The organism is Acinetobacter chengduensis (assembly GCF_003664645.1).
Classification (GTDB): domain Bacteria; phylum Pseudomonadota; class Gammaproteobacteria; order Pseudomonadales; family Moraxellaceae; genus Acinetobacter; species Acinetobacter chengduensis.
This window is the reverse complement of record NZ_RCHC01000007.1, coordinates 1-115343: the sequence shown is the minus strand read 5'-3', so window position 1 is coordinate 115343 and position 115343 is coordinate 1. Positions and strand designations below refer to the sequence as shown.

Annotated in this window: 99 protein-coding genes, 1 tRNA gene and 1 CRISPR repeat array (1 of these 101 running past the window's edge); of the genes, 69 read left to right on the top strand and 31 right to left on the bottom strand. The window is 38.6% G+C overall.

The window, feature by feature from the left end; genetic code table 11:
* From mnmA to D9K81_RS08110, 3 genes are all read right to left on the bottom strand, one after another.
* A protein-coding gene (gene mnmA / locus D9K81_RS08120; protein ID WP_120375321.1) for a tRNA 2-thiouridine(34) synthase MnmA crosses the window boundary here: on the bottom strand, nucleotides 1-341 show its 5' portion. The gene continues 793 nt to the left of window position 1, outside the view; 341 of the gene's 1134 nt are visible here — the first part of the coding sequence; it begins with the start codon at nucleotides 339-341; its stop codon lies beyond the left edge, outside the window.
* Nucleotides 342-345: 4 nt separating this feature from the next.
* Nucleotides 346-831 carry an NUDIX hydrolase gene (locus D9K81_RS08115; protein ID WP_120375216.1) on the bottom strand — a complete coding sequence of 162 codons (486 nt, stop codon included), beginning with the start codon at nucleotides 829-831 and terminating at the stop codon, nucleotides 346-348.
* A gap of 163 nt (nucleotides 832-994) precedes the next feature.
* Nucleotides 995-1525 (bottom strand): helix-turn-helix domain-containing protein, encoded by a 531-nt coding sequence (locus tag D9K81_RS08110; protein ID WP_120375215.1) that lies wholly within the window; start codon nucleotides 1523-1525, stop codon nucleotides 995-997.
* A gap of 118 nt (nucleotides 1526-1643) precedes the next feature.
* Here D9K81_RS08110 and D9K81_RS08105 point away from each other — a divergent pair, with 118 nt between their 5' ends.
* On the top strand, nucleotides 1644-2606 hold the full coding sequence (locus D9K81_RS08105; RefSeq protein WP_120375214.1) for a DMT family transporter: 963 nt from the start codon (nucleotides 1644-1646) through the stop codon (nucleotides 2604-2606).
* A 98-nt stretch (nucleotides 2607-2704) separates the two neighbouring features.
* Here the strand turns inward: D9K81_RS08105 and D9K81_RS08100 are convergent, their stop codons facing one another.
* The 4 genes from D9K81_RS08100 to D9K81_RS08085 all read right to left on the bottom strand — a co-directional run bounded on the left by D9K81_RS08100 (nucleotide 2705) and on the right by D9K81_RS08085 (nucleotide 5621).
* Complete coding sequence (locus D9K81_RS08100) at nucleotides 2705-3244, bottom strand: gamma carbonic anhydrase family protein (protein ID WP_120375213.1); 540 nt, start codon at nucleotides 3242-3244, stop codon at nucleotides 2705-2707.
* A gap of 117 nt (nucleotides 3245-3361) precedes the next feature.
* Nucleotides 3362-4510 carry a D-alanyl-D-alanine carboxypeptidase PBP5/6 gene (dacC, locus tag D9K81_RS08095; RefSeq protein WP_120375212.1) on the bottom strand — a complete coding sequence of 383 codons (1149 nt, stop codon included), beginning with the start codon at nucleotides 4508-4510 and terminating at the stop codon, nucleotides 3362-3364.
* A 116-nt stretch (nucleotides 4511-4626) separates the two neighbouring features.
* Nucleotides 4627-5001: an MCR_0457 family protein gene (locus D9K81_RS08090; protein ID WP_120375211.1), complete on the bottom strand. Its 375-nt coding sequence runs from the start codon at nucleotides 4999-5001 to the stop codon at nucleotides 4627-4629.
* Between the two features lie 245 nt (nucleotides 5002-5246).
* Nucleotides 5247-5621: an MCR_0457 family protein gene (locus tag D9K81_RS08085; protein WP_120375210.1), complete on the bottom strand. Its 375-nt coding sequence runs from the start codon at nucleotides 5619-5621 to the stop codon at nucleotides 5247-5249.
* A gap of 112 nt (nucleotides 5622-5733) precedes the next feature.
* On the opposite strand from D9K81_RS08085, the gene surE reads away from it, so the two are divergent.
* The 3 genes from surE (at nucleotide 5734) to D9K81_RS08070 (ending at nucleotide 8471) form a co-directional block, all read left to right on the top strand.
* Nucleotides 5734-6507: a 5'/3'-nucleotidase SurE gene (gene surE, locus D9K81_RS08080; RefSeq protein ID WP_120375559.1), complete on the top strand. Its 774-nt coding sequence runs from the start codon at nucleotides 5734-5736 to the stop codon at nucleotides 6505-6507.
* 114 nt (nucleotides 6508-6621) lie between these two features.
* A complete protein-coding gene (locus D9K81_RS08075) occupies nucleotides 6622-7449 on the top strand; it encodes a peptidoglycan DD-metalloendopeptidase family protein (RefSeq protein ID WP_120375558.1) in 828 nt (275 codons plus the stop codon).
* A 92-nt stretch (nucleotides 7450-7541) separates the two neighbouring features.
* Nucleotides 7542-8471: a LysR family transcriptional regulator gene (locus D9K81_RS08070; protein WP_120375557.1), complete on the top strand. Its 930-nt coding sequence runs from the start codon at nucleotides 7542-7544 to the stop codon at nucleotides 8469-8471.
* Nucleotides 8472-8547: 76 nt separating this feature from the next.
* On the opposite strand, the gene D9K81_RS08065 is transcribed toward D9K81_RS08070, so the two are convergent.
* Nucleotides 8548-9759, bottom strand: coding sequence for an aspartate aminotransferase family protein (locus tag D9K81_RS08065; protein WP_120375556.1), 1212 nt, complete (start codon nucleotides 9757-9759; stop codon nucleotides 8548-8550).
* A 198-nt stretch (nucleotides 9760-9957) separates the two neighbouring features.
* On the opposite strand from D9K81_RS08065, the gene grxD reads away from it, so the two are divergent.
* Entirely contained in the window at nucleotides 9958-10299 is a 342-nt protein-coding gene (gene grxD, locus D9K81_RS08060) for a Grx4 family monothiol glutaredoxin (RefSeq protein ID WP_120375555.1), read from the top strand.
* Nucleotides 10300-10355: 56 nt separating this feature from the next.
* On the opposite strand, the gene D9K81_RS08055 is transcribed toward grxD, so the two are convergent.
* The gene (locus tag D9K81_RS08055; protein ID WP_120375554.1) at nucleotides 10356-12995 is read right to left on the bottom strand and encodes a Lon protease family protein; all 2640 of its coding nucleotides are present in this window, start codon (nucleotides 12993-12995) and stop codon (nucleotides 10356-10358) included.
* A gap of 180 nt (nucleotides 12996-13175) precedes the next feature.
* On the opposite strand from D9K81_RS08055, the gene D9K81_RS08050 reads away from it, so the two are divergent.
* From D9K81_RS08050 to rpmE, 5 genes are all read left to right on the top strand, one after another.
* Nucleotides 13176-15317: an AmpG family muropeptide MFS transporter gene (locus D9K81_RS08050; RefSeq protein WP_120375553.1), complete on the top strand. Its 2142-nt coding sequence runs from the start codon at nucleotides 13176-13178 to the stop codon at nucleotides 15315-15317.
* A gap of 196 nt (nucleotides 15318-15513) precedes the next feature.
* Nucleotides 15514-15915 (top strand): lactoylglutathione lyase, encoded by a 402-nt coding sequence (gene gloA / locus D9K81_RS08045; RefSeq protein ID WP_120375552.1) that lies wholly within the window; start codon nucleotides 15514-15516, stop codon nucleotides 15913-15915.
* Between the two features lie 175 nt (nucleotides 15916-16090).
* Nucleotides 16091-17065, top strand: a complete 975-nt coding sequence (locus D9K81_RS08040) for a bile acid:sodium symporter family protein (protein ID WP_120375551.1) — start codon at nucleotides 16091-16093, stop codon at nucleotides 17063-17065.
* Nucleotides 17066-17286: 221 nt separating this feature from the next.
* Nucleotides 17287-17688, top strand: coding sequence for a hypothetical protein (locus tag D9K81_RS08035; RefSeq protein ID WP_120375550.1), 402 nt, complete (start codon nucleotides 17287-17289; stop codon nucleotides 17686-17688).
* Between the two features lie 199 nt (nucleotides 17689-17887).
* Nucleotides 17888-18112: a 50S ribosomal protein L31 gene (gene rpmE, locus D9K81_RS08030; protein ID WP_106984717.1), complete on the top strand. Its 225-nt coding sequence runs from the start codon at nucleotides 17888-17890 to the stop codon at nucleotides 18110-18112.
* A 141-nt stretch (nucleotides 18113-18253) separates the two neighbouring features.
* Here the strand turns inward: rpmE and D9K81_RS08025 are convergent, their stop codons facing one another.
* The 3 genes from D9K81_RS08025 to epmB are packed head-to-tail and all read right to left on the bottom strand — an operon-like array spanning nucleotide 18254 to nucleotide 23183.
* Entirely contained in the window at nucleotides 18254-20425 is a 2172-nt protein-coding gene (locus tag D9K81_RS08025; protein WP_120375549.1) for an EAL domain-containing protein, read from the bottom strand.
* On the bottom strand, nucleotides 20407-22152 hold the full coding sequence (locus D9K81_RS08020; protein ID WP_120375548.1) for a GTPase: 1746 nt from the start codon (nucleotides 22150-22152) through the stop codon (nucleotides 20407-20409). Before D9K81_RS08020 ends, D9K81_RS08025 begins: the two co-directional genes overlap by 19 nt.
* Nucleotides 22153-22166: 14 nt before the next feature.
* Nucleotides 22167-23183, bottom strand: coding sequence for an EF-P beta-lysylation protein EpmB (gene epmB / locus D9K81_RS08015; protein ID WP_120375547.1), 1017 nt, complete (start codon nucleotides 23181-23183; stop codon nucleotides 22167-22169).
* Between the two features lie 387 nt (nucleotides 23184-23570).
* Between epmB and efp the strand changes: the two genes are divergently transcribed.
* The 12 genes from efp (at nucleotide 23571) to D9K81_RS07955 (ending at nucleotide 35464) form a co-directional block, all read left to right on the top strand.
* A complete protein-coding gene (efp, locus tag D9K81_RS08010; protein WP_106984721.1) occupies nucleotides 23571-24140 on the top strand; it encodes an elongation factor P in 570 nt (189 codons plus the stop codon).
* Nucleotides 24141-24322: 182 nt separating this feature from the next.
* Entirely contained in the window at nucleotides 24323-26422 is a 2100-nt protein-coding gene (locus D9K81_RS08005) for a carbon starvation CstA family protein (RefSeq protein ID WP_120375546.1), read from the top strand.
* Between the two features lie 13 nt (nucleotides 26423-26435).
* Nucleotides 26436-26738 carry a YbdD/YjiX family protein gene (locus D9K81_RS08000; RefSeq protein WP_106984723.1) on the top strand — a complete coding sequence of 101 codons (303 nt, stop codon included), beginning with the start codon at nucleotides 26436-26438 and terminating at the stop codon, nucleotides 26736-26738.
* A 257-nt stretch (nucleotides 26739-26995) separates the two neighbouring features.
* Nucleotides 26996-27949: an AAA family ATPase gene (locus D9K81_RS07995; RefSeq protein ID WP_407923624.1), complete on the top strand. Its 954-nt coding sequence runs from the start codon at nucleotides 26996-26998 to the stop codon at nucleotides 27947-27949.
* Between the two features lie 12 nt (nucleotides 27950-27961).
* Nucleotides 27962-28867: a DUF58 domain-containing protein gene (locus D9K81_RS07990; RefSeq protein WP_120375544.1), complete on the top strand. Its 906-nt coding sequence runs from the start codon at nucleotides 27962-27964 to the stop codon at nucleotides 28865-28867.
* 3 nt (nucleotides 28868-28870) lie between these two features.
* A complete protein-coding gene (locus D9K81_RS07985; protein ID WP_120375543.1) occupies nucleotides 28871-30871 on the top strand; it encodes a transglutaminase family protein in 2001 nt (666 codons plus the stop codon).
* Nucleotides 30872-30917: 46 nt separating this feature from the next.
* Nucleotides 30918-30994 (top strand) — tRNA-Val (locus D9K81_RS07980).
* 176 nt (nucleotides 30995-31170) lie between these two features.
* Nucleotides 31171-32376, top strand: a complete 1206-nt coding sequence (locus tag D9K81_RS07975) for a tyrosine-type recombinase/integrase (protein ID WP_121523197.1) — start codon at nucleotides 31171-31173, stop codon at nucleotides 32374-32376.
* 99 nt (nucleotides 32377-32475) lie between these two features.
* On the top strand, nucleotides 32476-32856 hold the full coding sequence (locus D9K81_RS07970; protein ID WP_121523187.1) for a hypothetical protein: 381 nt from the start codon (nucleotides 32476-32478) through the stop codon (nucleotides 32854-32856).
* 28 nt (nucleotides 32857-32884) lie between these two features.
* Nucleotides 32885-33940, top strand: coding sequence for a metallophosphoesterase (locus D9K81_RS07965; RefSeq protein ID WP_121523185.1), 1056 nt, complete (start codon nucleotides 32885-32887; stop codon nucleotides 33938-33940).
* A 398-nt stretch (nucleotides 33941-34338) separates the two neighbouring features.
* On the top strand, nucleotides 34339-35259 hold the full coding sequence (locus D9K81_RS07960) for a phage/plasmid replication protein, II/X family (protein WP_121523183.1): 921 nt from the start codon (nucleotides 34339-34341) through the stop codon (nucleotides 35257-35259).
* 10 nt (nucleotides 35260-35269) lie between these two features.
* Complete coding sequence (locus D9K81_RS07955; protein WP_121523195.1) at nucleotides 35270-35464, top strand: helix-turn-helix transcriptional regulator; 195 nt, start codon at nucleotides 35270-35272, stop codon at nucleotides 35462-35464.
* 99 nt (nucleotides 35465-35563) lie between these two features.
* Here the strand turns inward: D9K81_RS07955 and D9K81_RS07950 are convergent, their stop codons facing one another.
* Entirely contained in the window at nucleotides 35564-35959 is a 396-nt protein-coding gene (locus tag D9K81_RS07950; RefSeq protein ID WP_121523181.1) for an XRE family transcriptional regulator, read from the bottom strand.
* A gap of 185 nt (nucleotides 35960-36144) precedes the next feature.
* Here D9K81_RS07950 and D9K81_RS07945 point away from each other — a divergent pair, with 185 nt between their 5' ends.
* Both D9K81_RS07945 and D9K81_RS07940 read left to right on the top strand, forming a co-directional pair.
* The gene (locus tag D9K81_RS07945) at nucleotides 36145-37119 is read left to right on the top strand and encodes a hypothetical protein (RefSeq protein ID WP_121523179.1); all 975 of its coding nucleotides are present in this window, start codon (nucleotides 36145-36147) and stop codon (nucleotides 37117-37119) included.
* Between the two features lie 48 nt (nucleotides 37120-37167).
* Nucleotides 37168-37509: a hypothetical protein gene (locus tag D9K81_RS07940; protein WP_121523178.1), complete on the top strand. Its 342-nt coding sequence runs from the start codon at nucleotides 37168-37170 to the stop codon at nucleotides 37507-37509.
* A gap of 268 nt (nucleotides 37510-37777) precedes the next feature.
* On the opposite strand, the gene D9K81_RS18575 is transcribed toward D9K81_RS07940, so the two are convergent.
* A complete protein-coding gene (locus D9K81_RS18575) occupies nucleotides 37778-38482 on the bottom strand; it encodes a hypothetical protein (protein ID WP_201703681.1) in 705 nt (234 codons plus the stop codon).
* On the bottom strand, nucleotides 38472-39071 hold the full coding sequence (locus tag D9K81_RS07930) for a recombinase family protein (protein WP_121523177.1): 600 nt from the start codon (nucleotides 39069-39071) through the stop codon (nucleotides 38472-38474). Before D9K81_RS07930 ends, D9K81_RS18575 begins: the two co-directional genes overlap by 11 nt.
* 192 nt (nucleotides 39072-39263) lie before the next feature.
* Here D9K81_RS07930 and D9K81_RS07925 point away from each other — a divergent pair, with 192 nt between their 5' ends.
* From D9K81_RS07925 to cas6f, 7 genes are all read left to right on the top strand, one after another.
* Nucleotides 39264-44345, top strand: a complete 5082-nt coding sequence (locus D9K81_RS07925) for a hypothetical protein (RefSeq protein WP_235831034.1) — start codon at nucleotides 39264-39266, stop codon at nucleotides 44343-44345.
* Nucleotides 44346-45333: 988 nt separating this feature from the next.
* Nucleotides 45334-46290, top strand: a complete 957-nt coding sequence (cas1f, locus tag D9K81_RS07920) for a type I-F CRISPR-associated endonuclease Cas1f (protein WP_120375542.1) — start codon at nucleotides 45334-45336, stop codon at nucleotides 46288-46290.
* A 373-nt stretch (nucleotides 46291-46663) separates the two neighbouring features.
* Entirely contained in the window at nucleotides 46664-50038 is a 3375-nt protein-coding gene (gene cas3f, locus D9K81_RS07915) for a type I-F CRISPR-associated helicase Cas3f (RefSeq protein WP_120375541.1), read from the top strand.
* A 13-nt stretch (nucleotides 50039-50051) separates the two neighbouring features.
* On the top strand, nucleotides 50052-51305 hold the full coding sequence (csy1, locus tag D9K81_RS07910) for a type I-F CRISPR-associated protein Csy1 (RefSeq protein ID WP_120375540.1): 1254 nt from the start codon (nucleotides 50052-50054) through the stop codon (nucleotides 51303-51305).
* Nucleotides 51305-52189 carry a type I-F CRISPR-associated protein Csy2 gene (gene csy2 / locus D9K81_RS07905; protein ID WP_120375539.1) on the top strand — a complete coding sequence of 295 codons (885 nt, stop codon included), beginning with the start codon at nucleotides 51305-51307 and terminating at the stop codon, nucleotides 52187-52189. The genes csy1 and csy2 overlap by 1 nt, the downstream gene beginning before the upstream one ends.
* Nucleotides 52190-52216: 27 nt before the next feature.
* Nucleotides 52217-53230: a type I-F CRISPR-associated protein Csy3 gene (gene csy3, locus D9K81_RS07900; protein ID WP_120375538.1), complete on the top strand. Its 1014-nt coding sequence runs from the start codon at nucleotides 52217-52219 to the stop codon at nucleotides 53228-53230.
* A gap of 2 nt (nucleotides 53231-53232) precedes the next feature.
* Nucleotides 53233-53835, top strand: coding sequence for a type I-F CRISPR-associated endoribonuclease Cas6/Csy4 (cas6f, locus tag D9K81_RS07895; protein ID WP_120375537.1), 603 nt, complete (start codon nucleotides 53233-53235; stop codon nucleotides 53833-53835).
* 131 nt (nucleotides 53836-53966) lie between these two features.
* Nucleotides 53967-55975: a CRISPR direct-repeat array (repeat unit 28 nt; unit sequence GTTCACTGCCATGTAGGCAGCTTAGAAA).
* Between the two features lie 115 nt (nucleotides 55976-56090).
* Here cas6f and D9K81_RS07890 read toward each other — a convergent pair.
* The gene (locus tag D9K81_RS07890; protein WP_106986726.1) at nucleotides 56091-56519 is read right to left on the bottom strand and encodes an OsmC family protein; all 429 of its coding nucleotides are present in this window, start codon (nucleotides 56517-56519) and stop codon (nucleotides 56091-56093) included.
* A 147-nt stretch (nucleotides 56520-56666) separates the two neighbouring features.
* Between D9K81_RS07890 and crp the strand changes: the two genes are divergently transcribed.
* From crp to D9K81_RS07860, 6 genes are all read left to right on the top strand, one after another.
* Entirely contained in the window at nucleotides 56667-57377 is a 711-nt protein-coding gene (gene crp, locus D9K81_RS07885) for a cAMP-activated global transcriptional regulator CRP (RefSeq protein WP_120375536.1), read from the top strand.
* Nucleotides 57378-57603: 226 nt separating this feature from the next.
* Entirely contained in the window at nucleotides 57604-58653 is a 1050-nt protein-coding gene (locus D9K81_RS07880; RefSeq protein WP_120375566.1) for an NADP(H)-dependent aldo-keto reductase, read from the top strand.
* 412 nt (nucleotides 58654-59065) lie between these two features.
* The gene (gene clpB, locus D9K81_RS07875; RefSeq protein ID WP_120375535.1) at nucleotides 59066-61645 is read left to right on the top strand and encodes an ATP-dependent chaperone ClpB; all 2580 of its coding nucleotides are present in this window, start codon (nucleotides 59066-59068) and stop codon (nucleotides 61643-61645) included.
* Between the two features lie 217 nt (nucleotides 61646-61862).
* The gene (locus D9K81_RS07870; protein ID WP_120375534.1) at nucleotides 61863-62693 is read left to right on the top strand and encodes a hypothetical protein; all 831 of its coding nucleotides are present in this window, start codon (nucleotides 61863-61865) and stop codon (nucleotides 62691-62693) included.
* Between the two features lie 3 nt (nucleotides 62694-62696).
* Nucleotides 62697-64241: a GH3 family domain-containing protein gene (locus tag D9K81_RS07865; protein WP_120375533.1), complete on the top strand. Its 1545-nt coding sequence runs from the start codon at nucleotides 62697-62699 to the stop codon at nucleotides 64239-64241.
* Nucleotides 64242-64249: 8 nt separating this feature from the next.
* Entirely contained in the window at nucleotides 64250-65416 is a 1167-nt protein-coding gene (locus D9K81_RS07860; protein ID WP_120375532.1) for a GNAT family N-acetyltransferase, read from the top strand.
* A gap of 82 nt (nucleotides 65417-65498) precedes the next feature.
* Here D9K81_RS07860 and rlmKL read toward each other — a convergent pair whose 3' ends face one another.
* Nucleotides 65499-67703, bottom strand: coding sequence for a bifunctional 23S rRNA (guanine(2069)-N(7))-methyltransferase RlmK/23S rRNA (guanine(2445)-N(2))-methyltransferase RlmL (gene rlmKL / locus D9K81_RS07855; protein ID WP_120375531.1), 2205 nt, complete (start codon nucleotides 67701-67703; stop codon nucleotides 65499-65501).
* Between the two features lie 250 nt (nucleotides 67704-67953).
* Between rlmKL and D9K81_RS07850 the strand changes: the two genes are divergently transcribed.
* The 9 genes from D9K81_RS07850 to D9K81_RS07810 all read left to right on the top strand — a co-directional run bounded on the left by D9K81_RS07850 (nucleotide 67954) and on the right by D9K81_RS07810 (nucleotide 78574).
* Nucleotides 67954-68313 carry a hypothetical protein gene (locus D9K81_RS07850; protein WP_227601939.1) on the top strand — a complete coding sequence of 120 codons (360 nt, stop codon included), beginning with the start codon at nucleotides 67954-67956 and terminating at the stop codon, nucleotides 68311-68313.
* 286 nt (nucleotides 68314-68599) lie between these two features.
* Nucleotides 68600-69616 (top strand): aspartate carbamoyltransferase catalytic subunit, encoded by a 1017-nt coding sequence (locus tag D9K81_RS07845; protein WP_120375529.1) that lies wholly within the window; start codon nucleotides 68600-68602, stop codon nucleotides 69614-69616.
* Between the two features lie 10 nt (nucleotides 69617-69626).
* On the top strand, nucleotides 69627-70862 hold the full coding sequence (locus D9K81_RS07840) for a dihydroorotase (RefSeq protein WP_120375528.1): 1236 nt from the start codon (nucleotides 69627-69629) through the stop codon (nucleotides 70860-70862).
* A gap of 187 nt (nucleotides 70863-71049) precedes the next feature.
* Entirely contained in the window at nucleotides 71050-72507 is a 1458-nt protein-coding gene (locus D9K81_RS07835; RefSeq protein WP_120375527.1) for an OmpA family protein, read from the top strand.
* Between the two features lie 110 nt (nucleotides 72508-72617).
* Nucleotides 72618-73661 (top strand): DUF1311 domain-containing protein, encoded by a 1044-nt coding sequence (locus D9K81_RS07830; protein ID WP_120375565.1) that lies wholly within the window; start codon nucleotides 72618-72620, stop codon nucleotides 73659-73661.
* A 126-nt stretch (nucleotides 73662-73787) separates the two neighbouring features.
* Complete coding sequence (locus tag D9K81_RS07825) at nucleotides 73788-74567, top strand: Rossmann-like and DUF2520 domain-containing protein (RefSeq protein ID WP_120375564.1); 780 nt, start codon at nucleotides 73788-73790, stop codon at nucleotides 74565-74567.
* Nucleotides 74568-74605: 38 nt separating this feature from the next.
* Nucleotides 74606-75277 (top strand): class I SAM-dependent methyltransferase, encoded by a 672-nt coding sequence (locus tag D9K81_RS07820; protein WP_120375526.1) that lies wholly within the window; start codon nucleotides 74606-74608, stop codon nucleotides 75275-75277.
* Nucleotides 75278-75404: 127 nt separating this feature from the next.
* Nucleotides 75405-77018 carry a GMC family oxidoreductase gene (locus D9K81_RS07815; RefSeq protein WP_120375525.1) on the top strand — a complete coding sequence of 538 codons (1614 nt, stop codon included), beginning with the start codon at nucleotides 75405-75407 and terminating at the stop codon, nucleotides 77016-77018.
* A gap of 95 nt (nucleotides 77019-77113) precedes the next feature.
* Nucleotides 77114-78574, top strand: coding sequence for a coniferyl aldehyde dehydrogenase (locus tag D9K81_RS07810; RefSeq protein WP_120375524.1), 1461 nt, complete (start codon nucleotides 77114-77116; stop codon nucleotides 78572-78574).
* A 57-nt stretch (nucleotides 78575-78631) separates the two neighbouring features.
* On the opposite strand, the gene trmB is transcribed toward D9K81_RS07810, so the two are convergent.
* Entirely contained in the window at nucleotides 78632-79348 is a 717-nt protein-coding gene (trmB, locus tag D9K81_RS07805) for a tRNA (guanosine(46)-N7)-methyltransferase TrmB (protein ID WP_106986054.1), read from the bottom strand.
* A gap of 197 nt (nucleotides 79349-79545) precedes the next feature.
* On the opposite strand from trmB, the gene D9K81_RS07800 reads away from it, so the two are divergent.
* Nucleotides 79546-82050, top strand: coding sequence for an ExeM/NucH family extracellular endonuclease (locus tag D9K81_RS07800; protein ID WP_120375523.1), 2505 nt, complete (start codon nucleotides 79546-79548; stop codon nucleotides 82048-82050).
* An 82-nt stretch (nucleotides 82051-82132) separates the two neighbouring features.
* On the opposite strand, the gene D9K81_RS07795 is transcribed toward D9K81_RS07800, so the two are convergent.
* Nucleotides 82133-84049 carry an ATP-binding protein gene (locus D9K81_RS07795; RefSeq protein WP_228199849.1) on the bottom strand — a complete coding sequence of 639 codons (1917 nt, stop codon included), beginning with the start codon at nucleotides 84047-84049 and terminating at the stop codon, nucleotides 82133-82135.
* 142 nt (nucleotides 84050-84191) lie between these two features.
* A complete protein-coding gene (locus D9K81_RS07790; protein ID WP_120375521.1) occupies nucleotides 84192-85634 on the bottom strand; it encodes a SulP family inorganic anion transporter in 1443 nt (480 codons plus the stop codon).
* Between the two features lie 216 nt (nucleotides 85635-85850).
* Between D9K81_RS07790 and D9K81_RS07785 the strand changes: the two genes are divergently transcribed.
* Nucleotides 85851-86462, top strand: coding sequence for a glutathione binding-like protein (locus tag D9K81_RS07785; protein ID WP_120375520.1), 612 nt, complete (start codon nucleotides 85851-85853; stop codon nucleotides 86460-86462).
* A gap of 79 nt (nucleotides 86463-86541) precedes the next feature.
* Here D9K81_RS07785 and D9K81_RS07780 read toward each other — a convergent pair whose 3' ends face one another.
* The 7 genes from D9K81_RS07780 to D9K81_RS07750 form a co-directional block, all read right to left on the bottom strand.
* Nucleotides 86542-87231, bottom strand: a complete 690-nt coding sequence (locus D9K81_RS07780) for a hypothetical protein (protein ID WP_120375519.1) — start codon at nucleotides 87229-87231, stop codon at nucleotides 86542-86544.
* Nucleotides 87232-87312: 81 nt separating this feature from the next.
* Entirely contained in the window at nucleotides 87313-88095 is a 783-nt protein-coding gene (locus D9K81_RS07775) for a thiazole synthase (protein ID WP_120375518.1), read from the bottom strand.
* 11 nt (nucleotides 88096-88106) lie between these two features.
* Nucleotides 88107-88304, bottom strand: a complete 198-nt coding sequence (thiS, locus tag D9K81_RS07770; RefSeq protein ID WP_120375517.1) for a sulfur carrier protein ThiS — start codon at nucleotides 88302-88304, stop codon at nucleotides 88107-88109.
* Between the two features lie 27 nt (nucleotides 88305-88331).
* Entirely contained in the window at nucleotides 88332-88697 is a 366-nt protein-coding gene (locus tag D9K81_RS07765; protein ID WP_120375516.1) for a DUF423 domain-containing protein, read from the bottom strand.
* Between the two features lie 131 nt (nucleotides 88698-88828).
* On the bottom strand, nucleotides 88829-89404 hold the full coding sequence (locus D9K81_RS07760) for a hypothetical protein (RefSeq protein WP_120375515.1): 576 nt from the start codon (nucleotides 89402-89404) through the stop codon (nucleotides 88829-88831).
* Between the two features lie 142 nt (nucleotides 89405-89546).
* Nucleotides 89547-90416 (bottom strand): RNA polymerase sigma factor RpoH, encoded by an 870-nt coding sequence (gene rpoH / locus D9K81_RS07755; protein WP_120375514.1) that lies wholly within the window; start codon nucleotides 90414-90416, stop codon nucleotides 89547-89549.
* Nucleotides 90417-90557: 141 nt separating this feature from the next.
* Complete coding sequence (locus D9K81_RS07750) at nucleotides 90558-90794, bottom strand: sulfurtransferase TusA family protein (protein WP_120375513.1); 237 nt, start codon at nucleotides 90792-90794, stop codon at nucleotides 90558-90560.
* A 388-nt stretch (nucleotides 90795-91182) separates the two neighbouring features.
* On the opposite strand from D9K81_RS07750, the gene D9K81_RS07745 reads away from it, so the two are divergent.
* Both D9K81_RS07745 and rhlB read left to right on the top strand, forming a co-directional pair.
* Nucleotides 91183-91395, top strand: coding sequence for a cold-shock protein (locus tag D9K81_RS07745; RefSeq protein ID WP_004648643.1), 213 nt, complete (start codon nucleotides 91183-91185; stop codon nucleotides 91393-91395).
* Nucleotides 91396-91492: 97 nt separating this feature from the next.
* Nucleotides 91493-92644 (top strand): ATP-dependent RNA helicase RhlB, encoded by a 1152-nt coding sequence (rhlB, locus tag D9K81_RS07740; RefSeq protein WP_120375563.1) that lies wholly within the window; start codon nucleotides 91493-91495, stop codon nucleotides 92642-92644.
* Nucleotides 92645-92711: 67 nt separating this feature from the next.
* Here the strand turns inward: rhlB and D9K81_RS07735 are convergent, their stop codons facing one another.
* On the bottom strand, nucleotides 92712-93101 hold the full coding sequence (locus tag D9K81_RS07735; protein ID WP_120375512.1) for a hypothetical protein: 390 nt from the start codon (nucleotides 93099-93101) through the stop codon (nucleotides 92712-92714).
* Nucleotides 93102-93309: 208 nt separating this feature from the next.
* On the opposite strand from D9K81_RS07735, the gene D9K81_RS07730 reads away from it, so the two are divergent.
* The 14 genes from D9K81_RS07730 to D9K81_RS07665 all read left to right on the top strand — a co-directional run bounded on the left by D9K81_RS07730 (nucleotide 93310) and on the right by D9K81_RS07665 (nucleotide 106597).
* Nucleotides 93310-93885: a nitroreductase family protein gene (locus D9K81_RS07730; RefSeq protein WP_121523176.1), complete on the top strand. Its 576-nt coding sequence runs from the start codon at nucleotides 93310-93312 to the stop codon at nucleotides 93883-93885.
* Between the two features lie 31 nt (nucleotides 93886-93916).
* Nucleotides 93917-94990, top strand: coding sequence for an NAD(P)H-dependent glycerol-3-phosphate dehydrogenase (locus D9K81_RS07725; protein ID WP_120375510.1), 1074 nt, complete (start codon nucleotides 93917-93919; stop codon nucleotides 94988-94990).
* Between the two features lie 73 nt (nucleotides 94991-95063).
* Entirely contained in the window at nucleotides 95064-95519 is a 456-nt protein-coding gene (locus D9K81_RS07720) for a phosphoglycerate mutase family protein (RefSeq protein ID WP_120375509.1), read from the top strand.
* Between the two features lie 30 nt (nucleotides 95520-95549).
* On the top strand, nucleotides 95550-96695 hold the full coding sequence (gspL, locus tag D9K81_RS07715) for a type II secretion system protein GspL (RefSeq protein ID WP_120375508.1): 1146 nt from the start codon (nucleotides 95550-95552) through the stop codon (nucleotides 96693-96695).
* Nucleotides 96695-97174: a type II secretion system protein GspM gene (gene gspM, locus D9K81_RS07710; RefSeq protein ID WP_120375507.1), complete on the top strand. Its 480-nt coding sequence runs from the start codon at nucleotides 96695-96697 to the stop codon at nucleotides 97172-97174. Before gspL ends, gspM begins: the two co-directional genes overlap by 1 nt.
* 89 nt (nucleotides 97175-97263) lie before the next feature.
* Nucleotides 97264-98265, top strand: coding sequence for a quinone-dependent dihydroorotate dehydrogenase (locus D9K81_RS07705; protein ID WP_120375506.1), 1002 nt, complete (start codon nucleotides 97264-97266; stop codon nucleotides 98263-98265).
* 3 nt (nucleotides 98266-98268) lie between these two features.
* Nucleotides 98269-98859: a CvpA family protein gene (locus D9K81_RS07700; RefSeq protein WP_120375505.1), complete on the top strand. Its 591-nt coding sequence runs from the start codon at nucleotides 98269-98271 to the stop codon at nucleotides 98857-98859.
* Between the two features lie 24 nt (nucleotides 98860-98883).
* Nucleotides 98884-100425: an amidophosphoribosyltransferase gene (purF, locus tag D9K81_RS07695; protein ID WP_120375504.1), complete on the top strand. Its 1542-nt coding sequence runs from the start codon at nucleotides 98884-98886 to the stop codon at nucleotides 100423-100425.
* Between the two features lie 92 nt (nucleotides 100426-100517).
* Nucleotides 100518-102407: a M48 family metalloprotease gene (locus D9K81_RS07690; protein WP_198488219.1), complete on the top strand. Its 1890-nt coding sequence runs from the start codon at nucleotides 100518-100520 to the stop codon at nucleotides 102405-102407.
* A 210-nt stretch (nucleotides 102408-102617) separates the two neighbouring features.
* Nucleotides 102618-103283 carry a hypothetical protein gene (locus D9K81_RS07685; RefSeq protein ID WP_120375503.1) on the top strand — a complete coding sequence of 222 codons (666 nt, stop codon included), beginning with the start codon at nucleotides 102618-102620 and terminating at the stop codon, nucleotides 103281-103283.
* On the top strand, nucleotides 103280-104248 hold the full coding sequence (locus D9K81_RS07680) for a 2-hydroxyacid dehydrogenase (protein WP_120375502.1): 969 nt from the start codon (nucleotides 103280-103282) through the stop codon (nucleotides 104246-104248). The genes D9K81_RS07685 and D9K81_RS07680 overlap by 4 nt, the downstream gene beginning before the upstream one ends.
* An 82-nt stretch (nucleotides 104249-104330) precedes the next feature.
* On the top strand, nucleotides 104331-105770 hold the full coding sequence (locus D9K81_RS07675) for a M48 family metalloprotease (protein WP_407923623.1): 1440 nt from the start codon (nucleotides 104331-104333) through the stop codon (nucleotides 105768-105770).
* Nucleotides 105771-105797: 27 nt separating this feature from the next.
* A complete protein-coding gene (locus tag D9K81_RS07670; protein ID WP_120375500.1) occupies nucleotides 105798-106169 on the top strand; it encodes a GFA family protein in 372 nt (123 codons plus the stop codon).
* A gap of 65 nt (nucleotides 106170-106234) precedes the next feature.
* The gene (locus D9K81_RS07665; RefSeq protein WP_120375499.1) at nucleotides 106235-106597 is read left to right on the top strand and encodes a hypothetical protein; all 363 of its coding nucleotides are present in this window, start codon (nucleotides 106235-106237) and stop codon (nucleotides 106595-106597) included.
* A gap of 184 nt (nucleotides 106598-106781) precedes the next feature.
* Here the strand turns inward: D9K81_RS07665 and D9K81_RS07660 are convergent, their stop codons facing one another.
* Nucleotides 106782-107228, bottom strand: a complete 447-nt coding sequence (locus tag D9K81_RS07660) for a GatB/YqeY domain-containing protein (protein ID WP_106986031.1) — start codon at nucleotides 107226-107228, stop codon at nucleotides 106782-106784.
* Between the two features lie 39 nt (nucleotides 107229-107267).
* Complete coding sequence (rpsU, locus tag D9K81_RS07655) at nucleotides 107268-107483, bottom strand: 30S ribosomal protein S21 (protein WP_001136722.1); 216 nt, start codon at nucleotides 107481-107483, stop codon at nucleotides 107268-107270.
* 146 nt (nucleotides 107484-107629) lie between these two features.
* Between rpsU and tsaD the strand changes: the two genes are divergently transcribed.
* From tsaD to D9K81_RS07640, 3 genes are all read left to right on the top strand, one after another.
* The gene (tsaD, locus tag D9K81_RS07650) at nucleotides 107630-108646 is read left to right on the top strand and encodes a tRNA (adenosine(37)-N6)-threonylcarbamoyltransferase complex transferase subunit TsaD (protein ID WP_120375498.1); all 1017 of its coding nucleotides are present in this window, start codon (nucleotides 107630-107632) and stop codon (nucleotides 108644-108646) included.
* Between the two features lie 191 nt (nucleotides 108647-108837).
* A complete protein-coding gene (locus D9K81_RS07645; RefSeq protein WP_120375497.1) occupies nucleotides 108838-109926 on the top strand; it encodes a calcium:proton antiporter in 1089 nt (362 codons plus the stop codon).
* Nucleotides 109927-110134: 208 nt separating this feature from the next.
* Nucleotides 110135-111658: an esterase-like activity of phytase family protein gene (locus tag D9K81_RS07640; protein WP_120375496.1), complete on the top strand. Its 1524-nt coding sequence runs from the start codon at nucleotides 110135-110137 to the stop codon at nucleotides 111656-111658.
* Between the two features lie 204 nt (nucleotides 111659-111862).
* On the opposite strand, the gene D9K81_RS07635 is transcribed toward D9K81_RS07640, so the two are convergent.
* Nucleotides 111863-112735, bottom strand: coding sequence for an ATP-binding protein (locus D9K81_RS07635; protein WP_120375495.1), 873 nt, complete (start codon nucleotides 112733-112735; stop codon nucleotides 111863-111865).
* Nucleotides 112736-112915: 180 nt separating this feature from the next.
* Between D9K81_RS07635 and D9K81_RS07630 the strand changes: the two genes are divergently transcribed.
* Nucleotides 112916-114436, top strand: a complete 1521-nt coding sequence (locus D9K81_RS07630; RefSeq protein WP_120375494.1) for a DUF3336 domain-containing protein — start codon at nucleotides 112916-112918, stop codon at nucleotides 114434-114436.
* A complete protein-coding gene (locus D9K81_RS07625; RefSeq protein ID WP_120375493.1) occupies nucleotides 114399-115241 on the top strand; it encodes a protein kinase domain-containing protein in 843 nt (280 codons plus the stop codon). Before D9K81_RS07630 ends, D9K81_RS07625 begins: the two co-directional genes overlap by 38 nt.
* Nucleotides 115242-115343 lie beyond the last annotated feature (102 nt).

Genomic DNA, 115343 nt, shown 5'->3' with positions numbered 1-115343 from the left:
TTTACAGCATGATCTAAAAACGCACGGAACTTAATTTCTTTGTTACACAGAATATCTGGGTTAGGTGTACGGCCAGCAGCATATTCTGCAAGGAAATGTTCGAACACGCGGTCCCAATATTCCATAGCAAAGTTTGCGGTATGTAATTTAATGCCGATTTTATCGCAAACAGCCTGTGCATCAGCAAGGTCTTCCATTGCTGTGCAGTATTCCGTGCCGTCATCTTCTTCCCAGTTTTTCATGAACAGGCCTTCAACTTGATAGCCTTGCTGAAGAAGAAGCGCTGCAGACACAGATGAGTCTACACCACCAGACATACCGACGATGACACGTTGTTGCATAGGATTAGGCATCCAAATTTGAAATTAAGGGAGAATTTTGGTGCTCATAAACGAGCGATAAAGGATATTTTTGACCAGACAAAGCATCTTGAACCGCTTTAATTACAAGCGGGCTACGCGCGCGAGCAGATTCTAGCAGTTCTTCTAATGTCATCCATTTGGGACCCACAATACCTGTGTCTAATTCTGCTTCTGGAAAATATTCCAGTACATGCGCTAAAAAGCAGAAACGGAAATAGGTGCGGTCAGGATACATTGGAGGTGTATAGGTATAAATGCCTAATAAGGCATCTACTTCTACAGCATGACCAGTTTCTTCCATGGTTTCGCGTATAGCTGCTTGAACGATGGTTTCACCGCATTCGACATGCCCCGCAGGCTGGTTAAACACGGTATGCGTTACGCCTTGGGTATGTTCTTCAACAAACAGGAATTTTCCGTTTTTTTCAACAACAGTTGCAACGGTTACGTGCGCAGTCCAAGCGGTCATAGAAAAGCACCATGGTAAGGGATGGGCTATTGTATAAAATTTTGGGGTGTGTGGCTATGTCGAACTGAACTTTAAAGCTCATTGGACGATAAACAAGCTAAGCTTCAGAGGATGTATTGCCTGAAGCTATAAGCATCTTATCCGTATGCTCAGGCAGTCACTTTTATTTTGCATAATGAATAATATTATAAAAAATTACGTCCTGATTACTGTGATTAAGATAGCGATGTGCCTGATCTGCATGAAAACGAATACTTTCGCCAGTATTTGCCATATAGTGCTGTTCTTCAGTCTGAATCGTGATACTTCCATTTAAAGGCAAAATATCTTCAATCACACCTTGTTCATGCGCGCATGAATCATGGGATGAATAGGCTTTTAACGTGATGTGTAAAATTTCATATCCAAGTGCAGCATCAAAGGCCTGTAAAATTTTGACAGACAGGGCATCGGCTTCATGTTTGAGTACAGATTCAGGTTGTGGTTCTGCGGGTAAAAAAGTGCTCAAAGAACAATGAAAGCCTAAAGCAATTTTCCATAAAGTTTGAATAGTCGGGTTGGATTCTTCACGTTCAATCTGTCCCAGCATCGCTTTGCTGATGCCAGTCTCTTTTGCAGTTTGATCTAAGCTCCAGCCTTTTTCCGTGCGTAGTTTTTTAAGTTGACCAGCAATGTGCTGTAACAACATGGACATTTCATCACCTCTATTTATATTGTGCGTTATAACGTACAATGCAATCCTTGTGCATTATAACGCACAAGATTTTTATTGCTAAATATCCATTTAAAAATTCTAAAATGTAGGTGGTCATGTGCGCGCGATTATTTTTGGGCTACTAGCATCCTGTTTTTTTTCTACAGCCTTTATTTTTAATCGGGCGATGGAAGTTGAAGGTGGAAGTTGGATGTGGAGTTCTTCACTGCGCTTCTTTTGGATGGTGCCTATGCTACTGCTGATTGTGATAGTCCGCGGTAAGTTAAAGGCGAGCTTGCGACATTTAAAGGAAAATCTCAAAAGTTACCTTATCTGGAGTACTGTTGGCTTTGGATTATTTTATGCACCCTTAACTTTTGCGAGTGTTTATTCCCCAGGGTGGCTGGTTGCTGGGAGTTGGCAAATGACCATCATTGCTGGATCATTACTGGTGCCATTCTTAGGCGTGAACACTTCTCATACTCAGGGCAGTGTATGGCGTAAATTACCTTGGAAAGAGCTCAAGTGGTCGAGTGTGATTATTTTAGGGGTGTTTTTGATTCTATGGGATCAAATGAGCAGTATCAGTTGGATATTGGCTTTGGCCGGCTTTATTCCTGTGGTGTTTGCGGCTTTTATGTATCCACTGGGCAACCGAAAAATGATGCAAGTTTGCCAAGCTAAGGTAGAAACGCCTGAACGGGTGTTGAATATGACTTTGGCCAGTCTTCCTTTTTGGATCGTGATTGCACTCTTTGGCTGGGCTGATCATGGTTTACCATCGAGCAGCCAACTATCATATTCATTTTTAGTGGCCTTATTTTCTGGTGTAATTGCGACTTTACTATTTTTCTCAGCAACAAATTTGGTGCATACCAATCCGAGTCAATTGGCAATGGTCGAAGCCACTCAGGCTGGTGAGTTGTTATTTACCTTAATTGGAGAGATGATTTTTTTAAATATAGGTCTACCTTCAAAGGTCGCACTCTTTGGTGTGTTTTTAATTGCTTTAGGCATGGTGGTACATAGTTTGGCATCAATTAAAATGCAAAAAGGGGCTCAAGTACCTGACGGTGCTTAAGATGAGGCTCAATATCTGCAATTTTTCTTTGAATAGCCAATGGCCTTGAACTTGAAAATAAAAAAGCGCGATGTCTCGCGCTTTTTTATTTCTTGTGATTAGGATTGCTCAAGATAATTATTCGCCACTTTGACATAATGACGTGCAGAGTAAGGCAGGAATTCTTTTTCTTTGTCTGTTAGCGGCCGGACTTTCTGTACAGGACTGCCTACATATAAATAGCCACTTTCTAAACGCTTACGTGGTGGAACCAAGGAGCCTGCGCCAATCATGACATCGTCTTCAATAATGGCATCATCTAATATAATACTACTAATACCAACCAGCACACGGTTACCAATGGTACAGCCATGTAATTTTACATGGTGGCCAATCGTCACATCTTCACCAATGATGAGCGGAGAGCCTTCGGGCTTGTCTGCTTTTTTGTGACTCACGTGTAGCATGGCATGGTCTTGTACATTGGAATTTTTGCCAATATGAATATGATTCACGTCGCCTCGGATTACTGCAAAAGGCCAGACAGACACATTTTCAGCTAAGCTGACTTCTCCAATCACCACAGACATTTCATCGATATAGCAAGTGGCGTCAATTTTGGGATGCTGTGAAAGGTAAGGGCGGATATTTTTGTTCATCACGGTCCATCGCACATTGTAGAAACTAGGCAGAGTATAAAATAAAAAAGCACCCAAACCGAGGTATGGATGCTTTGGTCTAAGCTATATGCCTATATAGGGCATACAATTTAGGTTTTAAAATAAGTTAGCAAAGAACTGTTTGATGTGGTCAATCATTTTTGCAAAGAAGCCCGCTTCTTCAACAGGATTTAAAGCAACCAATGGTTTTTCAGCAATCACTTTACCATTTAAAGTTGCAACGTATTTACCTACCACCTGACCTTGCTTTAAAGGTGCAGTTAATTTTGGTTGTACGATCAATTGAGTCTTAATCGCATTTGCTTCGCCTTTAGGCATAGTCACGTTAAAGTTTTCTGGTAAGCCAATTTGAACTTCACTCTCTTTGCCATACCAAACTTTTGCTTTTGCTAAGACTTGTTTTGCAGGTTGAACTTTAACTGTTTCAAAGTTTGCATAACCCCACGCTAAAATTTCACGTGTTTGTGATGCACGTTCGTTCATGCTTGGCGCACCAAAAATCACAGAAATTAAACGTAAAGGCCCACGCTTAGCAGATGTTGTTAAGCAATAACCTGCTTCATCTGTATGGCCTGTTTTTAAACCGTCAACGCTTGGGTCTGTATAAAGTAAGGCATTACGGTTACCTTGCTTAATCCCATTAAATGTAAATTCTTTCTCAGAATAAATTGGATAGTATTTAGAGCTGTCATGGATAATGTGCTGAGCAAGCGTTGCCATATCTTTTGCAGTTGAGTAATGACCTTCTGCTGGCATCCCTGTTGCATTAATGAAGTGCGTATTGCCCATGCCAATACGTTTAGCTTCTTGGTTCATCATGTGAACGAAAGTGCCTTCATTACCCGCAATGTGTTCAGCCATTGCTTTTGATGCATCGTTACCCGATTGGATAATAATACCGCGAAGCATTTCAAGTGCTGTAGCCGTACCATTTAATGGCACATACATACAAGATTCTGCGCTAGTACCACGGCACCATGCAGATTCATTCATACGTACTTTTTCATTTTCAGTTAGCTCGCCACTCAATAACTTTTGTTCAATGATGTAACTGGTCATCATTTTTGTCATTGAAGCAGGTGCTAATTTTTCGTTTTCATTTTTCGATGCAAGGATTTGCCCAGTTTCATAGTCCATCAGCACATAAGATTTATTATTCAATTCTGGGGGTGCAGAGAGGACGGTTGCTGCAAATGAAAAAGAGGGTGCAAGAACTAATGCGGCAAGGGCGGTTTTTCGGGTCATTCTAAGTGGTTCCAATAACTTGTTATAAGCGCAAGAGCCTAGCATTTTAGGACAAAGCTAGGCGGACTTCTACGGGGGAGAAAGGCTTATTTTAAAAGTATTGTAACGAAGTGAGCTTAATTTGCGTATGTTGTCAGTTCTTGGCAAATTTCTAAGTTTTTCGCATCACCTGCTTTTTTCGCATCGGCTTGAGCTTCTTGCAAAATTGGCGCAAATTTTGGGTCTTGTGCTAATGCTTTTAAGGTCTGAGCTGGGTCTTTCACTTGTGGCATATTTTCTTTTAAAAGTTTGCCAAAACCTTGTTCAAATTTATTTTGTGCTTTTGCATCAATCACTGAAGGGCAAATGTCAGAAAGCACATACAAAGCTGCTAATTCTTGCTGTGTTACTTGATTATCACTTGGAGTGACATCGACATTTTCAGCATATACATGAAGGGTAAATGCCGAGAGTGTAAGTGCAGTCAGTGTTTTAAGCAGAGGATATTTCATGTAAAAAACCTAATTTTAAAGTGATATAAAGCGAATGAATAGTAGCTTAAAACGAATTTGAAGAAATATCAGCTGGATTTTGTATTGAAGGTGTTGAAACCATGAAGGAATAATGAATTCAGTGTACATAAAAAACCGCCTAAGTCTTAGACGGTTTATCTCTATAACTGCAAAAGCATCCTGACAATATAAGCTTTGTCAGCCAATGAAGTTAGGGTATTGGAGATAAGATGTTAAATCAGCGATTAAGCTTCGTAATTTAAAACATCATCACACACAGATTTTTGCTCCTCTTTAGAAGACTCTTTTGCTGCAATACGAGACTCTTCTAAAAATGATTTATATTCAGTATCTGCTTGAAGCTTTTCATAAGTCATCGACTTTTCTGAATAGTCAGCTAAATAGCTTTTGATGAGGGTTTGAATGTTGCTATCAAATTTAGCATTTTTGCCAATAATTGCGGGGCAAACTTCAGCCATAACTTGAGTAGATGCGATATCTTCCTTAATGATTGTGTTGGCTTCAGCAGGTGTTAGTCCTTCATCAGCAATAACTGCTTGAGACAATACAGCAGCCAAGCTTAACCCCAGTAAGCGACGAAATGATAAAGTTGTAATCATTTTTTAATTCACACATTTTTGATGGATGTCGGAGTTTAAATATATATAATTCTCTATATATATCAATCAAATGTTCTGAACGGTCATTTTTAAACAGTAACAGGTTTTTTCAGTGAATATTTTAATCGCCAATGATGATGGTGTATTTGCACCAGGGATCCAAGCTTTAGCACATGCCTTAAGACCTTTAGGTCGCGTGGTGATTGTTGCCCCTGAAGCAGAACGCAGTGGGTTTTCCAGCGCTTTAACTTTAGATCGACCATTACGTCCGATTCAAATCGCACCTGATATGTGGGCGGTAAATGGTACGCCCGCAGACTGTGTGTATTTGTCTATGAACGGACTATTCGATTTTGAGTTTGACTTAGTCGTCAGTGGCATTAACTGTGGGGCAAACTTAGGCGATGATGTGCTGTACTCAGGGACAGTAGGGGCAGCATTTGAAGGGCGCTTAATGGCTCAACCTGCAATTGCGGTGTCATTAGCAGGGCCAAATGTACGTAGTTATAATGATCCGCAAGATTTTGCACAGGCGGCACGGTGGGTGCATGACTTTATTGCAGGTGGTTTGCCAGCATTGCCATCAAGACACATCTTTAATATTAATATTCCAGATGTGGCTGAATTAAAAGGTGCACAAGTCACGTATCAAGGCCGTCGTCGTCAGTCTAAACCGATTACCACTCAAGTTGATCCGCGTGGTCGTCAAGTATTTTGGATTGGTCTGTCAGGTGAAGCTGTTGCAGAGCCTAAAAAGGGTTTATTTGGCATTGAGTCTGACTTCTTTGCTGTGTCGAATGGTTTTGTCAGTATTACGCCAATCCAAATGGATGCGACAAATTATGATATTTTGACGGACTTGCACGCACAATTTAGCCAAAAATAGTAACAAGTGTTATAACTTTGTGAAAAACACAACTGTGAAGCTTATTTGCAGTTGTTTTTTGCTAATCTTAGCGCATTCACACCATTCGCTTCATTTTTGTTAGAGAGGAAAATAATGTCCCTGGTGTTTTCAAAAGCTGCCTCTACAGCCCCAGCTACTATATTCAAAACTTTCGTACTTGCTGCGGCCGCTGCTTCTGCTTTGGCATTGAGTGGTTGTGCATCAAAACCTCAGGTGAATAATTCAGCTCGTTACGTGGCTGCTCCAGATTTTTATACTGTACGCTCAGGTGATACCTTGAGTGGAATCGCTGCGCGTTATGGTTTGAGTTATGTCAGTGTTGCAGAGATGAACGATATTGTAGCGCCGTATCGTATTTATGTCGGTCAATCGCTACGCCTCAAAAATTCGTCTTCTCGTCGTGTAGCTTCTACTCAAGCAGTTACGCAAGTAGCACCGATTCAGCGCCAATCAATTGCCTTACCACAAAATACAACAACCACACCATCACAGACGACTGTACGTACACCTGTAGCACCTGTGACTACACCAAGCACAACAGCAACGTCAAACACATTGCGTTGGGTACGTCCATCAACTGGATCGGTTCTTGAAAGCTTTAATCTAGCTAACAATGTAAAAGGTACGCGTTATAGCGGTAATGTGGGTGATGCAGTAGTTGCGGCAGCTGATGGTCAAGTGGTGTATGCTGCCGATGGCTTAAAAGAATACGGTAATTTGGTGTTGGTTAAACACATCAATGGATACATAACAGCCTATGCTCATAACAGTAAAATTCTAGTGAAAAGTGGACAAAATGTAACGGCTGGTCAAAAAATTGCTGAAATGGGTTCTTCAGGCACAAACCGCACTATGCTGGAGTTTCAGGTTCGTTTAGACGGTAAACCTATCAATCCGATTTCAATTTTACCAAATAATTAAATAGCTAATGCAAAGCGTAAATTTCTCCGTATAATACAATGAGTTGTTTTTAATATTAAAAAAAGCAACTCAAAGTTTTATGAGGGAACTTTATGTTAGATCAACTTCGGGGTATGGGTGTTTTTGCTTGTGTAGTAGAAAAAAACTCATTTAGCGGCGCGGCACGAGAATTAGGTATTACGACCAGTGCTGTCAGTCAACAAATCCGTTCTTTAGAACAGGATATGGAAGTTGTATTGTTGCATCGTTCTACACGAAAACTAAGCCTGACAGAAGCTGGGCAGGCTTTTTTTCATAGCTGTCAAGACATGCTGTCTGCAGCTGAACGTGGCAAAATTAGAATTAATGAACTACGCGATGATTTGGTCGGTGAATTACGAATTGCCTCAACACCTGAAATGTGTACCAATCATATTATCCCAGCACTATCACAGTGGATGTCTACACATCATGGGTTAAAGGTTCATGTAGATGCGGACTATCAATTGGCCGATCTAAAAGAAAACCGTATCGATATTGCGTTACGCATGAGCCATAGAATAGAAGATCCAAATGTACAAGTCGTTGCACTTGCACGTGTAGATCAAATCTTGGTGGCATCACCAAGTTATATTCATCAACATTCGTTTATTTCACGTCCTGAAGATTTAACCCGACATGATGTGATTATGACGAATCTAGCAAAAAACAATCAAAGTTTTGCATTTCAGCATGCTGTGAGTGCTGAAACGATTGTGTTAGATATAGCGTCACGCTATTCAACAAATAACACTTACATTGCAAAAAATATGTGCATGCAGGGCCATGGAATTGCACGTATGTTGTATTTGGATGTGCAAAAAGACTTAATGAATGGCAACTTGGTAGAAGTATTACCAGAGTGGAAATTGCCAACATTTACTTTATATGCAGTCATGGCTAAAACTGAGCAACAATCTACAAAAGTTCAGCGTAGTCTTGAAATTTTAAAGCAATATTTTGCTCAACTTTCAGGCGGGCGAGTCTATAAAGAAGTTTCTTGAGACTTTTATAATATTAGTTAAGACTTTTTAGGTATAAGAAAAGCCGCGATCAGCGGCTTTTCTTATTGCAACCAGCTTAAGCTAAATAAGCTTTGACCATGCGAACAATACGGTCAATTAAAAGATCAGCTTGTTCTTGTGTAATGTTTAAAGTTGGCAGTAAACGAATCACAGAACCCGCAGTCACATTTAAAATTAAATGGTATTCATCACGAGCAATATCGACTAAATCGCCACATGCTTTAGGCAATTCAATACCAATCATTAAACCGAAGCCACGTACCGTTACTTGCTGATCTTGAAGCTTTTCAGTCAGTTGTTGAACGATATAAGCACCTTTTTCAGCAGCATTTGCCACCAAGTTTTCATTTTGAATGGTTTCAATTACAGTGTAAACCACACGTGAACCTAAAAGTGTGCCACTGTAAGTTGAACCGTGGTTACCTGCCGTTAATACACCCACGCCACGGCCTTGAGTCATGACTGCACCAATTGGGAAACCATTACCTAAACCTTTGGCAGTGGTGAGTACGTCAGGCACAATATTGGTGTGTTGGTAAGCAAAATACTTACCCGTACGGCCATTACCTGTTTGTACTTCGTCCAACATCATTAACCAGTTGTGTTGGTTGCAAATGCGACGGATATCTTCTAAATAGCTAAAGCCTTGAGGTGCAGTATTTACTCCGCCTTCACCTTGAATAGGTTCAACTAAAATTGCCACGATGTCTGGGTGATTAATAGCAGCTTCTTCAATGGCTTCAATATCACCAAAAGGTACACGAATAAAGCCTTCAACCAATGGTGCAAAGCCATCTTGGACTTTTTTATTGCCTGTTGCAGACAGTGTTGCAAGCGTACGACCATGGAAAGAATGATCAGCAACAATAATTTTTGGTGTGCTAATGCCTTGTAAGTGTGCAAACTTACGTGCAATTTTAATTGCACCTTCGTTTGATTCTGCACCACTATTTGAAAAGAAGACTTCTTCCATACCAGCAACTTCAGCAAGTTTTTGTGCTGCTGCTGTTTGCCAAGGCACTTCAAAAATATTGCTGGTATGAATTAAAGTTGCAGCTTGCTCTGCAATAGCTGCGGTAACTGCAGGGTGTGAATGACCTAAACCACACACAGCAATACCTGTGAGTGCATCGAAGTATTCTGTACCATCTTCAGTATAAAGATAAGAACCTCGGCCTCGGACAAAGCTGATCTGTTGACGGCCAAATACAGGCATCAAGTGAGAGGGTTGATCAGTTTGCACAGGCGCAAGGGTAATGTTATTCATGACTAACTCTTATCTGTTCGGAGGATTGAAAATTTGCTTTTGCTACTTTATAAATGAAAGTAGTAAGGTGTTCTATATAAGCAAAATATACCCACGATTTAAAGCCCGATTGTAAATAAAATTGGAAATATTGCTTTAGTCATACTGTTTTGTTGAGTTTTGGGTATAATGCGATGCAGATTTATTGAGGATATATCAATGACTGAACAAGCTCGTGATACAGAAGCGTTAATTCGCGATCAAATTGCTAAACATGCCGTTTTACTTTACATGAAAGGCACACCACAATTCCCACAGTGTGGTTTTTCTGCACGTGCTGTTGAAGCGCTCAGTCAAATTGGCCGTCCATTTGCTTATGTAAATATCTTAGAAAACCCAGATATTCGCGCAACATTGCCACAAATTGCAAACTGGCCGACTTTCCCGCAATTATGGATCAACGGTGAGTTGATCGGCGGTAGTGATATTATGTTGGATATGTTCCAAAAAGGCGAATTAAAAACTTTAGTTGAAGAATTCAGCCCAGCTCCTGAAGCTTAATTCAGAGTAAGTAAAAAAGCGCCGATAAACGGCGCTTTTTTGTGTCTGCTTGATGATTATTTTTCTTCAGTAGATGTGTTTTCATCTATTGAAGAAGTCACTTCAGCATCTGCTTGTTGTTGTGCTTTGAGTTCAGCTTTTTTCTTTTTTTTGCCTTTCTTCTTTTTTTTCTTTTTCTTGCTGTCTTCTTCTTCCTCAAAAGCTGCACCATCTTCTATGGCTTGCCAGTACTCAAGTTGCTCCATCACAGCAGCAAAAATTGAATTTTTACTATAACGGCCTTTTTTATCGAGGGTGCCAACAGGGCGAGCCATCAAGATTTCTAAAGCTTGTGCAATATTATCAATCGCATGAATATGAAATTGACCTTGTTGTACAGCCTCAATGACGTCTTTGCGTAGCATTAAATGTTGCATATTTTGACGTGGAATAATGACACCTTGCTGGCCCGTTAATCCTTGTAATTTACATGCATCATAAAACCCTTCAATTTTGGCATTCACACCACCAATCGGCTGTACTTGGCCTAATTGGTTCATAGAGCCTGTAATGGCCCAAGATTGATCAATTGGCAACTGGCTAATGGCAGAAATCAAGGCAGAGAGCTCTGCGACGGTTGCGCTGTCTCCATCGACTTGACCATAGCTTTGTTCGAAGGCTAATGCCGCTGAAAAGTGTAGGGTTTGTTCACGGCCAAAGTGCGCTTTGAGGAAACTCGACATGAGCAGAACCCCTTTAGCATGTAAAGAACCACCTAATTCAACACTGCGTTCAATATCTAAAATATCACCGCCACCTTGGTAAACCGAAGCCGTTAAGCGTGAAGGCAGACCAAACTCAACATCGGCATATTGAATGACAGAAAGCGCATTAATTTGTCCTAAGCGGTGGCCACGGGTTTCAATCAGTTGTGTACCACGGGTTAAGTCTTGCCAATACAGTTCACGTAGATAACCGAGTCGATATTTACGATGGTCGAGCGCCGTATTGATATGTTGCTCTGTGACCATGCTGTCATTTGCTTGTACAGCATGGTGGTGAGCTTCACGGATTAAGTCACCTAAAGTTAGTGCATGCAAAGACAGTGAGCTTTGGTCTTCGGCTTGGCGACTAGAGTCGGTTAACAGTGCAGATAATGCTGAGCGATCAAAAGGCAATAGTTTGTCGGACTGTACATAGTCGGCAATTAACTGCATATAAGCATGCTCATTGTCATCATTACGTTGCAATGTATCGGTAAAGTCTGCACGAATTTTAAATACGCTACCAAGTTCTGGTTCAAGTTCTAAAATTTCATAATAAATTTCAGGCTCAGCCAATAAAATCACTTTAATGTTGAGTGGAATGGCTGCAGGCTCAATGGAAATACTACCTGTGAGTGTAAGCATGTGCTCAAGAGAAGACAGTTTTAATTGGCCAGATTTAAGTGCGCGTTTTAAGCCTTGCCATGCATAAGGCTGTTCTAGCAATTGCTCGGCCTCTAGCATTAAAAAGCCACCATTGGCTTTATGTAAAGCCCCTGGGCGAATTAAAGTAAAGTCAGTAGTGATAGTGCCATTTTGAGTGAGTTGCTCCACATGACCCAATAAGTTGTAGTGGGTTGGAAAGTCTTCAAAAATAACAGGCGCACCTGCATTTGCTTTATGCGTAACCACAATATTGGCTTGATAGCGCGCAGGTACGTGGTTAAAAATACCCGGACGGAAATCCTCTTCTTCTTGTTCTAAGACAATTTCGACATTTTCAATGATGTCTTCTGCATAAAATTTAAGGTATTGGGCAAGACCTTCAACTTCTTTAAATTTATTCAGCAAAGATTCAATGCGAGGCATGACCACTTGCTTAGCAATATCACGATTTAAATGCTGAACTTTATCGCGTGCATCATCTTCTAAATCACCTAAATGTAGGCCAAGACGATCAAGCTTTTTCTCCATATAGCGAATATTGGCCGAGATTTCTGCACGTTGTTGGCTATTGAGCGCATTGATCTCTTCTTTGGTCATTTCTTGCATTTTATTGTCGATAAAATGCATTGGAATAAAGTGATGCTCATCATTTTGTGTGATGAGTTTGAGGTCGAGATCTTCGCCTTCTTTGGTCAATTCAAATAAGGCATGATTTTGTTCATCACCTGTGCGTTGGCGAATCAATTCAATATTGTTGTGATAAGTTTCGGCAGTAAAGCGACGTTCAAGTTGCTTTAAAATGGTCTGCCACGTTTGGTGTAATTGGGTTTGAAACTTAGGCGCTTGGCCAGCTGGTAATTTTAATGCCAAAGGTTGGCGCTGTACCTGAAAATTATTGACATATACCCAGTCATTTGGCGTAGGCATGCTTTTAGCATGCTGTTGCAAGAGCCGCTTAATCATAGTGCGTTTGCCTAAGCCAGCTGTGCCTACAGCAAAGATGTTATAGCCAGAATAAGGCAGAGCAATACCTGCCTCAACTGAAGCACGAGCACGGTCTTGACCTAAAAAGTTATTTAAGGGTTTTAAGCGTTTTGTTGAAGTTGGAATTTTTTTTAGGTCAGTTAAATAAGTCAGTTGTTCAAATTGAAGTTGCGTTTTGCTCAAGGTGCTTTGAATCTCTGGTTGGTCAAAAACACTAATCAGTTTTTTGGGTTCTGGTACTTCGTTTTGGTTAGCAGTGTGAGTTGAAAGAGAAGATTGAAGGGTTTCGAGTTTTTTGGTCACTGTTGAATCCAAAACATATTAATAACGGCAGAATTTAAAGGTATACAGAAATGCCTGAAAAGATCAAGCAACATGGCAGATATTCTCGATAAAATTACGTACAGATTTTATAAATTTGGTTGAAACCAAGCGGATTAAGCGCTTGAATAGCATCATTCATTTTTAGACAAAAATAATGTAATGACAACACAAGCTTCAGGGTGGAAAGCGGCATTTACCGCATTTCTAGATAAACGTGCGCTGATCATGCTGTTTTTAGGCTTTTCGGCAGGTATTCCAATTCTGCTGATATTTTCCAGTTTGTCACTATGGCTAGGTGAAGCGGGCATTGATAAGAGCGCCGTGACTTTTTTTAGTTGGGCAGCTTTAGGTTATTCCTTTAAATTTGTGTGGGCGCCTTTAATTGATGAGCTTCCAGTCCCTGTATTGACCAAATTACTGGGACGTCGCCGTGCTTGGTTATTGATTGCACAATGTTTGATTATCTGCGCTATTGCCATCATGGCGATGTCAGACCCTGCACTGGGGCAGAGCTATATTTATCAAATGGCGGCAGGCGCCGTACTTTTAGGTTTTTCTGCAGCCACACAAGATATTGTGATTGATGCCTACCGCATTGAATTGGCAGAAACAGAAATGCAGACCGTATTGGCTTCTACCTATAATGCAGGCTATCGCATCGGGATGATTGTTGCAGGCGCAGGTGCATTATTTTTGGCGGCTTATTTGGGTACAGCTAAAGGTAATTATATTTATGAGGCATGGCGTACAACATACTTGGCTATGGCGGGTGTGATGTTGGTGGGCATCATCACGACTTTAGTTATACGTGAGCCTCAAGTTGAACGTGTACATAAAAATTATCAGCGCTTTGATTACTACCGTTTGGTTGCTGTGTTTTTTGTAGCAGTGCTTAGTTTTGTCTTAAGTTATATATTTTCAGGTGATTTGGTTGAAGTACTCAAAACACAATTTGCAGTACAAGACTCTTTATTACTCTTTGGCTTAGAGTCTGTACGCTTTATTGGTTCAGGTGCTATAGCTTTACTGGTGGGGAGTTGCTTAGTTAAAGCTGGGGCAGTCAATAAGCAAATGGCCTATGAAACTTGGGTCAATCCTGTGGCGGATTTCTTTAAGCGCTATGGAGTGAAGCTGGCTTTAGTCTTATTACTATTGATCGGTTTCTACCGCATTTCTGACATTATTGCGGGTGTGATTTCTAATGTATTTTACCAAGACTTAAATTTCAGCAAAGAACAGATTGCGGAAGCAGTAAAGATTTACGGGGTGATTTTTAGCTTGGTCGGTGGCTTTTTAGGGGGCTTACTCGCACAGCGTATGAACATTATGAAATTAATGTTCGTAGGGGCCATTTTGGCGAGTTCTACCAATCTTATTTTTATTGGATTGGTTAAATCTGGTCAGCCCTTGTCTGATGTGGTGGTAGAAGTCGCGGGTCAAAGTTATACCGCTCAGCCAGATGAGACAGGAGCTTGGACTGTTCATGCACCTTATACGGCATTACAAAATAATGGTGAAGTTAAAGTGACTGCTGATTATGCAATACAGCAGACGCCACCTGTAAAAGTGGTGATGCCTTATTTGAGTAAAACTCAGCCTGACAGCATGATTTTACTGCCAGTGACCTCAGATAACGTCGTGAGCGCTTTTGAAAATACCAATAGCATTGTAGTTCGTGGTCAGTATGGCAAAACACTGAGCGATAACCAGAAGTTGGTATTTAGTTTAGATGGCAAAGATTTTGATGCCAAACTGGACAAAGAAGGTACATTTACTGCAGCAATACCTGCTGAGTTACTAACAAAATCACGCAGTCAAACTCTTCAGGCAAAATTGCTAGAAAATGATGTTACGGTGAATACTATTGAACACCGTTACGGCGTAAATACCTCTGCCAATATGGCAGGCGTGCTGAGTGTGGATATTCAACCGATTCAACTGAATAATGTTGATAATGGTTTAGTTGAAATTAAAGGTAAAGTGATTAAATCATACAGTTCGCTGTGGCTGTACTTTGCAATTATTGTGGATAATTTGGCTTCTGGTTTGGCTGGTGCTGCATTTATTGCCTTTTTATCGAGCTTAACCAGTGTTTCATTTACGGCTGTACAGTATGCAATTTTCAGCTCCTTAATGACGTTAACACCTAAGGTTTTAGGGGGATATTCAGGCACAATTGTGACTAATATTGGCTATCCAAAATTCTTCTTAATGACGGCATTAATTGGTATTCCAATTTTGTTTTTAGTAGTTTGGGTTGCAAAATTGCTCAAAGCGCATGAGCAAAAAACAACACTATAGACTTTGATTTGAGTTTGATTAAAAAGCCCGCGACCAATTCGCGGGCTTTTTTTTAAATGAATGCATACAGTTGTGGCTAATAAAAAACGCATATTAATTGCGCTCTAATGCTGTATAAGCTTTGCGACTAAAATTGAACTTTGTAGATTAAATCCCTATAGTATTCAACTATCATTTAAGATTTAGGAAAATGAAAATGCGTATGTTGCATACCATGTTGCGAGTAGGCAATTTGGAACGTTCATTGGCGTTCTATACTGAAGTGCTGGGTATGACTTTACTTCGTAAACGTGATTATGAGGAAGGCCGTTTTACATTGGCATTTGTGGGCTATGGCGCAGAAGATAGCAATACGGTACTTGAGTTGACTCATAACTGGGACACAGATGCCTATGAGTTGGGTAATGCCTATGGTCATATCGCGATTGCAGTAGATGATGCGTATAAGGCCTGTGAAGAAATTAAAGCTCGTGGTGGTAATGTCGTACGTGAAGCAGGCCCAATGAAAGGTGGCGTAACAGTCATTGCATTTGTAGAAGATCCAGATGGCTACAAAATTGAACTGATTCAGCAAGACAACAACGCTCGTAATAACTAATCAGAACGATGCTAAAATACCGTCAAAATATTGAACATCACGCATGAAAATGTAGTTTCAATTGAAAAGCCCAGTAAGATAGTTTTTACCCTGAGGTAAATTCTAGGCTTACTGGGTTTTTTAACGGCTAATCTTAGCTAAATAAAAATAGATAAATCATTGAAAGGATGCGAACATGCTGAAGTTACTGGCTTTGGACAGATTTACAGTACTGTTGTTTATGATGGTGCTTTTGGCCACTTTTTTACCTGTTTCTGGACAGGCTGCTGAAATTTTTGGCACGTTTACGACAGCTGCAATTGCAATTTTATTCTTCTTACATGGTGCCAAACTGTCGCGTGAAGCCGTGGTAGAGGGCTTGATGCATTGGAAATTGCATGGCGTTGTTTTTGCATTTACTTTTGCATTATTTCCCATCATCGGTTTGTTGTCTAAACCATTATTGGTGCCAATGTTAGGGCAGGAGCTGTATTGGGGTTTCTTGTTTATGTGCTTTTTGCCATCAACGGTACAATCTTCAATTGCGTTTACTTCTGTTGCGCAGGGGAATGTCGCTGGGGCTGTGTGTAGTGCGTCATTTTCTAATATTGCAGGTATGTTTATTACCCCGCTATTGGTGAGCTTTTTTATTTTAGGTGAAACTACGCATAACTTTGACCCAACAGCATCTATTATTCAAATTACTTTGTTGCTTTTGGTTCCCTTTGTATTGGGGCAATTGTTGCGCCCTTATGTGTATCCTTATATGCAAAAGATGCCGAAGATTGTAAAGGTGTTTGATCAAGGCTCAATTTTAATGGTGGTCTATGGCGCATTTAGTAGTGCGGTGGCAGCTGGATTGTGGCAACAGGTGAGTGCTCAAACCTTAATTATGCTGATCATAGCTTGTTCAGTCTTACTCACGCTGATTATGCTCTTGGCATTGTATGTCCCACGTTGGATGGGCTTTAATCGTGCAGATCAAAAAACTATTTTCTTTTGTGGTTCTAAAAAAACTTTAGCTAGTGGTGTACCAATGGCGCAGATTTTATTTATTGGTCAGCCATTGGGAATGATCGTATTGCCAATTATGATATTCCATCAAATCCAGCTGATGGTCTGCGGTGTAATTGCCAATTTATGGTCTAAGCAGAGCTATGGCGTTAAATAAATTGCATTGAATTTAAGAGTTTAAGTGATTAAAAGACTCGGAAGGTATCGAGTCTTTTAATGGATCATGTAAACTGAGTGTGTTGTCTATAACTAAGCTTTAAGAACAGAATGGATAAAATGATAAAAAGAATTGCTGGGCTGTTTTTCATTCTCAGCTGCAGCACAGTGTGTATAGCTGATGATTTAACATTAAGAGTGAATCGTGATCTTATAGTAAAGATGCCTTTGTTGACGCTACAACCGATGCTGGACTTTTGCCGTGATCAACAGCCACAGCTCAATCCTGAGCTTGAACAAGCCTATACGGGCGCTAAAGTAAAAGTGCTCAAGGCTGCAAAAGAGGGTGAAACCTCTGTCCTTAATCTGAATCATGATGAAGCATTATTTAAAGAAGAGGAACTTAATTCACCTGTAGATGCAGGCGTTAAGCGGCAGTTGCAAGAAGCACTGGAAATGATGAGCAGATCTTTACAGCAAGTGAATTCATCGATTTATTGTCCTGTATTAATTCAGCGCTTGAATCATTTTGACCAGCACACTTTTCAGCAAAGTGTAGAGATGAAATTTAAACAAATTTCAGAGCAAGCAAAAGCACAGAAGAAAGCTGTTCTGTCTGAATGAGCTATTTATTAACAGTAAAAAATCAGCTATAATTTGTCCCAACTTGTTGTGCTTAGCTCTGACGGTATCCGTCTCGGTGGGCCAAAAGAATGGTCTGTTATGGTGTTGATCTGCCTTTTAGGCACTTCCTCCTACTTGTAGGAGAGTGGTCAATTGCGATGACAGCAAAACCTTCTTAAACTTTATGGAGTAATCGACGATGCGCGCCGATATTCACCCAAAATACGAAAAATTAGTTGCTACTTGCTCATGCGGTAACGTAATCGAAACTCGTTCAGCTTTAGGTAAAGAATCTATCTACCTAGACGTATGTTCAGCTTGCCACCCTTTCTACACTGGTAAGCAAAAGAACGTTGACACTGGCGGTCGTATCGACAAGTTCAAGCAACGTTTTGCTGGTATGTCACGTTCTATCAAACGTTAATACCCAAAACCAAAAAAGCAGGCATTTTGCCTGCTTTTTTTTATGCCTTGTATTTGCTTTTTAGCGTACAAAATTTTGCATAAAAAAGGCCATATCAATTGAATATGGCCTTTTAGGTTTTAGCTTATATGGAGAAGGTGATTATTGATCTTGTACATCAATTAAATGATCCAGTTTTTTCTGGAAGTAATCGCCTTGAATAAATCGTGCATCAACATTCCAAGCATTAGCAAACAATGTCATGTCATTCAGACCACGCAACATAATCTGTACAGGTTTAATGTCGCGGAAGGCTGCAATTTTAAGTTGGAGTTCCTCACATTGTTTATCTGTATTTAACATGTGCGTTAATTCAGGGTGCAATGTTAGGCAATTCACTTCAACTTGGGTCAATAGGTTTTCGCTAAACATCGATTGACCAAAATCACGAAGCGCAATTTCAGCACCATTGCGACGAAGTTCAATAATTGCTTTTTGAGCATCTGCAAGAGACTGATAAATGTCGTCTTCCGAGAACTGTAAAATAAGAGGATGTTGCTGTTTACTACGAATAATCGTTAGTAGTTTGGCCACAAACTCAGGGAAGCTACGGTCTTTAAGTAAGATTTCTTTATTTAAATTAATAATTAGCTTGGCTTCAGGATATTGGGTAATAAAATTATGCAATTGTTTGCATGATTCCACCATAATCCAGCGGTCGAGTTTAATGGATAGTTCTGAATCTTCTGCCAGTTCTTTAAGTTCGGAAATATCACGCCATTTATTGTCGTAAATGAAGCCACTTGTCACCTCGTAGGTGTACATGTTTTGGTCATCTTTATCGTATAGCTGTTGATACTTCAGATGGATTTCACCGCGTTCTAAGCAATTTCGAAGCGCTTTAATCACAGGAGACTCATTGAGTGCCGAAATTGGTGCAAGCTCTTCAACCGTCGAACTAAATTGTACGCTAGGGATTTGTGATTCTGTCGGTTGAACTTCAAGAGCGACTGCTGGTGTTTGCGGTGCAAAATCAAGGCTTGGAATTGAAAGTTCGAGTTCTGGCGCAGGTTGGTTTTGAGGTAATTCTGTTAGGAACGCTTTTTCAACATATTGTTCTAAAACAGATTCATCTCGTAAATCTTGTTCTAAAACTGTATAACCCAAACGTAAATTGAGCGGGTAACTGTTGTTGTTAACCGTTAAGAGTTGAGGTTTACGTAACGGGTTTAACCCAATTAATTTAGACTCAAGTTTTTCTTTAGATTCTGCTTGGAATAAACCAACATACACACCGCCATCAATTTTAAATAGTGGTGCATTGGTTTGTTCTTTTAAGAAGTTTTTCACCTGTTCAAAATAACTTTTTAATGTATTCCAGTCGGATTGGAAAATTTGTTCAGGTGCAGAGGCCAAAGAGAATAAAACCAAAGCATTAATATTAGACGGTTGTTGTGTAATTGCGCGCTTAATTTGCTGATAAGTATTTGGTCTATTTTGCGCACCTTCAGGTGAGGCCTTTGTGCTACCTGTAGTTTCGATATCAATAGCAATCTGTAGAGCGTCATCCTCAGTTGCAGGAATGAATTCTATTTTTAATGGATTCTTTGAGGTGAGTTTGCTATTGCGTGAGTCAAGTTCAAAACGACCAAGATCAAGCTGACCTTGGTTGATTTTTTTGAAACGTGTCTTAAATTCTTGTAAATCTTTTGGTTGGAGGATGTCTAGTAAAGGTAAACCAATGATTTCATCTTCAGATTTTAAACCAAACAGTGATAAGTACTCTGTATTGGCTTGAATATGAATGCCTTCTTGAATCACAGCTAAAGCTTTGTGGCTATCCACAACCAGTGATTGTGCTTGGCTTTGTGCTGTTTCAAGTTCATTCATCAGCTGTTGCTGTGTTTGCATTAAGCGACTGAAAGACAGGGCACGAATTAAACCCAAGTAAAAACGATCTGGATAGTCTAAATTTAAAATATCGTAAATGCCTTTATGTATATAGGCAGGGTATTGGTCTGCTTGGTAGTCATCAGGCTTTAATAATAAAATAGGTAGATTGGGTTGCTTAGAAAGTCGAATTAAACTTAAAGCTTGTTCATATTTTAAGTCGTAAGCGCGACCAAAAATAATCAAATCCCAATTTAGATTTAGCTGTTTTTCAAAACCTTGTAAATCATCGAGTAGAACAGCTTCAACTTGGTGTTCGCTTTGAGTTAGAAGATCACGTATTTGGTTAAAACGTATTTGGTTGTCATCAATAATGAGCAAACGTGTTTCGGTACGCTTTAATTTTTTGGACAATAATGGATTTCTCACTTCAACGCTTCCCATAAATCGTGATTTTTCGTGTCGTTCACTTGTTTATTAATAAATTCGGTGACTAGATGTTCTTGTTGATCATTGAGTAATTCGTATTCAAAACGAATAAAACTTTGAGTGATCAATTGAGCCTTGGTTAGATAAACTTTAAGTTCTTCTTTGCCTAAACGTAAATGTATCGTTTGCTTTTCGCGGAATAGATTAGAACCAGGTAAAATTAGTGTTGTGCTGGTTTGGTCTAGTTGAGCGGTTTGAACCAAGAGTGCAGGTTGATAATTATGCGTATTTCGATCGGTACGAATATGCCCCGCACATGGATACATATCTTGGGTTAAAATTTCTAAGCCCAGCTCTAAGCTCTTTTCTGCAGATTGCTTAATCCAACGAATAACACCACCACGCCATTGGCTTTGGGCATTTTCTTGTACCAAAATAAACTCGCCCGTCTTTAAGTTTGCTGGTGTAGCACCGGTCCATTTAATACGGTAACCATTGACACTGATGTCGAGAACTTCAGCAGAATGAATCTGTTTCGCTTCACGGTCCAGTGCTTTGGCATTTGAAACAGAAGTTTGAATGTTACTATCCATTGAGTTGATGAAACTCGATTCATTCTGAAGATTATAGTTGGATTCTAACTCGAGTGTTTCTTGCAGTAATTTACCTTTAGATAGATAGAAATGTGCAACCGATAAGCCAAAGCAAATATTAATTTCAGCAGAGTAATCATAACGCTCATGTTTACGTTCCACATTATTCATTAATAAGTTATGAATATGGAAATGCAAGGCAGGCGTGAGGAATAGCTTTTCATTTTTTGATAAGTACTGACCACTTTTGGTTTGTGTTTCCGTGAGATGGTCAAGCAAGTTTTGTGTCGAAATAAAAATATCGGGTGTGTAATGCGACGCTTGATGTGAGTTAAATATAGGCGGATGGTCTTTATTTGAGTCCACCACATAGCGCGATAAAGTCGTTTCTTTCGGTAGAATTTGAATGAGTTTGGCCCAATCAAAACTACATAAATACAAACCTTGAATTTCTGCTGGTCGAATTTGATTGGTATTGAAAATATCCAATAAAATCAGCTGTGAGTATACTTGTGCAATGGTGGTGATATCGTGTTGCGTGCCTAAAAGCTGATTAATATTGGTTTGATCAAAATTGTTTTGAATCGCATATTCAACCAATTGATGGGCTGCATGCCATTGACCAGGAATTGGCGTGCTGTAAAGCATTTGTTGTTGATACAACAACATTGCCAACTGTTGTAAAGCATAAAAAATTGAGGCTGTACGTGCTGTTTGCAAACTCTTTTTATGCCCAAAAGAAAAGATAGAAAACTTTTGCTGATTGAGCTGCGTATTACAACGCATTGCGATATCAATATAAATCTTAGCAAAGTGACTACGCAACAACATCGCCAATTCAATAATCTGATCATTACGATCCGTGGTAATTAAACTGTGATTGGCAAAATGCTTTTCTAAGCTAATGAGTACATTTTCTAAAGTTGGATGCAGGATTTGCACCAAGTCAAATCGCAACATCTCTTGGCATTTCAATTCAGAAATTTCAAGCAAAGCATTAAATAACGATTTAGATGAAGTCCCCAATTGTAATATGGAGACACTATTAAGCCATTCCTGCAATCCTTTGGCAGTGGTCGGACAAAAACTGAGTTGGTCCAGCTTTAGTTCAGTCGATTTCTGAAATATGTCTGAAGTACGCTTAGTCATCTTTATTATTTAACTCAAAAAGTTGAAACCCCAAAAAGCGGTGTTTTATTTTTCTCGCCCGCAATTTCCCGAACTAGTTTAGGAACCAAATACCCCGGTAGGTTCGCTAAAACCGCTTTATAAATTTCATCTATGTCCTGCGGTGATCGATCAAAATGATGGGCACCTTTAACTTTGTCTAGGACATGTAAATAGTATGGCATAACGCCTGCATCAAATAAGCGATAGCTTAAATCGACTAAAACGTCGGCAGAATCATTGACTCCTTTCAGTAAAACAGCCTGATTAAGAACTGTAATGTGCTCCTGGACCAGCTTAGAAAGTTGGCTACAGGTGAAGTCATCTAATTCAGATGCATGGTTTGAGTGTACCACTAGAATAATCCGCAGCCTACTGTTTTTTAAAACGGAAATAAACTCATCATTGATCCGATTGGGGATAACAATAGGAACACGTGAATGAATTCTCAAAAATTTAATTTGTGGTAGTGATTCTAAGCGTTCAATCCAAAGTTGAAGTTTTCGATCAGACAGAGTGAGTGGATCGCCACCGCTTAAAATCACTTCATTAATATCGGGTTGGCTGATGAGATAGTCGCGAATATTAGGCCAATCATCGTGTTTCGGTAAGTTTTCCTGATAAGGGAAATGTCTACGGAAACAATAGCGACAATGGACAGCGCAAGCACCTGTCAGTGTAAGCAAAAAACGAGATTTATATTTGTGTAGCACGCCTGGTTGTTGATTGGCTTGTTCTTCACCAAGTGGGTCGGTGACAAATCCTTCGTGTTCTTCAAGTTCTAAGTGATGCGGTAGAACCTGTAAAAGTAGAGGATCGAGGGCATTGCCGAGTTGCATTTTTCCGACGAATGCACGTGGTACGCGCAGTTTGAATTGTTTGCTAGCCAATAGAGCACCAGACAAGAGTTGCTCTGGAGAAAGTTGTAGTAACTCAAGCAATTCTGCTGGATCAGTCACTAAATTGCTAAGTTGGGTTTGCCAGTTTTGCTCTTGATATAAATAGTTTATCATGCCACGTGCTTGAAATTGTGCTAGATGAATGATCTGATTCTGCCTATATATTGCTTCAAAAGAAGATCTTTGAGGATATAGACGAGGAATCTAGATAGAGGATTGTTCGGGTGGGAAGTTGCCAGGTTCCAGTCTGAACTATGGCATAATTCTAATGCGAAGCCTCATGTAGGGGAAGCCTTTGGGCTTTTTTCGAGTATGTGCTAAGCAGCAAACGAATAGTTACTGATTTTTTATGCTGATTTTATTCGTTTTGCGGGCATAGAATGGTAAAATAATAGATACGTGTCTTTTGTATAGGTCACAATAACAACATTTTAAAATGGTTTGCATTGTCGTTCTTGTACGTTAATAGATTAAAGTTAGTAAGTTTGGAGTGCGCCAGTCATGGCCTATTTTTCTACGAATGATTTCAAGTCAGGCCTTAAGGTCATGCTTGATGGTAACCCATGTTCAATCATGGAAAACGAATACGTTAAACCAGGTAAGGGCCAAGCCTTCAACCGCGTAAAACTACGTAACCTTAAAACTGGTAAAGTTTTAGAAAAAACATTTAAATCTGGCGAAAGTCTAGAAGCAGCTGACATTGTAGAAGTAGAAATGGAATACTTATACAACGATGGCGAAATGTGGAACTTCATGGATCCAGTATCATTTGAGCAAATCGCAGCTGACAAAACAGCAATGAGCGACGCTGCAAAATGGTTAAAAGACGATTCTAACGAAAAATGTACAATTATGTTGTTCAATGGTGTGCCATTAAACGTAACTGCACCTAACTTCGTTGTGCTTCAAATCGTTGAAACTGATCCAGGTGTACGTGGTGATACTTCTGGCGGTGGCGGTAAGCCTGCAAAACTTGAAACAGGTGCAGTAGTACGTGTTCCATTGTTTGTACAGCAAGAAGATAAAGTTCGTGTAGACACTCGTACTGGTGACTATTTAGAACGTGCATAATAGCTAATATTTAGACTATTATCAGAAGGGATGATGAAAATCATCCCTTTTTTTATGTTTATTTATGCCAAAGTCGTAGAGGAAAACAATAGTCACAGGAGTACAGTTTTACAGGATGAAACAGCAGCACCTCGAACTAGAAAAAATAAGCTGATTTATTTCAACAGAAATGAGGGATAGACATGGAAAATATACAATCGAAGCCAAGTATGGTTTCGAAAATTGTATGGCTCTTAGTGGCCATTGTAGGTGCAGTATCATTTGGCATACTCGCCGTTAGTCGTGGAGAGCATGTAAATGCCGTCTGGCTAATTTTAGCAGCAATCTGTGTATATAGTATTGCTTATCGTTTTTATAGTTTATTTATTGCCAACAAAGTTTTCGAACTGAATGAGCGCCGTTTAACACCCGCACATCGTTTAAATGATGGTTTGGACTATGTACCCACCAATAAAGGCGTGCTGTTTGGGCACCATTTTGCGGCGATTGCTGGTGCGGGTCCTTTAGTCGGGCCAATCTTGGCTGCGCAAATGGGTTATTTGCCGGGTACCATTTGGCTTTTAGTCGGTGTGGTCTTGGCTGGTGCAGTTCAAGATTTTTTAGTCTTGTTTATATCCACACGTCGCGATGGTCGCTCATTGGGCGAAATGGCCAAGCAAGAACTGGGTTCATTTGCGGGCATCATTGTGATGTTGGGCGCTTTGGGTGTGATGATCATCATTCTTGCTGTCTTGGCATTGGTGGTGGTTAAAGCATTGACCAACAGCCCGTGGGGTGTATTTAGTATTGCTGCAACCATTCCAATTGCAATTTTTATGGGCATCTATATGCGCTATTTGCGCCCAGGGAAAATTGCAGAAGTGTCGATTATTGGCTTTGTGCTGATGATGGCTGGCATTATCTATGGCGGTGATGTGGCACAGCATCCGTATTGGGGGCCTTTCTTTACACTAACAGGTACAGAGTTAACTTGGTGGCTCATTGGGTACGGTTTTGTAGCATCTGTACTGCCTGTGTGGTTGTTATTGGCACCGCGTGACTACTTATCGACCTTCTTAAAAATTGGTGTAATTGCTGGTTTAGCAGTCGGTATTATGGTTGCTATGCCAATGCTGAAAATGCCATCTGTAACGCATTTTGTCGATGGTACTGGGCCTGTATTTGCAGGTTCAATGTTCCCATTCTTATTTATTACGATTGCCTGTGGTGCAATTTCAGGTTTCCATGCCTTAGTTTCTTCTGGCACAACACCAAAATTGGTCAACAACGAAAAAGATATTCGTGTGATCGGTTATGGTGGCATGCTGATGGAGTCTTTTGTTGCTATTATGGCGATGGTTTGTGCAACAATTCTTGAGCCAGGCGTGTATTTTGCGATTAACTCACCAGCTGCAGTATTGGGTACAACGGTTGAAAGTGCTGCCGAAGCGGTACGTACACTTGGCTTTGTGGTCACTCCTGAAGCACTGACGCTACTTGCACAAGAAGTAGGTGAAAACTCAATTCTGTCACGTACAGGTGGTGCACCAACCTTTGCTATTGGTATGGCACACATTATTACGGAAATTTTTAATAACCGTTCAATGATGGCGTTTTGGTATCACTTCGCAATTTTGTTTGAAGCATTATTTATTTTAACGGCAGTTGATGCGGGTACACGTGCATGTCGTTTTATGGTTCAAGATACTGTAGGGATTGTGATTCCTGCGGTGAAAAACTCACATAACTTCTTTGGTAACTTATTAGGCACAGCTGTTGCAGTTGCAGGCTGGGGCTTCTTTGTTTATCAAGGTGTAGTCGATCCGCTCGGGGGTATTAATAGCTTATGGCCACTGTTCGGTATTGGTAACCAAATTTTGGCTGCTATGGCGCTGATTTTGGGTACGGTTATTCTTTTCAAAATGAAGAAAGAAAAATATGTTTGGGTAACCATCATTCCAACCGTATTCTTATTCATTACCTCAATGACCGCAGGCTGGCAAAAAATCTTCCATGAAAATCCAAAAATTGGTTTCTTGGCGCAAGCGGACCGCTTTAATGCGGCGATTGCGAAAAATGAAATTTTGGCACCAGCAAAAAACATGGCTGAAATGCATACCGTTGCTTTGTCGAATCAAATTAATGCCGCGCTATGTGCATTCTTTATGATTGTGGCATTCGTAATGCTATTTGCAGCGATTGGTGTGGTGCGCCGCGCATTGGCAAATCCAAACCCGAGCGTGGTTGAAGGTGAAGCGGTGTACCGTGATCCAAAAGATATTGTGGCATCTAATCACCATTAATAAGGAGCCAGAGATGAATCTAAAATTTGCAAAAAGTGGAAAAACAGTGATTTATAAAATCATTAAAATGACCATTATGTCGCAAAAGGATCTGATTCTGAATCCGAAAAATTGGTCAAGAATTGCGACTTTATGGCAACGATTGCAACAAAGTTTCCGCCTGATGGTGGGGGTGCCAGATTACCAAAATTATCTGGAACACATGAAAAAACATCATCCTGATTTGGAAGCAATGGATGCCAAAACATTTTACCGCTACTGTGTGGATGCGCGTTATCCTACAGCGGGCGGTAATATGAAAAAATGTCCGTGCTAACACCACATGAGTTAATCAAAAGCGCCTTTCGGGGCGCTTTTTTTATGAAAAAAATATGTGCTTGGATACGTGGAAAAAATATAGATCTGTGCTGAGTATATTTTCCTTATCACGCCATAGCTCATACATGGTTGAGTAAAAAAGCTAAGGTAATCTATGCGCTTGGATATTAGAAAAATCATTGAGTTATAAGTTTTGCATATTGCCTAAAACACGGTATGTTAAACCTATACGGTTTTTTATTGGGGGAATGCCGCGTGTTTTGGGGAAAAGAGAAGGCTGTGGTCGTGCAAAATGAAATGTTAAATGAACAGCAACTTGCGCTGTATTACCCGAAAATTGAAGAATTTCTCACTCAAATTAACCAAATCATTTTAGATAAAAACCAGCAGACCAAACTGGCTTTGTGTAGCTTACTTGCGGGTGGGCATGTGTTGTTCGAAGATTTACCCGGTTTAGGAAAAACAACGCTTTCAAGCAGTTTAGCGCATTTGGCAGGTCTACAATTTCAGCGTATTCAATTTACCAATGACATGCTTGCGAGCGATGTGATTGGTGTGAATATGTTTAATCAAAAAGAGCATCAGTTTGAGTTTAAGCAGGGGCCTGTGTTTACTCAAATTTTGCTGGCAGATGAAATTAACCGCTGTAGCCCGAAAACGCAAAGTGCACTTCTTGAAGCAATGGAAGAAGGTTTTGTGACGGTCGATGGGGCACGTTATGCTTTACCCAAACCTTTTTGGGTGATTGCGACACAAAACCCGCTCTTTCAAAGTGGTACGTATGCATTGCCAGAGTCGCAGTTAGATCGGTTTCTCATGCGTTTATCTTTGGGCTATCCATCGCGTCATGCAGAAAAACTCCTTTTACAACAACACACACGGCAGCAACTGATTGCCACCTTAGCTCATGTATTTGAAGAAAATGATATTTTAATGCTTCAATCTCTAGTGCAGCAGATTTATCTTGGCGATCAGGTACTAGATTATATTTTGGACTTGGCTGAAGAAAGTCGTAAAGGTCGACATGGCTTATCCACCCGTGGTGTATTGGCCCTCAAAAAAGCAGCTCAATCCTATGCACTCATCGAAAAGCGTTCATTTGTGATTCCAGACGATGTGCAGGCGGTCTTTACAGCGGTATCATCGCACCGTATTGGACTAAATCCACATGAAACAGATCTACTGTTGCAACGTGTAAAGTTAGCATAAGGGGGCAGTATTTTGGCGTCGTTCTGGCAAAAATGGCTGACAAAACGTTTTGCATATAGGCATGAAAAAACCCTTACTCAAAAAGATGTATTGGTTTTTATGTATCAGCAAGGCTATTTATTTTTAGTCCTGATTTTGATTACCTTTATTGCAGGTGTGAACTATGCCAACAATCTAATTTTAGGCTTCTGCTTTTTAATTAGTGCGGTGCTGTGTATGAGTTTTTATCTCACCTTTAAGCAGTTGCATGGACTCAGTTTAGAGGTGAGTGTTGCGGAGTTGGGGCAAGTTGGACAAGTCCTGAATTTAGATATTTATATACGTCAGAATCAACCTATCACACGTTATTTATGGATTGATTGTGACCAACAATTGCATAAGGTCTGTGTGACTGAGCAAAAGCAACAATTGCGTGTACAACTACAAGCGCCACAGCGAGGGCAGTTTCACTATCCTAATCTTAAAATCTATTCGATTTATCCTTTTGGTTTGGTTCGTGCATGGACGTATTTGTATTTGAACCAATCAAGTTGGATTGCCCCAAAAGCGATGTTGCCAGAATTAGAAAATAAACATCATCCACAACAGTTTGAGCAGGAAATGGATGAGTTTCGTGAGCTACGTACCTTTAGAGAGGGTGATTCCTTACAGGCTGTGTCGTGGAAGCAAGTTGCACGTGGTCAGGGACTATACATTAAAGTATTTGAGCAATATTCGGATCAGCATCATATTGACATCGATTATGACCACATGCCCAGTACCTCGCATGAAGAGAAACTGTGCATGATGATGGGCTTGGTTGAACAGTGCGAGCAACAGCAATTGAGTTATGCCATATATTTACCCAATGCAGAGTTAAGTAATGGTTTGGGAGATGCACATTTATATCAGGCTCAACTTTTATTGGCGCAGGCATAATTAATGGTTGCATATTCTGTTCGAGTTTCGATGCTCTTGAGTTTGGCCTTACTGCTGTTGGCGCAGGTGATGTATCTGCCTATGGTATTAAGCCTGACATTTGGCGTGATGTGGCTGTGTTTGTTTTTGCGTCGGCATCAGTTAGATAGCTCGTTAAAGCGATCATGGACTTTTGTGCTGACCTTGATTGCGCTTATTAGCATCTATTTTAGTTATCGCAGTTTTATTGGGGTAGAAGCTGGTGTTGCGGTTCTGAGCACCTTTTTATTTGCTAAGGCCTTAGAAAGTAAAAATAAGCGCGATCTACTGATTTTATTTAATTTTGCATTATTCGTATCTGCCAGTTCTTTCTTATTCAGCCAATCTTTCAGCATGGCAATAATTGTGCTTTTAAGTTTACTCAGCTGTTTTACTGGACTATATCGTTTGCAAACCAATGAATTTGAGCAACAAAAAGCTGTAGCTTTAAAACAAGACTTGGCGCATGTTGCTAAATTTTTACTGTGTGCTGTGCCATTTTTTGTATTGCTGTTTCTATTTTTTCCACGCTTACCACCTTTGTGGCATATTCCAATACCCGATGATTCTAGTGTGACTGGTATTAGCGATAGCATGTCGCCTGGAGATATTGCCAAACTCTCGCAGTCCAGTGAGCTGGCCTTTCGAGTCATTGGTGATATGAGTCAGTTGCCTGCGCGTAATGCTCTATATTGGCGGGCAATGGTTTTGGATGAGTATGATGGACAACGCTGGACCAGCAGTCCATTTAATCAGCGTGAAATACAGCCCAATCGTATGAATGAATTAGGTGCAAATCCACAGTGGCAGTATCAGTACTTGGCAGCCGATCCACGGGTACAGTGGATTACGGGACTTGAGCAATCTATTCCTAATACATCATCGTATTTACTGGGTGTGGATGGGCGGATTACGCCACGCCGTATGCAGCTAAAATCTGAGCCTATATCACTTCGTTTAATTCAGCCTCAAGAATTGATGTCCATCAGACCAGATCAAGCATTAAGGTTAAGCCAACATAATACTGCAACACAACAAGTAAAAGACCCTCAAGCACAGCAATTGGCACAACGCATTTTTAAGCAAAGCCATGAACAGCCTGATTTATATATTCAAAATGTATTGCAATGGTATAAGCAACAAGGCTTTGCTTATACGCTATCACCAGGTGTGCTAGGGCAAAATCGGGTAGATGATTTTTTATTTAGTAGCAAACAGGGGTTTTGTGAGCATTATGCTTCGAGCTTTGTGATGCTAATGCGTTACGCAGGTATTCCAGCTCGAGTTGTGGTGGGGTATCAGGGGGGGCAAATCGCACCAGATGGTAAAAGTTGGGAAGTACGTCAGCTTGATGCACATGCATGGAGTGAAGTGTGGTTAAAGGGTAAATGGCATCGCTATGATCCAACAGCAATAATTGCACCCCAACGGATAGATAATGGGATGCAAAATTATATGAATTCCGATACACGTATCATGGGCGATTCTAGCTCTGCTTTTAGTCAGCGTAGCTTTACTATAATCACGCAATTACGGATTTGGAGTGATTATGCGAGTTATCAATGGCAAAGTAAGGTCGTAGGTTATAATGCAGAAACACAAAAAAATTGGTTTAGCCGTATTGGTTTAAACTCAAGCTATGCAGGTGTTATTGCCTTAGTGATTGGTATATTGTCGATTTCTGGAATGTATGTGCTATGGCTCTACTGGCAAGCACATCAGAAAGTAAATGCTTGGCAACGTGCAATCTTAAAGTTTAATTCAAAGCTTTCCCCACAATTTAAACGATTGCCAAGTGAGACATTTAGTGCGTGGATGTTACGCTTAAATCAGCATGTAGATATCTCTGAGCAAGTTTATTTTCATGATGTCGTAGATTTATATATAAAGCAGATGTATGCACAAAAGGACTTGGTGAGAGAAAATGCACTTGAACAATTCAAAAGTCTGCTTAAAAGATGCTCAGCTATACTTAAAAAGTTATGAAAAAACTTGTCGAGCCAAATAAAAATGAATATGATGCTTGAACTTCAGGTGTATAGCTCAGTTGGTTAGAGCGCTACGTTGACATCGTAGAGGTCTCCAGTTCGAGTCTGGATATACCTACCAATATATTAAATTTATATGTCGTTACATTTCGATGTATAATTAAAAAAGCCCTAAACTACAATAGTTTAGGGCTTTTTTATTGCTTTTTATAACGGTATATGAAGAGCTATACTACTGTAAATTGTGTATCACATAGTGTATCATTTAATTAAGTCTAACTCATGATACAAGAGATAATGAAGAGAGATGCTATTAAAAAAAGACCACTGTCTGATACTACTTTGGCTAATTTAGAACCCGAAGACAGAGATTATAGAGAAATTGATACTCGTTCGCTTTATTTTATGGTTCAAAAGACAGGCAAAAAGTCTTGGCAATTAAGATATCAAAATGAAAAGGGAGTCTGGTCGTGGAAAGGATTGGGTGCATATCCAAGTGTAAGTGGTGCAACAGCTAGACGTAAAGCTAGTGAATTATTAGAGAAATTAGCGAACGGAGAAATTTTAGAAACACGCAAACACATAAAAAAAATGAAGCAAGAAATTGCTCATAGAAAGTTTAATATTTTAATGAGTGAATGGCTCGATACTAAAAAAGCTTCTTGGGGTAAAGAAACATTTGATAAGGCACAAAAATCTATCAATAGACATATCATTCCAGAGTTTGGAGAGAGAGATTTCTCTGAAATTACACCGAAAGAATGGTTTGATTTCTTCCAAGGGTTACAACGTAACTTAAGAATTCATACTCAAGTTGAAAAGTTAACATCATACTGTCGCAATGCATATGATTGGGCAAAATTTCAAGCAAAAATACATTTCAATCCAATTGAAGGAATGACTAAGCATTTAGATAAAAAAGTTGGCGGTAATATGAAATTTGTAGAGATGAGTGAATTCCCACAATTAATTGTCGACATCAGGAATCATCATCAACGTAAATTAGCAATTGGTTTGGAATTAATGGTTTTATTATTTCCTCGCCCAGTTGAATTGAGATTTGCGACATGGTCTCAATTTGATTTAGAGAAAGCTATTTGGATTAAGCCTGCTGAGATTATGAAAAAAGGGGTGACTCATTGTGTTCCATTATCTAGACAAGCAATTGAATTATTGAAAGAGCTAGAAAATTATCATACGGAGTCTGATTTGTTGTTTGCAGGTAGAAATAGCCTAAGTGAGCCAATATCAGATAATACATTTAATATGGCTTTGAATCGAATGGGCTATAAAGGACGACAAAATCCACATGGTTTTAGGCACATTGCGAGTACTTCACTAAATAATAAATTTAGCGATAAAGAACAGGTTGTTGAAGCATGTTTAGCACACATGAAAAAGGGTGTTAAAGGTATCTATGATAAAGGTTCTCATTTTGAAGAGCGTGTTGAAATGATGCAATGGTGGGCAGATTATATTGATGAACTTGTACTAAAAATTTGATTAAAGAAAATGTAAATTTATTAGCATACTACAGTAAGTGATAGTTTGAATAATGTACAGCCTGTATCATCTTATTCATAATAAAGAGAGGAAAGGTTCGTGAAGTTATTATCTTTATTAGAGTTGAATTCAAATCAGTCTATATTTAAAGAATGTAAAGTGGGATTAGACAATTATTATGACGAGATAATTGAAGCATTTAATCCTGATTTAATTATGGCAGAACATATAGGTGAAAATACTGTAGTGTTGGAACAAGCAATAAAAAATTGGTCTGCATATGGTTTATTTTATCCTGATATTACAACAATTAATCAAGAGTTAATTTCTTATCAGTTTCCTAAAACTTTTTTATTAGATAATGAGAGTGAATTTACTAGCTTTTATGAAGGGTTTGGTAAAGTAGTTTTAAATATGATTGACTATCAAAAATCATGTTATGAGCTTATTTTTAATGGAGCGTATGTTTTTGATTGGTAAATCACAAAATTTGGAATAAGTATTACAAATGAAAAATCTATTTATACAAAGAATTTATGATGCACCTATAGATATTATTGGTGATATTCACGGCGAAATAGATGCATTACAAAATTTAATACAAATACTTGGTTATGATAGAGATGGAAATCATAATGAAAATAGAAAATTAATTTTTGTCGGTGATTTATGTGATAGAGGGCTTGATAGTGTTGCTGTTATAAAGTTAGTTAAGCATTTAGTAGACAATGGTAATGCTCAATGTGTATTAGGGAATCATGAATTAAATATACTAATTCATTCAAAACGTGAAGGAAACGGTTGGTTTTTTGGTTCACCGCATGAAGATGATGACAAAAAATTTAATTCTAAAGAAGCATCTTTACATGACAGGGAAATGATAATTCACTTTTTAAGTACTTTACCACTTGTTTTAGAGTCTGAAAAAATAAGGGTAGTTCATGCATGTTGGGATAATGCATCTATTGCTTCATTGATGAAAGACAAATCAAAATCAGTAAAAGAAGCATATGATCTATTCACAAAACGAATTGAAGAACATTTAACAAAGTCAGGCATTGCTCAAAAGGCTAGAAAAGAAGAATTAGGTTATGAGTTTCAATTAAAGGATATTTACTCTAAAGTCCCGTTTCTCAAAAATCTAGCTCATAAACATGTTGTTGAGCAGATGAATAATCCAGTTAAAGTAGTTACTTCAGGAACAGAAGCGTTTGCAGATGACATGTTTTTTGCTGGTGGTAAATGGAGAATGGTCAAACGTTTGAAATGGTGGGATCAATATGAAAGTGATATTCCTGTTGTAGTTGGACATTATTGGCGTAACTTTAACGAGAGAGAGAAAAAGCGTGATCTTTTTCAGCATATAGACCCTCTTCATTGGTTTGGGGCTAAAAAAAATGTTTTTTGCATAGATTACTCAGTTGGTAAGCGATATGAAGATCGTCAACATCAGAGAGAATTTTCTAATAAACTTGTAGCTTTGCGTTTTCCTGAAAATTATCTAGTGCAAGAGGATGGTATTATATTGAAGATAAAAAATACTTTGAATGATCATTTGGGGTGATTAATAATTGTACGCACATTGTTGAAGTTGATTTTAAAATTTGTGTCCTCTAATTAAACTTTGTTGATATCTTGAAAGGGGGTATCATAACTTTGTTATTAAATTTAAATTTTTTAATTTAATGTTAAGCTCTTAAGTTTTTGTTATTTTTGTAAAATTTGACAAAAATATAATTCGCATTTATTATACGCCACATCGAAGTGATAGTGAGTTAAATTAAAGTATTAAGAACATTGAATGTATATGAAGTAAATTTTAGTTTATAAAGAACTAATTATAATTATATTAATAGTACAATTGTGTCATTATGATACCTTATCTTATTTTTTTAAATTTTAAATAAATTAAAAATCAAATCCCTATCACTATTTTTTAACATTTAATAGTGAGAATAAATCATGAAAAAAAATAAAATAGAAATAGATTATATTGAAATTGTAATTGATATTAATCATGAACCAGAAAAAGTAGCATCTTGCTATCAAATAATAAGTGATGAAAGCTATAGTTTTGATGAGTTTGAAATAAAGTACAGACCAAAGAAAATAATTTCTGAATTTGATAGTGTTATTAAATTACAATCATTATCATCAAAAGATAATAAATCTAAACTAAAAATTACCGGCAATTTTTACAAGTGGTTATACGGTCACAATGTGACTGGTTGTGAAAGTTTAATAGATTTAGTTTTATTAACTATTGATAAATTGAAAAAACTTGAACTAGTAGATCCAACAGATGAACAATTAGAAACTATTCGTCTCGGTCGTTTTAGAATATATAATGTCGATATAAAAAGAGATATAATTTTTGAAAGTAAGCAAAATGCTATTCAATATTTGTCTACTCTTAAAGCTCTATCGACTTATCCGAAGCAGAAAAAAACAATATTTGAGAACGGTATCTATTTCGGTTTTACTTCTAAGCGTTGGTCTATGTGTAATTATTACAAAGGTCAAGAAATTAGAGATAAGCCTAATAGATCTAAGACAAGCTTAGAATTAAAAGCGTTAGCTGATCTTATGATTCGTCAAGAGATAAGAATTCGCTCAAAGCAGTTACGCACATGGGACTTGCTCTTCGGTCATCAATGGCTTGATTTAAATTATATTGATAAATTTTTTAGTAATAAACTTGAGAAAATTTATATTCCAAAGATTATTTTTAAAGATGCAAAAAGTAATATAACAAATAAAAGTGATAGAAAATTTTACAATTGTTTGATTAACGGCGACATAGATTCATACTCTAAATCAACTATAAGTAGAAAAAGAAAACATTTTTTAGATAGCTATAATATTGATATTAATAATTTTTGAGAATAATAAAATGAAAAAAATAAGAATCACAAAAAAAGATGTATGTTATTTATTATCAATAAAAGCTGATAAATTAAGAAAATTAATGATTGAAGATGAAACGTTTCCACGACCGATAAAAGACGGCACGACTAGACAAGCAGCTGTTTATTTTGATGTAAGTGCAATAGAGCTCTGGTGGCAAAACAAAATTGAGAATTCGTAAAATAATATAATTATTAATATGCAGTTTCTATACTTATACTTTAAGAAGTAAGATCAAGAAAATCTTGCTTCTTTTGTATGAGTTATAAATATTTGTATATTATTTATCATCTAATAAAGCGATGATCATGTCTCTTATGATTTTTTTATGCGATGATGAAAGTTGAGTGTATGCTTCAAATACTTCTTTATCTTTATAGCCGAGTTCTTGTTTCCATCGAGCATCACGTTGTTGAATAGCCGTTTGAATATTTTTATTGAGGATTAACTCTTCAGGCGGTATCTCTAACCATTTTGCTAATGCGAGTAATTTATCTCCAGAAGGAATTGCCTCACCGATCAGCCATTTACGAACGCCGTGTAAGGTCATGGGTTTGCCAGAGTAGTTCAAATTAAACTCTCTTTCTAATATAGAGGCTTTAGCTTCATAACCTTTAGATTGCATAGCCAGTACTAAGCGTTTTGCAAACAAGGCTTTTTCATCATCATTTTTCATCTCTCCAAAATAGTAAATTCAGTTGAAAGTCACGTAACTATTGATATAAGTTACGTAAAAATATAAACTTTAGTTAAGTTTTGTTGATATTTTTTATTCTGTAAAATGTTGTTATAGTTGGTTTTTCTTTATAAAAATTATCAAGTTGAATTAAATTTTGTATTTATCTAAATTATGAGGGTGAAATGTTTAAGAATAGTCCATTATTCATTCAGAAAATATTAACGCTGACTTTTGTATCAATATTTTTTTCCTTTCTTATATCTCTTCTAGATGCTGCTGTTGGGGCTAATTTAGTTCAAGATCAATCAATACTTGTCATACTGATAGCAGAAATTTTCATTAGTATGTTATTCCTAATATTAATTTACTTTCTATACAAGCGTAAAAAACTAGCAAGAATTATATTAATATTTTTAATTATTATTGGAATAGCTTCATATGGATTATCTTTATTCACTGAAAGTTACTCTACATTCCAATTTCTTCTATATTTGTATTCAATACTAATTGATATTTATGTACTCATATTATTATTTAGTGAAGATATGAAAAGCTTTATCAAGACGGGATATGTTAAGAATGAAGTAGGGGGAAGTTTTAAGTCGTGGTTTACGATGTTATCAATGATTGTTTTTGTAATGATCGTTGGTGGAAAATTTCTAAATAAGTACGACCTTGCAACTAAATCAATGATCGAAAATAGTGAGAAATCTGAAAATATTTTGAATGAGAATTCCATAGGCAGTGTTTCAGGGAACGTTGATGAAGAGCGTTCAGAATGGGAAAATAGCGCAGATTTTAGAGATGAAGGGATGAGTGAAGAAAGCGATGTTAATACAGTTAATCAAAAGGGTGAAGGTCAACCAATCGCTGTAAGATTCGGTGTTAATGAATTTAATACATCACTTTACGATAAGGTTGCATATGACATTGTAGTTCAAGGTCGAGCTGATGAGGAAGTTGTTGTATATGATGTAGTTTTAAATAGAGGGAATCAATGTGGTCTTTCTAGCTATGCGCGAGAAAAGCAACTTCCATCAAGCTTAAAATTTGGTGAATATGTAGCATTATCAATAGATGGTTGTGATGCTCAAATGGTTCAAGAAATAGAAGTAAAGACAAATTTTGGCAGTTATATGTTTGGTCCTCAAAATTAAGCATAAAGATGAATTAATTGTTTAGTATTTTATATGGAGTGTAGTTAATTGAAGAATATTATAATTCTTATTTTACTTTTTTTAGGTAGCACTGTTTTCGCAAAAGAAGCATTAAAGCCTGCAAACGGCGAACAACCAACGTATTGTGAACAAGTTGTTTCTCTACATGGTTTATTAAGCAGGGCACAGTTTCAATGTGGTTATAGTCAATATAATCAAGAGCTCATTGATGACTCAAGGAAATGTTTTGAGCACGAATTAGGTCAAGAAAGAGGTTTAGAAGTCTTAAAATTTGGTATGGCTGAGTTTGATCGAAATGAGTCTGAAAGAGGTAAATCAGTAATGTGTACTGATTTATTAAAGGCTTTTCCTGAATATATTCGTAAATAATTTTTCTTTATAATAGCCACTTTTTAAAAAAGCAAGATTGATGAAATCTTGCTTTTGCATATTTCATAAGTGCTTGTTTATGCTTGTAAATCTATGTAAAAACACCATTATCAGGGTTTGATTTTAAGTAAATAGTAATATTATCAACAATATTGGATTCGCTTTTAAGGAATGAGGCTCTACCAACATTAGCGGTAATTTACGATTTAGTTCGGTAAGCGATAAAAAAATTTAGCTTACACAAAATAATTTACAAGCTCTGGTGTGGCTATGCACTTTTATCATCAATATGAAATATATATTTAAATATTTCTTCAGATAAATTAGAAGCAGATTTATTTAAATTTACATATAGTTTAGAAAGTTCATCTCTATGATTAAGATAGTCATCTTTATTGTTTTTATCTATTGCAACTGATTTAAGTGTTGTTTCAGTTTTTTCAATAATTTTCATCCCAAAATATATATTTTTTCTAAATGTTGTATACTCTATATAAGAATCATTAAATTCATTAACATATTTTTTTATATCATTGTTATTTGTGTACTTATAAATTAAGTATACCTTATGGATTATATTTTCAAATTGTAAGTTCAAATTATTTGTTAATTCAGTATCCGACTTAGACTTTGGTATCTCTATATTATTTAGCACTTTGTCTAATATATCATCTCTGTGTTCTTCCATAATTTTTTTACTAATATCAAAAAACTCTTTTATTTCAAAAAAAAGAATTTCTGATAATTTAGATAAAACTTCACTACCTTTTTGCTTTCTCCATGTATTAAATGTATATAGCAATGCTATTGTTGGAAACAGTGTAGCTGACCATATCATTAGATTTGTTGCTGTACCTTTATCTTCTACATAAATTTGTATAAGAGCATATAGAGCTATAGATATAGTAAGTAAAGCTAAGTAAATAATTATCAGGGTTGTAGCTAAATCAAATTTTTTATTTTTACTTAACATCTTTCAATACTCTATATACAGTAGCTATACCACAACCAACAGCTTTAGCTATTTCTTCTTTTGTAAGCTCTTTCTTAGCTAACTCTCTAATTCTAGCATGTTTTTCTGTATCCGCTTTTTTCCCACTTGGTTTGTATCCACTTCTCACCAAGCCTTGCTTTATACGTTCTCTACGTTTGTCATTGTCCAATCTAGCCATAGTAGCTAACAAATCTATAAGCATGTTGTTTACTAGATTTAGAATAGAGCTTGTAATGGTATCGTTTGAACTAAATAGCATGTGTGTAGTCGGTAGATCAGCTACAACGAGCTTTAAGCCCTTTTCTTTTATACGTCCTTTCAAAACATCAAAGTCAGTTTGGGAAAGTCTAGATAGGCGATCGACACTCTCAACCAGTAACGTATCGCCGTGCTTTGATTCATCTAATAGTTGATTTAAAATAGGTCTATCTAATTTTGTCCCTGATTCATTCTCTATATATTCGTTAACATCACCTTTAATGGATTTAGCAAACATTCGCAAATCATCTAAAGCTCTTTCTGCATCTTGGTCTTTTGTACTTGCACGTACATAAATTCTAGTAGTCATTTATCATTTATCTATAATTTTTCAGGTATTATGATAATACTATCATTTAATTAATTTATATAGTCTAATGATAGTTTATTTATCATTTAATTTTATTATTTTTTGAGTATAGTTATTTGATAAATTATATAGGTAAAATTTAGTAAATCTATAATTAAGCCTAATCATTTATTTCATAAGAAACTGTATTTAATGAGCAAAGAAATGAGCCTAGATATAAAGAAACAAAGTAATCCTTTCTCAACGGGAGGTGGGGGCGTAAATTTTGAGACTAGGGTTCAAGCATCATTTGCTATTGCACTATTTACGCAATCTTGTATCCCTTGCTTATCTCAAAATATGAGAGCTAAAGAATTAAAATTTCAAAATAAATATGATGGTTCTCATATAGATGATTTTGTTTTGAGTGCATCAAATAATTTTGGCAATTCGAGTAAGTTGTATGCTCAAATAAAACATGAAATATCAGTAAGTGAAGCTGAAGATTCAATGTTCACTGAAGTAATGATCAGCGCATGGAATGATTATAAAAACAAAAGTTTCAATCGAGAAAATGATTCTATCGCATTGATTACAGGGCTACTTTCTCAACATGACATTAACAATACGCTGCCTATATTAGAGTGGGCTAGATATTCCTCAAATTCCATAGATTTCATCAAGAAAATTACGACTAAAGGCTTTACTAGTAAAACAAAGATAAATAGATTAAATATTTTTAGAGTCCAATTATCACGTGCAAATCAAGGAAAGCCTATTTCGGATGAAGAGTTATGGAGCTTTTTACGAATTTTTTATATTGTATCTTTTGACTTGGATACTAAATATTCCGTAGTTGCCCATTTATTGTGCTCTCTAATTCAATGTTATTGTGATGAACCACCATCACTTGTTTTATCTAAAGTTATTACATGTGTTCAGGAGTTTAATCAGAATGCAGGGATTTTAACTTATGAAAATATGCCGAGTGAAGTTAGAGAGTTATTTACGGTTAAAAGTAAAGTTAACTTTGAAGCAGACTTTTTAAAGTTTCAAGAACGTGGAAATCATATCTTTAGAGGTATTTCAAATACAATTCAAGGATTTCATGTTAATAGAGTGGAGTGTTTAGCTAAAATTTCAGAATCTTTTGAGGAAAGTAATTTTCTATTTGTAACAGGTGCTAGAGGTTCTGGAAAGTCGGGTATCGTAAAAGATTTTATTTCAAGCAAAGCTAAAGATGTCCCAGTTTTTTATCTACGAGCCGAAGATTTAGATTGTAGTCATCTTAATGATGTTTTCTCATCTATAGGTATGCAATCAAACTTAAGCCAAATAGGAGGGTACTTTTCTTTACTGTCTGAGAAAATTCTCGTTATAGAGTCTATTGAAAAAGTTTTAGAACTTGATCATCAAAATGCATTCATTGACTTACTTCAATTTATTCAACAGCAGGCAGGCTGGACTATCATTGCAACAGGACGTGATTATGCATTTCAACAGCTTTCCTTTAACTTTCTGCAACCGAACGGAATCAAATTTAGTAGCGTAAATATCAAGGGTTTTTCTGAAGAACAATTGCAACAAGTTTGTGAACATCTTCCTGAGCTTAAGGCACTAACTTCAAATGACGAATTAGGAAATATTCTTAGGATACCCTTTTTTATTGAAATAGCCGTCCGAGCGATTAGTAATGGAGCACAATTCCAAACAGGTGATACGGAAATTGAGTTTAAAAAGACTATCTGGTCTTCAGTTATAGCTAAAGAGCAAGATCGCAAATCTGGTATGCCTGTAAAACGCAGAAAAACATTTATTGAAATTGCTACACAGCGAGCAAAAAAAATGGTGTTTGGTATCTCAGCAGATCCATTTGATCCAGAAGTAATATCTAAATTAGAAGAAGATAACCTAATTTATCGGGATCAAACAAACTCAACTATTAGCTTACCACATGATGTTTTGGAGGATTGGGCATTAGAGGAGTTTATTGAAGATCAATATAAAAATAACTTGGATAATGTGACGCATTTTTTATCAGCTATCGGAAATGAGCCTGCCATAAGTAGAGCATTTAGACTATGGTTATATTGTCGATTAAAATTTGATACATCTGCTTGTGATATTGTTGAGAATATATTAAGTGCTGATGATATTGATAGCTTTTGGAAAGATGAAACTATTGCAGCGATTTTACAGCATGATACCCCTGAGATATTTTTAGAATTAATGAGAAACGATCTTCTTAAAGATGATTGTGCATTATTCATTCGTTTTTGTTTTATTTTAAGAATCACTTGTCAAAGACCCAATTCTCGCTTTAGTAATTCACTGAAACTAGATAAAAAATCTGGGATAATCCAGACCTTGTTTTTAATACCATATGGTAAAAGTTGGGGGGCACTATTTAATTTTATCTATGAGTCTAGAAGTAATTTAAGTAAATCTACTTTGAATCATATTGTTGAGTTAATAGATGATTGGTGTGCGGTCATAAGTATTTATGATGATTTACCAGAAGAATCTAGAGTCATTGGATTATTAGCTCTTTGGTTATTAGAGCCTTTAAAAGATGCCTATCGAAATGAAGACAGCCGAAAAAAAATTCTTGGTGTTTTACTTAAAGTATTACCAACAATTGAACCTGAATTCGACCAATTAATGGCACAAGATGTTTTTGTATCAAAAAATAATCCTCGAAGATTGAGCTATGTAGATCAGTTAACGAGTATGGCTTTGATTGGAGTCCATGTGCCGATGTTATGTAAATGTCTTCCAGATTTTATAATAAAACTAGCAATGCATGAATGGGTATTCGAGCAAAGAAAAGAAGACAGTCGATACAGATATGAGAGTGTGGGGGGAGAAGAACGATTTGGGTTAGATGAAAATCATGATTTTTTCGCACCAAGTGGGGCAAAAGGACCATTTGCATATTTATTAAAATATCACCCCAGAAAAGGTCTGGATTTCATTGTTAATCTATGTAATTTTTCAACTGAAAAATACAAGGAATTTAATCTAAAATCAGGTTCCAAAATATATTCAGAAACATTAGTTTTAAATGATGGTACAACTGTTGACCAGTTTGTAACTACAGAGTTTTGGTCAGGATATAGGGGGCATTCAGGTATACCTTATGTATTGCAATGTGCTTTGATGGCTTTAGAAAATTGGCTAGTGGATTACATCAATAATATTGGTGAAGAACATGAAGTTGATTGGATTTATGATTATTTGTTAAAAAATAGCAACTCAGTACTGATTACTTCAGTGCTCGCATCCATTGCTGTAGGATTTCCAGATAAAGTAAGAAAGGCGGTATTTCCTATATTGAATAATGCAGAATTGTATTCTCTTGACTTAGCTCGTGTTGTTAGTGAAATGGGTGGAGACCAGCCTCACTGGTTCAATGCTTATGATAATGATGTCATGACTAGTGTATATATTGAGGAAAGAAAAGAGTCTGCACTTAGACCTTGGAGAAAAGATACTATAGAGACGTTATTAACTAGGCTTCAGTTTTCTGATCTAAGGGAGGATGTTCTTCAAATAGTAGACAACTTGAAAAATAAGGCGTCTGTTAGTAATAAAAGACCCCTCAAATATCTTGTTAATAGAGTAGATACAAGAACATGGGTGGCTATTGATGATAAGGAAAATGATCGGATATTATTTCAGAATTCATCTGAATTACCTGAAGACTTAAAACAACACCAACAAGAATTCGATCAAAAGCATAAATTTGATAGTTCTATAATCGGGCTACATTTATGGGCAAGAGAACTGTTTGAAAAGAAACAATTTAAACAAGAGTATTTTGCTTCATATAAAGATGCTTTAGAAGCCGCCAAGCAATTATTGTTTGATTTACAAGCCAATAAAGTATCAGACTACTTACAATTGGCAGTTGAAGCCATTAAGACTGTAGCAGCAGTTTGTATCCGCGATAGTATTGATAGCCTAGCAGTAATAGATATTGAATGGTGCTTTGAGATCATTGTAGATTCAGTCTTGGAAGCAGCAGATACTCCAGAGATAGGTTTTAGATATAACCAAATACACTTTGGTAATGGTGCATGTGCTTTTATTCTGCCAAAGCTTTTCGAATTAGAGCTAGAACCAGAACAATTGAGCAATTTACACTTTGCTTTAGCCGCTACGTTAACGCATGCCAATCATAATATTTCTGCTTTAGGTGCTAAGGGTGTAAGAGATTATCTGTGGTCAATAGATGGTAACCTTGCAGCCAAATGTTTAAATGGAGTGATTGAGTACGCCAAATTTCGAGAGACACAAAAAGTGAGTACTAGATTTCACTATTTGAAAGATAAAAATCTTGAAGATGCTCAGAAGCAATGGTGGCTGAAGCTGAAAGACTTTCGCCAGCAATTAATTGAAGGAGCTTTTAATTATTCTGTTGATGATATTACTTTAGAAAGTCACGCAGCGTGGTTGCTACATCTACCTATGTTAATGATTCCTCTTAATCCAACAGATTGCCAGCAAATTGATTTAGTTAAAAAATTAGTAAACTTTATCTTTGACTCTGAATATAGTAATTACCATACGAATGATGCAGAAAAAATCCACCATGATATAAAAAGGCAAATGCAAGACTGCTTTGTTGAACAAATAATATACTCGAAAAAACATAGCTTTATGCCATTCAAAGAACTAATGATTGCTGGATGTTCAAGGGCACCGAGCTTTATTTATTCTGTAAAATTATCATTTGATGTGGCAGCAGAAAATGACAATGATTTTGATGCAATATGGTCTCTATGGAAGATACTGGAACCTGAATTACATAAAATTGCATTAAATGATGTTAATGAGCGGTATAGAGGATTACAAAGCGACTTAAATAAACTCTTACGTGGTGAGTTATATGCAGATACACCTTGGCAAGGTCATGAAAGTGATCGAAAATGTATGGAGCACGGTGCTGAACATCTATTAGCCTTTGCAAAGCAGTCTGCAAATAATAGTCATGTATTTGAAGCCTTATCCTCATTAATTTATAACTTTTATGATCTATTTTTTGATAGGGGTATTCAGATTTTAGCAGATAAAGTTACTAAAAATTCTGATTTAATAGCAAAACAACGGAATACGGCATTTTATTTGGAGATGTCTATTGGACGGTATTTACAGGTGGAAAACAGAGGAATGTTAAGCCAAAAGATGTACCGAATTTGTCTTGTTCTGTTAAATGGAATTATTGAAACGGGTTCTGCTAGAGCTTACTATTTACGTGAACACTTAATCCGCTCTAGAAAAATTGTGTCTTAAAACTTAAAAATAGTTGAAACTTTTTATAGTTTGAAGATACTTTCTTTCCTGTGACCTGACAAAAAATAATTAGGCAAGTTACTTATTTTGATTGTCAGGACATAGAAAATTGATGGAATAATGAAAAAATATTTAATCATATCTAGCCGTATATTAAGTACTTAATGAATCGGCTAGTATATTTTATTTTGTATCATTGTATGTATCATTTTGCGGAGTGTTTTAATAAACTGTTTATAATCAATACTTTGTTATTTTGTTTGGTATTGGATATACCTACCAATATTCTAAACGTTATGTTATAAGGGTTTTAAGCGAAATCAGTAGTTTAAAACCCTTTTTTATTGTCTTGAGTAAAGTCTAGCCTTAACCGTACTATCCTTATAATCGGTATTTTTTGCCGATAATGCAGTTAAATTTACGTCAAGAATTTTTGAATTTGTTATGTGATCATGGCACACGATTAGAAGTTGAAGCATTTCATTTAATATTCGAATGGGCTTCTGTCTATTTGACGGATGTCTATGATGTGGCACAAACGTGCTCGATGGTTAAACAGCGTAGAAAAAGGATGAGAATAACTTCCATATAGTGAATTAAAAATGAAATCCTACTTAGAAGTTTAGTCTCACTAAAATGATTGAGTTAATGAGTTAGTTAAAAGTGTGGCTATTACAGATTTTAAAAGAATGATCTAAAGAATTAGAATTTAAGAAATAAAAAATTTGTACTAAACAGCATTCTTTATGATGAGTTAAATAGACTTATTTCTTAGATGGGAGGAATCCTCATAATATATTCTTCACTTACAAGTAGGCGTGTGCTTTAAATTAAATAAGCGCCTCTCATAAACTTTTTTTTAAAAGAGATCTATTTAAAATTTAGAAAAATATAAACGACATATATTGTCGTAATAGATTTTTAGTCGAATTGAATTAAGACATAATTTTTTTATAATAAATTAAATAATTTACGATTATAAATAAAAATGGAACAACTAAATTCATCAGATTTGAAGGCGATATTACATTCTAAACGTGCCAATGTGTATTACTTAGAATATTGCCGTGTCATGCAAAAGGATGGTCGTGTTCTGTATCTGACCGAAGCGAAAAGTGAAAATCAGTATTGGAATATTCCTATTGCCAATACTACTGTAATTATGCTTGGTACAGGCACATCTATCACACAAGCCGCCATGCGTATGCTTGCTAGTGCGGGTGTTTTAGTAGGTTTTTGTGGCGGTGGTGGAACGCCGTTATTTATGGGCTGTGAAATTGAATGGATTACACCACAAAGTGAATATAGACCCACGGAGTATATGCAAGGATGGATGCAATTCTGGTTTGATGATCAGAAGCGTTTAGAGGTTGCTAAACAGTTCCAGCTTGCACGGATTGAATTTATCCGAAAAGTTTGGGACAAAGATCGTGATTTAAAAGCCGAAGGCTTTTATTTGGATGATTTAGATGTTCAAAATGCTTTAGATGGTTTTGAAAAGAAAATTCCAAATTTAAATAAAGTTGGCGATTTATTGCTTGCTGAAGCTACTACCACCAAGCAGCTATATAAAATTGCTGCGACACGTACAGGCTCGAAAGATTTTAGCCGCAACCCTGAACAAGGGGATTTAGCAAATGATTTTTTAAATCATGGGAATTATTTGGCCTACGGCTTAGCAGCAACCACACTTTGGGTATTAGGTATTCCGCACGGCTTTGCGGTGATGCATGGCAAAACTCGCCGTGGAGCTTTGGTGTTTGATATCGCAGATTTAATTAAGGATGCTGTGGTGCTACCGTATGCTTTTATTAGTGCTAAAGAAAAGATGTCTGAGCAAGAGTTCAGATCTCAGGTGTTGCAGAAATTTACCGAACACCGATGTTTAGATTTCATGTTTGATCAGGTGAAAGCTGTGACCATGTCATTAAAATATTTTAAATAATATAGATACGTCTATTATGGTTGTATTTGTTTTGTATTGGTGATATTTTCTTCAATATTAATTGTTGAGGGATATTTCTTATGTTTAATCGTAAAATTTGGATTTTTATTTTTATTTCGGTTGTTTGGTCGATTAACGTTTCTCTAACATTTAATCCTCAATTGAATCTAAACATTACATTGAATGAATAAGTTATTGATATAATAAAGAGCTGGAACTATCAAGTAGGTAGCTTAGAAAATAATAGACGTATCTTTGATATGCCATGTTCACTGCCATATAGGCAGCTTGTGTTGCGGATTGTATTAAGCATATTTAATACAATCCGCGCATTCACACTTCATAAGATGGTTATCTTGCGTGGTGCTGAACTATGATCGTAACTTTTATTTCCCAATGTGAAAAGAAAGCCATTCCACGAACTCGCCGTGTACTCGATGCTTTTGCAGATCGGATCGGAGATAACACGTGGCAAACGGTGATTACTGAAGACGGTCTAATTGCAGTAAAAAAACTCTTACGTAAAACTGTGACCAAAAGCACTGCGGTGAGTTGTCATTGGATTCGTGGACGACGTAGAAGCGAGTTATTGTGGGTTGTGGGGAATCGGAATAAGTTTAATTCAGAGGGAATTGTGCCTGTGAATCGGACGCAGAAGAAACTCGATCAGAATAAATGGGAAAATGATTGGCACTATTTACCTTTAATTAAATCCCTCGTTGCAATATCTGCTCTATTACATGATTGGGGCAAAGCCACAGTTTTATTTCAAAGCAAACTCACAGATAAAAATGGTACTTTTAAAGGTGATCCATTACGGCATGAATGGATTTCCTGCCTATTACTGAATGCTTTAGTACAATCTTCTGAAAATCCATCATCTGATGATGCATGGCTGAATTTATTAATCAATAAATCATGGAGCGAACAACAGCTTAAAGATGTGGTTGCGCAAAATTTAGATAAAACCAAAGCATTAGATAATCTCCCACCATTAGCACAGCTTGTTGCATGGTTAATTGTGTCACATCATCGTTTACCAAATTTAAAAGATGAAGCTGAACTTAAAGAATTTAGTGATGAACCTGCGAAAAATATCACTGATTTATTTGAATTTATTGAAGCGGATTGGGGCTATCAAAATAAGTTTGATGGACAGGAATATCAGCAACGGCTTTTACAATGTTTTCAGTTTGAACAAGGCTTATTGAGTCATTCAGTTGAATGGACAAAACAAATTAAAAAATGGTCTGCACGCTTGTTGCAGGAAAAAGACAATATTGAACAAGTTTTGTCAGATGGCAGTTGGCGTGTGGTGCTACATCATGCACGTCTATGTTTGATGATGGGGGATCATTATTATTCATCCTGTGAAGCAGACAAAACGTGGAAAACCGATCTAAGTTTAATTGCCAATACAGATTATGAAACCAAACAACCAAAGCAATTTCTAGATGAGCATTTAGTCCGTGTCAGTGACAATGCGATGCGTGTGGCGCAATCTTTAAGTCGTTTGGCAGATGAAATGGAACCAGCCTACGATATTCAAAAATTAAAAAAGAAAAGTCCACAAGGTTTTGAATGGCAGGACAATGCGGTCAAAGAGATTAAGCAATTTAAACAAAAGCACGAAGATGCGCTTGAGCAAGGTTGGTTTATTGTCAATATGGCAAGTACAGGTAAAGGAAAAACCATTGCCAATGCTAAAATTATGCAAGCCTTGTCGAAAGATGGGCAGTCTTTACGTTATGTGCTGGCATTGGGACTGCGAACTTTAACTCTACAAACGGGTGATTCATACCGTAAAGATATTGGTCTAAGTAATGATGAATTGGCGGTGTTGATTGGTTCTAAAGCTGTACAAGAATTGCATCATAAACAACAGAATAAAACAGAAGACATACCAGAAAATTATGATGAAATTGGTTCGGAATCTTTAGAACAGCTTTTGGATAATGAGCTTGATTATGGTGATATGCCTCAAGCTGATTTTATGAATGTGCTATTTCCACAGGCTCAGGCTGAACGCAATAAAGCCTTTTTATATAAACCTGTTTTGGCTTGTACGATTGACCATATCATGTCGGCAACGGAAACCAAACGTGGTGGAAAATATATTTTGCCAAGTTTACGACTTTCATCTTCAGATTTAGTGATTGACGAAGTGGATGATTTTAATGGGCAGGATCTAATTGCCATTGCTCGACTCATTCATTTAACAGCGATGCTAGGTCGTAAAGTGATGATCTCATCAGCAACGATTCCACCTGCACTGGCTGAAGGTTTTTTTAATGTGTATCAGCAGGGTTGGAAGCTGTATTGTGCCTTTAAAAAATTAAAACAGTCGCAAGTAGTGGGCATGTGTGTAGATGAGTTTAATGCACAGACTCAAACTGTAGATTTAACTGAATCAGACAACATCATTAAAAATTATAAGCAGGGTCATGATGCCTTTGTTGCTATTCGAGCAAAGTCTTTGGCTGAACAAATCATTAAACATAAAGCCTATATCATTGAATGTGATGATTTAGTTGCACAGAAAGAACAAAAGCAACTTGATGACAGTATTCAACAGCAATATTTTGATCGGATTCGACAAAACATAGAGCAGTTACATCAACATCATCACACAGTAGATTCGAAAACAGGTAGAAAAGTTTCTTTTGGTGTGGTGAGGGTTGCTAATATTCCACCGTGTGTGGCACTGACACAATTTTTACTCAATGCTGAGTGGTCTGAAAATATTGCGCCACGTTCGATGGCATATCACAGCCGACAGGTGTTGTTATTACGCAGTGAACAGGAACGACATTTAGACTCAGTTTTAAAGCGTAAAGAAAAATATGGTGAACAACCTGTTGCATTTTCAAATGACGTAATTCGTCAGCATTTGGACAGTACAGAAGCTGAGCATGTGATTTTTATTCTAGTGGCAACGCCTGTGGAAGAAGTTGGGCGTGATCATGATTTTGATTGGGCGATTGTTGAACCCTCATCATATCGCTCAATTATCCAGTTGGCAGGGCGGGTTTTACGTCATCGTCGATTAGAGCAGGACATTCAAGAGCCGAATATAGCGTTATTGCAATACAACTTAAAAGGGCTTCGTAGTGCAAAAGTAGCATTTGAGAAACCGGGGTTTGAAATCAATAATGATAAATTTAAATTAAAAACCAAAAATTTATCTGAGTTAATTGATTTGGATGACCATGCAGGGATTAATGCAATTCCCCGTATTCAGGCACAGATCCCATTAAAAGCCACCGAAAAATTAGCTGATCTGGAACATGCCGTTTTAGCGCATAGCTTGACCAATTATAAACAAGTCGGGGCAAAACCACTGAATGCATGGTTGACACAGTATTGGTTTTTAACTGCGCTACCGCAGCGATTTGCACCATTTCGGCAAAGTTCACCGAATATTCAGCTTTTTGCAGTGTGTAAAGATCATAAGCTTGTGCTTTCTGAGAAAGATAATTTAGGTCGTTATATTGACCGTAATGGTTTTTATAAAATCAAGCCTTATGCATTGAATGAACTAGAACAGCAACGATTATGGCTGAATCGAGATTATTACGACATTTTATGTCGTATGGCTGTTGAGAAAGTTTCAGAAAATCAGCATATTGATGATGAAGTAGAAAAATTATCAAGACGTTATGGGGAAATCATGTTGCCAGAATATGATGAAAATAAAACATTGATGTACTCAGACCAATTTGGTTTGGTGGTTCAATATTCTAAATAAGGGGGGGGTGGTAATGATAGATAGCATTTTTGAACAATATCTTTTAAGACAAAAAAATGCTTGGCTTGAAAGGAAATCAAAAGGAAAAGAGCAGCCTCTTGAGTTGTTAAGTGAATCGGAAACCAGATACGAAAAGTCAGCATGGTTGAGTAAGGCAATTAAGCAAGCTAGGCATGCAATTACAACCCATTCGAGTACGTTCACGCATCCAGATGCGAAAACTTCATGTTTTATGTTTTCAGCTCCTCAAGTAAATAATGGGCTTTTATCTACCAATAATGTTAACTATGAAAATGGTTTTGACTTATTTGGGAATGCTGCAACTGACAGTTTTGTGAAAGAAATTTATTTATTCTTGACAGAACCGGTTAATGAACAAACGATTTGGGATCACTTGAAAAATGAGTCGAATGAAATTAAAGAATTCATTAAAAGCTATGGCTTAGATTTCGATGAAGCTAAAAAAGCGTTGTCAAAATTAATGATTGATCCTGAGCCACCTAAAACGCACAAATTGCTCAAACAAGTTTATTTTCCTGTAGAAAATGATTATCACTTATTATCTTTACTCACACCTTCAGTAGTAACTACGGAATTGCTTCAACGTTTAAATCTCATAAGGTTTAATGAAATTTCTAAACAAGCTCGTAGCTTTAAAAGAGATAATAAATTTAGTGAATATGATTATGAAGATATTTTTGATTTAACAGAAATAGCTTTAGGTGGATCTAAACCTCAAAACGTCAGTGTGTTAAATAGTCAAAATGCGGGACGTGCGTATTTACTTTCAAGCTGCCCACCTGTTTTAGAAAAACGAACAGTACGTTTACCTAAAACTGATTTTTTTGCACAGTGTTTATATCGCAAAAACTTTCAGGACAGTTTTATTCAATTGCATAAGTTTATGCAATTGGATCTTAATAATATTGATATTCGGACTGCGATTCGCAACATCATTCAATTTGTGATTGATCAGGTGTTATTACAAGGCTTTAAAATTCGGGAATATTATTCTGAAGGTTGGTCACAGCAAGATTATTATGCAAGTTTGCCAAAGTTACAGCGTGTTTGGTTAGATCAAATTTATGTGACGCAGCGAGAAGATGATAGCGAATGGCGTAATGAGTTGAGTGAAGATATTGCACGTTGGATTTTACGCAGTTATGAAAAAGTCATTAATGATGTTTTTAAATTAGGAACAGGCGAAATTAATGAAGTGAAACAACGTGTTGAAAAATCACTGCAACAAGCGAAGGAGTTTTTCTAATGCGCCATTTTTTATTTATTCCGCATCTTCAACTCCATAATGCCAATGCCATGAGCAGTCCATATACCATTGGTTTTCCAGCAATGACTGCATGGCTTGGTGCAGTTCATGCTTTACAACGGAAATTAAATCAACAGGGGTGTGACTTAAATTTGAGTAAAGTTGCTGTCAGTTGTCACGATTTTAATTTACAGACCTATAAAGGTCGTGGTGATTTTGTTCACTCCATTGTCGGTACAGCCAATCCACTCGATAAAGATGGTAATCGACCTGCTTTTATTGAAGAAGCACGTTGCCATTTGGATGTGTCGCTTTTGATTGAAGTTGACTCTCTATCAAAGAAAAAAAGAGAGCATCTTTTAGAAATTGTGCAGGGCATCGTCGCAAGTATGAAATTTGCGAGTGGTGATGTTCTATCAGTCAAAAAATGTAGTGTTCTAGATTTTGATGAGGATGAAGATCAGGAAAAACAACTACGCCCAATTTTAAATAAACTCATGCTTGGGCATGTGCTGATTGAACGCCGTGATCTTGTTTTAACGAGTATGCAAGAAGGCAAAGATGCTTTGGATAGCGTTTTAGATTATCTCAAAGTTACACATAGCTCGACTCAAGATGAAGAAGGCAAAGTCACTTGGACATCAAAACGTAAAGCACAAGGTTGGCTCGTACCGATTGCGGTGGGGTTTCAGGGGATTTCTGAACTCGGGAAAGCCAAAAATCAGCGAGATGCTAGTACACCACATCGTTTTGCAGAAAGTGTGCTGACTTTGGGGGAGTTTGTCATGCCATTCCGCATTGAAAGTATTGATCAACTGTTATGGCAATACCATGTTGATTTAGAAAATGATTTATATCTTTGCCAAAACTTAATAACACTTTAATTGAAAATTTAAATAGGGAAAATTCTCATGGCTAAAAATGAAAAATCGGTTGCAAGCGTACTTGCATTTGAAAAGAAACTGGTTCCATCTGATGGTTATTTTTATGGTACGACTTGGGCAAATCGTACAGAACAATCTGCTTTAAAACTGATCGAAAAATCGGTGCGTGGTACGATTTCAAACCGTTTAAAACCTGCGGTTGCAGGCGATCCATTAAAACTCAATGCCGAAGTTGAAAAAGCCAATTTACAAAAAGTTGATGCCTGTGCTTTGGGTGAAAATCAAGACACTCTAAAAGTGGCATTTACCCTTAAAGTTTTGGGTGGAGTTGAGCAACCATCGGCTTGTAACAATGAAACTTTTTTCAATTCATATCAAACTGTGGCAAAAAATTATATTGCACAATATGGTTTTAGTGAACTCGCAAAGCGTTATGCATTGAATATTGCCAATGCACGTTTTTTATGGCGTAACCGTGTTGGTGCTGAAAAAGTTGAAGTTGTGGTCACAGTAAATGAACAAGACACTGTGACTTTCAATGCTTTTGATTACGCACTACATGATTTTGACAATGTCGATGCAAAAGTTCAGCATTTGGCAGATCAAATTGCTCAAGCTCTAAAAGGTCAAGTACCTTATTTACTCATTAAAATCGAAGCTTATGCTTTGGTGGGTAAAGCGCAGGAGGTTTATCCGAGTGAAGAATTGGTCTTGGATAAAGGCAAAGGGGATAAAAGTAAAATCCTTTATCAAGTGAATGATGTTGCAGCGATGCATTCACAAAAAGTAGGTAATGCGTTACGTACCATTGATACTTGGTATCCTGAGTTTGATGATAAAAAAACAGCAATTGCGATTGAACCTTATGGTGCAGTAACGAATTTAGGTAAAGCGTATCGTACGCCAAAAGCCAAGCAAGACTTCTTTAGCTTATTTGATAAATATGCACTTGGTGAGAGCTTAGAAAATACAGAGCAGGAACATTATGTCATGGCTGTTCTTGTGCGTGGCGGTGTATTTGGTCAAAGTTCTAAGGATTAACTATGAAATTTTATCAGGAAATTACCTTGATTGATCAAGCTGAAATTTCCCCATATTTCATTTGGTCTAAGCTCTATACCCAATTACACATTGGCTTGGCAGAGATCAAAGATGCAAATGAAAAAGTAAATATTGGGCTAAGTTTTCCTAAATATATTTACGAACAGGGTGATGAGGCCAAAAAATCGAAAGTACATTTGGGAGATAAGCTTAGGATCTTTGCAGAAACTCAAGCAGATTTAGAGAAATTAAACATTTCCAAATGGTTAGAGCGTTTAACAGACTATTTGCATATTATTTCTATTCGAGAAGTCCCTGAAACAAAAATTACAGGTTATGCAATGTATAGCCGTAAACAGATAAAAACCAATGCTGAACGCTTGGCACGTCATCGTGTGAAACGTGGTGATATCGGCTTTGATGAAGCATTGGCACGCTATAGCAATGTAGTCACAACTACGGATTTGCCTTATATCCAAATGAAAAGTTTAACCTCTGACAAAAGCTTTAAACTCTTTATTAAAAAAGAATCTGCAGAAAAATCTGAAACTCAGGTTTTTAGCACTTATGGTTTAAGTTCGGTATCAACTGTACCTGAATTTTAACCCAATATTTTTTCACTCTTTAACAGCTTAATAAAATCAATAAGTTATAAACGTGAGTTAAAACTTGGGTCTTTTATAGATTTTAATGGTTAACTCACTGTTATAACTTTATTTTTTGCTATAAGATCACTGTTCACTGCCATGTAGGCAGCTTAGAAACTGTGCAGTAGCCAACAAATCTTTGGCTTCAGGTTCACTGCCATGTAGGCAGCTTAGAAATTTGGCACGTTCTCAGCGCATGGAAGAAGTATGTTCACTGCCATGTAGGCAGCTTAGAAATTGAATTTATTCGGTGTTGTTGCCGGCGCATGGTTCACTGCCATGTAGGCAGCTTAGAAAGCCATCGTCGTGCTTTACATTTACAGCAATATGTTCACTGCCATGTAGGCAGCTTAGAAATAAGATGCACTCTTTTTGGTTGAGGGCCTTAAGTTCACTGCCATGTAGGCAGCTTAGAAATGTTTTCATGTTGTTTATTCTACATGTTGTCAGTTCACTGCCATGTAGGCAGCTTAGAAAATTGTTTGCAAAGAATTTTGCACCGTATTTTTGTTCACTGCCATGTAGGCAGCTTAGAAAGAACTCCAAAGCGGCGACTATGCTTGGCCATGGTTCACTGCCATGTAGGCAGCTTAGAAAAATTCCGACAATTGAATTTGTTGAAGTTGATAGTTCACTGCCATGTAGGCAGCTTAGAAACGTCATGCTTGCAGTGGTGAACGAATATGCAGGTTCACTGCCATGTAGGCAGCTTAGAAAAAGCAACTTGACTGCTGGATTGGCTGGCGTAAGTTCACTGCCATGTAGGCAGCTTAGAAAAATATCGAGAACATCGTTTTCATTAAAGTAAGGTTCACTGCCATGTAGGCAGCTTAGAAATGCATTGCCTCGGTTTCAGATAAGAACATTTCGTTCACTGCCATGTAGGCAGCTTAGAAATTGAACTCGGCTTTCACTTACATCAAATGAGAGTTCACTACCATGTAGGCAGCTTAGAAATGTAATCGTGTCGCCAGCTCTATTTACTTTTGGTTCACTGCCATGTAGGCAGCTTAGAAAATAAGTTTTGCCATCGTCTGGCGTTTTACTTAGTTCACTGCCATGTAGGCAGCTTAGAAAAAATTGTTCTCTGACAAGTTCGATTGAACGATGTTCACTGCCATGTAGGCAGCTTAGAAATATCTTTGGTTGATAGGGTTAGATTGCGGGGTGTTCACTGCCATGTAGGCAGCTTAGAAATTAACCATCCTTATGACAGATTGCCAACGTCAGTTCACTGCCATGTAGGCAGCTTAGAAAATCATAAGGAGCTAAAGCAGTACGAATTTCAGGTTCACTGCCATGTAGGCAGCTTAGAAAGTGACAAAATCATCTGCAAAATACAGCACACCGTTCACTGCCATGTAGGCAGCTTAGAAAAATTGATGCATCACTCAACTTCCTAACCGCAAGTTCACTGCCATGTAGGCAGCTTAGAAAAAGCAAAGAATAACAAGTGCCACCGACATTATGTTCACTGCCATGTAGGCAGCTTAGAAAGCTCTGCAACTGCTCATACTCATAAACTGCGCGTTCACTGCCATGTAGGCAGCTTAGAAATAATGGTGATTTGGCAAATGAGCAATTAGGTGGTTCACTGCCATGTAGGCAGCTTAGAAATCAGACATATCTTCAGCAATGCCTGCTTCCTTGTTCACTGCCATGTAGGCAGCTTAGAAAAAAAAGTATTTGCTTCTGATACCACTGGCGAAGTTCACTGCCATGTAGGCAGCTTAGAAAAATTACAAAAAAAAGAACGACTATCGGTATTGGTTCACTGCCATGTAGGCAGCTTAGAAAGCAGGCTCAATTAGCAAAGCACTATTGTTCATGTTCACTGCCATGTAGGCAGCTTAGAAATTTTAAAGCCAAAGCGGTTATGCAAGTTGTAAGTTCACTGCCATGTAGGCAGCTTAGAAAATTAGCCGAAGGTCAAACGCAATTAGCCATCTCGTTCACTGCCATGTAGGCAGCTTAGAAAAGTGGGCTTTTTTTTTGTCAATGTTGCCAAGAGTTCACTGCCATGTAGGCAGCTTAGAAAGCATAAGCTATTATCTTCCCGTAATCTTTTAAGTTCACTGCCATGTAGGCAGCTTAGAAAAATTGTATTTTTTACCGCTCACAATTGAATATGTTCATAGGTGTCTTTTAATCTTAAATATAAAAAAGCCCTAACAAGAATTAGGGCCAATTTATGCAAGCTTTGGATTTAAGTTTTAAACCGCTTCAGCTTCTAAAATTTCAAAATCATGGGTAATTTCAACACCACCATCCATCAGCATTTTACTTGCAGAACAGTATTTTTCAGCAGAAAGTTCAACTGCTTTTGCAACTTGCTTTTCCTTTACACCTTTACCTGTAACCACAAAATGTAAATGAATTTTGGTAAATACAGCAGGGATTGTGTCTGCACGTTCAGCACTTAAGTCACAACGAACCGCTGTAATATCTTGGCGCGCTTTCTTTAAAATGGTCACAATATCAAAAGAAGCACAACCACCAAGGCCATTTAAAATCAATTCCATTGGACGCGGTCCACGGTTTTCGCCACCGTATTCTGCTGAACCATCCATGATTATGCTATGTCCACTTTGAGTTTTTGCCTCAAATGCAACATTCTCTAGCCAATGAACACTTGTTTGCATTGCAAGTCCCTAAAAAAAGCTATAAATTTACGAAGTACCTGTACACTAACATAAATTGAGCTGATAAGGAATTTCATCTCTTGCGTGTGACACGTTCATTTTAGGTCTTGTGCGATCTATAAATTATCCATATTCGGAACTGTTAGCATGACTTCAAACTTTTCACAACTTAGCACAGATGCACTGTCACCTGGCCAATTACCAGACTCAGTGAAAGCATTATTAAAACGTGCATATATTAACCGTTACCCAAAACGTACTACGATCATTGATGCAGGGTCAGAATCTAAATCTTTGTATTTAATTCTGAAGGGGTCTGTATCCATCATTCTTCGTGAAGACGATGAACGTGAAATTGTCGTAGCATATTTAAATGCGGGTGACTTCTTTGGGGAGATGGGGCTATTCGAAACGAATGCACAACGTACTGCGGAAGTCCGTACGCGCGATGTGTGTGAAATTGCAGAAGTGACTTACGAAAACTTCCATGAACTTAGCAAGCAATATCCAGACTTGAGCTATGCAGTATTTGCACAGTTGGTCCGTCGTTTGAAAAATACGACACGTAAAGTGACTGACTTAGCATTTATTGACGTATCAGGTCGTATTGCGCGCTGTCTAATCGATTTATCTTCGCAGCCAGAAGCGATGATTCTTCCAAATGGTCGTCAAATTCGTATTACACGTCAAGAAATTGGCCGTATTGTGGGTTGTTCGCGTGAAATGGTTGGTCGCGTTCTTAAAACACTTGAAGAACAAGGCATGATCGAAACAGATGGTAAAGCAATTCTGATTTTTGATGCGTCATTAGAACAAAATAATGATTTTTCATCTGAAGAATTCGATGACGAAGAATAAGTTCTTCTGAAGCAAAAAAAGCAAATCTTAGGATTTGCTTTTTTTATGTCTGGTATTTTAACGCCTTGGGTGCTAAGTGCCATGTCATGTGTAGATTTATGCAAAACTTGGATAAAAATATGATTTTTGCCAAGGGCATAATTAGAGTAGTCTTAAATTGGATTGATCAAGACCTTATTTAAAGTTCAAGCCCGTAAAATCGAGCAAGAACATGGAAGTAAACACTATGCAATATAAAGCACTAGGCCAATCGGGAATTCTGGTTCCAGAAATCTGTTTAGGCACGATGACCTTTGGCGAGCAAAATAATCAAGCCGAAGGTTTTGCACAATTAGACTATGCTTTAGAGCGTGGTATTCATTTTTGGGATACTGCGGAAATGTATCCCGTTCCACCTAAGCCAGAAACACAAGGCTCAACCGAGCAAGTGATTGGCAATTGGTTAGCACAGCGCGGTGGCCGAGACAAAATTATTTTAGCTAGTAAAATTGCAGGCCCTTCACAAGGGGGGAGTCAAATTCGTAATGGTCAAACACGCTTTATTGCCAGCGAAATTGAATCAGCTTTAGATGGCTCTTTAAAACGCTTACAAACAGATTATATCGACTTATACCAATTGCACTGGCCACAGCGCTCAACCAACTTCTTTGGCACGTTAGGCTATGGCAATACAGAAGCCAACGATACACGAGAGGTCACGGCACTTGAAGACACACTGCTCGCGTTAAGTAATGAAGTAAAAAAAGGCCGTATCCGTCACATCGGGTTATCCAATGAAACGCCGTGGGGCACGATGAAGTTTTTACACTTGGCAGAAAAGCTAGGCCTAGAAAAAGTTGTGAGCGTACAAAACCCGTATAGCTTGCTGAATCGTAGCTATGAAGTGGGCATGTCTGAAATTGCCAAATATGAAGGTGTGGGCTTGCTGGCGTATTCACCCTTGGCATTTGGCTATCTGACAGGTAAATTCCGTCATGGTGCACGTCCTGCAAATGCACGTGTGACTTTGTACTCTCGCTTTAGCCGTTATAGCAACCCAGAAAGTATATGGGCAACAGAGCAGTACGCACAGCTAGCAGAGCAACATGGCCTCAGTCTGACACAATTGGCGCTTGCCTTTATTAAGCAACAGTTCTTTGTCAGCAGTACGATTATTGGTGCGACCAATTTAGATCAGCTCAAAGAAAATATTGATGCCTTTGATATCAATTTATCTCCAGAGCTATTACAAGGGATTGAAGCTATTCATCGTCAACAGCCTAATCCAGCGCCGTAATCTAGAGCAGATGCCACAGTTAAAGTGCCTTCCTCTTGAGAAGGCATTTTTTATTCTGAATTTGATTAATCGAGATATAACGTGCTGAAAAGGTGTATTCATTAAAATGCAATAAAATTGTACTCAAATGTCAGTGCTACTCAATACAAATAGGCGCATATTGAGCTAAGAGACACTGTTTTCTATAGGATGTGATCGTGATGTGGGTGATCTGATGATGGTTTGTAGTATCAGATGAGAATTTTTTAAATAGCTTGCTTGAAATTATCATCATCTGTACCAATATTAATATTGAATTGCATCTAAAAAATAAATTAAGTTTATGAAAAATATAATAAAAATAATATTGAAAAGCTGTTTTTCATACCCATATATGTATCAAGTTAGAAATTTGTTGTGAGGAATAACAAGAATGCGTTTTGAAAAATTCACAAATCGCCTACAGCAAGCATTATCCGATGCACAATCATTGGCTGCAGGCAAAGACCATACGGCAATTGAAGGCATTCATATTTTATCGGTGCTACTTGAAGAGCCATCCAACCAAAGTTTGCTTCAACAAGCAGGCGCTAATTTAATTGAGCTCAAAGCCAAGTTACAGCAAGCGATGAAAGATGCTGCTACGCTGGCAAACCCAACAGGGGATATTAATTTAAACCCAGATGCAGTAAAGGCACTTAACCTAGCGGATAGTTTTGCCCAAAAAGCAGGAGATGAATTCCTGTCTACAGATTGGGTGCTATTGGCTTTAGCTGAAACAGGTAAAACAAAAAGTATTTTAAATAGTGTTGGCGTAACAACAGATAAGTTACGTACATCTATTGAACATATTCGAGGTGGCGAAGCAGTGATGAGTAATAACCACGAAGATCAACGTGATTCACTCAATAAATATACCCTAGACTTAAATGCGCGTGCATTGGAAGGGAAACTTGACCCAGTGATTGGACGTGATGAAGAAATCCGTCGTACCATTCAGGTATTGTCACGTCGTAGCAAAAATAACCCAGTGTTAATTGGTGAGCCAGGTGTGGGTAAAACCGCAATTGTTGAAGGTTTAGCACAGCGTATTGTGAATGGTGAAGTACCAGAAAGCCTCAAAGGTAAACGTGTATTGTCACTTGACCTTGGCGCGTTGTTGGCCGGTGCAAAATACCGAGGTGAGTTTGAAGAACGCCTTAAAGCAGTTTTAAAAGACTTGGCCAAATATGACGGTGAAATCATCCTGTTCATCGATGAGCTACACACGCTCGTGGGTGCAGGTAAAGGCGATGGTGCTATGGATGCGGGTAACATGCTGAAACCAGCACTAGCACGAGGTGAGCTCCGCTGTGTCGGTGCAACCACCTTAGATGAATATCGTCAATTTATTGAAAAAGATGCAGCTTTAGAGCGTCGTTTCCAAAAAGTTTTGGTCGATGAACCTAGCGTAGAAGATACGATTGCGATTTTACGTGGTCTTAAAGACAAATACGCGACGCATCATGGTGTACAAATTTTAGACTCAGCGATTATTGCTGCGGCTAAGATGTCTCATCGTTATATTACTGATCGTCAATTGCCAGACAAAGCCATTGATTTAATTGATGAAGCAGCATCACGCATCAAAATGGAAATTGACTCTAAACCTGAGCCACTTGACCGTTTAGACCGTCGTTTAATTCAACTGAAAATGCAACTTGAGGCGGTAAAAAAAGATGCAGACTCGGTATCTAAAGTTGAAGTTGAGCACCTTGAAAAACAAATTGCAGAGGTTCAAAAAGAATATAGCGATTTGGAAGAGGTGTGGATTGCTGAAAAACGCTTGGTAGATGGTACGAATCAAGCGCAAATTGAGCTCGATAAAGCCCGTACAGCATTTGAAAAAGCGCAGCGTGAAGGCGATTTGGCCGAAGCCAGCCGTTTGCAATATGGCGTTATTCCAGAACTGCAAAAACGCCTCAATGAAGAAGAAGTGGCTGAAGTGAATGAGGAGCCTAAACTTATTCGAACCAAAGTCACTGAAAATGAAATTGCAGAAGTGGTGAGTGCGGCTACGGGTATCCCTGTGGCAAAAATGCTACAAGGTGAGCGTGAGAAACTACTGCAAATGGAAACATTCTTGCATAATCGTGTGGTTGGGCAAGAGGAAGCGGTAGTTGCTGTTTCCAATGCAGTACGACGTTCACGGGCAGGCTTATCGGATCCAAACCGCCCAAGCGGTTCATTCTTATTCCTTGGACCGACAGGTGTAGGTAAAACTGAATTAACCAAAGCGCTAGGTAATTTCTTATTTGACAGTGATGATTCAATTATTCGAATTGATATGTCAGAATTTATGGAAAAACACTCGGTGAGCCGTTTGGTCGGTGCACCTCCGGGCTATGTTGGGTATGAAGAAGGCGGTGTATTAACAGAAGCTGTTCGCCGTAAACCGTATAGTATTGTGCTGTTTGATGAAGTTGAAAAGGCGCATCCAGATGTATTTAACATCTTATTGCAAGTCTTGGATGATGGTCGTTTGACCGATTCACAAGGACGCTTAATTGACTTTAAAAACACCGTGATTGTGATGACCTCAAACTTAGGTTCGAGTGATGTACGAGAATTGGGTGACAATGCGAGCGATGAAGAGGTTAGAGCAGTGGTAATGGCTGCTGTTGGTGAGCATTTCCGCCCTGAATTTATCAATCGTATTGATGAACTTGTTGTGTTCCATTCACTGAAAAAGGCACAAATACGTGGTATTGCAGATATTCAATTGAACCGTTTACGTGCTCGATTAAGTGATAAAGATATGAATTTATCCGTAGATGACAGCGCATTTGATCAGTTGATTGAGGCAGGTTTTGATCCACTTTATGGTGCTCGACCATTAAAACGTGCGATTCAACAACAAGTGGAAAATAGCTTGGCACAAAAAATATTAGCAGGTGAATTTGTTCCTGGTGATACCATTTTGATTCAAGGTGTGGATGGTGAACTACAATTTTCGAAAATGAAATTAAGTTAACTAAATCACACTTTTATAGATAATCATGAAACCAACCCAGTTAAGCTGGGTTGGTTTTTTTACATTCATCGCATTTATTGTTGAAATACGTAAAGCAGATTGCATTTCAATATTTGAACGCTCTAATATAATTCGCGGTCGTCGAGACCACATGAGCCAAAGATAAAAAACAAAAAAATATAACCTGCTGGATAGCAGATAAAAAGGAAGTTGAAAAATGATGGAATTTAAACTCTGGCGTCAGCTGAAACGTGAGCCTTATAGTGAATACCGCGACTCAGATTCAATTACAGTCAAAGAACTGAAACGGATGTATGGCATATATCAGAAATATTATGCCAATACACGCTACGAAATTTTTGAAAAAGACTTTCTCGAAAAAACGGGTGTTTTTTTAATTATTGAACCTATTGATAAACAAATTGTTGGTTTTTCTACAGTCACTGAACGTGATTTTGTGGTGAATGGTAAAGCTCGCCACGCCTTTTTTAGTGGTGACACGATTATTGAAAAAGAGTTTTGGGGCAACCGTGCGCTCACGCGTGCGATGTATCGCTATATTGTCAGCTTCAAAATGCGTTATCCGTTAGTGCCTGTATATTGGATTTTAATTTCCAAAGGCTTTAAAACGTATCTTTTATTGGCTAATAACTATTATAGCTACTATCCACACTATGGCGCTAAAAATAGTCACCTCAAAGATTTTGTAGAATCTTACTGCAAAGAATATTTTGCAGAATATTATAATGATGAAACAGGACTACTAAACTTTGGTGAAGATTACCAACCATTAAAAGCCGATGTCGCACCAATTTCCAATGAGATGCGTCAAAACAACACAAAAATTGCTTTTTTTGAAGAGAAAAACCCAACTTGGATTCAGGGCACTGAATTACCGTGTGTGGGCGAACTACGTTGGAGTGACTTGTATCGCTACTTGAGTCGTTTTATGACTAAAACAGTAAGCGTAAGTAAGCATGACAGTAAATTTATGCCTAAACGAATGCTACGTGTTGAAACTATGAGTTCAAATTCGAAGGTGGCATAAGTTATGGGAATGATACTTACGGCCTCACATCGGGTTTTGGAGCTTGCATGCCGTAAAGCGTATATACGCTATCGGATACAGGCGGATCAATTAGAAACAGTACAACGCAAAAAGTTGAAACAATTTCTAAAACAAAATTATTCGCAAAATTTACGTTATGAAGATTTTGTTAAAAAATTTCCATTAACTCGATATGCAGATTGGAAAGATAAAATTGAACAGTCACGCCAAAGTGGTAAAAACCACTTGGCTGCCAGTAAGGTTATTCGTTTTCAACCGACAAGTGGCTCAAGCGAGGCACTTAAGTTCATTCCCTACACACAAAATTTCTTAAATGAACTCGATGAAGCAATTGGCCTGTGGCTGACCAGTTTATATCGACAACATCCACAGCTAAAAAATGCGACACATTATTGGTCCGTGTCATGGTTGCCTGAAAGCCAGCGACAGTTACTCGAAAACAGTAATCTTAATGATGATAGTGCACTGCTTAATTTAACGAAACGTTTTTTAAGCAAGGTGACTCAAGCTGTACCTGTTGAAATTGCGATGGCTGAAACAGCAGAAGATGCCATGTTTGCAACGGTGACCTATTTGGTTGCGGATAAGAATTTGGGCATGATTTCTGTATGGAGTCCAACTTTTGCTTTGCAGTTGCTTGAAATGGTGGAGCAACATCAAGATGAAATCTCTGCTGTACTGCGCAGTGGTCAATGGCAACGCAGTAGCTTAAATTTTTTAAAAGCACCCAAGTCGTGTGAGCAAAGTTATAAGTTAAAGCAGATGGATTTTTCAAATCCAAGTTGTTGGAAAAATTTATGGCCAAAACTCAGTTTAATTTCTAGCTGGGATACAGCTAGTGCCCAGCAGTGGGCGCTACAGCTACAACAACGCATTACCGATGTTGCTTTTGAAGGCAAAGGTCTTTGGGCGACAGAAGGTGTGGTGACTATTCCATTTGCAGATAAATTTCCGCTCAGTTATCAATCGCATTTTTATGAGTTTTTATTGCAAGATACAGAGCAAGCGATTCCAGCATGGCGCCTGAAAAAAGGTGATATTGTCAGCCCTGTAATTACAACGGGCTCAGGTCTGATACGCTATGTGATAGATGATGAATTAGAAGTAGTCGATTTTTACCATAACGTACCATGCTTTCGTTTTTTAGGCCGAAAAATGACAGTCGATTTGGTGGGTGAGAAGCTTGATCATAGTGCTGCCATTAAGGTTTTAGCTGAATTTAAGCAAGATAACTATCTCCCAATCAGCATTTTAGGCATTGAAAACTGCACACAAAAAAAACCACACTACGTCATGCTCAGTGAAGGGGATCAGGCTAAGGTACCCAGTGTGCAGGCATTAGATCGCTTGTTAAAGCAGAACTTTCATTATGAATTGGCACGTGATTTGGGCCAATTAGACGAGCCAGAAATTAAACATGTGACCAATGCTTGGGATTATTACAAAAGCTTAGCCATGAAAAACGGCATGATTGAAGGCAACATTAAGCCTGAACCCTTAAAGAAAATGAAAACTAAAATAATTTGAGAATTCCGATGAGTATAGATGTATTAGAAGATCCTGTAGAAGAACGCTTATTTTATCGCTCAAATAATGAACCTAACTTTATGGTTCGGTCTGCAACCCCTGCAGATGATGAACAACTGATGCGTTTGATTGCAGAAACGGTTCCAAGTAATGGCATTACCTTATCGTATGAACGGGCACCAAGTTACATTAGTGCAAGTCATGCGCAATATAACCGCCCAGATATTAAACTGGTGGTTCCTGTAGATGATCCAGATTTAATTATTGGCATGATGAATTTAGGTTGGCGCTACTGTTATATCAATGGACAGCCTGATCTAATGCGCTATGTAGCAGACCTGCGCATGCACCAAGAGTACCGCGGAGCTAAGGTCATGCGTTTACTCATGGATTATGTGTATGATGAAATACCACTCGATACGATTTTCCAAAGTGTGGTATTAGAAGACAATAAATTGGCATCAGGGATATTGCACAATGAACGTAAAGGTTTTCCTTTGCCGTATTATTATGATGATATTCGGACATTTACCGTGTCACAAGCACAGAAGCCAGAGCAGTATCACCAGTTTAAATTTAGTGTATTAACACGTGATCAAATTGATCATGCCAATGCATTTATGACTGAAATGAAAGAGCATTTCAATTTTTTACCGAATTATGATTTCAATGCTTTGGCAGAAGGCCAGCATCCCTATTGGAAGGGAATGAAGCTCGATGATTTTTATTTAGTACGAGACAAAAATAATAAATTGGTGGCGATTTATGGGCTCTGGGATCAAAAAAGTTTTAAGCAAACCCGCGTTTTAGATTATTCACGTCCGCTTAAGCTGATGAAGCCTTTTTATAATGCCTATGCCAAATTTCGTGGCGTGCTTTCTTTACCTAAGATTAATGGCACCTTTGATTATTTAATGCTACATAGTCCATTATGTCATCCAGAACATACAGATGCATTTGCAAGTTTGGTGTTTCATGCCAAAGAGCAAACCAAACTCCGTGGTAAAGAAACCTATTGTATTACCTTGGCACAGAATGACCCACGGATTGCTTGGATGAAAAATACCACATCACATATTTTAAAAGCTAAGCACTATTTACATAGCTTTAAGGCCAAACCTTACGATAAGTTAGATCGGACGCGTATTACTTATTTTGATGTAGGACGTATTTAAAGGCTAGCGCTGCTTAAAATATACAATGATTCAATAAAAAAGAGGCCTATAAAGGCCTCTTTTTAGATCTTAGATTAGCATCTTAAACTGGCGGATGCGTGATTTTCCATGCGCGGTGAATTTTGGTATTACGTTTGAAGTCAAGACCGATAGTTTCGTTACTGATTTCTTTTACGTCAAACATCGCTTCGATTTCTTCGTCCATCTCAAAACCACGGTAGTTATTTGAGAAATACAGCGTACCTTCAGTGGTTAAACGGTTCATAGCACGTTTAATCAATGAAATGTGGTCACGTTGCACATCAAACGTACCGTAGAATTTTTTTGAGTTAGAGAAGGTTGGTGGGTCAATAAAGATTAAGTCATATTGTTCATGACCTTCTTTTAACCACTCAAAGCAATCGCTGGCAAAGAACTGATGTTGTTCATCTGCATGATCTACAGTTAAACCATTCAGCACGAAGTTTTCTTTAGACCAATTCAAATAGGTGTTTGAAAGATCGACACTTGTAGTACTAGCAGCGCCACCTAAAGCAGCATGTAAGCTCGCCGTAGATGTGTAGCTATATAAGTTTAAGAAATGTTTACCACGTGCTTCTGCTGCAATACGTAAACGCATTTGACGGTGGTCAAGGAACAAACCTGTATCTAAATAGTCAGTCAGGTTGACTAAAATTTTAGCTTTGCCTTCTTGAACAATAAAACGCTTAGATGCAGTGCTTTGTTTAGCATATTGTGTTTTACCTTCTTGGCGTGCGCGGGTCTTAATAAAGATTGCGTCGCGTGGTAAGCCTGTAACAGCACGAATAGATGCCAATGCTAAATTAAAGCGTTTTTTTGCTTTTTCAGGATCAATTGTTTTAGGTGGAGCATATTCTTGTACATGCAGACGATCACCGTATAAATCGACAGCGACGTTAAAGTCTGGTAAGTCCGCGTCATAAAGACGTAAGCAGAAGACATTTTCTTTCACGGCCCATTTTTTCAGGTTTTGCATGTTCTTTTGCAAACGATTGGTAAAATCTTGCGCACCTTCAATGGCTTCAAACTGTTGCGGTTGCCAAGTCGCCAAGAAAGGCTGTGCAACTGCAGTCGGTTTAATTACACCAAAGCGGATATAAATGGGTAATTTACCATTCATTAAACGCAAAATTTGTGGCTCATCAAAAGCCAGAACATCGGCCTGTTCAACAGCAGCAGCAATGACTGCAGCATATTGATTTGGGAAATTCTTTTGCAAGAGTGCAGAAAGGCCCAAATACAATGCGCGGTTAGATGCTTTGTCACCTAAACGTTCGCCGTATGGCGGGTTTGTAACCACAACAGCACGTTTACCAACAGCTTGGAAGTCTGGCCAGTCAGCCAAAGTACGTTCTTCAATTTTGATTTGATGAAGTACAGATTCAAAACCAGCAGCAATAATGTTTTGTTTAGTGGCTTTTACGGCTTCCCAGTCTGCATCATAAGCATAAAACTGAGGTAATGGTTGTGCGAGGGCATTGGCATGACGTTCGGCAGCTTCTGCTTTAATACTCATCCAAAGTTCATTGTCATGACCATTCCAGCCATTAAAACCAAAACGACGCACTAGACCAGGCGCACGATCGGTTAAAATCATCAGTGATTCAATGATAAACGTACCAGAACCACACATTGGATCTAAGATAATTTCAGGATTACGTTCTTTTAATTTTGCTTTTTGCAAAATAGCCGCAGCTAAATTTTCTTTAATCGGCGCATCTGTCATATAGCGACGATAACCGCGCTTATGTAATGAGTCACCTGATAAGTCTAAGCAGTAAGTGTGTTCTTTTTTGCCTGCAAGTACGTAAAGCGTAATTTCAGGTTGCTTAATATCAATGCTTGGGCGTTTACCAACCGCTTCCATGAATGAGTCAACTACGCCATCTTTCACACGTAGAGTTGCAAATTGGCTGTTTACTTTAATATCGCGTTCAATGTGCAAACGCACTGCAAATGTACTTTGTGGTGCAAAAATAAGCGACCAATCAAAGTTAATTGCACCTTCATAGAGCTCTTCAGCAACATCGCGAGCGTCGTGAGTAAACTCAAGTTCATGCGTATGAATGGGTGTTAATACGCGTGATGCAAGACGTGACCACATACAAATACGGTACGCATCTTCAAGTGTGCCTTTGAAAACTAAACGACCCGGGAATTGTTCAATATTTTGAACACCTAAACCTTCAATTTCCTCGCGGAGTAAGGTTTCAAGTCCATCTGCACAGGTGACCCAATATGTAGAAAGACGCGGTTTCGAATTCATGTAAATTTCCAAAAGCAAAAAAAGCAATCGACTATTTTAACGTATTTTCGACTATTTGGGCGCTTCATCTGCACACGATCATTAAGAAATATTCAACTTTTAACACAATCATTCAAATTAGATATTGGTCTTAATCAGGTGAGAATTTATGTGATTGGTATGTGTTTTGCTTAACCACTGCTAGCGCCTGAGTGTGTCCGCATATTTAGAATTTTGCGCTTTTGAGATCATTTATTTAAAGGGGAATATGATGCAACACTTCGAACCAGCCAGTAGTTCAGAAATATTTTCAGTCGCAACACTTTTATATGCACGTATGCGCCGTATGGGTGTTCGTGTCATTGATGTGATGTATATGGTCGAGAATAAACAATATGCATATCACGTGATTAAGTTGGCTTTACAAGCACATGATGCCGAACTTGATCGTTTAAGTTTACGTTTACAATTGATGATGGAATTAGATGTAGAAGAGGCATCAAAAGCTCAATTACCAATCGCAGAGAAAGCATCTCCTGAAGAAATTCAAGAGGATCCATACTATGAGGCCACTGAGGACGAAATTTATAAAGCACAGGTTTCGCACCATTATATTGGTGCATTGCGCTAGTCATAGCTGTTTATATTGGATGTATTTGTGAGCAATATAAATGCATTTCAATACGCCTAGCTCTTACTGCTCGTGGTTAGGGCTTTGCAGTGATATGGACATAAAATAATAGAATAAGGGACCAATTATAATGAAATTGTTTAAATTATCTAATTGAATTTATACATAGGAATATGAAAATTGATTTTTTATTTCGGCTACGTTTTTGTGCGATTGCTGAAAACTTCAACTGCCAATTTTTAATATTCTCTGTATAATGCGTTAACTTAACGATAAGGAATCTCTCATGCACTTGGCGGCATTGCATACACCGAGCCAGATTCAACTCAACCAAGATGGTCACTTAAAACATTTCCTCACCATCGACGGTCTTTCTAAAGAAACTCTCACAAAAATATTGGACACTGCGCAGTCCTTTTTTAATGACCAAAATCAGCTTATTACCAATAATCTTCTCGAAGGCCGTACGGTAATGAACCTGTTTTTTGAAAATTCAACGCGTACTCGTACTACATTTGAAGCTGCTGCAAAGCGTTTATCTGCAAACGTATTAAACATTGATATTGCTCGTTCGAGTACATCTAAAGGTGAAACACTGCGTGATACACTGTGGAATTTAGAAGCGATGGCGACGGATATTTTCGTGGTTCGTCATTCTTCTTCGGGTGCTGCCCACTTTATTGCAAAAGATGTTTGCCCAAACATTGCTATTATTAATGCAGGCGATGGTCGACATGCGCATCCAACCCAAGCCATGTTGGATATGCTGACCATTCGCCGTGAAACTAAAAAAAATTTTGAAGATATTAGCATTGCCATTATTGGTGATATTAAGCATTCGCGTGTTGCACGTTCAGATGTAGCGGCACTGCAAACTCTAGGTTGTAAAGATATTCGCGTGATTGCGCCAAATACACTTCTTCCTTATGGTTTTGAAGAATATGGCGAAGGTATTCGTCTATTTAACAATATGGAAGATGGCATTAAAGATTGCGATGTGATTATTACTTTACGTATTCAAAATGAACGTATTGATTCGCCTGCGCTATCGTCTCAAGCTGAATTTTACAAAATGTATGGCTTGAACAAAGAACGTCTTGCGATGGCGAAACCAGATTGCATCGTGATGCATCCAGGGCCAATGAACCGTGGTGTTGAAATTGATTCAAGTATTGCTGATGGTCCACAGTCTGTGATTTTAAATCAGGTGACGAATGGTATCGCTGTACGTATGGCAGTTTTGGCTTTAGCAATGCAAGGTCAACTAGAAGAAAAAGGTTTGTTAGAAGCAGTTGCGGGATAAGGTAGAAGTCATGACTATTGTAAAAATTGAAAATGTACGTGTCTTAGACCCGATTCAAAATACTGACAGCGTACAAACGGTTTATATTGAAGATGGTCAATTGGTTGGTGCAACAGACAATGTTGCTGAAACGATAAATGGCCAAGGCAAGTGGTTAATGCCGACCATGGTTGACTTATGTGCACGTTTACGTGAACCTGGCCAGCAACAGCACGGTACGCTTAAATCTGAAGGTAAAGCGGCCGTTGCCAATGGTATTTTGCATGTATTTACCCCACCAGATTCTAAGCCAATCGTGCAAGACAATGGCGCACTCATTCATGGCTTGGTTGAAAAAGCGATGTTAGATGGTGGCATTTATTTGCAAGTGATTGGTGCACAAACCCAAGGCTTAAATGGCCAGCAACCTGCAAATATGGCTGGCTTGAAAAAAGGTGGCTGTACTGCGGTTTCAAATGCTAATGCGCCATTTGCCAATGATGATGTGGTGATTCGCACTTTAGAATATGCTGCTGGTGTAAACATGACGGTGGTGTTCTATGCAGAAGAACACCAAATTGCAAAAGATGGCTGTGTGCATGAAGGTTTTATTGCTTCGCGTCAAGGCCTACCGATGATTCCAGCTTTAGCAGAAACAGTCGCAATTGCAAAATATCTTTTGATGATTGAAGCAACAGGTGTACGTGCTCACTTTGGCTTGTTATCTTGCGGTGCTTCAGTTGAGCTGATTAAAAATGCCAAAGCAAAAGGCTTACCCGTGACATGTGATGTGGCAATGCACCAACTGCATTTAACGGATCAACTTATTGATGGCTTTAATTCATTGGCACATGTACGTCCACCACTTCGTGCTGAGCAAGATAAAGTATTGTTACGCCAAGGCATTAAAGATGGCGTGATTGATGCGATTTGTACGCATCACGAACCGCTGAGCAGTTCTGCAAAAATGGCACCATTTGCTGAAACTCAACCTGGTTTTACTGCATTTGATACCTTTATTCCATTTGGGGTGCAACTGGTCAATGACGGTTTGCTTGAGCCACTCGAATGGGTGAAAAAAGTGACTGTACAACCTGCTACAGTCGCTCAAATGCAAACTCGCTGGGAACAAGAAGTGGGTTGGGTATTGGTCGATCCTGAGCTTGAGTGGACCATTACTAAAGATAGCATCGTGTCGAATGGTAAAAATACGCCACTCATTGGCCTAACAGTGAAAGGCAAAGCACTAGCAACCTTTAAGGCTTAAGCTTGTGTGAGATTGAATATTCAATCTCATTTAAAAGTCAGCTTCGGCTGACTTTTTTTGTGCCTTAAATACCATTTATCAAACAAATACAATTATTCACAATCATTAAAATATTCAGGCTTACACTTTTAAAAGATTAGAAAGAAAAGAAATGAAAAAAGAAAAAGGCTAAACAAGGAATATACGTATGACTGATTTATTAGAGCTGTTAAAACAACAAGTTTCAGCCATTGTATTAGATGGCGAAAGTGAGCATTTATTTGAAAAAAATAATGCACTGAACCAGTTTTACCCTATTTTACTCAGCATTTTAAAAGCCAAGCCGAGTTTAATTAGCAGTTTGGCAGATCAACTGAACCCACGCTTAATTGACATCTTTCAGTCTAATAGTGCTTTGAAAGAAAAGTTTATCGCCACGGTCGCAGGCGATGCACCCGTGCCAGAAATTGAACATACTTTAAATAAATCTATTATGCCGACGATGGGTTTTTTACAATCTGAAGCAGGTTCAACCGACCCAGCTGCAATTGTACATTTGATCGAAACTCATTTTGGTAGTGTAAAAAGTGCCTTACCTCATTGGGCTGGTGGTCTATTAGCGGCTTTAGGCATTAATACTGCGATGGGCGAAACTGTACATCAGGCAGAAGTGAGGTATGTAGAGGAGCCTGTGGAAGAACAAAAATCAGGTTCTTGGATCGCATTAATTGCCTTAGTTATTTTAGCTTTGCTGGCAGGTTTTTGGTTTAAGTCTTGCTCTGAGCGCAAACAGGCAGAGACAGTTGCTCCTGTACAAAGTACCAGTAATCAACCTGCGAAGTTCCAATTGAGCACCAATGCAAAAGGTGAGCTCTCTAGCTGTCAGGTTTATGTTAATAACACTTCATATTTAAATATCTTACAAAATGAGGTGAAGCAGATTTTTACCCATCCTACGGGCTGTGGAGCTGAAAATGATGCAGCTTATCATACGCAGTTTATTGATCAAGAATCGATTCCATCGGTATTAAAACTGTTAAAAGGTGTGCCTAATGCATCTTTAACGTGGATGGGGGATCAATTGTCTATACAAGCTACGAATAGTGCAGATGCGAGTCGTTTAATATCACAAGTAAAAGGACTTGTGCCTAATATGAAAGTGGTTGGACAGCAGGCTGTAGATATCAATAGTACGGTAGATAACAGCATTAACAATGCGCAAAAAGCACTGGCAAGTATTAACCCAGATCGAATTCGTGCTTTAGACGTAGCCACCGCATTGAATATGCAAATTATTAATTTTGCATCAGGTTCAAGCGAAATTCCAAAAGCCAACCAATCGATTTTGGATCAGGCTGCAGCACTTTTACAACGTGCCTCACAAGTACACCTAACTATTAAAGGATTTACTGACTCAGTGGGAAATGCTGAGGTGAATAAAGCATTGTCTTTGAAGCGTGCTGAAGCGATTAAAAATTATTTAGTGGGCAAGGGTGTAGACCCAGCACAGTTGAAGGCTGAAGGCTTTGGTCAAGAGCAACCCAAAGCAGATAACTCTACACCAGAAGGTCAATTTCAAAACCGCCGTATTGAGTTTGAAGTACTCAATACCGATACAGGTAAAGTACGTGAAGTGAATCAGCAAGGTGTGACTGAAGTAAAATAGTATAGGTCTAGGACGATAAGATTGTTCTTTATGTTACGAGAGCAATCTTGTTTTTTTTTGAAAATTTGCTTAAATTGGCCGCGAATAATAACAATGCTTGGTTCAAAATAATGAAATCTGTATTTATAACAGGTGTGGTGTGTAGCAGTTTGTTGCTTACCGCATGTGATTTTCGCAAAAAAGATACCACTACAGCTGAAAAAGCAAAACTGCAAGATTGGAGCTGTAGTGCGCCAGCAAATATAGAACAAATCCAAAATCACTTAAAAGAAGATTATTTATCTCAATTAGATCAACGGCTACGCCAATCTGGTTATGAGTCTGATCAGGTTTTATTAGAAAAAATCCGCAAAAATATTAAATTTGAGATGAGCCATATTGCCACGCATACAGAACAGCCTGAGCAAGCAAAACAATTGGAATGTACTAGCTTATTGGTGGCGACTTTGCCTAAAGGGCTGCAAAAACGTGCAGAAAATGCTTATTTAGAAGAGCCGTGTGAGGAATGTGATGGCGAAGATTCTGAGTCGCAGAGTACTTATACGTTGCAAGATTCCATTAAAAATGAGTGGAGTTCTTTAAAACTTCAAGACGATAAAATTAGTGGCTCAGACTTTAAATATAGTTTGGAACGCTCAGACAATGATGAAATTAGCTTGTCGGTAGAAAGTCCGAGCTTAATTGGATTGTCTGCTAAAGTTTCAGAATTGGCAGTAAATTATGAGGCTTACCAAAAACGCAATAAAGCCAATATTGAAGCGAACCAGCAAAACGTAGAAGAATACAATAAAGAGAATGCAGCACAAATGGCATTGGCACAGAAAGCGCTGGATATTCGTCAAAAAGAAGTCGATGCAGAACAAAAAGCAGTGGTAGAGCGATTGAACAGTACATGGGATCGCTTTAGCCCAGAGCAAAAAACAGTACAGCAACAAGATCAATCAGATTGGTTTGAAAAACGTGATGTAGACTGCAAAGTGATTTCGCAAAAACGAGTATATGATTTAAAAGATAGCGAAATTGAAACTTATCAACGCCAGCGTGATTATTGGAATAATGATATGGAAAAACAAAATCAAGCGATTCAATATAGTCAGTGTTTTGTGCAAAAAACCAAAGAGCGTACGGTGTATTTAAGTAATTTATTCAATTAAGCAGAGTATTGGGCTCTAAATAAGCATCACTTTACTTTTAAAATTTGCATAAATCAAAAGGGATGAATTGAAGCATCCCTTTTTTCTTGGCATGCTTAGCCCTACAAGATGGATGAGAAGCGAAAAATGCGAATTAGTTTTATTGGGGCCGGCCGAGTAGCACATCACTTTGCGCATGTATTGCGACACGATCATCAGATCATTAATATTTTCAGCCGTAGTATTGAACGTGCACAGCAACTGGCACAAGCGGTCGGTGCTCAAGCTTTTACAGAAATGTCACAATTAGATCCAACGGTCGATTTAATTATTATCGCAGTAAGTGATAGCGCGATTGGCACGGTGATTAAAGCTTTGCATCCGTATTTTTCCAATACGCTCATTGTTCACACGTCAGGCAGTACAGATATCCAGCAATTAACCGCAGTTCATACGCGCGCAGGTGTATTTTATCCCTTACAGACTTTTAGCATGGCGCGTGAAATAGAGTGGTCAAGTACCCCTTTATTTGTTGAAGCTGTGCATCAAGTCGATTTAGCGACGTTAATGGCTTTGGCACAGCAATTAAGTACACGAGTTTATCAATATGACTCTACACAGCGCCTAAGCTTACATTTGGCGGCGGTATATGCCTGTAATTTCACCAATTACTGCTATGATATGGCCAAACAAGTTGTTGATGCCAAACAAGTTGATTTTAGTCTACTGTATCCATTAATTTTAGAGACAGCGCAAAAAGCGACTCAGTCTGACCCCAAAATTATGCAAACAGGTCCTGCAATGCGTGGTGATCAAAACATTATTGCCATGCACAGCAAAATGCTAGAGCAGGCAGGCCATGATGATTTAAAAGCAGTGTATGCATTAATGAGTGAGCAGATTCTAAAACGTCATCATTCGAGTTGAGTATTTTATCTACTCACATATTTGAAAGGAAATGCATTGTGGCAAAGGATTTTTGCAATCAGCAGGTCGTAGATGGTTATGATCAGCATATCCGCCAATTAATTCCGGGTTATGAATTGGTCCATCAGCAGATTTTGGCAATATTAAAGGTACATTTGCCCAAAGATGCGCATGTATTGATTATTGGCGCTGGGACGGGTTATGAATTGGGCTATTTATTACAGAACTTTCCGCAATGTAGATTTACCGTAACAGAACTTTCGCAGCCTATGCTGGAAAAGGCTAAAGATTATGTGGCGACTTGGAATAAGGATGATCGGGTCAATTTTATTTTGGGCAGCCATACAGAATTTGAACACATCCCGCAGTTTGACGCAGTCTTGTCAATTTTGGTCGCGCACTTTGTTCACTTTGAACAGAAGCTTGAGTTTATGCATACTGCACGTTTAAGTATGAAGCCGAATGGTATCTTTTTAACGTTCGATTTAACTCAATTTAATTTCGAGCAAGAAGCCGAAACTTTAAAGCAAATGTGTTTGATGAATGGGCTATTAGATAAGCAAGTTGAGGCGATGCTGACTCGATTAAAGGACGATTTTTATACGTTAAGCACGAAAGAAACTTTTGCTCTATTGAGTGATGCAGGATTCTCACAGGTTCACTCATTCGCTCAGGTTTTATGCTATCAAGGTTTTATTGCACAGCATTAAACAGATTTTTACTTTTGATGGTTGATATAAAAAAAAGAGATTTAATTAAAAACATAGATGCAGTGTTTAAGTAATGTGTGCTATTAAATAATCAGAAACAAAAATAAAAAGTCCAAAGGAAAATAAAATGCATCAGGAATTCGATTACATTATTATCGGCGGTGGTAGTGCGGGCTGTGTATTAGCCAGTCGTTTAAGTGAAGACCCTAATATTTCTGTGTGTCTGCTAGAAGCAGGTGGACAAGGCGATAGTTGGACAGTCAATGTACCTGCAGCATGTGTGATGAGCTTGCCCACAAAAATTAATAACTGGGCTTTTGAAACAGTAGCGCAAAAAGGACTCAATGGTCGCAAAGGCTATCAGCCTCGTGGCAAATGTTTGGGTGGTTCGTCTGCCATTAATGCCATGATCTATATTCGTGGGCATCGGGCCGATTATGCTGCATGGGCAGCTCAAGGCAATACAGGATGGTCATACGAAGAAGTTCTGCCTTATTTTATTTGTTCCGAAAATAATGAACGCATTCGAAATGAATATCATGGCAATTCGGGCCCCTTGTCAGTCATTGATTTACGCACAGATAACCCAATTCATGCCCGTTATATCGCTGCCGCTAAAAGTCAGGGCCATCGTATTTTAGATGATTTTAATGGGGCGGAGCAGGAAGGCTTAGGCGTATATCAAGTGACTCACATGAATGGTGAGCGCTGTAGTGCGGCACGTGCTTATTTATTTCCACATTTGCAACGCGCTAATTTGACGGTATGGACCAAAGCGCTGACACAAAAAATTATCATTGAGCATAAAACGGCAGTGGGCGTACAGCTTGAGCACGCAGGCCAAGTCAAAACCATTAAAGCACGTAAAGAAGTATTACTCAGTGCAGGGGCAATGCAGTCGCCACAGATTTTAATGCTTTCAGGGGTTGGCGACCAAACAGAGTTACAACAGCATGGTATTGAGTTAAAGCATCATTTACCGGGTGTGGGCAAAAACTTTCATGATCACCCCGATTTTATTTTTGGATATAGTGTTAAAGACACGCAAAATACCTTTGGTATTTCTATACCTGGTTCAATGTCGATGTTTAAGCAAATTCAGCGTTATCGTAAAGAACGAAGGGGAATGATTAGCTCGAATTTTGCAGAATGTGGTGGCTTCTTAAAAAGTGATCCGCAGTTAGATATTCCTAATTTACAGTTACACTTTGTGGTCGCTTTGGTGGATGACCATGCGCGTAAGTTTCATGCCAGTCATGGCGTATCGTGCCATGTATGTTTACTTAATCCGCGTAGTCGAGGCAGTGTCAAACTCAGTGGCAATAAAATCTCAGACCCATTACTGATTGATCCGAATTTCTTAGGTGATGATCGAGATTTAGAGGATTTAGTGAAGGGCTTTAAATTAACTCAGCAATTGATGCAAGATCCAGCACTCGCAGACATGTACAAAGAAGATTTATTTACTGCAAATGTTAAAACAGATGATGATATTCGTGAAATTTTACGCAATCGAGTGGATACGGTTTATCACCCAGTCGGTAGTTGTAAGATGGGAATTGATGAAATGGCCGTAGTTGACCCAGAATTAAGGGTACATGGCATCAAAAATTTACGTGTCATTGATGCGTCAATTATGCCTTCTGTGGTCAATGGTAACACCAATGCACCCGTAATTATGATTGCGGAAAAAGCGGTTGACTTACTTCGACAAGCAAATGAGCGTCAACAAGTGGCTTAAATAGATATATTGTGGTGCTGATACCACATTTGGTTTTATCGGACACTGATAATGTTAAAAAGCACAGTTAAAACAACAAGAAAAGGATACTTGTCATGACACTAGCAGAAACTTTAGATCGACGTGCTGAAGTAATAGATAGACCAGCACATGCACGATTAGATCATGACCCGCTACAGGATATTTTTAGACAGCAACAGCAGGCTTTCGCACAGCAACGCTATCCAAGTTATGAACAGCGCAAACAAAACTTACTTACATTACAACAGATGTTAGTGGATCATCAGGATGACATCGCGCAGGCGATCAGTCGTGATTTTTCAAACCGAAGTGTTGATGAAACGCGTTTATTTGAAATTATGACCAGCTTGAATGGCATTAAGCATAGTTTGAAACATCTGAAGCAATGGATGAAACCAAGTAAGCGCGATATTGGAATTTTATTTCAGCCTGCTTCGGGTTATGTGATGTATCAGCCTGTGGGCGTAGTGGGAATTGTCGTTCCTTGGAATTATCCACTGTTTTTGGCTTTAGGGCCTTTGGCACAAGCATTGGCTGCGGGTAATCATGTCATGCTTAAAATGAGTGAATACACGCCGGAGTTTTCGGCATTATTTCAAAAGCTCATTGCTGAAAAGTATCCACAAAGTCATATCAATGTCATTACAGGTGATGCGAAAGTGGCACAGCAGTTTACTCAATTGCCGTTTGATCACTTGTTATTTACTGGAGCAACTGCAATAGCACCTCATGTACTACATGCGGCTGCAGATCATTTGACTCCAGTTACGTTAGAGCTGGGTGGGAAATCACCTGTGATTGTAGCGGTTGATGCAGATTTAAAAGAAAGCGCACGACGTTTGGCTTTTGGTAAAACCATGAATGCCGGTCAAACTTGTGTGGCACCTGATTATGCATTTGTACATGAAAGCCAACAAGAAGCATTTATACAGGCTTATTTTGAAGCCTTAAGAGGATTTTATCCAAATAGCATTCAGCAAAATACGGATTACACGGCCATTGTGAATGATCGCCAATTTGACCGTCTCAAGCATTATTTAAGCGATGCAAAAATGAAAGGCGCGCATATTTTGAATGACGACATACTGAATGATGAACGTCGTATGGCGCATTCGATCGTCACCAATGTGAGTGATGATATGCTACTTATGCAAAATGAAATCTTTGGGCCGATTTTGCCACTCAAAACCTATAGCCATATTGATGAAGCAATTGCTTATATTAATGCACATGAGCGACCACTGGCGCTGTATTACTTTGGCTATAACAAAGTAGAACAGCAAAAAGTTTTGCATGCCACACATAGTGGTGGCGTATGCCTGAATGAAACGCTGATGACTGCGGGCATGGAAGACATGCCATTTGGGGGAATTGGAGCATCAGGCATGGGGCATTATCATGGTCATGAAGGGTTTAAAACCTTTAGTCATGCCAAATCTGTTTTTGTACGGCCTAAGTTTAGTTTAATGAAGCTGATTTATCCGCCGTATGGAACGTGGGTGCAGCAATTGATTTATCGTTTATTTATTCGTTAACAGTTTAGATATAACAAATAAAAAAGCGCTCAATTGAGCGCTTTTTTAACTTTTTAATTAAGAAATTTTCTTAAAGATAAAGTCATTAATTTTATGGCCAGCTTCTAAACCGCGACGCTCAAATTTGGTTTGTGGGCGCCAGTCTGGGCGTGGGTAACTATTGCCTTTACCTGCAAGATTTTCTAAGCGTGGACGTTCCTCAAGTACTTCAATCATCCACTCAGCATACGGTTCCCAATCTGTTGCAGCATGGAATGTACCACCGAGCTCAAGTTTTTGCTCAACCAGTGGCATACGGTCATGAGATACAAAACGACGCTTGAAGTGACGCTTTTTCTGCCACGGATCTGGGAAATAAAGCTGTACAGCATTAATGCTATTGTCTGGCATTTCACGAAGTACCTGAATCGCGTCGGCATCTAAAACACGTAGGTTTTTTAATTCCGCCATGCCTGCTTCAAATACGCACTGTGCAATACCTGGTACATGAACTTCAATACCTACGTAGTTGCGCTCAGGATTAGCTTTTGCCATGAGTACCAATGAACGGCCCATACCAAAACCAATTTCTACAGTGAGCGGACGTTCAGGGTGTTCAAAATGTTGGCGTAAGTCACCCACAGGGTATTCCAAAATTAGGTGACCATATTGTTCAAGCGCAGTACGTTGAGAGGTATTCAGCGGTGCTGAGCGACGCATAAACGTAACAATTTCACGCTGTTCGTTTAAGTTGTCCAGCTCTACGACTTGCTGGTCTAATTGATCGTTCGACATAACTTTGGCAAATCTAAAAAATTCAGAATGCGGTATTTTAAGTCCTGAGCGAGACAAGTCAAATTTTTTAGCTGAAAACCAGCAGATTTGCTCACGAATCTGTGTGTTGGCTTAACCTAAATTGTCATTTAATTTTCATGGAGATGTCATTTCGTCTTATTAGGCTGTAGATCTTTTGAACAACCTTTCAAATTTTCATGAAAATATTAAAGCCTAAAAGTAGCCATTACCAACGATCAAATCCAAGATTATTAACGCTTTGTATTGCGCTCAGTAGCTATAGCATGTCAGCGCATGCAGAAATTATGTTTAGCCAATATATTGATGGTGTGTCGAATCAAAAAGGCGTTGAAATTTATAATCCAGACCAAAAAACAGTAGATTTATCTCATTATACTATTTTGCAATATAGTAATGGTGCGAGCACAGCGGGTAATACATTTGCGCTTTCAGGTAGCTTAGGACCACAGCAGAAGATCATTGTGGGGCGTTCAGAATTGCAAACAGCCTTGGCATCGATCACGACTCCTTTTCAATTTTTAACTAAATCATTGTCATTTAATGGTGATGATGCTTTGGTACTCATGAAGGGTGATACTGCGGTAGATCGTTTTGGACGTGTTGGGGAAGATCCTGGAACAGGTTGGGGAACTGCCTTGACCAGTTACCAAAATAGCTTAACGCGTATGAAGACCAGTAATAATGTCACGTCGGTAGACCCAAATGCAGTTTTTGATTTAGATTCTGAATGGATTAAATGGTCAGATCGTAGTGCATATAGTAGCCATTTATTTGCAACTACGACCATACCCCCAGTCACAGAAACCTTAAGCTGTAGTGCGCAAACGACTCCAATTGCAGACTTACAAACAGCCACTTTAAATGAATTCTATACTGTACGTGGCGTAATGACGGCAGATTTTCGATATAGCAATGGCTTCAATGGCTTTTATGTACAAACAGCAGACAGCAAGGCTAAAGTCGGTCTAAACAATGCAATATTTGTATACATCCCTGCAAGTAGTACGATTCAAGGTGCGAAAGTGGGTGATGAAGTCATTTTAAAAGGTAAACTGACGAACTATCAAAATCAGCTACAGCTTCAAGATTTAACCAGTAATATTACGGCTTGCCAAGAGAATGCTGCCTCATTGGTACAACCTGTAAGTATCAATTTACCTTTCGATAGCTTAGATGCAAGCGCAGGAAATGTACCTAAACGCTACCAAGGAATGTTGGTGAAGTTACCCCAAAAATTAACGGTCAGTGAAAACTATGAATATGGACGATATGGCTCAGTTGTATTGAGTACAGCACGCCAATTTATCCCGACCAATTTATTTCCTGCTGGTTCTCCAGAGGCTGTGGCATTAGCTAAGCAAAATAAACTTTCAAAAATTGTGCTCGACGATGGTTATAACAACCAAAATAGAACTCCATGGTTGCCTGCAAACTTTAGTGCCAAAAATACACTACGTTCTGGCAATGAAATTCAAAATGCACAAGGCATATTAGAATATCGCTATGACCAATGGCGCATTCAGCCACGTCCAAGTGTTGACGTACCTGTGCTTACGACAACCCAGAATCCACGTACAGTTCCATTGGCTAAAGAGAGCAAGCAAATACGTGTCGCATCATTTAATGTATTGAATTATGACAACGGTCTACAAAAAGGTTTTCCTACCGAGCGTGGCGCTACGACACAGGCTGAATTTGATAAACAGCATAAAAAAATCGTCAGTGCAATGAAGCAGATAGATGCTGATGTATTTGCTTTAATGGAAATTGCGAACAATGGTTACAGTCAGCAAAGTGCTATTGCATACTTAACTAGCGCTTTAGGTACAGATTGGAAATACGTAGTGCCAACCAAGGATAAATTGGGAGGTGATGCAATTGCTGTTGCTGTGATGTATAACAGCAAGCGTGTTACACCTGTAGGCGAACCAGTTGTCTATGATGATGCTACGAATTTGAACCGCGTGACATTTTTACAAAGCTTTAAACCTGTTGCAGGTGGGAAGTTATTTACGGTCATTCCTAATCATTTAAAATCTAAAGGAAGTTGCCCAACAGACACGGCTTCTTTAGATGCAGATCGTGGAGATGGTCAAGGATGCTGGAATGATCTTCGTACCCAGTCTGTGGCCAAGTTGATGCAGTGGATTGCTAAAGAGCAAGTCAGTTTAAAACAAAATGCAAATTTATTGCTATTGGGCGATATGAACAGTTATGCCAAAGAAGACCCAATCTTGGCCTTTGAAAAAGCAAACTATAAAATCTTGTTGAATGATGAAAAGGTAGGTCAAGGTAAGTCGGCTTATAGCTATGTATTTGGCGTGGCGAGTAATACAGAGGGTTATGGTGGTGCAGGCAATCTAGATCATGCGATTGCAGACGCGAACTTATATCCAATGGTGAAGCGCACCTTTGCTTGGCATATTAATGCAGATGAACCTACAGCATTAGACTATAACGATGAATATAAAACTGAGGAACAAAAGCAATTATTCTTTAATGATGATGCATTTCGTTCATCAGACCATGATCCAGTCATTGTAGATTTAGATTTAAATGAAGAAAGTGAACCCGTTGCAGATAGCAAAACCAGTGGGGGAAGTATGGGCGTATTTGGTGTGCTGAGCATGCTGGGCTTGGTACTATATGCGCAATTAAATCGCCGTAAAAAAGGCCAGTAATACAGAAATTCCAACCATTTTCTGCTTTAACTTATCAATAAAGCTGTAAAGAATCGCCGATGTGAATGACATCGGCGATTCTTTATTTGTCTGCTTTAGGTGTGAATAGATTATTATGCAAAGGCAAAACAGCTTGAATTTGTGTATGCCCAGGCTGAGATTCAATATTAAAAGTGCCACCTATCCGCTGAATTCGTGTTCGCATGCTATGTAAGCCCACATGTAAGCCAAAATGGTCAGTAACTGGGGTAAATCCACAACCATTATCAATAATGTTTAAAATCAATTGTTGAGTTTCATTTTCATATAAGTGAATAGTCACTTGAGTCGCTTGACTGTGTTTCATAATATTGGTCAAAGCTTCTTCAACTAAACGAGTGAGTGTTAAGCACTGTAAAGTAGTGGGGGATGTATGCCATTGTTTAGGAAGATCCCACGTTGAGTGGATGTCCATCTCTTCAAATAATTGTACGAACCGATGTCGAATGCTGGCAGCCCATTCTATAGGCGTTGCTGGAATCTCTGAGCCCAAGCTTGCTCCAGAATCGATCACTTGTCGTAAATCACTACGTAAAAGTTTTAAAATGGATAAAACCTGATTTTTTTCAATTTTTTCATTTTGTTCAAGCAAAACCATTGAACGGAAAATAGAGCCACCTAAACCATCGTGCAGATCATGAGACAAATTAATCCGCTCCTGTAGGCGTGCATTTTGCACAGCTAACTTTTGTTGCAAGCCTAAGGAATTGGTGAGTTTATTTTTGGTTTGAATAACTGTTTCGTTGAGGGTTTTATTAAATCGAGCAATTTCACGTGAGTCGCGTGCTAAGCGAAAAGCTAAAATAATACCAATCGACATGGATGAAAAGGGCGCTGTATAGGGCGATAGAGGTTGCCCCTGCATAGTTGACATAAAAACAGCGTCATTAATAGCAATTGGAACGAAAGCTAAATATGTCACAGACATAAAATAAGTTTCGGGTATTTTAGATTTGTATGCAATATATGGATAAGTTAAGCATTTGATTAAAAAGATAATCACACCTATTCCAAAAAATACCTGCATCGTCTCATTGATGTATGTATCTGGTGTAAACACTATGCTTATAGTGCTAATGACACAAAATATAAATAGTGCTTTTTCAATTTTTGGAAAATATGCATGAGCAAATCGCCATGCGGCCAAACAACCCACCGCGACATAAATACTAAATATAATATTTTGCAAGCGGTCTATATTTATACTGCTTAAGTAGGGGATAGGATCTGAATAGACGACCAATAAGCTATAGATGACCCATAAGATGGAAACTGCTCCAAACCAGAAGAATGCATTGTTATCGCGTGTCACCATCCAAACTAAAAAGCAAATGATCGCAATCACAAAATTTAGCATGGCATTTAAATAGGTCAGGGTTTTCTTTTCCAGTATCCAGCTGCTGTAAGTGTCATAGACAGTATTGTAATCACCAATAAGTACTTTGCCGATACCGGACTTTTGTGTTTGACTTCCATGAACTTGTACCAAAAGAATATTTTCACCTTGGTGTAAGCTAGAGTTTGGAATATTCCAAATATGCGGTGTAACTACATTTCTTGAAATGGGCTCTTCAGTTGAAACATCTTTCCAAAGTAAGTCTTGATTAATAAATACTTGCCCAGTTTGAGTAATACTTTCAATACTGAGCGTTAAAGGACCTTTTGAGGCATTGTCTGCGCAACGATATTGAAAGACGATTTTATACCAAGCAGTACCGTGGAAATCTGGCCAACGGGTTAGCCATTGATCAGGTAAATTTTCTAGATTGTACCAACCTTGTGTCGGAGGCGTATTGCTTTGACGTGAAATTGCTTTTGCACTAGAAATTTGCTGAATCTGGGCCTGACATGTTGTATGAGTCGGCGTTTGTATATCAGTATTGGCATAAGCAGGGTTCAACAAAATAAAGAAACAAGCAAGTACATAGCACAGCATTTGGCTAAGCAAAGGAATATGCATAAATTTTTCTTTAACTGCTAACCCCATGACACTCAATTTAACACTCTATCTGATTTTTTAATTAGTCATGAATATACAGTACTTGCTTAAATGGCGCTTTAATTTGATGAGTTAAATTTGACTATTGATATCAAATTTTGGATCAAGTGCGAACGCGATCAATTAAAGTGCTACTGGCTTCATTTAAACCAATCACTTCAACTTGAGTATTTTGAGCTTCAAACTTTTGCACGACGGCATTTAACATATTCACCGAAGTGATATCCCAAATATGTGCATGAGTTAGGTCAAGGACTACGTGCTCAAGCCCATTTTGAAAATCAAAAAACTGATAAAACTTGTCTGCACTACTAAAGAAGATTTGGCCATAAATGGTGTAATAGCATGTGTGGTCTAGTCGCTCAGCTTTTACTTGAACAGAACTTTCTAATTGATTAATCATAAACAGTGCAGAGAGCAGTACGCCAATAAACACACCAAGTGCTAAGTTGTGCGTCATCAAAACCACAATAACGACAGCAATCATCACGCTATTAAACGATACAGTATGTTTACGGAACTGCTTGACTGAACCCCACTGAAATGTCGTGAAGGATACCATTACCATAATGGCAACCAATGCAGCCATGGGCACATAGGCCAACCAGTCTTTAAAAAACACCACTAAACAGAGTAAAAATACACCCGCAACCAAAGTTGATAGGCGCGTACGTGCACCTGAGCTGACATTAATAATGGATTGTCCAATCATGGCGCAACCCGCCATGCCACCCATAAAGCCACTAATTATATTGGCATAACCCTGACCACGGCATTCTTGATGGCGGTCGCCTTCAGTGCCAGTAACTTCATTGATCACGGTGGTGGTCATCATGGTTTCAAGCAAGCCAACGGTGGCTAATGTTATCGCATAAGGGAAAATAATCTGTAAGGTTTCAAAATTTATTGGAATGTCTGGAATTAAAAAAATTGGTAAGGTATCTGGGAATTGTCCTAGATCACTGACAGTACGCATATCGGCACCAAGGCCTAAAGCCAATAGGCTAAGTACAACGATACAAATGAGTGGAGAAGGAACTGCTTTACCAATTTTGGGTATAAATGGGAAAAGGTAGATAATGGCTAAACCTAAGGCCATAAATAAATAGCCTAAGCTATCCATTTTTGCCATTTCTGGTAATTGTGCGAAAAAGATTAAAATTGCTAAAGCATTTAAAAAACCATAGACCACCGCTTGAGAGACAAAGCGCATAAGCTTGGCAACTTGAAAATAGCCTGCAATGACTTGAATAATGCCAGTGAGTACAGTTGCTGCTAATAAATACTGCAAGCCATGTTCTTTGACGAGGGTAATCATCAGTAAAGCCATCGCACCAGTGGCTGCTGAAATCATGGCAGGGCGACCACCCAAAAATGAAATACTAACGGCTATACAAAATGATGCATATAAGCCAACCTGCGGATCTACACCTGCAATAGCAGAAAAGGCGATAGATTCAGGGATTAAGGCTAAACCAACCACCAAGCCAGCCAAGACATCGGTACGAATATTAGAAAACCACTCATCTTTTTTAAGCTTTAGCACAGTCTTTTTTCATTAAATTGAAAACCTGCGTATGTTAAATCATCTTCAATACAAAAAGCATAGAGGTTTAACTTGAAAAAAATCTATTTATGCACAATATTCAAAGCATAGGTGAAATTTAGTCATTTATGCTTTTTGCAATTTACAGGTTCGATCACTTGAAAGTTTGTTAGAAGAGATTTAAAACAGTTAATAGTTTAATAACAAGGATCAAATATGAAGCTTTACTATGCGCCGGGTGCGTGCTCATTAGCGGCCCATATCATTTTAAATGAAATTAATGTCGATTTTGATTTAGTACGCGTAGACCTGAAAACACATAAAACAGAAAAAGGCACCGATTACTACGCAGTGAATCCAAAAGGTTATGTCCCCGCACTTGAAATTAATCCAGGTTTGATCCTTACAGAGAATGTGGCTATTTTGCCATTTTTGGCCCAGCATGATCCAAAACAAGATTTGATCCCGCCATCTGGCTTAGGTCGGGCTAAAGTCCTCGAATGGCTAGGTTACTTAAACTCAGAATTACACGATGCTTATGCTGTATTTTTTGGTGCGCCTCTTGATGAGGTCGCTAAAGAAAAAGCCTATCCTGAAGTTGACCGTCTATTGAGCTATATAGATAAGGCAATTGGCGAATCAGATAATGATTACTTAGTTGATGACAACTTTGGCCCAGCCGATGCGTATTTATTTGTTTTAACTAACTGGTCGAATGTTATTCATCATGACTTAACGCCGTATAAAAACATTATTGCTATCCGAAATAACGTGGCAGCACGTCAATCTGTGCAAATCGCTATGCGTGATGAAGGCCTGATTCCTTAATCATGACAGCATAAAAAAACCGCCAGATTTGGTGGTTTTTTATGCCACGAATGAAAATAAAAGCTGGCCTTGTTAAATTTTAATATTCAAATTGGCTATAAAAGTCATCAAAATTGATATTCGTTAATGTCAGCTTTTGATTGGTTTTAAAATTATTCCATTTGGTTTGGGTTTTATGGGATTCAAACATATTACCACCGACAATTTCTTTACGTTTCATGGTCGAAAAATTATAACTTTTATTGGTTTCTTCACCGTTGGCTCTATGAAAGCTGTAATAATCAAAACCAATTAATTTAAAGTGATTATTTTGCCATCTAAATGCATAATGATGTCTCGGCCATTCCCAGCCACCGCAGGACATAAAATAACTGAAGCCAATGGATAGCACGCCTTTATTTATGCTAACACCATCTGCTTCTGCAAGTGGGTCGAGCAAACAAGAGTTTGGTTGCTCTGCAACAGGAATAGTCAGGTTTTCTGCTGTTAATGTATAGCCTTGAGCCGTATTTAAAAATACCGAGAGTTTTCGCTTATTATTGTGTAGCGCCTTGCCATTCTCTTTACTTAAAGGGTGGTCAGTTTTCTTTTGTTCTAGTATCAGTGCAATATCATTGCGTCCATCGTTATTTAAATCTCCAGAAGCGCCAGATAAAACCATCCACCCTGCGGGTGCTAACTGGGTATATTGCTTTGGTATTTGCGTAAAACCCAGAATAGGTAAACTACCTAATGTAAAAGCGCTGATGTAGCGTATTATTTTTATCATGATGCCATCCTAAAGTATTAACCAAAATAAAGAGGACTGTTGCAGTCCTCTTTATAACAAAATTGGCATGCCTTAAAATATTTATTTAAAGAAATAGCCTGTTTCTGGTGAGCTTGCATTGGCCATACGTTTAGGTTGCATACGACCAGCAAGAAAGGCTTCACGGCCAGCCTCAACAGCTTTACGCATTGCAGACGCCATTAAAATTGGATTTTGTGCCGCCGCAATGGCTGTATTCATCAGTACGCCGTCACAGCCGAGTTCCATTGCAATTGCTGCATCGCTAGCAGTTCCTACACCAGCATCGACCAGCACAGGTACTTTGGCATTTTCTTTAATAATCGAAAGCGTGTGAGGATTTAAAATACCAAGACCAGAACCAATCAGACTACCTAAAGGCATAATGGCTACACAGCCCATGCTTTCAAGCTCTTGCGCCACAATTGGGTCATCTGAGGTATAGACCATGATTTCAAAACCATCATCAATTAAAGTACGCGCAGCTTTTAAAGTTTCGGTCACGTTCGGGTATAAGGTCTTTTCATCACCCAACACTTCGAGTTTAACGAGGTTATGCCCATCTAAAAGTTCACGTGCTAACATGCAGGTGCGTACGGCGCTATTGGCATCAAAGCAACCCGCCGTATTAGGTAAAATCGTATACTTTTCTGGTGGTATAACAGATAACAAATTCGGCTGATCTGGATGTTGGCCAATGTTTACACGGCGAATGGCAACCGTCACAATTTCTGCACCACTGGCTTGAATTGCAAGCTCAGTTTCTTGCAAATCTTTATATTTGCCTGTGCCTACCAAAAGGCGTGAATTAAATGTGCGGGACCCGATTTTAAATGTATCTTCCATGGAAGCTCCTGCTAGCCGCCACCGACGGCATGAATGATTTCGATACGATCTGAATCGCAAATAGGGGTGTGCTCTAGTTTGCTTTTAGCAATAATCATTTCATTTTTTTCAACAGCATAGCGTTTGCCTTCTAGAGCAAGTTCTTGAATCAATTCGAGAAGTGTAGTGCAAGTCGTTTGTTGTGCTTCACCGTTTAAGTAAATCTGCATGGCTTGATTTCCTGAGCAGTTATTCCATTATTTTGCGTATTTAAAAGCGTTCCAAGCTAAAATCAGCCAGCCTAAAATCATGAGCGCGCCACCAATGGGCGTAATTGCGCCTAGCACACGTGGTAAACCCAAAGCCATCACGTATAGTGAGCCACAGAAGAACACAATGCCAACTTGAATGAGCCAGAAACTAACTTTAATAGGGAGCTGAGGAACCACTTTGCTCATGATAGCAAGAGCTAATAACCCCAGTGCGTGATAGAAGAAATAGTCCGTTGCAGTTTGCCACCATGCAAGTTGCTCGACAGAAGCTATTTTTTTTAAACCATGTGCGCCAAATGCGCCAAGCATAACGACTAGAGCAAGGTTGATCGCAGAGATTCCAATCCACATAGGCAAGTTTTCCTGAGGAAAAATTTGCGATCAACCTTAGCATATTTCAAACTCAGGGTTAAGTTTAAAATAGAGAAGAGTAGGCGTATTTTTATAACAACACTTTTTGTTAAAAAAGTGGCTTAAATATATTAGATACCTAAACTATAAACAGAAATTATGAATTTTAATCCAGCTTTGATTTGTTCCTCATTTAAGTTAAAGCTAAAGCATGGTGAATTTGGAGAGTATTCTGGATGCGGTGTATTTACCTTAGCAGCTTCTTTTAGATCAAATTCGCCTCGCCAATCATCACCTAATTGTAATCCATAGCCTTTTATGCCTCGGGTTAAATTTTGGGTATCAAGATTAGATTTAGCAACTACATGTAAGTATTTTGTCGTAGCATGTTTTGCTCCTGCAAGTTCAATTTGAATGAGAGAGCTTTCAGGAATTAATGACTTACCATCCCATAGTTTGCATTTATATCTTTTGATATTTGTGTGCCATTCAGCTGTAGAAGCGCTAGCTAAGAGGTCGTAATCATCATAATTAAGAACGGGTTTCTGCAATAAAATATAAAAGGTTGCAGCGTTATAACATACATAACTACCCGTTAAGTATTTTTGAATATCATCATTGCCATTAGACAGTTCATACGCCAATTTTAATCTTTCAATATAAGGTTGTTGTATTGAAATTTGCCCTAGATAAGATAATGGACCCATAAAAGTTATCCTAATTTTAAGATTTTTTAATTTTTATATTTAAATAAACTAAATATTTTTTATGAAAGCGAGAGTTTAGCATTATGTAAAAATAGTCAGTAATAAAAAAAGCGCCGAAGCGCTTTTTTAGATAAATGGCAAATCAATTCGATGACATCGCCACTTTAATTTTTTCCATTGCATTTTTTTCTAACTGACGAATACGTTCTGCAGACACATTATATTCTGCTGCCAGTTCGTGCAGAGTCGACTTTTCATCATCTAACCAGCGACGCTGTAAGATATTACGTGAGCGATCATCTAGTTGTTCCATTGCTTCATGAAGTGCAGACGTACTTTGCTCTTCATAGTCTTCATTTTCAATCAGACGAGCAGGGTCATAGCGGTTATCTTCTAAGTATAGCGCTGGTGCAACATGGCTTGAGCCTTCATCATCGTCATCACCAGTGGCTTCAAAAGCAGCATCGTATGCAGTTAAACGGCCTTCCATTTCTAAAACTTGTTCGGCGGTAACGTTTAAGTCTCTTGCAATCGATTGTGCTTCTTCTAGCGTCAATTTTTTAGATGATTTTTTTAAGCTACGTAAGTTAAAAAATAATTTACGCTGTGCTTTTGTGGTTGCAATTTTTACAATACGCCAGTTACGAATAACATATTCGTGAATTTCGGCTTTAATCCAGTGCACAGCAAAAGACACTAAACGAACGCCCATATTGGGATCGAAGCGTTTAACGGCTTTCATTAGGCCAAGGTTACCTTCTTGGATTAAATCACCTTGAGGTAATCCATAGCCAGCATAGCTACGTGCAATATGTACCACAAAACGTAAATGCGACATCACTAGCATTTTTGCTGCGTCTAAATCTTGGTCGTAATAATAACGTTCTGCCAAGGCTTTTTCTTGTTCGGCTGTCAAAATTGGAATCTGGTTTACAGTACTGATATAAGCACCAAGATTCACCCCAGGCGCCGATAATGACAGGGGCATCAATTGATTGCTGCTGTCACTCATGTATTCTCCTTAAGGGTATGATGGAATTACCCAGTAATTGATTTCAATATTAATCCAATATTTCCGTAAATTATGGAAATTTGGGTATAGAAATGTAAAGTTTTATTCAAATTTGAAGCAAATTATTTTAACTGAAAAGATTTAAGATTCAATTAAGTAGTGGAACTCAGAATCTGAAACTTTATTCAGTTGGAAATTTAAATTGTGTATTTCACAGTAGCGACTCACATCTTGCTGGCTGTGTGGGTCAGATGATTTGAGCAACAACAAATTTCCAGTTTGGCTTTTAAGGGCTTTTTTTAACATGAGCAATGGCATTGGGCAAGGTTTTCCCATTGCATCTACTATATATGCTTCAGTGTTTTGAAAATCACTCATAAAACGGGTATTCAATTATTAAGATCAAAGCAATAAAGATATTAGCAAATTGAGTGCCAAAACCAAACAAAAAACCAAATTTTAGCCAAAATATCTAACTCAAAATTTGTGCAAAGTATGTGTTAAAAAATGAACAGTTAAATTGCAAATAAGTCGAAAAAAAATCTATTAATTGAAATTTACCCGTGTTAAGCTCGACAGCGTACTAGGGGTTATAACAACTATAAATTGTTTCAACACCTGCTATATAAATGGATATAACCGGGATTTTGTTAATAGTTTTACAGAATGATTACAAGTTTTAAAAAAATAAAGAATTTTAAACCTTGTTTGTCTGCTGTTTGCAACACCGGGTGGTCCTTCTTATACATCTATGAGGATTAACTAAATGACAGCTCGTGAACAAGGCGTAGTTAAGTGGTTTAACGATACTAAAGGCTTCGGCTTCATTCAACGTAACGGTGGCGACGATGTATTCGTTCACTTCCGTGCTATTCAAGGCGACGGTCACCGTTCACTTCGTGACGGTCAACGCGTTGAATTCAGCGTTGTAAAAGGTCAAAAAGGCTTCCAAGCTGAAGAAGTTCAGCCTTTAGACTAATCGAAAGATTAATCTAAAAAACGCCCCAATGTATATTGGGGCGTTTTTTGTTTATAATGCATCATATTTTGCGATTACCAAGTTAGAGCACAGCTTTATGTCATCTGGTTTTGATACCTTAAATTTACACCCTAAACTGAAACAAGCGATTGATGCTTTAGGCTTTACAAAAATGACGCCTATTCAGCAGAAGGTTTTGAAATTTACGCTGGCGGGACATGATGCCATTGGTCGCGCACAAACAGGTACGGGTAAAACAGCAGCTTTTTTGGTCAGTGTGATTAACGATTTACTTAATAACCCGATTAAAGAGCAACGTTTCCGTGGTGAGCCACGTGCATTAATTTTAGCGCCAACACGTGAATTGGCTTTGCAAATTGAAAGTGATGCCAAAGAATTAACTAAATTTACAGATTTACATTTAGTGACCATGCTTGGTGGTGTAGATTTTGATAAGCAACGTGCTGAACTAAATAAAAACTTTGTTGATATTATGGTGGCAACACCAGGTCGTTTAATCGATTTTGTTGAACAAAAAGAAATTTGGTTAGATCAAATTGAATTTTTGGTGATTGATGAAGCTGACCGTTTACTGGACATGGGCTTTATTCCATCGGTAAAACGTATCGTGCGTTATTCTCCACGTAAAGAACAACGTCAAACTTTGATGTTCTCTGCAACCTTTAGCTATGACGTATTAAATTTGGCACAGCAGTGGTTGTTTGAGCCTGTTACGGTTGAAATTGAGCCAGAAAAGAAAACCAATGCAGATGTTGAACAGCGTGTGTATATGGTTGCTAAAACAGATAAATATAAGTTATTACAAGAAATTTTACGCGATGAACCGATTGAGAAAGTAATGATTTTTGCCAATCGTCGTGATCAAGTGCGTAAACTTTATGATCATCTAAAAAAAGATGACTATAAGGTGGTGATGTTGTCTGGTGAAATCGCACAAGATAAACGCTTAAAAATGTTAGATCAATTTAAAAACGGTAAACACAATATTATGATTGCAACTGACGTTGCTGGTCGTGGTATTCACGTGGATGGCGTATCGCATGTAATTAACTTTACATTGCCAGAACAGTCTGATGACTATGTGCATCGTATTGGTCGTACAGGTCGTGCAGGTTCGCGTGGTGTAAGTATTAGTTTCTTGTCTGAAGATGATGCATTCTATCTGCCTGAAATTGAAAAAGCGATTGGTCAAAAATTACCATTAACTCGTTTAGATGGTTATTGTTAATAAGTATTTTTATATTCAATGATCAATAAAAAAACCGCTCAATGAGCGGTTTTTTTATAACTGCATTTTAGTTGGCTTTACAGCTAAAGGTTAATACGGTTTGGTAGTCATCATCTTTATTTAAACCAGTGTTTGTTCCAGAAATACTGCCCAAAATGCCTGCAGCTGCTTGTACCATTTGTCCTGTTTTTTCATCTAATACGCCTTTAAGTGCGCCGTTATATTCAGTTTTTTCATCTACCACAACAGGGGATGCACTTTTACCACAGGTGCTATTGGCAGCTGAAATAGCATTATTTTTAGCGATCAATTGGGTTTTACCTACAGCCGTCACTTCATATTGATTATTGGGTTTTTGAATCGCTAATGATTGTGTTGGGTTAGAAGCACATGCGCTGAGTAATAAAACAGATGCAAGGGAAGTTGTGACCCATAAATGTTGTTGAGTAAGTTTCATTGGAATGCCTTTGATTGATTTTTTTATATTTGAACATAACTTTTCAGTTAATTAAGGGAGTTGCTGTATGACTTATGCAACAGCATGAGCTGAATATGTGTCAAATAAGATTGGAAATATCATAGTTTTCATTCTGTAAAGCTTCTAGAGTAAGTCCTTGAGAATATGCTAATCTTGGAGCACAGTTTTTAAAGTGATATCGATGTCAATGTCAGAATCAGCGGTTGAAATAGTTCATCAAAACATTCATCAGCGTCAATCTATTGGCCACTTGGTTGAACCAGCACCCAATGCGGTACAACTAGAGCAAGCTTTTCAAGCTGCAATGACTGCGCCAGATCATCATCGTCTAAAACCGACTCGTTTTGTGGTCATTCCTTCGACTGAGAGAGAAGCTTTTGGCGACTTATTGTCACAAGCTTTGGCGGATACAGGACAAACCGAAGAGGCACAATTAGAGCGTGTAAAAAACCATCCTTTTCGTGCCCCATTGTTGGTATTGGCGTTAACAAAATTACAAGATCACCCTAAAGTGCCTCATTTTGAGCAAATTTTAAGCTCAGGTGCCGCGGTGCAAAATTTTTTGCTTTCTTTACAAAGTAATGGTTATTCAACTATGTGGCGTAGTGGTGCGGTGGTTGAATCTAAATTATTTAAGCAAGCATTGGGTTTAACTGAAGCGGATTTAATTTCAGGCATTATTTATATTGGTACTGCAGTAAAGGCGATTCCACCACGGACAGAAATTTTCACAAATGAATTTGTGAGTGAATGGCATAAATAAGACGGATAGAAAAGATTAGGAAATAATAAAAATGTCAGATTTGAAATTTTCAGACTTAGTGGAACCTGTTGTCGTAAATCAAAAAACGGCTTTACGTGTGACTGTACTGGGGGGCGGTAGTTTTGGTACAGCTATGGCGAATACAGCGGTACGTAATGGCTGTGAAACCATGATTTGGATTCGTGATGAAGCGATTGCTGCGGACATTAATGCCACACATATCAATAAGCGCTATTTGCCAGACTTTACACTTGAAGTGGGACTGCAAGCGACCTCTAATTTAGAACAAGCGGTGCGTGATCGTGACATTATTTTTGTTGCGATTCCAAGTCACTCTTTTCGCAGTGTTTTAGAGCAGATTAAGCCATTTATTAGCGCGCAGGCCGTTGTGTCTCTTACCAAAGGTATTGAAGCTAAAACATTTAGCTTTATGAGTGACATTATTCGTGAGGTTTTGCCAGAAGTGCCTTATGGCGTTTTGTCTGGCCCTAATTTAGCCAAAGAAATTGTGGCAGGCCAACCCGCAGGCACTGTAATTGCGAGTGAATCTGAATTGGTACGCTATGCAGTACAGCAAGCCTTACATAGCGCACTATTTCGTGTATTTGCCAGCGATGACGTGCATGGTGTTGAGCTGGGCGGCGCATTAAAAAATATTTATGCTGTTGCAATGGGTATGGCTGCTGCTTATAAAGTAGGTGAAAATACCAAGAGTATGATTTTGACACGTGCTCTGGCCGAGATGAGTCGTTTTGCGGTTAAATTGGGTGCGAATCCTTTAACTTTCTTGGGGCTTTCAGGTGTAGGTGATTTATTTGCGACCTGTAATAGCCCACTCAGTCGTAATTATCAGGTGGGCTTTGCGCTGGGTTCGGGTAAAAGCTTAGAACAGGCAACCACAGAATTAGGGCAAACCGCAGAGGGTATTAATACAATTGTGCAAGTGAAAGCCCGTTCTGAAGAACTTGACGTTTATATGCCAATTACTAGTGCCTTATATGATGTTATTTTTGAAGGCGCACCACCTTTAAGTATTGCGCTGTCATTAATGAAAAATGGCCATCGAAGTGATGTAGAGTTTGTGTTGCCACATCAACACGTTTAAATTAATTCGCTCATGGCACATCATTTTGTCATGAGCGATAGTTATAATGCTGCATAAAAAATAGGGAAATCGTATGCAACTGACATTAATTCGACATGGTGAAGCAGCGCCACCCGTAATGGGGAATGACACGCAACGTCCTTTAACTGAGCGAGGGCATGTGCAAGCACAGCAAACAGCGGAAGCGGTTAGTGGATTGATTCAGCCTGATGTATTTGTAGTGAGTCCATTGCTACGTGCACAACAGACTTTAGCGCATTTGCAACATTACTTTCCAAATGTACCAGTAGTGGTGTGTGATGCAATAAAACCCGATGACGATGCAAAAGTTGCAGTGGAATGGCTATCTTATTTACCTTATGATTCAATTACTGTGGTTTGTCACATGAATGTGGTTGCACATATTGCATCTATTTTAACTACAGAATCATTTCAACCATTTGCATTGGCTGAAGCACGAATTTATGATCAGGCTGTGATTGCGGCAGGTTTATCAACACAACAAAAAGCAATTGTACCAAACGCATAATAAATTAATTAAAACGGCAGTAAATAATCAATGTTGTATATATGGATGCCTGAAGCCAATGGGGTTTGGCAATGGTCTGAAGGGGAGTTTTGGCAACAAGCTTCTAGCCTTGAGCAGCTAATACAAGATATTCGCCAATATCATGGTAAGGACGCGACCGTGTTTTTTCCCAGTCGTGATATTCAGCTAATACAACAACAGTTTTCTAAGGCACAGTACAAAAAACTCGGTACTGATGGCGTGAAATATCTATTGGAAGAATATGTCATTTTGCCATTGGATTATATGAAAGTATTTCATCATTTTGAAAATCCAGAGCAGCTTTTTGTGATGGGGATTGCACAAAGTACAGCTGAAACGATTCAACACGCCTTAACATTAATACCCGTAAAAGTGCAGGCATTGTTGCCAGATTTTTTGGTACTTCCAGAGCCAGAACCAAATCAGCTGGTGATTGCCAATATTGCAGGGCATTTGCTGGTACGTGAAAATAAATATGCGGGACAATCTATTGATGATTTGTCTTTATATTTAGATTATCAAACGCTTGCTGAAGATAAAAAAGTCAAAGTAAGTCATTTAAATAATGCTCAATTGCAAAGCTTAAATGCTGTAGTGACGCAAGATCGCGTAGAGTCTTTTCAATATGTCATCCCAACGTTAAAAAAGTCCCAGACACATCCGTGGAATATTTTACCTAAAGCTAAAAATGCGTCGGGTGTTTCGGGCTATTGGAAAGCCTGTGTAGCAGTACTTTGTGTATTTATATTTGTACAAATTGGTTATGATGCCATTCGTTGGTATCAGAATAAAAAAGTTGCCGATTTAACCGCAGTACAGGCCGTAGATCAATTCAAGTCTTGGTTTGGTCAGAGTTATCCTGTTACAGAGCAAACACTCAAAAGCCAATTTGAAGCCCAGTTGCGCCTCAATCAAACAGGGAATACGCAAGCCTTACAATTGTTGAGTCGCGTAGGGCCGTTACTTATGCAACATCAAGTGGTGGCAAATCGAGTGAGCTATGAAGCCTCTGTATTAAATATGGAACTCAAAGCCAGCTCTGCACAAGTATTGCAACAATTAACAGAGCAATTGAATCAGCAAGGGTTTAAAGTTGAGTTAGGAAATATTCAACCTAAAGATAATGGTGCTGTTGGACAGGTGAAAATACAATAATGAAAGCACTTGAAAATATGCAAAATGGTTTAGACCGTCAAATGGAACGGATTTCTGACTATCTAGAGCATTTGTCGGTACGTGAGCGCGTAATGGTGGTTTTTACTACGATATTTGTGCTGGTATCTGCCGTGGGTGCATCGCTGTTTTACATGCATAAAGCTGCAGAGTTTCAACAAAATCGTTTAAATGGCTTAAAAGACACGATTGTTTGGATGCAAAGTAATGCAGTCACCATGAAAGCCTCAACAGAAAATGGCTTGTCGGTTGCAGATAAAGTGCAACGTGTTGCACAGCAACAAGGTTTGTCTGTAGCCTCACAAGCAATGGGTGAACAAATCAACATTGCAGTAAGCCATGAAAACTATCCAGTTTTAGCTAACTTTTTAACTCAGCTGGTTCAAATGGGCCTAAGTATTGAAAAAATGGAACTTAGCTCTGACGGTGGGCAGATTAAATTAACAGCGGCTGTTCGATAATCGGTAAAAATAAAGAACTGCTAAGCATGGTGTTTTTGTGAGGCTATGCCTATAATATGCCGACTTAGCAAGCAGTGACTTTTTCAGATATGTTGTATTCTCTTGCCCGCCCTTTGTTGTTTTCACTAGCACCAGAGCGTGCACATGAGCTGACACTATCGATGTTGAAATCTTCCCATAAAATGGGCCTGATGCATCAATCTGTAGCGTCTAAACCTGTGACCTGCATGGGAATTGAATTTCCAAACCCTGTCGGTCTAGCGGCAGGCTTAGATAAAAACGGTACGTATATTGATGCATTGGCGAGCCAAGGTTTTGGTTTTATCGAAATTGGCACTATTACACCATTGCCACAAGCTGGGAATCCTGAGCCACGCTTATTCAGATTGCCAAAAGCCAAAGCAATTATTAACCGTATGGGTTTTAATAATGATGGTGTGGATCAGCTCATTGAAAATGTTAAAGCCTCTAAATTTAAAGGTGTGCTTGGCATTAATATTGGCAAGAATGCAGTCACTCCTGTAGAAAAAGCAGTTGATGATTATTTAATTTGCCTCGAAAAAGTTTATAACTACGCCTCTTATATTACGGTCAATATTTCCTCTCCAAACACAAAAAACCTTCGTAGCCTGCAAAGTGGCGACGCCTTAACGGAGTTACTTGAAACACTCAAGAAACGCCAATTAGAACTCGCAGACGAATATCAACATTATGTACCTTTAGTACTTAAAGTTGCGCCAGACTTAACAGACGAAGATATTCAATTTATTGCAAAGCAATTACTTGAAATTAAAATTGATGGTTTAATTGTGACGAATACAACTTTATCTCGTGAAGGTGTTGAAGGTTTACAACACGGTGATGAAGCTGGTGGTTTGTCAGGCGCACCTGTTTTTGAAAAGAGTACAGCCTGCTTGGTAGCCTTTGCAAAGGTATTAAAAGGTCAAATACCGCTGATTGGTGTGGGTGGTATTTTATCGGGTGAAGATGCTCTGGCGAAAAAAAATGCAGGCGCAACCCTTGTACAAGTTTATAGTGGCCTCATTTATACAGGACCTAAGCTCGTAAAAGATTGTGTAGACGCACTTTAGCCTATGACCACCATTGATATCTTTATTCTGATTGTATTGCTCATTGGAGGGCTAAACGGTTTGCGTCAAGGATTAATTAAAGCCTTTGCGAACTTGGTAGGATGGATTTTTGCACTAATAGTTGCCGCAAAATATGCGTCCGTCTTAGCACCTTCGATGATCTCACTCAGTACAGATCCAGTGGTTCAAAAAATTGCGGCCTTTGCATTTATTGTATTGATTATCGTGGTTTTGACTTGGGTTGCAACTTATATACTGAATAGCGTTTTAAAGCGCCTTAAACTTGGACCGCTCAACCGTTTGGCTGGTGGTGTGTTTGGGGGCTTAAAAGGGCTGTTGGTGGTATTAATCACTATTCAGGGTGTAGGCCCATGGGTTGAAAGCTCGCCGCATTGGAAACAATCGAAATTTATTCAGGTTTTGATGCCGTATGCACCGTGGGCAACACAATTGTCCAAAGACGCAGCAAATCAAGCCATGCATCATATTAATTCTGAAGATGGCGTCAAACCGTCGTCTACAGAGCATGCCCCAGAAGCAACTCAAAAGAGTGGACGTGCTTCGGGTAAATCAACGAATAATCCTTTTTATTAATCCTAGCGGGTCTGCGAGGTTGCTATGTGTGGAGTTGTTGGTATAGCGGGTAAATCACCAGTTAACCAAATGTTGTTTGATGCATTAACGATGTTACAGCATCGTGGACAGGATGCAGCTGGGATCGTAACTTGCCATCAGGGCCGTTTATTCCTTCGTAAAGACACAGGTATGGTGCGTGATGTTTTTCACACGCGTCACATGCGTGCTTTACAAGGTAACTATGGTATTGGTCATGTGCGTTACCCAACAGCAGGTTCTTCGAGCAGTGCAGAAGCACAACCGTTCTATGTAAACTCACCTTATGGGATTACATTGGCACATAACGGTAACCTGACCAATGCTGAAGAAATTCATGATGATTTGTTTAGCACTGATCTACGTCACATGAATACGGATTCTGACTCAGAAGTACTCCTCAACGTATTTGCACATGAATTGCAAAAGCGTGCCAAACTTTCACCTTCAGCAGATGATATTTTCCATGTTGTATCGCGTGTGCATGAGCGTTGCAAAGGTGGTTATGCTGTTGTAGCCATGATTACAGGCCAAGGCTTAGTTGGCTTCCGTGATCCAAATGGTATTCGTCCTTTGATTTATGGCTCACGTGAGACTGAACAAGGTGTTGAATATATTATTGCTTCTGAATCTGTGGCAATTACTGCGTTAGGCTTTAAAGTTGAACGTGATATTGCACCAGGTGAAGCGATTTACATCACTGCTGATGGTGTTATGTCGATTAAGCAATGTGCTACGGACCCAGAATATCGTCCTTGTATTTTTGAATATGTTTATTTTGCCCGCCCAGATGCAACCATTGATGGGATTTCGGTATATAAAGCACGTTTAAAAATGGGTGAGAAACTTGCGCAAAAAATCTTGCGTGAATGGGGGGAAGAGCACGATATTGATGTTGTGATTCCAATTCCAGATACTTCACGTACTTCTGCACTTGAGCTTGCTAATGTATTGGGCGTGAAATTCCGTGAAGGCTTTATGAAGAACCGTTATATTGGTCGTACCTTCATTATGCCGGGTCAGCAATTGCGTAAAAAATCAGTACGTCAAAAGCTTAACCCTGTAGAGCTTGAGTTCCAAGATAAAAATGTTCTGTTGGTGGATGACTCGATTGTACGTGGTACAACGTGTAATGAGATCATTCAAATGGCACGTGATGCGGGTGCGAAAAAAGTGTTCTTTGCTTCGGCAGCACCGATGGTGAAATATCCAAACGTGTACGGTATTGATATGCCAGCAAAATCTGAGCTGATTGCATCTGAGCGTAGCGTTGAAGAAATTCGTGAAATTATCGAAGCTGACCGCTTAATTTTCCAAGATTTGGAAGATTTAAAAGCAGCTGTACGCACAACTAAAGTGCCAGAATTACAAGAGTTTGATTGCTCTGTATTTGATGGTGTCTATGTTGCTGGTGGTATTAATGCAGAATACTTAGAGGCTTTAGAGAAGAAGCGTAATGACTCTGCTAAGGCTGATAGCAAAGATGCATATATCGATGTAAATATCGATGCAGCATCTGTTGATTTGACGGGTGTTCGTGAAGAATAATGGTTTGTAAAGCCTAAGAAAAAAGCGGGAATTTCCCGCTTTTTTCATTTATGATGAGCACAGAAAAGGCAATGTAGTGATAGGAACTTGCATTGAGAAAAGTGGGCTATGCATTTATAAAAAATAAAAATATGTTTTGGCCAGCAACATTTTGCTTGGTTGCTGTATTACTGACGGTGATTATCATTAATACCATTGTCGGTCTTTTAATGTTTTATCTCGATTATAGACAGACTATTTACTGGCATGCTTTAAGCCCTTATTTGATTACACTGGTGGTGACCATTATGGTGCTGTCGGTGATTTATGAGTTCTATATCTTTAGAATGGGGGGCTATTCACTGGCCAAACAATTGGGTGCACGTCGCTTAAGTTTGGTGGAAAGTGTGCCTGAGGAAAGTGTCGCGCTAAAAATTACCGAACAACTGGCTGATATTTTTCTTATTGATACACCTGCTTTATATGTATTGCCTAGTGAAGAAGGGGTGAATGCTCTCACTGCGGGTTTCTACCCTAAAGATACTGCAATTATTTTAACGTGGGGAGCACTGCAAAATTTAGATGAAGTTGAATTGTATGGTTTACTCAGTCATGAGTTTAATAAAATTTTGTCTGGCGAAGCAGCAGAAAACACCCGCTTAAAAATTTTGTATAGCAGTTTGACCACCTTTAGTCAGTGGGGCAGTAAATTAGCCAAGCGTGGTTTTTATCGTAATGGTTATATTCATGAAAATAAATTTGAAACTTTGTTTGTGTCTTTGGGGGCTATTATTTGGTTAATTGGCAGTTTGGGAGTGCTCGTTACGCGTTTAATTAAGTTTATGACTTTAGGTGGGCGCACATATAAAAATGACCAAAAAACCAAGCGCTTAATTCAAAACGATGCCAACATTCAAACCTTAATGCGTATTTATGTGCATCATTCGGGTTCACAGATTCATAGTGAATATGCTGAATCTATTTCACACATGTGTTTTGCAAATGCATTAAGCCCACAAAACTGGATGAATATTCATCCGAGTATTGATCAGCGAATTTTTGAACTCAATCCAGGGATTATTCATGAATTGCAGTTGGAAAACCTGAAAAAACTGAAAAATCAGCCTCTTTTTAATTTATTTCGTTCATTAGAAGAATATATGGTGGATATTTCCACTCCTTGGAGTTCACCGCAACCTTTACCCTTATTAAGACTTTCACCCATTAGTTTTGCTATTAAAGATGCGATTAAACCTTTAAATCCAGACATTCGAGATAACTGGAAGCGCCCAGAATTGATTGATCGTGCTTTACAAACCTCGACGGGTTCGCGTGAGGTGATGGTGGCAATCTTGATGATTCGTCAGTATCGAGAATTTATTCCAGCAGAAGCAGAGGTGAGTCGTGCCATTGTGGATGCATTACTCAACTTGGATGGTCGAGTTCATATCGCTATATTCCATGAAGCTTGTAAAAATATTGGGGGCATGCCCGCAACGGTATCACGTCAATTTTTAATGAAATTGGCGCGTATTATTCAAGAAGATGGTGAAATTGGATTGCTTGATGCATTGCTCATAGAGCGTGTGAAATTTGAGTTAAATCTGATGCCAGTACATACGCCTACTGCACTGGAAGAGGTGAAGCCGAGTATTGTGCGTTTGATTGATGCGCTATTGCATGTACAGCAAATTAACAGCGATAGTCAGCTTGAGGTTCGTGAGAACATTTTAAATCGAATATTAAGTCCAACTGAGCTGGAGCTCTATAGCGAAATTTCAGATGAGCCTATCGATTTGGCAGAAATTTTAAATGACATTTCAGGTCTGCAATTGCGTGAACGCATTAGCATATTAGGGGTTGCAGAAGTTTGTTTGTGGAATGACCGAATTATTACCCAAGATGAATTAGACGTTTTGGCGCTGTTGTATTGGCGTTTGGGTTTTGAATCTGCTGAAGTCGTTGAGCTGATGCAGAAAAAAAATAGCTTGATGATTATTTAACAATAAAAAACTACAACTGGTGTGATTAGGCTTCAGCATCTTTGTTATGCTTAAGGAAGCTGTGTTGAAATGAGTGTTGAAGGACTTGGAATAAGAATCTTCTTTTATTTACATGCTTGAACAATCATTAGGCCGAATATTTTAAAAAGTTCAGCAAAGCGAGCTTATTCTCGTTAGAATATCCGACCTGAAATAGGTGATGATGAATAGATGATAGGGCATCAGCGTGACGTACTGGTTGCATTGGGAATAGATGTTTGGATTCCTAAGGCTGAAGTGTGTCAGCAATACCAGTCAACACTTTGGCGTGATCAAGCACCTGTAGAAATTCTTTCAGACAGTGTATCTGAAATCATCTTAGCCCATCCTATTGAACGCTCTTCGCTTACTACACCGCATAGTCCTGTATCCGTTCCTGCTTTTGAAGACGTTGTCGTTGCCACTGAGCCAGCTAAGCATGCGCCCGAAACAAACATAGACATTCGTCCGAGCTTAAATATTGATGCTTTTGTAGTGGAAGCATTAAATATGGCACATTGTGTGGTACTCACAGACGCTGCTAATTTAACTTCAGAACAGCAATTGCTTTGGTCTAACATTCAGCGAGCATTAGCTTCTGAATTTTTAATATTGCAATGGCCCTTTGCATGGCTTAAATTTCAAGATGGTCGTGGCGCAAGTTCATACGTGCAAGGCTTTATTGACGGTATGTGCGAAGGCCATAAAAGCATATTATGCTTGGGTAAAATTCCTTATTTGGAATCATCTGAGTGTATTGAGCTGGCATCATTACAAGAAATGTTAGATGAACCTAAATTAAAAAAACGCTTATGGCAATTTATGCAAACTAAGCCCAAGGACATAGAATCACGATGAAACAGAACGTTGTTGTATTTAGCCAAATTGATCAAGATATTCTTTCTAAACTAGAACAACAATTTAATGTGATTCAAATATCACCCAAATTAGGTGACATACAACAGCAAATCATAGATGCAACGCGAGATGCAGATGGCATGATTGGGGCAGGAAGACTCCTAAATGCTACAAATTTAAGCCAAGCAAAACAGTTAAAAATTATTTCAAGTGTGAGTGTGGGTTATGATAACTATGATTTGGCCTATTTAAATCAACAGAAAATTTGGTTGGCACATACCCCGCATGTTTTAACTGAAACCACAGCAGATTTAGCTTTTACATTATTGATGAGTGCTGCCCGTAAAGTAGCTTCTTTAGATGCTTGGACGAAGCAGGGTTTATGGCAACGTACGGTGTCGGATGCGCAATTTGGTGTTGATATTTACGGTAAAACACTGGGAATTATTGGCTTAGGGCATATTGGTGAAGCCATTGCACGTCGTGGCCATCATGGTTTTAATATGAACGTGTTGTACCATAATCGTCGGGAAAATCCATCACGTGCGAGTGCACTTAATGCCGAATATTGTGATTTAAATAGCTTATTAAAACGAGCAGACTTTGTGGTGGTTGCTGTGGATTTGAATGCTGACTCGAAAGCATTGATTGGCAAATCTGAGCTTGAGTTAATGCAATCACATGCTGTGCTGGTGAATATTGCACGTGGTTCAGTGGTGGATGAGCAAGCACTCATCTATGCCTTAAAGAATCGTCAAATATTTGCTGCTGGTTTGGATGTATATGCTAAAGAACCTTTGCAACAATCTGAGTTATTTAAACTGGATAATGTGGTGACTTTACCGCATGTGGGGTCGGCAACGGCTGCAACGCGTAAGCGTATGGCTGATTTAGCCTATCAAAATTTGCTGGATGCATTGGCAGGAAGGCAACCGGCTTATGTTGTAAACCCGTTATATCAATAATAATTTTATAACACTTACTCAGAAAAATAGTCTATTTTCAATGTTATAGTCTTTTGCTTTCTGGACTTTTGAGGGGTCAATTTTGAAACGTTTTTTGTTGGCGTGCGGTTTAATGACCCTTCCATGGGCGGTACAAGCACATACTGTTGACTTTAATACTGCACCAGTGATGTCAGTTCCAGATATTGGTGGTGGTATTGGCTTACTGGATCAACAAAAAGAAACTGAAGTTGGCGAAAAAGTTTATCGTGAAGTGAATAAGCAAATGCCAGTCATGCATAACCCTTGGCTGGAAGATCGTTTATTAAGTACGTTTACCCATTTACTGAGTCAGACTAAACTCAATCAGCCGATTGGTTTACTGGTTATTAATGACCCCCAAATTAATGCTTTTGCAGTCCCTGGGGGCTTATTTGCCATGAATGCGGGTCTGATTAATTCCGCACGAAATATGGATGAGGTTGCTGGTGTTATGGCGCATGAAATTGCGCACGTTAGTCAGCGCCACTATAGCCGCTCGCAAGAAGCTTTTAAAGGGCAGGGTTTACTTACTTTAGCAGGTTTACTGGTGGGTGCTTTGGTTGCATCAAAAGCAGATAGCGATGTGGGTACAGCAGTTATGTTGGGTTCGCAAGCTGCAATTATGGATAAACAGCTCACTTACAGTCGTAACCAAGAGCGTGAAGCTGACCGTATTGGCATGCAATATATGTATGCGGCTGGATATAATCCGCAAAGCATGGCGGATTTTTTTGAAGTGATGAACCGCGCATCTTCACGGGTTAGTTTTTTACCTGATTTTTGGTTTACCCACCCTTTAACTTCTGAGCGAATGAGCGAGGCACGCCTTCGAGCAAATCAACTGCCTGTGGTTAAACCTAATTTGCTAGATGAAGAATTCGATATTCTTAAGTGGTACACACGGGTATTGTCTCATCAGGCCACAGAACAACAACTACAAACGGCGGTAAATCAAAATAAATTTGCGGGTCAGTTGGCTATGGCGGCTTATCAAATTCAGCAAGGAGATTATAAGCTTGCACAGCAGGCTTTAGATGGCGCCAAAAAGCAGAAAAAATCGCATGTATTAATGACCTTGCTACAAACAGATGTGTATTTAGGTCGGGATAAATTAGATGATGCACAGCGGACTATTCAGAGTGCCGCTGTGATCATGCCAGAAAACCGAGCTTTAAATTATAAATATGCAGAAGTATTAATCAGACAGAATAAAATCTCGGAAGCACAAGCAATCGTGATGCGTTTTTTACGTGCAAATACACGTGATTTGAATGGCTGGCGTTTAATGCAAAATGCTGCCAATGAGAATAATGATGATGTATATAAGGCTGTAAACGTTTTACGTTACCGTGCGGAAGTGGAGTTCTGGTCTGGCTATGAAGAAAATGCAATTAAGTCACTCATTCATGCACATCGCTTAGCCAGAGAAAATAAATCTTTAGCGGCAACGGTTAAAGTTCGTTTAAATGAAATGCAAAAAGCCAGAATGCTGAAAATATAATTCATCTTAATAAAAAATGAGGTCGATATGATCCGAGGTCAATGTTTATGTGGAGCTGTTCAGTATCAGGTTAATCAAACGATAGAGCTGAGTATTTTGTGCTTTTGTCAGGATTGTCGGCAGGCACAAGGTTCGATGTTTGCATGGAATAGCCCGATTCAAAAACACAGCTTTCAACTGCTCAAAGGTGCAGAATCTCTTAAAGAGTATTTTCATAGCAGTCATAAAGCACGCGTATTTTGTATGAACTGCGCGAGCCCAATTTATTCCTATCGTTTAGATTTACCTGATATTTTGCGTTTGAGGCTGGGCACAGTCACGCAAGGGGATTTACCTGCGCCAGTAGAGTTGGCATATACGGAAAATCAGCCCGATTACTTATGTATCGTATCTGAATAAATGAATGTGTTGTGCTTTGATGCTACAATATTTTGTTCATATTATTTTGATAAAGATTCTACTCGATGAAAAAAATTGTAGCTTTAGCATGTGTAGTGCTTGGTAGTTTTTCTGTAGTTCAAGCTGCCAGTGTTGAGCAATATGTCATGGCGGTAGAAAAAATTAATGAAAATTATAAAAAAGATACACGCAATTTTTTTGCAACTTTAGATCCAATGCAACGTGGTTTTAGTGCTACACAACAAGAAAAATTTTGTGGCATAGTAGCGCAATATGCTCAGGATTTATATGTAGCAGCTGATAAAAACCGTTCAGCTTTAGCTCCTAAGTATGCAACACTGACCAAGCAAGATGTCAATCAACAGGTATTAAACGCTAAAGAAATGCAGATGTTGAAGCAATATAATGTGCAGTGTACTTTGAATTAAACGTTTTGGTGTCTATGAACGGGGCTTGTTTATTTTAGACAGGGTGCATGCTAAAAATTGAAGATATTTAGAATTGTTTTATTGCAGAATATTAGAATAGAAATGTTTTAATATAAATTACTTATGAACTGGCTTTTAATTAAAAGACAGTTCAACAGTAAAGAAATAGAATCAGATCGGGGAATTACGCAAGTTTTGCTTTAATTTTTGCAGAAACTTGAGAAGGATCGGCGCGTCCGGCTATGAGCGGACGCAGAGAGTTCATCACCTTACCCATATCTTTCATGCTAGTAGCTTCTTGCGCAGCAATTGTTTGCGCAATAATGGAATCAAGTTCTTCCTCAGTCATAGCTTCTGGTAGAAATTGAGATAAAACCTCAAGTTCGGCTTGTTCCTTACTAGCTAAATCTTCTCGACCAGCACCACTAAAGGCTTTGATCGATTCTTTACGTTGTTTTATTTGCTTTTCAATGACCGCAAGAACTTGAGTATCGTCAAGCTCTTTGCGCTCATCGACTTCAATTTGCTTGATTGCTGCCTGTAGACTACGTATTACCGTTAACTTATCCATTTCTTTAGCACGCATTGTTGCTTTTAAAACTTCAGTTATTTGGTTTTTTAAAGTAGTCATTTATCTTGTCCAGGTTAGTCAATCAATCACAAATTAATCTTAGTAAAGGCGAGTCGTACGTACTGATTCACGCGCCAATTTCTTTTGGTAGCGTTTAACAGCAGCAGCTTTTTTACGTTTACGTTCTTGAGTAGGTTTTTCGTAGAATTCGCGTTTACGAACGTCAGCAAGAACACCTGCTTTTTCGCATGAACGTTTGAAACGACGGATAGCTACGTCTACTGGCTCGCCTTCTTTCAATTTAACTTGTGGCATGAAGAATCCTCATTAAGTTATGGATAAGATCTAGGCAGTATTGCCTTCGATCACAAGTGAAGGTCAGTATTTTACTCATTTACATCTCATACCACAAGTCTATAATAGGTTTCGCAATAGAATTGATACAGGTTATAGGCAGTTTAATGATCGTTTTAGGCTTAGAAACATCTTGTGATGAAACAGGACTCGCATTGTATGACAGCGAGTTGGGTTTACGTGGGCAAGTACTATATAGCCAAATTAAACTGCATGCAGAATACGGTGGTGTGGTGCCAGAACTGGCTTCGCGTGACCATGTGCGTAAGTTAATTCCACTTTTAACGCAGTTGCTTGCAGACAGCGATATTAAAAAATCTGAGATTGATGCCATCGCATATACCCGCGGTCCGGGTTTAATGGGTGCATTAATGACAGGTGCGCTATTTGGTCGTACTTTAGCCTTTGCTTTAAATAAACCTGCTATTGGTGTGCATCACATGGAAGGCCACATGTTGGCACCATTGTTGTCAGATACGCCTCCAGAGTTTCCATTTGTTGCGTTATTGGTATCGGGTGGACATTCACAGTTGATGGCTGCTTACGGTATTGGTCAATATGAATTGCTTGGCGAATCTATTGATGATGCGGCAGGTGAAGCTTTTGACAAGGTCGCTAAAATGATGGGCTTGCCATATCCAGGTGGCCCAAATATTTCTAGACTTGCAGAACAAGGTGACCCAAATGCTTTTGCATTTCCACGTCCAATGTTGCACCAAGGTTTAGAATTTTCATTTAGTGGCTTAAAAACAGCTGTATCTGTGCAAATGAAAAAGTTAGGCGATGAAAATCGTGATGCTGATATTGCCGCAAGCTTCCAAGAAGCAATTGTAGATACCTTGGTGAAGAAGTCAGTGAAAGCATTAAAGCAAACTGGCTTAAAGCGTTTGGTCATTGCGGGTGGTGTGAGTGCTAATAAACGCTTGCGCGAACGCCTAGAAGCCGATTTAGCTAAAATTCGTGCATCGGTTTATTATGCAGAACCTGCACTATGTACAGATAATGGTGCAATGATTGCCTTTGCGGGTTATCAGCGTTTAAAAGCAGGTCAACATGATGGCTTAGCCGTGACCACTACACCACGTTGGCCTATGACCGAGTTAACTAATCCTGCTGAACTTTAATTTGTTGTTCAAGAAAAAGAGGCCAAGTGCCTCTTTTTTTGCGCTTAAAATAACAAAACACACCTATTTTTCGCTCTAAGTATAGATAAGATGAAGAAATAGGTCGCGTATTAGCTTTAAAAAATAAATATAACAATGCATGTCCAAAACATTGGAAATGCCTACAAATAACGAAAAGTAGAGGGCATAAAATGATTAATCAGCATAATCCTGCATGGTCTTTGGCGATCCCAATTCTGAGCTTAATAATACTCGGCTTATATAAGTTGATGCCAAACTTTCCACTGATTCTTTTATTACTGAGTATTGGCTTAATTGCTAGTGTTGTGACTGCTGTACATCATGCTGAAGTGATTGCTCATAAAGTGGGTGAGCCTTTTGGTACATTGGTGTTAGCTCTATCTGTCACTATTATTGAAGTCGCTCTGATTGTCTCTATGATGTTGTCAGGTGGTGACGATGTAATGGGATTGCCTCGAGATACCATATTTGCTGCCGTGATGATTATTTTGAACGCGATTATTGGTTTGAGTTTATTGGTGGGTGGGCGTAAGCATTTTGTGCAGGGCTTTAACTTAGAGGGAGCAACAGCGGCTTTGGGCACCATGACGGTGATTATTGTCTTTTCGATGATTCTGCCGAACTTTGTGAGTAGCTCAAATGTGGTCGGAGTATATTCCGCACAGCAATTGGTGTTTATCGCCATCATTACATTGGCAATGTTTGTTGCATTTACGCTGTTTCAAACCATTGGGCACCGTGAGTATTTTTTGCCAGTGGAAGTAGATGAATTGCATCCTGAAGAGGTTGCCGATGTACCCAGCACTAAAACCCTGATGGTGAGTTTGGTTGCGTTGTTGGTTTCTTTGGTTGCAGTGGTTTTAAGCGCAAAAGGAATTTCGCCATCTTTAGAAGCGCTTTTGGGGCGTGCGGGTGCACCTGTGGCCACTTTGGGTATTTTTATTGCGGCTATTGTATTGTTACCTGAATTTGGTGCAGCAATGCGTGCAGCAAAGGCCAATCGCCTACAATCGAGTTTGAATCTTGCGATCGGTTCTGCAATTGCCAGTATTGGTTTAACCATTCCGGTGGTAGCGGTTTTAGCCATAATCTTGGATTGGCCGTTGGAATTGGGTTTAGATGCAAAATCTACAGTTTTACTAATCCTGAGCTTATTTATTGTGGCTAATACGCTCAGAACAGGAAACACCACAATGCTACCTGGGTTTGTACATTTGGCTATTTTTGCAACTTATTTATTTTTTAGTTTTGTACCTTAAATCGCTACTTGCAAGTTGAAAGGATGATATTGAATAAGTATGAGAATTGGCACCACGCTCGGAAGACTGAGTTCATTTGAGCGGTTTTTACGCTTATTTTGTAGATAATTTAATTGTTAATATTCAAAAAAGCTTCATCACACTGTCATGAATTCTACATTTACGATGCTTAGTCTTTGCACGTCATTTATTGAACGTAGAATAACAAATGAAACAAACACGCTTGAGTTTAGCAATGTGTGGTGCACTTATTTTAACAGCATGTGGTGGGGATAAAGACGAGGGTGTGTCTAATAAAATTATCCAATCTGAGCAAACACTGACTTTTGGTAGTACGGCTTGTTGGTTGGGTGGCACAGAAAAAAGTAGCGGTGTAGATAAGAATAATAATGGGGTGCTCGATGAAAATGAGGTGGAAAAAACTGAAACATCGTGTTTGAGTAAAAATGTCTTTGAAAGTGGTATGCGCCTCGACTATGAAGTCATGGATAATTTAAAAGGCATTGCTGATGGTGCTAAAGCGGGCAATACCATAGAGGTGCGACGCGGTGGCTTCGGTTCGGATATGGTGGCTCACCCAAGTAATAAAAATCAATTTTATGCGTTGACTGACCGCGGGCCAAATGCCGACTATAACTTGAATAAAGACAGTGGGAAAATGTTCCCAGACCCAAGTTATGTACCACGTATTGGGTTATTTGAAGTACAAGGCAATGGTAAAGTTACCAAGCTCAAAGAAATTTTATTAAAAGACCGCAATGGTAGCCATATTTCAGGCTTACCAAATGCAAATTTTGGCGCAACGAAAGAAGCTGCTTACGATATCTATGGCAAATTATTAGCCAAACAAACAGATGAATATGGCTTAGATCCTGAAGGTTTAGTGGCGCTTAAAGATGGAACTTTTTGGGTTAGTGATGAATATGGCCCACATATTATTCACTATAGCGCAGATGGAGTAGAGCTAGATCGAATTAATGCTTTTGAGCAAGATACGCGTCGTATAGGTGGTTATTTATTGCCTGCAGAATTTGGCAATCGTCGACCTAACCGTGGTATGGAAGGCTTAACCATTACCCCAGATGGTAAAACCTTAGTTGGGATCATGCAATCTACAATGGATAACCCAAGTACTGCTGTAAATAAGTCTGATTTAACACGTATAGTGACCATTGATTTGGCAACGAAAAAAGTCAAACAGTATCTTTACAAACAAGAAGGCGGCGCATTGGCTTACTCAAACTCTGCGATTACGGCTTTAAGTAATACCTCATTTTTAGTATTAGAGCGTGATGGTGATTTTTATAAAGACAATGCTCAGGCATTTAAGCGTGTTTATAAAATTGATTTACGCAGTGCAACTGATTTAGAAAGTGTGACTGAAACTGCTCAGTTAAAGCAGGATGCTAAAATCGGGCTAAGTATTGATGGCCTAAGCTTAGAGCAATATGTATTGGCCAAAGGTTGGGATGGGTTAAAAGGCTTAGGTATATTGCCAACCAGTAAAACACTGGTCCTTGATATGATTGAGAAAGTAAAGTTTCCTCATGACAAAATGGAAGGTTTATGGCTTATTGATCAGCAACGTTTAGGTTTAATTAATGATGATGATTTTGCACTGTGGGTCACAAATGGCGTACTGGAGCAAAAATACTTAGACAAAAATAAAAACATCATTGATGGTAATACCTTGTATATCATTGATGGATTAGACTTAAAACCTGTTCCATAAGTGTTTGATCAATAATGCTTGAACAGAACGTATCATGAATGAAACTTCTTTTTTGGGTACGAAGCGTTACTTCAAAAGGTGATGAGGGAGGCTTGAAACCTAAAAAGCAACTTTAGGTTGAGTAGCAGTATTTTTGTGAAAGAATTTAAATAAAGCCATCATAAATTGATGGCTTTATTCTTTAGATTCGCTTTTGGGCGTAATTTATAGTGCTTTGAGTTGCTGAGAGCCAATCCAATGTTTCGAGAATTGGTAAGCCGAACGCCCAGAGCGCTGCCCACGGCTTTGGCACCAACGTAAAGATTCAGCACGTGCAAGATCCGTCATAGGCATATTGGCTTTTGCTAAATAGTGCTCAACAATATCTAAATATAGATTTTGATCCATCGGATAAAAAGACAACCACATGCCAAAACGGTCTGACAACGAGATTTTTTCTTCCACAGCTTCTTGGGGGTGCAATTCATGATGTTGTGGTACATCTGCTTTCATAACAGGTGTATTTTCATGCATGAACTCAGGTAATAAATGACGGCGGTTACTGGTGGCATAAATAATAAAATTGTTTGAACCAGACTGCAGCGAACCATCTAACACACTTTTTAAACTACGGTAGTTTTCATCTTCAGCGTTAAAGGCTAAATCGTCACAATACACAATAAATTTTTCTGGACGACCTTCAATGATTTTTTGAATTTCGGGGAGTTCAGATAAATCATCACGTTCAATTTCAATTAAACGTAAACCGTCAGCTTCATAGGCGGTTAAAAGCGCACGTACAATAGACGATTTTCCTGTACCACGTGAGCCTGTAAGCAATACATCATTGGCAGGCAGGCCATTTAAAAACTGTAGAGTATTTTGAATGACTTTTTCTTTTTGACGTTCAATGCCTTTTAAGTCATCTAAATAAATTTTCTTTGCTTGCTGAATGGGCTTGAGCTGATGGTTTTGCCATTTATAGGCCACTGTAGAAAAGTCAGGGACTTGTTTAAGCTCAGGTAAGCTTTGTTGCAGTTGTAAAAGAACTGTAGATAGAGATGCTAAGATATTGTCAGGTAAATCAAGAGTTGCCATGAAGATTCAACTTGTTAATCAACGAAGAATAGAAATTGTTATAGTTTAACAATGTATAGGATTTCGACCAGAAATGCCAAACAAAGCAAAACTTTGACCATTGAAATCGCGTGAAAAGTTTGTAACAGTGAACAGTGGGTGAACGCCCATCTAGAAAAATTTAAATGATGAGGGTGCGATATGCTGTTTAAAGACTTTACCAGTGAGATTAATCCGCATCAGGCATACCGTATTAAGAAATTAAAACGCCAGCTGGAAATGGCTGAAACCTATGAAATATGGAAAAGTATAGCGCTAAAAATAGATGAAGAGTCGGGCGCACAGGAATGGAAACTAGATAATTGCTCACCTTATTTTGACGCAGAGATTATTAGCCATCGTTTGGCGATGTTAAGACGTTATCGACAGCAAAAACGCACGCAAGACTTAATGTATATTTTACGTGAAGGTCTCAGTTATGACATTGCCAATATAGCGCACCCACTATTATTTACCGTGGCGTATGTTGGCACTAAAAAAATTATTGAAGACTATATTGAGGAAGTAAGCCAAAGCTTAGCCTTTATTGCTTCAGATGCGTGTGGCTGTTTAACTAAGGCAGAGAAGTTAGCATTTTTTAATCATTGTCGGATTGCATACGGTCAACCAGCTATGATGTTTTCAGGTGGGGCAACACTAGGGTTATTTCATACTGGCGTATGTAAGGCATTGATGGAACAGGATTTGATGCCTAAAGTGCTGTCTGGTTCAAGTGCTGGCGCAATAATGACGGCGATGTTGGGTGTATCGAAACCAGCAGAGTTTACTGAAATTCTCAAAGGTCAAAATTTTTATAGTGAAGCTTTTCACTTTCGTAAAATTTCAGATTTGCTGAAGGGCAATGGTGGTTTGGCGGATGTGAAATATCTCAAAAATTTCTTAATTGAAAACTTAGGGAATTTAACTTTTGCGGAAGCCAAAGAACGTTCAGGTTTAGATATTAATATTGCGGTGGCACCTTATGATGCTTCGCAAGATGCGCGTATTATGAATGCCTATACTTCACCAGATCTGTTGGTATGGAGTGCTGTGTTGGCCTCGTGTGCTGTGCCTGTTTTATTCCCACCAGTACGTTTGACCAGTAAGCGCTACGACGGTGAATATACGCCGTATATGGCCTCTACACGTTGGGTGGATGGCAGTGTACGCAGTGACTTTCCACAAGAGAAAATGGCCCGTTTATATAATATTAACTACAGTATCGCCAGTCAGGTTAATCCACATATTGTGCCTTTTATGCAAGATGATATTTCACGCTTTCGTAAGGACATTATCAGCTGGCCAGAACGTATTGTACGCCGTCAAGGGAAGGTAATTGCAAAAGGGGTGATGGACTTTGCCCGTGAGCGCGTGGGCAAAGTACCGCCAGTACGACGTTTACTTGATCATGGTTATGGTGTAGTCGATCAGCGCTATTATGGTGATGTGAACATTGTGGGTAAATACGGCTTGCGTCACTATAGCTACATGCTACAAAATCCGCGTCCATATTTATTTAAAACTTTGCAACACGAAGGCGAGCGTGCGACTTGGCCTAAAATTTCTTTAATTGAAACACATGCACGGGTGGGTAAAACCATTCAGCATTGCTTGGAACTTTTGAATTATCAACAAGCCGTCACAGATGAGACTCAGCCAGCAACTTTTGAACATATCCAATAACCTAGCGCTGGAGCAATATCACTTTGAATCTAAAGCGAAGCCCCGTAGCTTGTCTTATGGACGTCATCTGTACCGCTTAAATACACCAGATATTGCTCAAAATGAAGATGTGTATTGGTTAAAAGCACAACAACAAACAGGGGCAGTATTTGCCCAGCAAGGCTTTGAGCAAGAGTTAAAGTGTTATCAGTCTTTGCACCAACAGCAGGCCGATTTTATTTTGCCTGTACAGATCTTATCTGATGTTTGTATTCCTCAGACGGATATACATTTTGAAACTGCGCTGATTTTGCCAGAAGCCAGTGAATTCTTTGCTGTAGATCCTCATTCATTACATCCAGAGCAAGTGAAACATCAATTGTGGCAGGCTATTACGGTCATGGAACAACTGAATCAATGTGGTTGGATTCATGGTGACTTAAAATCTACACATTTTATGCAATATCAGCAGCGTGTATGCTTAATTGATTTTGAGCAGGCACAGCCTTTACAGCAACACGGTCAAATATTAAATGCCACGCCACGCTATATGGCACCCGAATTATTTCATGCACAAGCCAAAAGTATTCAAAGTGATATTTATGCACTGGGCATTATTTTTTATGAATGGCTGACATGCCAGCGTTTAGTAGCAACTGACTATGAAGATTGGGCATATTTACACTGCCAACGCTTAAAAATTGAGTTGCCCTTGAATTTTGTAAGATTTTTACCGCTACTTAAAGGGATGTTGGCGAAACAAAAAGAGCAAAGAATGCATGATTTTTCACAATTAAAAATGTGCTTAATGACTGAGATTGAATAATAAAAGCACATAATGCTGATTTTTGTTTTTTATTTAAGCAAATGAGAGGCTTTTTTATAAAAAGTTCTTGTCATAAAAAGATGATCGCTATAGTATACAAAC

Excerpts from the sequence above, each read along its gene's own strand:
- D9K81_RS08115 (WP_120375216.1), bottom strand. The coding sequence starts at position 831 with ATGACCGCTTGGACTGCGCACGTAACCGTTGCAACTGTTGTTGAAAAA.
- D9K81_RS08110 (WP_120375215.1), bottom strand. The coding sequence starts at position 1,525 with ATGTCCATGTTGTTACAGCACATTGCTGGTCAACTTAAAAAACTACGC.
- D9K81_RS08100 (WP_120375213.1), bottom strand. The coding sequence starts at position 3,244 with ATGAACAAAAATATCCGCCCTTACCTTTCACAGCATCCCAAAATTGAC.
- dacC (WP_120375212.1), bottom strand. The coding sequence starts at position 4,510 with ATGACCCGAAAAACCGCCCTTGCCGCATTAGTTCTTGCACCCTCTTTT.
- D9K81_RS08090 (WP_120375211.1), bottom strand. The coding sequence starts at position 5,001 with ATGAAATATCCTCTGCTTAAAACACTGACTGCACTTACACTCTCGGCA.
- D9K81_RS08085 (WP_120375210.1), bottom strand. The coding sequence starts at position 5,621 with ATGATTACAACTTTATCATTTCGTCGCTTACTGGGGTTAAGCTTGGCT.
- D9K81_RS08075 (WP_120375558.1), top strand. The coding sequence starts at position 6,622 with ATGTCCCTGGTGTTTTCAAAAGCTGCCTCTACAGCCCCAGCTACTATA.
- D9K81_RS08070 (WP_120375557.1), top strand. The coding sequence starts at position 7,542 with ATGTTAGATCAACTTCGGGGTATGGGTGTTTTTGCTTGTGTAGTAGAA.
- D9K81_RS08065 (WP_120375556.1), bottom strand. The coding sequence starts at position 9,759 with ATGAATAACATTACCCTTGCGCCTGTGCAAACTGATCAACCCTCTCAC.
- grxD (WP_120375555.1), top strand. The coding sequence starts at position 9,958 with ATGACTGAACAAGCTCGTGATACAGAAGCGTTAATTCGCGATCAAATT.
- D9K81_RS08050 (WP_120375553.1), top strand. The coding sequence starts at position 13,176 with ATGACAACACAAGCTTCAGGGTGGAAAGCGGCATTTACCGCATTTCTA.
- gloA (WP_120375552.1), top strand. The coding sequence starts at position 15,514 with ATGCGTATGTTGCATACCATGTTGCGAGTAGGCAATTTGGAACGTTCA.
- D9K81_RS08040 (WP_120375551.1), top strand. The coding sequence starts at position 16,091 with ATGCTGAAGTTACTGGCTTTGGACAGATTTACAGTACTGTTGTTTATG.
- D9K81_RS08035 (WP_120375550.1), top strand. The coding sequence starts at position 17,287 with ATGCCTTTGTTGACGCTACAACCGATGCTGGACTTTTGCCGTGATCAA.
- rpmE (WP_106984717.1), top strand. The coding sequence starts at position 17,888 with ATGCGCGCCGATATTCACCCAAAATACGAAAAATTAGTTGCTACTTGC.
- D9K81_RS08025 (WP_120375549.1), bottom strand. The coding sequence starts at position 20,425 with ATGGGAAGCGTTGAAGTGAGAAATCCATTATTGTCCAAAAAATTAAAG.
- D9K81_RS08020 (WP_120375548.1), bottom strand. The coding sequence starts at position 22,152 with ATGACTAAGCGTACTTCAGACATATTTCAGAAATCGACTGAACTAAAG.
- epmB (WP_120375547.1), bottom strand. The coding sequence starts at position 23,183 with ATGATAAACTATTTATATCAAGAGCAAAACTGGCAAACCCAACTTAGC.
- efp (WP_106984721.1), top strand. The coding sequence starts at position 23,571 with ATGGCCTATTTTTCTACGAATGATTTCAAGTCAGGCCTTAAGGTCATG.
- D9K81_RS08005 (WP_120375546.1), top strand. The coding sequence starts at position 24,323 with ATGGAAAATATACAATCGAAGCCAAGTATGGTTTCGAAAATTGTATGG.
- D9K81_RS08000 (WP_106984723.1), top strand. The coding sequence starts at position 26,436 with ATGAATCTAAAATTTGCAAAAAGTGGAAAAACAGTGATTTATAAAATC.
- D9K81_RS07985 (WP_120375543.1), top strand. The coding sequence starts at position 28,871 with ATGGTTGCATATTCTGTTCGAGTTTCGATGCTCTTGAGTTTGGCCTTA.
- D9K81_RS07975 (WP_121523197.1), top strand. The coding sequence starts at position 31,171 with ATGAAGAGAGATGCTATTAAAAAAAGACCACTGTCTGATACTACTTTG.
- D9K81_RS07965 (WP_121523185.1), top strand. The coding sequence starts at position 32,885 with ATGAAAAATCTATTTATACAAAGAATTTATGATGCACCTATAGATATT.
- D9K81_RS07960 (WP_121523183.1), top strand. The coding sequence starts at position 34,339 with ATGAAAAAAAATAAAATAGAAATAGATTATATTGAAATTGTAATTGAT.
- D9K81_RS07955 (WP_121523195.1), top strand. The coding sequence starts at position 35,270 with ATGAAAAAAATAAGAATCACAAAAAAAGATGTATGTTATTTATTATCA.
- D9K81_RS07950 (WP_121523181.1), bottom strand. The coding sequence starts at position 35,959 with ATGAAAAATGATGATGAAAAAGCCTTGTTTGCAAAACGCTTAGTACTG.
- D9K81_RS07945 (WP_121523179.1), top strand. The coding sequence starts at position 36,145 with ATGTTTAAGAATAGTCCATTATTCATTCAGAAAATATTAACGCTGACT.
- D9K81_RS18575 (WP_201703681.1), bottom strand. The coding sequence starts at position 38,482 with ATGTTAAGTAAAAATAAAAAATTTGATTTAGCTACAACCCTGATAATT.
- D9K81_RS07930 (WP_121523177.1), bottom strand. The coding sequence starts at position 39,071 with ATGACTACTAGAATTTATGTACGTGCAAGTACAAAAGACCAAGATGCA.
- D9K81_RS07925 (WP_235831034.1), top strand. The coding sequence starts at position 39,264 with ATGAGCAAAGAAATGAGCCTAGATATAAAGAAACAAAGTAATCCTTTC.
- cas1f (WP_120375542.1), top strand. The coding sequence starts at position 45,334 with ATGGAACAACTAAATTCATCAGATTTGAAGGCGATATTACATTCTAAA.
- cas3f (WP_120375541.1), top strand. The coding sequence starts at position 46,664 with ATGATCGTAACTTTTATTTCCCAATGTGAAAAGAAAGCCATTCCACGA.
- csy1 (WP_120375540.1), top strand. The coding sequence starts at position 50,052 with ATGATAGATAGCATTTTTGAACAATATCTTTTAAGACAAAAAAATGCT.
- csy2 (WP_120375539.1), top strand. The coding sequence starts at position 51,305 with ATGCGCCATTTTTTATTTATTCCGCATCTTCAACTCCATAATGCCAAT.
- csy3 (WP_120375538.1), top strand. The coding sequence starts at position 52,217 with ATGGCTAAAAATGAAAAATCGGTTGCAAGCGTACTTGCATTTGAAAAG.
- cas6f (WP_120375537.1), top strand. The coding sequence starts at position 53,233 with ATGAAATTTTATCAGGAAATTACCTTGATTGATCAAGCTGAAATTTCC.
- D9K81_RS07890 (WP_106986726.1), bottom strand. The coding sequence starts at position 56,519 with ATGCAAACAAGTGTTCATTGGCTAGAGAATGTTGCATTTGAGGCAAAA.
- crp (WP_120375536.1), top strand. The coding sequence starts at position 56,667 with ATGACTTCAAACTTTTCACAACTTAGCACAGATGCACTGTCACCTGGC.
- D9K81_RS07880 (WP_120375566.1), top strand. The coding sequence starts at position 57,604 with ATGCAATATAAAGCACTAGGCCAATCGGGAATTCTGGTTCCAGAAATC.
- clpB (WP_120375535.1), top strand. The coding sequence starts at position 59,066 with ATGCGTTTTGAAAAATTCACAAATCGCCTACAGCAAGCATTATCCGAT.
- D9K81_RS07870 (WP_120375534.1), top strand. The coding sequence starts at position 61,863 with ATGATGGAATTTAAACTCTGGCGTCAGCTGAAACGTGAGCCTTATAGT.
- D9K81_RS07865 (WP_120375533.1), top strand. The coding sequence starts at position 62,697 with ATGGGAATGATACTTACGGCCTCACATCGGGTTTTGGAGCTTGCATGC.
- D9K81_RS07860 (WP_120375532.1), top strand. The coding sequence starts at position 64,250 with ATGAGTATAGATGTATTAGAAGATCCTGTAGAAGAACGCTTATTTTAT.
- rlmKL (WP_120375531.1), bottom strand. The coding sequence starts at position 67,703 with ATGAATTCGAAACCGCGTCTTTCTACATATTGGGTCACCTGTGCAGAT.
- D9K81_RS07850 (WP_227601939.1), top strand. The coding sequence starts at position 67,954 with ATGCAACACTTCGAACCAGCCAGTAGTTCAGAAATATTTTCAGTCGCA.
- D9K81_RS07845 (WP_120375529.1), top strand. The coding sequence starts at position 68,600 with ATGCACTTGGCGGCATTGCATACACCGAGCCAGATTCAACTCAACCAA.
- D9K81_RS07840 (WP_120375528.1), top strand. The coding sequence starts at position 69,627 with ATGACTATTGTAAAAATTGAAAATGTACGTGTCTTAGACCCGATTCAA.
- D9K81_RS07835 (WP_120375527.1), top strand. The coding sequence starts at position 71,050 with ATGACTGATTTATTAGAGCTGTTAAAACAACAAGTTTCAGCCATTGTA.
- D9K81_RS07830 (WP_120375565.1), top strand. The coding sequence starts at position 72,618 with ATGAAATCTGTATTTATAACAGGTGTGGTGTGTAGCAGTTTGTTGCTT.
- D9K81_RS07825 (WP_120375564.1), top strand. The coding sequence starts at position 73,788 with ATGCGAATTAGTTTTATTGGGGCCGGCCGAGTAGCACATCACTTTGCG.
- D9K81_RS07815 (WP_120375525.1), top strand. The coding sequence starts at position 75,405 with ATGCATCAGGAATTCGATTACATTATTATCGGCGGTGGTAGTGCGGGC.
- D9K81_RS07810 (WP_120375524.1), top strand. The coding sequence starts at position 77,114 with ATGACACTAGCAGAAACTTTAGATCGACGTGCTGAAGTAATAGATAGA.
- trmB (WP_106986054.1), bottom strand. The coding sequence starts at position 79,348 with ATGTCGAACGATCAATTAGACCAGCAAGTCGTAGAGCTGGACAACTTA.
- D9K81_RS07800 (WP_120375523.1), top strand. The coding sequence starts at position 79,546 with ATGAAAATATTAAAGCCTAAAAGTAGCCATTACCAACGATCAAATCCA.
- D9K81_RS07795 (WP_228199849.1), bottom strand. The coding sequence starts at position 84,049 with ATGCATATTCCTTTGCTTAGCCAAATGCTGTGCTATGTACTTGCTTGT.
- D9K81_RS07785 (WP_120375520.1), top strand. The coding sequence starts at position 85,851 with ATGAAGCTTTACTATGCGCCGGGTGCGTGCTCATTAGCGGCCCATATC.
- D9K81_RS07780 (WP_120375519.1), bottom strand. The coding sequence starts at position 87,231 with ATGATAAAAATAATACGCTACATCAGCGCTTTTACATTAGGTAGTTTA.
- D9K81_RS07775 (WP_120375518.1), bottom strand. The coding sequence starts at position 88,095 with ATGGAAGATACATTTAAAATCGGGTCCCGCACATTTAATTCACGCCTT.
- thiS (WP_120375517.1), bottom strand. The coding sequence starts at position 88,304 with ATGCAGATTTACTTAAACGGTGAAGCACAACAAACGACTTGCACTACA.
- D9K81_RS07765 (WP_120375516.1), bottom strand. The coding sequence starts at position 88,697 with ATGTGGATTGGAATCTCTGCGATCAACCTTGCTCTAGTCGTTATGCTT.
- D9K81_RS07760 (WP_120375515.1), bottom strand. The coding sequence starts at position 89,404 with ATGGGTCCATTATCTTATCTAGGGCAAATTTCAATACAACAACCTTAT.
- rpoH (WP_120375514.1), bottom strand. The coding sequence starts at position 90,416 with ATGAGTGACAGCAGCAATCAATTGATGCCCCTGTCATTATCGGCGCCT.
- D9K81_RS07750 (WP_120375513.1), bottom strand. The coding sequence starts at position 90,794 with ATGAGTGATTTTCAAAACACTGAAGCATATATAGTAGATGCAATGGGA.
- D9K81_RS07745 (WP_004648643.1), top strand. The coding sequence starts at position 91,183 with ATGACAGCTCGTGAACAAGGCGTAGTTAAGTGGTTTAACGATACTAAA.
- rhlB (WP_120375563.1), top strand. The coding sequence starts at position 91,493 with ATGTCATCTGGTTTTGATACCTTAAATTTACACCCTAAACTGAAACAA.
- D9K81_RS07735 (WP_120375512.1), bottom strand. The coding sequence starts at position 93,101 with ATGAAACTTACTCAACAACATTTATGGGTCACAACTTCCCTTGCATCT.
- D9K81_RS07730 (WP_121523176.1), top strand. The coding sequence starts at position 93,310 with ATGTCAGAATCAGCGGTTGAAATAGTTCATCAAAACATTCATCAGCGT.
- D9K81_RS07725 (WP_120375510.1), top strand. The coding sequence starts at position 93,917 with ATGTCAGATTTGAAATTTTCAGACTTAGTGGAACCTGTTGTCGTAAAT.
- D9K81_RS07720 (WP_120375509.1), top strand. The coding sequence starts at position 95,064 with ATGCAACTGACATTAATTCGACATGGTGAAGCAGCGCCACCCGTAATG.
- gspL (WP_120375508.1), top strand. The coding sequence starts at position 95,550 with ATGTTGTATATATGGATGCCTGAAGCCAATGGGGTTTGGCAATGGTCT.
- gspM (WP_120375507.1), top strand. The coding sequence starts at position 96,695 with ATGAAAGCACTTGAAAATATGCAAAATGGTTTAGACCGTCAAATGGAA.
- D9K81_RS07705 (WP_120375506.1), top strand. The coding sequence starts at position 97,264 with ATGTTGTATTCTCTTGCCCGCCCTTTGTTGTTTTCACTAGCACCAGAG.
- D9K81_RS07700 (WP_120375505.1), top strand. The coding sequence starts at position 98,269 with ATGACCACCATTGATATCTTTATTCTGATTGTATTGCTCATTGGAGGG.
- purF (WP_120375504.1), top strand. The coding sequence starts at position 98,884 with ATGTGTGGAGTTGTTGGTATAGCGGGTAAATCACCAGTTAACCAAATG.
- D9K81_RS07685 (WP_120375503.1), top strand. The coding sequence starts at position 102,618 with ATGATAGGGCATCAGCGTGACGTACTGGTTGCATTGGGAATAGATGTT.
- D9K81_RS07680 (WP_120375502.1), top strand. The coding sequence starts at position 103,280 with ATGAAACAGAACGTTGTTGTATTTAGCCAAATTGATCAAGATATTCTT.
- D9K81_RS07670 (WP_120375500.1), top strand. The coding sequence starts at position 105,798 with ATGATCCGAGGTCAATGTTTATGTGGAGCTGTTCAGTATCAGGTTAAT.
- D9K81_RS07665 (WP_120375499.1), top strand. The coding sequence starts at position 106,235 with ATGAAAAAAATTGTAGCTTTAGCATGTGTAGTGCTTGGTAGTTTTTCT.
- D9K81_RS07660 (WP_106986031.1), bottom strand. The coding sequence starts at position 107,228 with ATGACTACTTTAAAAAACCAAATAACTGAAGTTTTAAAAGCAACAATG.
- rpsU (WP_001136722.1), bottom strand. The coding sequence starts at position 107,483 with ATGCCACAAGTTAAATTGAAAGAAGGCGAGCCAGTAGACGTAGCTATC.
- tsaD (WP_120375498.1), top strand. The coding sequence starts at position 107,630 with ATGATCGTTTTAGGCTTAGAAACATCTTGTGATGAAACAGGACTCGCA.
- D9K81_RS07645 (WP_120375497.1), top strand. The coding sequence starts at position 108,838 with ATGATTAATCAGCATAATCCTGCATGGTCTTTGGCGATCCCAATTCTG.
- D9K81_RS07640 (WP_120375496.1), top strand. The coding sequence starts at position 110,135 with ATGAAACAAACACGCTTGAGTTTAGCAATGTGTGGTGCACTTATTTTA.
- D9K81_RS07635 (WP_120375495.1), bottom strand. The coding sequence starts at position 112,735 with ATGGCAACTCTTGATTTACCTGACAATATCTTAGCATCTCTATCTACA.
- D9K81_RS07630 (WP_120375494.1), top strand. The coding sequence starts at position 112,916 with ATGCTGTTTAAAGACTTTACCAGTGAGATTAATCCGCATCAGGCATAC.
- D9K81_RS07625 (WP_120375493.1), top strand. The coding sequence starts at position 114,399 with ATGAGACTCAGCCAGCAACTTTTGAACATATCCAATAACCTAGCGCTG.